Origin of the sequence: Nocardiopsis sp. NPDC006139, assembly GCF_040614155.1 — a bacterium.
Taxonomy (GTDB): domain Bacteria; phylum Actinomycetota; class Actinomycetes; order Streptosporangiales; family Streptosporangiaceae; genus Nocardiopsis; species Nocardiopsis changdeensis.
In genome coordinates, this window is record NZ_JBEXTT010000002.1 from 1 (window position 1) to 113,423 (window position 113,423).

At 73.7% G+C, this 113,423-nt stretch carries 102 protein-coding genes and 1 pseudogene (1 of these 103 running past the window's edge); 58 read left to right on the forward strand and 45 right to left on the reverse strand.

Features of this window, described 5'->3' with window-relative positions:
• Window positions 1-97 precede the first annotated feature (97 nt).
• Window positions 98-1,021: a TatD family hydrolase gene (locus ABZ249_RS02120; RefSeq protein WP_355256061.1), complete on the forward strand. Its 924-nt coding sequence runs from the start codon at window positions 98-100 to the stop codon at window positions 1,019-1,021.
• Between the two features lie 54 nt (window positions 1,022-1,075).
• Here the strand turns inward: ABZ249_RS02120 and rsgA are convergent, their stop codons facing one another.
• The 4 genes from rsgA to ABZ249_RS02140 form a co-directional block, all read right to left on the reverse strand.
• Entirely contained in the window at window positions 1,076-2,188 is a 1,113-nt protein-coding gene (rsgA, locus tag ABZ249_RS02125; protein ID WP_355256064.1) for a ribosome small subunit-dependent GTPase A, read from the reverse strand.
• 216 nt (window positions 2,189-2,404) lie between these two features.
• Window positions 2,405-3,298, reverse strand: coding sequence for an MHYT domain-containing protein (locus ABZ249_RS02130; RefSeq protein WP_355256067.1), 894 nt, complete (start codon window positions 3,296-3,298; stop codon window positions 2,405-2,407).
• Window positions 3,299-3,464: 166 nt separating this feature from the next.
• Window positions 3,465-4,292, reverse strand: coding sequence for an MHYT domain-containing protein (locus tag ABZ249_RS02135; RefSeq protein WP_355256070.1), 828 nt, complete (start codon window positions 4,290-4,292; stop codon window positions 3,465-3,467).
• 186 nt (window positions 4,293-4,478) lie between these two features.
• A complete protein-coding gene (locus ABZ249_RS02140) occupies window positions 4,479-5,027 on the reverse strand; it encodes a TetR/AcrR family transcriptional regulator (protein ID WP_220565521.1) in 549 nt (182 codons plus the stop codon).
• 437 nt (window positions 5,028-5,464) lie between these two features.
• On the opposite strand from ABZ249_RS02140, the gene ABZ249_RS02145 reads away from it, so the two are divergent.
• The 4 genes from ABZ249_RS02145 to ABZ249_RS02160 all read left to right on the forward strand — a co-directional run bounded on the left by ABZ249_RS02145 (window position 5,465) and on the right by ABZ249_RS02160 (window position 7,796).
• Window positions 5,465-6,160 carry a carbonic anhydrase gene (locus tag ABZ249_RS02145; protein ID WP_355256073.1) on the forward strand — a complete coding sequence of 232 codons (696 nt, stop codon included), beginning with the start codon at window positions 5,465-5,467 and terminating at the stop codon, window positions 6,158-6,160.
• A 321-nt stretch (window positions 6,161-6,481) separates the two neighbouring features.
• Window positions 6,482-6,961 carry a hypothetical protein gene (locus ABZ249_RS02150; protein ID WP_355256076.1) on the forward strand — a complete coding sequence of 160 codons (480 nt, stop codon included), beginning with the start codon at window positions 6,482-6,484 and terminating at the stop codon, window positions 6,959-6,961.
• 107 nt (window positions 6,962-7,068) lie between these two features.
• Window positions 7,069-7,440 (forward strand): hypothetical protein, encoded by a 372-nt coding sequence (locus tag ABZ249_RS02155; RefSeq protein ID WP_355256079.1) that lies wholly within the window; start codon window positions 7,069-7,071, stop codon window positions 7,438-7,440.
• 119 nt (window positions 7,441-7,559) lie between these two features.
• Window positions 7,560-7,796, forward strand: coding sequence for a hypothetical protein (locus tag ABZ249_RS02160; protein ID WP_220564819.1), 237 nt, complete (start codon window positions 7,560-7,562; stop codon window positions 7,794-7,796).
• A gap of 30 nt (window positions 7,797-7,826) precedes the next feature.
• On the opposite strand, the gene ABZ249_RS02165 is transcribed toward ABZ249_RS02160, so the two are convergent.
• From ABZ249_RS02165 to ABZ249_RS02200, 8 genes are all read right to left on the reverse strand, one after another.
• Complete coding sequence (locus ABZ249_RS02165; protein WP_355256082.1) at window positions 7,827-8,831, reverse strand: sugar phosphate isomerase/epimerase family protein; 1,005 nt, start codon at window positions 8,829-8,831, stop codon at window positions 7,827-7,829.
• Between the two features lie 55 nt (window positions 8,832-8,886).
• A complete protein-coding gene (locus ABZ249_RS02170; protein WP_355256085.1) occupies window positions 8,887-9,573 on the reverse strand; it encodes a hypothetical protein in 687 nt (228 codons plus the stop codon).
• A gap of 162 nt (window positions 9,574-9,735) precedes the next feature.
• Window positions 9,736-10,593 carry a sugar phosphate isomerase/epimerase gene (locus tag ABZ249_RS02175; RefSeq protein ID WP_355256088.1) on the reverse strand — a complete coding sequence of 286 codons (858 nt, stop codon included), beginning with the start codon at window positions 10,591-10,593 and terminating at the stop codon, window positions 9,736-9,738.
• 12 nt (window positions 10,594-10,605) lie between these two features.
• Window positions 10,606-11,811, reverse strand: coding sequence for a substrate-binding domain-containing protein (locus ABZ249_RS02180; protein WP_355256091.1), 1,206 nt, complete (start codon window positions 11,809-11,811; stop codon window positions 10,606-10,608).
• Between the two features lie 2 nt (window positions 11,812-11,813).
• The gene (locus ABZ249_RS02185) at window positions 11,814-12,869 is read right to left on the reverse strand and encodes an ABC transporter permease (protein WP_355256094.1); all 1,056 of its coding nucleotides are present in this window, start codon (window positions 12,867-12,869) and stop codon (window positions 11,814-11,816) included.
• The gene (locus tag ABZ249_RS02190; protein ID WP_355256097.1) at window positions 12,866-13,963 is read right to left on the reverse strand and encodes an ABC transporter permease; all 1,098 of its coding nucleotides are present in this window, start codon (window positions 13,961-13,963) and stop codon (window positions 12,866-12,868) included. Before ABZ249_RS02190 ends, ABZ249_RS02185 begins: the two co-directional genes overlap by 4 nt.
• Window positions 13,960-15,558 carry a sugar ABC transporter ATP-binding protein gene (locus tag ABZ249_RS02195; protein WP_355256100.1) on the reverse strand — a complete coding sequence of 533 codons (1,599 nt, stop codon included), beginning with the start codon at window positions 15,556-15,558 and terminating at the stop codon, window positions 13,960-13,962. Before ABZ249_RS02195 ends, ABZ249_RS02190 begins: the two co-directional genes overlap by 4 nt.
• On the reverse strand, window positions 15,555-16,697 hold the full coding sequence (locus tag ABZ249_RS02200; protein WP_355257050.1) for a Gfo/Idh/MocA family oxidoreductase: 1,143 nt from the start codon (window positions 16,695-16,697) through the stop codon (window positions 15,555-15,557). Before ABZ249_RS02200 ends, ABZ249_RS02195 begins: the two co-directional genes overlap by 4 nt.
• Before the next feature lie 114 nt (window positions 16,698-16,811).
• Between ABZ249_RS02200 and ABZ249_RS02205 the strand changes: the two genes are divergently transcribed.
• Window positions 16,812-18,035, forward strand: a complete 1,224-nt coding sequence (locus ABZ249_RS02205; protein ID WP_355256103.1) for an ROK family transcriptional regulator — start codon at window positions 16,812-16,814, stop codon at window positions 18,033-18,035.
• A gap of 169 nt (window positions 18,036-18,204) precedes the next feature.
• Here the strand turns inward: ABZ249_RS02205 and ABZ249_RS02210 are convergent, their stop codons facing one another.
• Window positions 18,205-18,750, reverse strand: a complete 546-nt coding sequence (locus ABZ249_RS02210) for a DUF6069 family protein (protein ID WP_220564828.1) — start codon at window positions 18,748-18,750, stop codon at window positions 18,205-18,207.
• A 127-nt stretch (window positions 18,751-18,877) separates the two neighbouring features.
• Between ABZ249_RS02210 and alr the strand changes: the two genes are divergently transcribed.
• From alr to ABZ249_RS02255, 9 genes and pseudogenes are all read left to right on the forward strand, one after another.
• Entirely contained in the window at window positions 18,878-20,005 is a 1,128-nt protein-coding gene (gene alr, locus ABZ249_RS02215) for an alanine racemase (protein WP_355256107.1), read from the forward strand.
• A 212-nt stretch (window positions 20,006-20,217) separates the two neighbouring features.
• Window positions 20,218-20,730, forward strand: coding sequence for a tRNA (adenosine(37)-N6)-threonylcarbamoyltransferase complex ATPase subunit type 1 TsaE (tsaE, locus tag ABZ249_RS02220; RefSeq protein ID WP_355256110.1), 513 nt, complete (start codon window positions 20,218-20,220; stop codon window positions 20,728-20,730).
• A 4-nt stretch (window positions 20,731-20,734) separates the two neighbouring features.
• Window positions 20,735-21,412 carry a tRNA (adenosine(37)-N6)-threonylcarbamoyltransferase complex dimerization subunit type 1 TsaB gene (tsaB, locus tag ABZ249_RS02225; RefSeq protein ID WP_355256113.1) on the forward strand — a complete coding sequence of 226 codons (678 nt, stop codon included), beginning with the start codon at window positions 20,735-20,737 and terminating at the stop codon, window positions 21,410-21,412.
• Window positions 21,413-21,480: 68 nt separating this feature from the next.
• On the forward strand, window positions 21,481-21,918 hold the full coding sequence (gene rimI, locus ABZ249_RS02230) for a ribosomal protein S18-alanine N-acetyltransferase (protein ID WP_220565523.1): 438 nt from the start codon (window positions 21,481-21,483) through the stop codon (window positions 21,916-21,918).
• A complete protein-coding gene (tsaD, locus tag ABZ249_RS02235) occupies window positions 21,911-22,951 on the forward strand; it encodes a tRNA (adenosine(37)-N6)-threonylcarbamoyltransferase complex transferase subunit TsaD (protein WP_355256116.1) in 1,041 nt (346 codons plus the stop codon). The genes rimI and tsaD overlap by 8 nt, the downstream gene beginning before the upstream one ends.
• Before the next feature lie 108 nt (window positions 22,952-23,059).
• Window positions 23,060-23,161: pseudogene (locus ABZ249_RS02240) on the forward strand (IS481 family transposase); the annotation flags it as partial.
• A 393-nt stretch (window positions 23,162-23,554) separates the two neighbouring features.
• Window positions 23,555-26,599 carry a glycosyl hydrolase gene (locus tag ABZ249_RS02245; protein WP_355256119.1) on the forward strand — a complete coding sequence of 1,015 codons (3,045 nt, stop codon included), beginning with the start codon at window positions 23,555-23,557 and terminating at the stop codon, window positions 26,597-26,599.
• Window positions 26,600-26,807: 208 nt separating this feature from the next.
• Window positions 26,808-27,200 carry a VOC family protein gene (locus ABZ249_RS02250; protein ID WP_355256122.1) on the forward strand — a complete coding sequence of 131 codons (393 nt, stop codon included), beginning with the start codon at window positions 26,808-26,810 and terminating at the stop codon, window positions 27,198-27,200.
• Window positions 27,197-28,072: a sigma-70 family RNA polymerase sigma factor gene (locus ABZ249_RS02255; RefSeq protein ID WP_355256125.1), complete on the forward strand. Its 876-nt coding sequence runs from the start codon at window positions 27,197-27,199 to the stop codon at window positions 28,070-28,072. Before ABZ249_RS02250 ends, ABZ249_RS02255 begins: the two co-directional genes overlap by 4 nt.
• Window positions 28,073-28,178: 106 nt before the next feature.
• Here the strand turns inward: ABZ249_RS02255 and ABZ249_RS02260 are convergent, their stop codons facing one another.
• The gene (locus ABZ249_RS02260; protein WP_355256128.1) at window positions 28,179-29,189 is read right to left on the reverse strand and encodes a CPBP family intramembrane glutamic endopeptidase; all 1,011 of its coding nucleotides are present in this window, start codon (window positions 29,187-29,189) and stop codon (window positions 28,179-28,181) included.
• A 170-nt stretch (window positions 29,190-29,359) separates the two neighbouring features.
• On the opposite strand from ABZ249_RS02260, the gene ABZ249_RS02265 reads away from it, so the two are divergent.
• Window positions 29,360-30,301, forward strand: a complete 942-nt coding sequence (locus ABZ249_RS02265; RefSeq protein ID WP_220564835.1) for a zinc-binding dehydrogenase — start codon at window positions 29,360-29,362, stop codon at window positions 30,299-30,301.
• A 105-nt stretch (window positions 30,302-30,406) separates the two neighbouring features.
• The gene (locus ABZ249_RS02270) at window positions 30,407-30,820 is read left to right on the forward strand and encodes a VOC family protein (RefSeq protein WP_355256131.1); all 414 of its coding nucleotides are present in this window, start codon (window positions 30,407-30,409) and stop codon (window positions 30,818-30,820) included.
• An 89-nt stretch (window positions 30,821-30,909) separates the two neighbouring features.
• On the opposite strand, the gene ABZ249_RS02275 is transcribed toward ABZ249_RS02270, so the two are convergent.
• Window positions 30,910-33,129, reverse strand: a complete 2,220-nt coding sequence (locus tag ABZ249_RS02275) for a hypothetical protein (RefSeq protein ID WP_355256134.1) — start codon at window positions 33,127-33,129, stop codon at window positions 30,910-30,912.
• A gap of 389 nt (window positions 33,130-33,518) precedes the next feature.
• Window positions 33,519-34,751: an SAM-dependent methyltransferase gene (locus tag ABZ249_RS02280; RefSeq protein ID WP_355256137.1), complete on the reverse strand. Its 1,233-nt coding sequence runs from the start codon at window positions 34,749-34,751 to the stop codon at window positions 33,519-33,521.
• 245 nt (window positions 34,752-34,996) lie between these two features.
• On the opposite strand from ABZ249_RS02280, the gene groES reads away from it, so the two are divergent.
• From groES to ABZ249_RS02315, 7 genes are all read left to right on the forward strand, one after another.
• Window positions 34,997-35,308: a co-chaperone GroES gene (groES, locus tag ABZ249_RS02285; RefSeq protein ID WP_220564839.1), complete on the forward strand. Its 312-nt coding sequence runs from the start codon at window positions 34,997-34,999 to the stop codon at window positions 35,306-35,308.
• Between the two features lie 117 nt (window positions 35,309-35,425).
• Entirely contained in the window at window positions 35,426-37,033 is a 1,608-nt protein-coding gene (gene groL / locus ABZ249_RS02290) for a chaperonin GroEL (RefSeq protein WP_355256141.1), read from the forward strand.
• Between the two features lie 255 nt (window positions 37,034-37,288).
• On the forward strand, window positions 37,289-37,942 hold the full coding sequence (locus ABZ249_RS02295; protein WP_260697185.1) for a sigma-70 family RNA polymerase sigma factor: 654 nt from the start codon (window positions 37,289-37,291) through the stop codon (window positions 37,940-37,942).
• Between the two features lie 399 nt (window positions 37,943-38,341).
• Window positions 38,342-39,835: an IMP dehydrogenase gene (gene guaB, locus ABZ249_RS02300; protein ID WP_355256145.1), complete on the forward strand. Its 1,494-nt coding sequence runs from the start codon at window positions 38,342-38,344 to the stop codon at window positions 39,833-39,835.
• Window positions 39,836-39,982: 147 nt separating this feature from the next.
• The gene (locus tag ABZ249_RS02305; RefSeq protein ID WP_220565525.1) at window positions 39,983-41,089 is read left to right on the forward strand and encodes a GuaB3 family IMP dehydrogenase-related protein; all 1,107 of its coding nucleotides are present in this window, start codon (window positions 39,983-39,985) and stop codon (window positions 41,087-41,089) included.
• 208 nt (window positions 41,090-41,297) lie between these two features.
• Window positions 41,298-42,104 (forward strand): lytic transglycosylase domain-containing protein, encoded by an 807-nt coding sequence (locus ABZ249_RS02310; protein WP_355256148.1) that lies wholly within the window; start codon window positions 41,298-41,300, stop codon window positions 42,102-42,104.
• Between the two features lie 66 nt (window positions 42,105-42,170).
• Window positions 42,171-42,713 carry a hypothetical protein gene (locus ABZ249_RS02315; protein ID WP_355256151.1) on the forward strand — a complete coding sequence of 181 codons (543 nt, stop codon included), beginning with the start codon at window positions 42,171-42,173 and terminating at the stop codon, window positions 42,711-42,713.
• Here ABZ249_RS02315 and ABZ249_RS02320 read toward each other — a convergent pair.
• The gene (locus ABZ249_RS02320; protein ID WP_220564844.1) at window positions 42,710-43,204 is read right to left on the reverse strand and encodes a MarR family transcriptional regulator; all 495 of its coding nucleotides are present in this window, start codon (window positions 43,202-43,204) and stop codon (window positions 42,710-42,712) included. The two genes, ABZ249_RS02315 and ABZ249_RS02320, sit on opposite strands and share 4 nt — an antisense overlap.
• Before the next feature lie 147 nt (window positions 43,205-43,351).
• Between ABZ249_RS02320 and ABZ249_RS02325 the strand changes: the two genes are divergently transcribed.
• The 4 genes from ABZ249_RS02325 (at window position 43,352) to ABZ249_RS02340 (ending at window position 48,835) form a co-directional block, all read left to right on the forward strand.
• Window positions 43,352-44,749 (forward strand): MFS transporter, encoded by a 1,398-nt coding sequence (locus ABZ249_RS02325; RefSeq protein WP_355256155.1) that lies wholly within the window; start codon window positions 43,352-43,354, stop codon window positions 44,747-44,749.
• A gap of 130 nt (window positions 44,750-44,879) precedes the next feature.
• Complete coding sequence (glpD, locus tag ABZ249_RS02330) at window positions 44,880-46,601, forward strand: glycerol-3-phosphate dehydrogenase (RefSeq protein ID WP_355256158.1); 1,722 nt, start codon at window positions 44,880-44,882, stop codon at window positions 46,599-46,601.
• An 86-nt stretch (window positions 46,602-46,687) separates the two neighbouring features.
• The gene (locus ABZ249_RS02335; RefSeq protein WP_355256161.1) at window positions 46,688-47,386 is read left to right on the forward strand and encodes a response regulator transcription factor; all 699 of its coding nucleotides are present in this window, start codon (window positions 46,688-46,690) and stop codon (window positions 47,384-47,386) included.
• 15 nt (window positions 47,387-47,401) lie between these two features.
• Window positions 47,402-48,835, forward strand: coding sequence for an ATP-binding protein (locus ABZ249_RS02340; RefSeq protein ID WP_355257055.1), 1,434 nt, complete (start codon window positions 47,402-47,404; stop codon window positions 48,833-48,835).
• On the opposite strand, the gene ABZ249_RS02345 is transcribed toward ABZ249_RS02340, so the two are convergent.
• The gene (locus ABZ249_RS02345; RefSeq protein WP_355256164.1) at window positions 48,789-49,817 is read right to left on the reverse strand and encodes a TAXI family TRAP transporter solute-binding subunit; all 1,029 of its coding nucleotides are present in this window, start codon (window positions 49,815-49,817) and stop codon (window positions 48,789-48,791) included. The two genes, ABZ249_RS02340 and ABZ249_RS02345, sit on opposite strands and share 47 nt — an antisense overlap.
• 280 nt (window positions 49,818-50,097) lie before the next feature.
• Here ABZ249_RS02345 and ABZ249_RS02350 point away from each other — a divergent pair, with 280 nt between their 5' ends.
• The 4 genes from ABZ249_RS02350 (at window position 50,098) to ABZ249_RS02365 (ending at window position 57,923) form a co-directional block, all read left to right on the forward strand.
• Window positions 50,098-51,117: a hypothetical protein gene (locus ABZ249_RS02350; RefSeq protein ID WP_355256167.1), complete on the forward strand. Its 1,020-nt coding sequence runs from the start codon at window positions 50,098-50,100 to the stop codon at window positions 51,115-51,117.
• 64 nt (window positions 51,118-51,181) lie between these two features.
• Window positions 51,182-52,726, forward strand: a complete 1,545-nt coding sequence (locus ABZ249_RS02355; RefSeq protein WP_355256170.1) for a 3' terminal RNA ribose 2'-O-methyltransferase Hen1 — start codon at window positions 51,182-51,184, stop codon at window positions 52,724-52,726.
• A complete protein-coding gene (locus ABZ249_RS02360; RefSeq protein WP_355256173.1) occupies window positions 52,723-55,323 on the forward strand; it encodes a polynucleotide kinase-phosphatase in 2,601 nt (866 codons plus the stop codon). Before ABZ249_RS02355 ends, ABZ249_RS02360 begins: the two co-directional genes overlap by 4 nt.
• Before the next feature lie 128 nt (window positions 55,324-55,451).
• Window positions 55,452-57,923 (forward strand): endonuclease/exonuclease/phosphatase family protein, encoded by a 2,472-nt coding sequence (locus tag ABZ249_RS02365; protein ID WP_355257058.1) that lies wholly within the window; start codon window positions 55,452-55,454, stop codon window positions 57,921-57,923.
• Between the two features lie 69 nt (window positions 57,924-57,992).
• On the opposite strand, the gene ABZ249_RS02370 is transcribed toward ABZ249_RS02365, so the two are convergent.
• The 5 genes from ABZ249_RS02370 to ABZ249_RS02390 all read right to left on the reverse strand — a co-directional run bounded on the left by ABZ249_RS02370 (window position 57,993) and on the right by ABZ249_RS02390 (window position 62,493).
• Window positions 57,993-58,739 (reverse strand): ABC transporter permease, encoded by a 747-nt coding sequence (locus ABZ249_RS02370; protein WP_355256176.1) that lies wholly within the window; start codon window positions 58,737-58,739, stop codon window positions 57,993-57,995.
• Between the two features lie 4 nt (window positions 58,740-58,743).
• Complete coding sequence (locus ABZ249_RS02375; protein WP_355256179.1) at window positions 58,744-59,499, reverse strand: ABC transporter permease; 756 nt, start codon at window positions 59,497-59,499, stop codon at window positions 58,744-58,746.
• Window positions 59,496-60,395 carry an ABC transporter ATP-binding protein gene (locus tag ABZ249_RS02380; protein ID WP_355256182.1) on the reverse strand — a complete coding sequence of 300 codons (900 nt, stop codon included), beginning with the start codon at window positions 60,393-60,395 and terminating at the stop codon, window positions 59,496-59,498. Before ABZ249_RS02380 ends, ABZ249_RS02375 begins: the two co-directional genes overlap by 4 nt.
• A 131-nt stretch (window positions 60,396-60,526) precedes the next feature.
• Window positions 60,527-61,222 (reverse strand): response regulator transcription factor, encoded by a 696-nt coding sequence (locus ABZ249_RS02385; protein ID WP_355256185.1) that lies wholly within the window; start codon window positions 61,220-61,222, stop codon window positions 60,527-60,529.
• Window positions 61,219-62,493, reverse strand: a complete 1,275-nt coding sequence (locus ABZ249_RS02390; protein WP_355256188.1) for a histidine kinase — start codon at window positions 62,491-62,493, stop codon at window positions 61,219-61,221. Before ABZ249_RS02390 ends, ABZ249_RS02385 begins: the two co-directional genes overlap by 4 nt.
• A gap of 224 nt (window positions 62,494-62,717) precedes the next feature.
• On the opposite strand from ABZ249_RS02390, the gene galE reads away from it, so the two are divergent.
• Window positions 62,718-63,731 carry a UDP-glucose 4-epimerase GalE gene (galE, locus tag ABZ249_RS02395; protein WP_355256191.1) on the forward strand — a complete coding sequence of 338 codons (1,014 nt, stop codon included), beginning with the start codon at window positions 62,718-62,720 and terminating at the stop codon, window positions 63,729-63,731.
• Between the two features lie 89 nt (window positions 63,732-63,820).
• Window positions 63,821-65,404, forward strand: a complete 1,584-nt coding sequence (gene guaA / locus ABZ249_RS02400) for a glutamine-hydrolyzing GMP synthase (RefSeq protein WP_355256194.1) — start codon at window positions 63,821-63,823, stop codon at window positions 65,402-65,404.
• Window positions 65,405-65,479: 75 nt separating this feature from the next.
• Here the strand turns inward: guaA and ABZ249_RS02405 are convergent, their stop codons facing one another.
• Window positions 65,480-67,348 carry a serine/threonine-protein kinase gene (locus tag ABZ249_RS02405; RefSeq protein WP_355256197.1) on the reverse strand — a complete coding sequence of 623 codons (1,869 nt, stop codon included), beginning with the start codon at window positions 67,346-67,348 and terminating at the stop codon, window positions 65,480-65,482.
• Window positions 67,349-67,612: 264 nt separating this feature from the next.
• Here ABZ249_RS02405 and ABZ249_RS02410 point away from each other — a divergent pair, with 264 nt between their 5' ends.
• The 4 genes from ABZ249_RS02410 (at window position 67,613) to ABZ249_RS02425 (ending at window position 72,370) form a co-directional block, all read left to right on the forward strand.
• Window positions 67,613-68,596 carry a 4-(cytidine 5'-diphospho)-2-C-methyl-D-erythritol kinase gene (locus tag ABZ249_RS02410; protein ID WP_355256200.1) on the forward strand — a complete coding sequence of 328 codons (984 nt, stop codon included), beginning with the start codon at window positions 67,613-67,615 and terminating at the stop codon, window positions 68,594-68,596.
• 82 nt (window positions 68,597-68,678) lie between these two features.
• Window positions 68,679-69,389: a thiamine pyrophosphate-dependent enzyme gene (locus ABZ249_RS02415; protein ID WP_355256203.1), complete on the forward strand. Its 711-nt coding sequence runs from the start codon at window positions 68,679-68,681 to the stop codon at window positions 69,387-69,389.
• A gap of 91 nt (window positions 69,390-69,480) precedes the next feature.
• On the forward strand, window positions 69,481-70,380 hold the full coding sequence (locus ABZ249_RS02420) for a transketolase (protein ID WP_355257061.1): 900 nt from the start codon (window positions 69,481-69,483) through the stop codon (window positions 70,378-70,380).
• Window positions 70,381-70,591: 211 nt separating this feature from the next.
• The gene (locus ABZ249_RS02425; protein ID WP_220564857.1) at window positions 70,592-72,370 is read left to right on the forward strand and encodes an ABC-F family ATP-binding cassette domain-containing protein; all 1,779 of its coding nucleotides are present in this window, start codon (window positions 70,592-70,594) and stop codon (window positions 72,368-72,370) included.
• Window positions 72,371-72,386: 16 nt separating this feature from the next.
• On the opposite strand, the gene ABZ249_RS02430 is transcribed toward ABZ249_RS02425, so the two are convergent.
• Both ABZ249_RS02430 and ABZ249_RS02435 read right to left on the reverse strand, forming a co-directional pair.
• Window positions 72,387-73,271, reverse strand: a complete 885-nt coding sequence (locus tag ABZ249_RS02430; RefSeq protein WP_355256207.1) for a hypothetical protein — start codon at window positions 73,269-73,271, stop codon at window positions 72,387-72,389.
• A 47-nt stretch (window positions 73,272-73,318) separates the two neighbouring features.
• On the reverse strand, window positions 73,319-73,987 hold the full coding sequence (locus ABZ249_RS02435) for a helix-turn-helix transcriptional regulator (protein ID WP_355256210.1): 669 nt from the start codon (window positions 73,985-73,987) through the stop codon (window positions 73,319-73,321).
• 153 nt (window positions 73,988-74,140) lie between these two features.
• Here ABZ249_RS02435 and ABZ249_RS02440 point away from each other — a divergent pair, with 153 nt between their 5' ends.
• Window positions 74,141-74,368 (forward strand): hypothetical protein, encoded by a 228-nt coding sequence (locus tag ABZ249_RS02440; protein WP_220564860.1) that lies wholly within the window; start codon window positions 74,141-74,143, stop codon window positions 74,366-74,368.
• 4 nt (window positions 74,369-74,372) lie between these two features.
• Here the strand turns inward: ABZ249_RS02440 and ABZ249_RS02445 are convergent, their stop codons facing one another.
• The 6 genes from ABZ249_RS02445 to ABZ249_RS02470 form a co-directional block, all read right to left on the reverse strand.
• Window positions 74,373-74,633, reverse strand: a complete 261-nt coding sequence (locus ABZ249_RS02445; RefSeq protein ID WP_355256213.1) for a Txe/YoeB family addiction module toxin — start codon at window positions 74,631-74,633, stop codon at window positions 74,373-74,375.
• Window positions 74,630-74,881 carry a type II toxin-antitoxin system prevent-host-death family antitoxin gene (locus ABZ249_RS02450; RefSeq protein ID WP_220564862.1) on the reverse strand — a complete coding sequence of 84 codons (252 nt, stop codon included), beginning with the start codon at window positions 74,879-74,881 and terminating at the stop codon, window positions 74,630-74,632. The genes ABZ249_RS02445 and ABZ249_RS02450 overlap by 4 nt, the downstream gene beginning before the upstream one ends.
• 140 nt (window positions 74,882-75,021) lie before the next feature.
• Window positions 75,022-75,966, reverse strand: a complete 945-nt coding sequence (locus tag ABZ249_RS02455) for a GDSL-type esterase/lipase family protein (RefSeq protein WP_355257064.1) — start codon at window positions 75,964-75,966, stop codon at window positions 75,022-75,024.
• A 147-nt stretch (window positions 75,967-76,113) separates the two neighbouring features.
• A complete protein-coding gene (locus ABZ249_RS02460) occupies window positions 76,114-76,617 on the reverse strand; it encodes a MarR family transcriptional regulator (protein ID WP_220564863.1) in 504 nt (167 codons plus the stop codon).
• Between the two features lie 263 nt (window positions 76,618-76,880).
• A complete protein-coding gene (locus ABZ249_RS02465; protein ID WP_255647046.1) occupies window positions 76,881-77,531 on the reverse strand; it encodes a TetR/AcrR family transcriptional regulator in 651 nt (216 codons plus the stop codon).
• A gap of 14 nt (window positions 77,532-77,545) precedes the next feature.
• On the reverse strand, window positions 77,546-78,493 hold the full coding sequence (locus ABZ249_RS02470; protein WP_355256218.1) for an acyl-CoA desaturase: 948 nt from the start codon (window positions 78,491-78,493) through the stop codon (window positions 77,546-77,548).
• 563 nt (window positions 78,494-79,056) lie between these two features.
• Between ABZ249_RS02470 and glmU the strand changes: the two genes are divergently transcribed.
• The 4 genes from glmU (at window position 79,057) to pth (ending at window position 83,236) form a co-directional block, all read left to right on the forward strand.
• Window positions 79,057-80,568, forward strand: a complete 1,512-nt coding sequence (glmU, locus tag ABZ249_RS02475) for a bifunctional UDP-N-acetylglucosamine diphosphorylase/glucosamine-1-phosphate N-acetyltransferase GlmU (RefSeq protein ID WP_355257067.1) — start codon at window positions 79,057-79,059, stop codon at window positions 80,566-80,568.
• 20 nt (window positions 80,569-80,588) lie between these two features.
• On the forward strand, window positions 80,589-81,557 hold the full coding sequence (locus ABZ249_RS02480) for a ribose-phosphate diphosphokinase (RefSeq protein WP_277615502.1): 969 nt from the start codon (window positions 80,589-80,591) through the stop codon (window positions 81,555-81,557).
• A gap of 387 nt (window positions 81,558-81,944) precedes the next feature.
• Window positions 81,945-82,553, forward strand: a complete 609-nt coding sequence (locus ABZ249_RS02485) for a 50S ribosomal protein L25/general stress protein Ctc (protein ID WP_355256222.1) — start codon at window positions 81,945-81,947, stop codon at window positions 82,551-82,553.
• Window positions 82,554-82,660: 107 nt separating this feature from the next.
• Window positions 82,661-83,236 carry an aminoacyl-tRNA hydrolase gene (gene pth / locus ABZ249_RS02490; protein WP_220564866.1) on the forward strand — a complete coding sequence of 192 codons (576 nt, stop codon included), beginning with the start codon at window positions 82,661-82,663 and terminating at the stop codon, window positions 83,234-83,236.
• A 68-nt stretch (window positions 83,237-83,304) separates the two neighbouring features.
• Here the strand turns inward: pth and ABZ249_RS02495 are convergent, their stop codons facing one another.
• Complete coding sequence (locus ABZ249_RS02495) at window positions 83,305-83,865, reverse strand: TetR/AcrR family transcriptional regulator (protein ID WP_355256225.1); 561 nt, start codon at window positions 83,863-83,865, stop codon at window positions 83,305-83,307.
• Window positions 83,866-83,945: 80 nt separating this feature from the next.
• Here ABZ249_RS02495 and ABZ249_RS02500 point away from each other — a divergent pair, with 80 nt between their 5' ends.
• The 9 genes from ABZ249_RS02500 (at window position 83,946) to ABZ249_RS02540 (ending at window position 94,645) form a co-directional block, all read left to right on the forward strand.
• Entirely contained in the window at window positions 83,946-84,905 is a 960-nt protein-coding gene (locus tag ABZ249_RS02500; protein WP_355257070.1) for a DsbA family protein, read from the forward strand.
• A gap of 295 nt (window positions 84,906-85,200) precedes the next feature.
• The gene (locus ABZ249_RS02505; protein WP_355257073.1) at window positions 85,201-86,640 is read left to right on the forward strand and encodes a sugar transferase; all 1,440 of its coding nucleotides are present in this window, start codon (window positions 85,201-85,203) and stop codon (window positions 86,638-86,640) included.
• A gap of 3 nt (window positions 86,641-86,643) precedes the next feature.
• Window positions 86,644-87,435, forward strand: coding sequence for a 3'(2'),5'-bisphosphate nucleotidase CysQ (locus tag ABZ249_RS02510; protein ID WP_220564868.1), 792 nt, complete (start codon window positions 86,644-86,646; stop codon window positions 87,433-87,435).
• A 61-nt stretch (window positions 87,436-87,496) separates the two neighbouring features.
• The gene (gene cysD / locus ABZ249_RS02515) at window positions 87,497-88,429 is read left to right on the forward strand and encodes a sulfate adenylyltransferase subunit CysD (RefSeq protein WP_355256228.1); all 933 of its coding nucleotides are present in this window, start codon (window positions 87,497-87,499) and stop codon (window positions 88,427-88,429) included.
• Between the two features lie 87 nt (window positions 88,430-88,516).
• Complete coding sequence (cysN, locus tag ABZ249_RS02520; protein WP_220564870.1) at window positions 88,517-89,785, forward strand: sulfate adenylyltransferase subunit CysN; 1,269 nt, start codon at window positions 88,517-88,519, stop codon at window positions 89,783-89,785.
• Window positions 89,786-90,510: 725 nt separating this feature from the next.
• The gene (locus tag ABZ249_RS02525) at window positions 90,511-91,671 is read left to right on the forward strand and encodes a S8 family peptidase (protein WP_220564871.1); all 1,161 of its coding nucleotides are present in this window, start codon (window positions 90,511-90,513) and stop codon (window positions 91,669-91,671) included.
• A gap of 208 nt (window positions 91,672-91,879) precedes the next feature.
• Window positions 91,880-92,767 carry a sulfotransferase domain-containing protein gene (locus tag ABZ249_RS02530; protein WP_220565535.1) on the forward strand — a complete coding sequence of 296 codons (888 nt, stop codon included), beginning with the start codon at window positions 91,880-91,882 and terminating at the stop codon, window positions 92,765-92,767.
• 119 nt (window positions 92,768-92,886) lie between these two features.
• A complete protein-coding gene (locus tag ABZ249_RS02535; RefSeq protein WP_355256232.1) occupies window positions 92,887-93,999 on the forward strand; it encodes a glycosyl hydrolase in 1,113 nt (370 codons plus the stop codon).
• A 49-nt stretch (window positions 94,000-94,048) separates the two neighbouring features.
• A complete protein-coding gene (locus tag ABZ249_RS02540; protein WP_355256235.1) occupies window positions 94,049-94,645 on the forward strand; it encodes a 3'-5' exonuclease in 597 nt (198 codons plus the stop codon).
• A gap of 78 nt (window positions 94,646-94,723) precedes the next feature.
• On the opposite strand, the gene ABZ249_RS02545 is transcribed toward ABZ249_RS02540, so the two are convergent.
• Window positions 94,724-95,359, reverse strand: coding sequence for a TetR/AcrR family transcriptional regulator (locus ABZ249_RS02545; protein WP_355256238.1), 636 nt, complete (start codon window positions 95,357-95,359; stop codon window positions 94,724-94,726).
• Between the two features lie 195 nt (window positions 95,360-95,554).
• Here ABZ249_RS02545 and ABZ249_RS02550 point away from each other — a divergent pair, with 195 nt between their 5' ends.
• The gene (locus tag ABZ249_RS02550) at window positions 95,555-96,124 is read left to right on the forward strand and encodes a hypothetical protein (protein WP_355256241.1); all 570 of its coding nucleotides are present in this window, start codon (window positions 95,555-95,557) and stop codon (window positions 96,122-96,124) included.
• A gap of 97 nt (window positions 96,125-96,221) precedes the next feature.
• Here ABZ249_RS02550 and ABZ249_RS02555 read toward each other — a convergent pair whose 3' ends face one another.
• The 9 genes from ABZ249_RS02555 to ABZ249_RS02595 all read right to left on the reverse strand — a co-directional run bounded on the left by ABZ249_RS02555 (window position 96,222) and on the right by ABZ249_RS02595 (window position 106,420).
• The gene (locus ABZ249_RS02555) at window positions 96,222-96,962 is read right to left on the reverse strand and encodes a class I SAM-dependent methyltransferase (RefSeq protein ID WP_355256244.1); all 741 of its coding nucleotides are present in this window, start codon (window positions 96,960-96,962) and stop codon (window positions 96,222-96,224) included.
• A gap of 70 nt (window positions 96,963-97,032) precedes the next feature.
• A complete protein-coding gene (locus ABZ249_RS02560) occupies window positions 97,033-98,538 on the reverse strand; it encodes a glycosyltransferase (protein ID WP_355256247.1) in 1,506 nt (501 codons plus the stop codon).
• Window positions 98,535-98,993, reverse strand: coding sequence for a UDP-N-acetylglucosamine--LPS N-acetylglucosamine transferase (locus ABZ249_RS02565; protein WP_355256250.1), 459 nt, complete (start codon window positions 98,991-98,993; stop codon window positions 98,535-98,537). The genes ABZ249_RS02560 and ABZ249_RS02565 overlap by 4 nt, the downstream gene beginning before the upstream one ends.
• A gap of 35 nt (window positions 98,994-99,028) precedes the next feature.
• The gene (locus ABZ249_RS02570) at window positions 99,029-100,519 is read right to left on the reverse strand and encodes a polysaccharide biosynthesis C-terminal domain-containing protein (protein WP_355257076.1); all 1,491 of its coding nucleotides are present in this window, start codon (window positions 100,517-100,519) and stop codon (window positions 99,029-99,031) included.
• On the reverse strand, window positions 100,516-101,385 hold the full coding sequence (locus ABZ249_RS02575) for a sulfotransferase domain-containing protein (RefSeq protein WP_355256253.1): 870 nt from the start codon (window positions 101,383-101,385) through the stop codon (window positions 100,516-100,518). The genes ABZ249_RS02570 and ABZ249_RS02575 overlap by 4 nt, the downstream gene beginning before the upstream one ends.
• Before the next feature lie 76 nt (window positions 101,386-101,461).
• Entirely contained in the window at window positions 101,462-102,679 is a 1,218-nt protein-coding gene (locus ABZ249_RS02580) for an aminoglycoside phosphotransferase (RefSeq protein WP_355256256.1), read from the reverse strand.
• A complete protein-coding gene (locus ABZ249_RS02585) occupies window positions 102,669-104,075 on the reverse strand; it encodes a ligase (protein ID WP_355256259.1) in 1,407 nt (468 codons plus the stop codon). The genes ABZ249_RS02580 and ABZ249_RS02585 overlap by 11 nt, the downstream gene beginning before the upstream one ends.
• The gene (locus tag ABZ249_RS02590; protein ID WP_355256262.1) at window positions 104,075-105,826 is read right to left on the reverse strand and encodes a chain length determinant family protein; all 1,752 of its coding nucleotides are present in this window, start codon (window positions 105,824-105,826) and stop codon (window positions 104,075-104,077) included. The genes ABZ249_RS02585 and ABZ249_RS02590 overlap by 1 nt, the downstream gene beginning before the upstream one ends.
• A gap of 201 nt (window positions 105,827-106,027) precedes the next feature.
• Window positions 106,028-106,420, reverse strand: coding sequence for a DUF4190 domain-containing protein (locus tag ABZ249_RS02595; RefSeq protein WP_220564881.1), 393 nt, complete (start codon window positions 106,418-106,420; stop codon window positions 106,028-106,030).
• A 331-nt stretch (window positions 106,421-106,751) separates the two neighbouring features.
• On the opposite strand from ABZ249_RS02595, the gene purN reads away from it, so the two are divergent.
• The 3 genes from purN to ABZ249_RS02610 are packed head-to-tail and all read left to right on the forward strand — an operon-like array spanning window position 106,752 to window position 109,827.
• Complete coding sequence (purN, locus tag ABZ249_RS02600; protein ID WP_355256265.1) at window positions 106,752-107,396, forward strand: phosphoribosylglycinamide formyltransferase; 645 nt, start codon at window positions 106,752-106,754, stop codon at window positions 107,394-107,396.
• Window positions 107,393-108,958, forward strand: coding sequence for a bifunctional phosphoribosylaminoimidazolecarboxamide formyltransferase/IMP cyclohydrolase (gene purH / locus ABZ249_RS02605; RefSeq protein WP_355256268.1), 1,566 nt, complete (start codon window positions 107,393-107,395; stop codon window positions 108,956-108,958). Before purN ends, purH begins: the two co-directional genes overlap by 4 nt.
• A gap of 11 nt (window positions 108,959-108,969) precedes the next feature.
• Complete coding sequence (locus ABZ249_RS02610; protein ID WP_355256271.1) at window positions 108,970-109,827, forward strand: bifunctional methylenetetrahydrofolate dehydrogenase/methenyltetrahydrofolate cyclohydrolase; 858 nt, start codon at window positions 108,970-108,972, stop codon at window positions 109,825-109,827.
• A gap of 207 nt (window positions 109,828-110,034) precedes the next feature.
• On the opposite strand, the gene ABZ249_RS02615 is transcribed toward ABZ249_RS02610, so the two are convergent.
• Window positions 110,035-110,643 (reverse strand): FHA domain-containing protein, encoded by a 609-nt coding sequence (locus ABZ249_RS02615; protein WP_220564885.1) that lies wholly within the window; start codon window positions 110,641-110,643, stop codon window positions 110,035-110,037.
• Between the two features lie 441 nt (window positions 110,644-111,084).
• On the opposite strand from ABZ249_RS02615, the gene ABZ249_RS02620 reads away from it, so the two are divergent.
• Window positions 111,085-111,447, forward strand: a complete 363-nt coding sequence (locus tag ABZ249_RS02620) for a DUF3017 domain-containing protein (protein ID WP_260697186.1) — start codon at window positions 111,085-111,087, stop codon at window positions 111,445-111,447.
• Between the two features lie 181 nt (window positions 111,448-111,628).
• Window positions 111,629-112,846 carry an NADP-dependent isocitrate dehydrogenase gene (locus ABZ249_RS02625; protein WP_355256275.1) on the forward strand — a complete coding sequence of 406 codons (1,218 nt, stop codon included), beginning with the start codon at window positions 111,629-111,631 and terminating at the stop codon, window positions 112,844-112,846.
• Between the two features lie 544 nt (window positions 112,847-113,390).
• Here ABZ249_RS02625 and ABZ249_RS02630 read toward each other — a convergent pair.
• On the reverse strand, window positions 113,391-113,423 hold the final stretch of the coding sequence (locus ABZ249_RS02630; RefSeq protein ID WP_355256278.1) for an LCP family protein. 1,248 nt of this gene lie beyond the right edge of the window; only the last 33 of its 1,281 coding nucleotides appear in the window; the start codon falls outside the window, past its right edge; the stop codon is at window positions 113,391-113,393.

The window sequence follows — 113,423 nt, forward strand, 5'->3', positions numbered from 1 at the left end:
GGGCGGGGCGCGGCCCAAAACCCAAAAAAAAAAAAACCCCACCCCCCCCCCCCCCCCCGCCCCCCCCCCCCCCGCGGCTCGTCGCGGAGGGAAGAACATGGGCAAGCGGTCGGGGAAGGCCGTCGAGGCGCGCAACGCGCAGACGCCGCCTCCGGCGCCGGATCCGCTGCGGGTCCCGGTGGCCGACAGCCACACCCACATGGACATGCAGACCCCGGAGGTCGCCGAGATCATCGCCGCCGCCGAGGCGGTCGGGGTGACCCCGCTGCTCCAGGTGGGCGTCGACCTGCCGTCGTCGCGCTGGGCGGTGGACGTCGCGGCCGCCAACCCCGGGAAGGTGTGGGCGGCGGTCGCCCTGCACCCCAACGAGGCGCCGCGCGTCGTGCACGGGGACGGCGCGGACGGTGTGGAGGTGGACGACACCGACTGGGCGGGCAAGACCCGCGAGCCCGGTGGTTTCGAGGCCCTCCGCAAGCAGCTGGCCGAGATCGACGCCCTGGCCGCGCGGCCGCAGGTGGTGGCGGTCGGCGAGACCGGCATGGACACCTTCCGCACCGGCCCCGAGGGGGCGCGCGCCCAGGAGGAGTCGTTCCGCGGGCACATCGCCGTCGCCAAGCGGCACGGCAAGGCCCTGATGATCCACGACCGGGAGGCGCACGAGGACGTGTTCCGCGTGCTGGAGGAGGAGGGCGCCCCGCACACGGTGGTGTTCCACTGCTTCTCCGGCGACGCGGCCATGGCCCGCCGCTGCGCGGACCTGGGCTACTTCATGAGCTTCGCGGGCAACGTGACGTTCGCCAGCGCGGAGCCGCTGCGCGAAGCCGCGCAGGCGGCCCCGGCGGAGCTGATGCTGGTGGAGACGGACGCGCCGTTCCTGACCCCCAAGCCGTACCGGGGCCGTCCCAACGCGCCCTACCTCATCCCGCACACGCTGCGGACGCTCGCGCAGGTCAAGGGCCTGGACGAGGACGAGCTCGCCGCGACCATCGCGGGCAACGCCAAGCGGGCGTTCGGGTTCTGAGCCCCCGGGCCGCGCGTGCGGGCGCCTCCCCCCGAGGGGAGGCGCCCGCCGCCGTCAGCGCCCGCCCCGCTTGAGGCGGCCGCGCTCGCGGCCCTCCTTGGCGCGGGCCTTCCACACGCGCGTCTGCTCGGAGCGCAGCCGCGCGTCGCCCCGGGCCCGGTTGCGTTCCGACTCGCGGCGCAGCCGGTTCCACCGCTCCAGGCGGCTCAGGTCCAGCTCGCCCTCGTCGATGGCGGCGCGGACCGCGCACCCGGGCTCGGTCTCGTGGACGCAGTCCCGGAACCGGCACTGCTCGGCCAGCTCGGTGACGTCGGCGAAGGTCCGGTCCACGCCCTCGGCCTCGCCGGGGACGTCGATGCGGCGCACCCCGGGGATGTCCAGGACGACCGCCCCCCGGGGCAGGACCAGCAGCTGCCGGTGGGTGGTGGTGTGCCGCCCCCGCTTGTCGCCGCGGATCGCGCCGGTGTCCATGAGCTCCTGTCCGGCGACGGCGTTGACCAGGCTGGACTTGCCCGCGCCCGAGGTGCCCAGCAGCACCCAGGTGGAGCCGGGGGCCATCCGCTCGGCGAGGGCGTCCAGGCCCTGGCCGGTGTGCGCGCTGACCACGTGGACCTCGATCCCGGGGGAGACCGAACGCACGAGTTCGACGACCTCGGGCAGCCGGTCCCCGGCCAGCTCGGCCTTGGTGACGGCGACGACCGGCTCGGCGCCGCCGGCCCAGACCAGGCTGAGGAACCGCTCCAGGCGGCCCACGTTGGGCCCCTGGTCGGCCGCCTCGCAGATGAGGACGCGGTCCACGTTGGCGGCGAGGACCTGGTCGTAGGAGTCCTTGGCGATGCCCTGGCGGACGAGTGTGCCGGAGCGCTCCAGCACGGCCTCCACCAGCCAGGCGTCACCCGAGCGGCGCAGGGCGACCCAGTCGCCGGTGCACGGGGCCAGGGTGGGGTCGGTCCGCGTGTCCTTGAGGACGGCGGGGGAGTGGTCGGCGGGGACCTCGCCCCCCGGGACGCGGACCACGGAGCCGCCGCGGCGGGCGGCGCTCACGCGCCCGGGCACCAGGAGGTGCTCCGAGCCGTGGGAGGCGGAGTCGAAGGCGGCCGCGACGCGCGGGTTCCAGCCCAGCGCCGTCAGCGGATGCGGAGGTGTGTCGGTGACACGGGTGTTCACGGTACGGCTCTTTCTTTCGGGAAGAAGGCGAGCCGGGCACCCGGGAGTGGTCGGGTGCGCTCAGGGCTCGCGGAACGTCGGGAGGTGGGGCTCACAGGCAAGGACGGTCACAGGCATGGCGCGTCCTCCTCTCCGGGTCGTTCCGCGGCGGGCGCACGCGGACCCGACGAAACTACACTCGGCGGGCCCGCGGGGGCCAATGGTTTTCCGGCGGGGTCAGCGGCGGCGCGTCCACACGTCGTCGGCCGCACGGCGCGGCTCGCCCACCGCCTGCGCGACGGGGCGGGCCGAGGCGTGGCGCGGGCTGTACCCGGCGTCGCCGGGGCGGACCACGTCGTCCGGGGGCGCGGCGGCGGCGTGCACGGGGCGGCGGCTGTAGTCGGTGCGCTCCTCCTCGACCCCCAGGAGGAGGAAGAGGCTGCAGACGAGCAGGAACACGAAGAGCACCACGATCATCGGCAGCAGCAGGTCGGGCACGGTGGAGCCCTCGGGGGCGCCGTAGCGGGTGAACTCGGGCGCCTCGTGGTGCACACCCGCCATCCCGGTGTAGTGCATCGAGGTGACGGCCGCGCCCATCAGCACGGAGGCGCCGGCGTTGGCGCCCAGCCCCTTGACCCGGGTGGCGAACCACAGGGCGACGGTGGCCGCGACGACGGCGATGGCACAGGACGCGGCCACGTACACGGGGTCCAGGTGCAGGTCGCCGTGGACGTTCATCGAGGCGACGCCGGTGTAGTGCATGGCGATCACGCCGATCCCCAGCAGCAGGCCGCTGAGCAGCAGCCAGGGGGTGCTCCGCCTGCGCAGGCTCAGGGCGAGCGCGCCGCCCATGACCACGATGGCGATGGCGCCGCTGAGGAGGGTGAGCAGCGTGTCGTAGCGGATGGCGGTACCCGAGAGGCGGAAGCCCATCATCGCGATGAAGTGCATGGACCACACGGCCATGCCGCCCAGGGCCAGGGCGGCCAGGAACGTCCAGTGCCACCGGGCGAGCCCGGCGGCGCGGCGGGCCCGGTAGGCGAAGGAGAGCCCGAGGAAGGAGCCGATCACCGAGACGGTGAACGCGATGGCGGGGGTCAGCCAGTCCTGGCCGAAGACATCGTCGAACACGGAACTCCACTTTCCATGACCTAAGTCACATTGGGCGTGAGCTACGGATCATAAAGATGGAATTCATGAAAAGCCAGGGGATGTGCGGAATACACATCACCCGATGCGGAGTGTCACCGGTGTGAGTGTGTTTTCCCGCGCACTGTTCCCGATGTCCGAATGCGGGTTATCGGGTGCGGTCCCGGTTCGGGTCGAAAACGTGACGGGGGGAGTACTCTCCGCTCGCGTCCTTCCGCTCCTGCGGGGCCGGGGCGGGCGCGGGGCGCCGGGGCGCGTCCTCCACGCCCAGCATGAGGAAGAGGCTGCACACCAGCAGGAGGACGAACAGGCCTACCACGAGCGGCAGCAGCAGGTCCGAGGAGGTGGCCCCGGCCGGGGTGGACAGGTGGTCCCCGGTGTGCACGGTGGCGCTCATCCCGAACATGCCGGTGTAGTGCATGCAGGAGACGGCGACGCCCATGAGCAGCGAGGCCACGGTGATGGCGGGCAGGCCGTCCACGCGCCGGGCGAACCACAGGGCGGCGGTCGCGGCGGCCAGGGCGATCGCCGCGGCGGCGGCGACGAACACCGGGTCGTGGTGCAGGTCGCCGTTCATGTTCATCGAGGCCATGCCGATGTAGTGCATGGCGACGATCCCGGAGCCGGCGATGGCGCCGCTGAGCAGCAGCCAGCCGGTGGTCCCGCGGCGGATGGTCAGGTACAGCGCCACGCCCATGACCAGGATGGCGATGGCGCCGCTGGCCAGGGTCAGGACGGTGTCGTAGCGGATGGCGGTGCCCGTGACCCGGAAGCCCATCATCGCGATGAAGTGCATGGACCACACGGCGGTGCCGCCCAGGCAGACCGCGCTCATGGCCAGCCACTGCAGGCGGGCGAAGCGGCGGGTGGCGGCGCGCGACCGCGCGGCCGCCATCAGGCCGATGAAGGAGCCGATGACCGACACCGCGTAGGCGATCCCCGGAGTCCACGGTCCGTAGGTGAAGTGCTCGACCACGCTGTTCCGTCCCGACTGTGCGATTTTCCCGGCTGGAAAAGCATAGAAAACGGATATGCAGCAAGAAAGCTGGAAGTATTACGCTTCTCTGCTTTCGGGACTTTGGTCGCATGGGGAACCGCGAGCCCGAAGGGGGTGTGACCGGCGGTGACCGTGACCTCCGTGACCGGTATCACCGGCCCCGGGTCAGGAGGCGTGCGGCGGGCGGCGCAGCCCCTGGAAGGCGATGGTGGCGAGGGTGTCGGCCACCTCCTCCGCCGACAGCCCTCGGTCGGGCTTGTACCACTCCACGATCGAGTTGACCATGCCGAACAGCAGCCGTGCGGCCACCGCCGGGTCCACGTCGTCGCGGATGTCCCCGGCGACGATGCCCTCACGGACCAGGTCGGCGACCAGGTGGTCGAACTCGCGCCGCCGCTCCAGGGCGTGCTTCTCCACCTCGGTGTTGCCGCGCACCCTCAGGAGCAGCGTGACGTGCGGGAGCAGCTCCACCAGCACGCGGACGCTGCCGCGCAGGACGTGGTCGAGCCGGTCCACGGCCGGGCCGGTGACCGAGGCCTCCTCGCGGGTGACCGCGAACAGGGCGTCCATGGCCAGGTCCAGCGACCGGCGCAGCAGCTCGGTCTTGCTGGAGACGTGGTGGTAGATCGCGGACTTGGTGACGCCCAGGGCGCGCGCCAGGTCCTCCATGCTGGTCCCGTCGTAGCCGCGCTCGTTGAAGACGCGGGCCGCCACGTGCAGGACGGAGTCGGCGTCGTGTCCGGGGCGTCCGGAGCGGCGCCTCCCGGAGCGCGGGGGCGCGGACTCGCCAGGGCTGGTTCGGGGCACGGTTGTCGAATCTACCTCGTGTCGCCGGCCGGTCGCGTGCCGGTCGTCCGGTCATGGACCGCGTGTCGTGGCCGTCACACGAGGGGGTCGGTTACTGAACGATCGGTCGGTGGGAGTCTACGGCGGATCGGGGCGCATCGGTAGAGGTGAGGGGATCGCGGCGGTCGGCGGCCGGGCCCCCTTCGCCGGAACGGGCGGGGCGGTGCCCGTGGGGAGCGGGTGCGGGGGCGGCGTCAAGAATCCGTTAAGTGTCTTGTGTCCCTTTTGGTAGAAGCGTAGTTTTTGTTCGCTTTCTTTGACCGGAGGCGTGATCCGCCTCGAAGCGAAGAAGAACGAGACTCCCCATGGCCATTTCACGTCGTCACGCCCTGCGCGCCTCCCTGGTCGGCGGTGCGGGAGCCGCCCTGGCCGCCGCGGTTCCCTCGTCCGCGTTGGCCGACTCCGGAGCCCCTTTCGAGGGAGGGGCCGCCGACGCCCTGCGTCTGCTCAAGGAGGGCAACCGGCGCTGGCGCCGGTTCGCCTCCGTCCACCCCCACGAGGGGCGCCGCCGCCGGATCGAGGTCGCCCAGGGGCAGAGCCCCTTCGCCCTCATCCTCGGCTGCGCCGACTCGCGGGTCGCACCGGAACTGGTCTTCGACCGGGGTCTGGGCGACCTGTTCACCGTCCGCTCCGCCGGCGAGGTCCTGGACTCCTCGGTGCTCGGCAGCATCGTCTACGCCGTCGAACACCTGGCGGTCCCGCTCATCGTCGTCCAGGGCCACTCCTCCTGCGGCGCGGTGGGCGCCGCGGTGGAGGCCCACCGCACCGGAGAGCTCCCGCACGGCCACGTCGGCTACCTCGTGGAGCAGATCCTGGAGGTCGTCGACTCCACCCCCGACGACGGGGGCGACTTCGTCGACGCCTGCGTGCGCGCCAACGCCCGGCACGTCGCCGGCCTGCTGCGCGCGGACCCGGAGCTGGCGCCGTTCGTCGAGTCCGGGAGGCTGGACATCGTCGCGGCCCGCTACGACCTGGAGGGCTACGGCGTCGACTGGCTCTGACCCGGCCCGTCGGCCCGGACGCCGGGTCCTAGGGCCCGAAGAACCCATAAGGCGGTAAAGGCGATCGCCCGTGATATCACGGGCGATCGCCGTTTTATTCGTGCCGTTCCTGTGTGAAATCGGGCATTCGTTCCCGGGTTCGCGCCGAGTGCCCGGCCTTCTTATCAGGCACTATTCAACGGATTTCTGAAAAGCCAGCGGAATCGGCCGCATCACCCTATTGTCGTCCTTGTCCGTACAAGGGCGGCCCGCTGCCCCGTCCGCCGCGGACCGCCCGACCCGTCTCCACGGAGGACCGATGTGCGTGCGATCGACCGACAGATGAGGGACCTGCTCCGGACGCCCGGGGTGCGCAGTGTCCACCTCGTCGACTGGCGGAGCGGGCGGACCCTCGTCCACGTCGGAGACGAGGACCGCCCCGAGGACGTGGTGGAGATCCTGCGGGCCGTGCACGCGGGACCGCTGTGCGCGGGCCAGGACATGGAGGACGTCGTCGTCTCCGACGCCCGCCACCACGTCCTGGCCGCCGTCCTGGCGGAGTCCGCGGACCTGTGCCTGCGGGTGCGGGTACGGGTGTCCCCGGACGGGGGGAGCCTCGGCTCCGCCCTGCGGGACCTGCGCCGCCTCGCCCGCACCGCCCGGCCGCCCGCGCCCCGCCGGGACCGGCCCCCGCTGCCGGACCCGGGCGGCCTCCCCCGGCCCCGGCAGGCCGTCCCCGTGGACCGCGGGGTCCTGGAGCGCGTCCTCGCCGCGCTGCGCACCCTGTCGGCGGACGGACCCGACCGGGCGGTGACCGCGTGACCGGTGGGGCCTCCCCGCGCCGCGCGGTCCACGGGCTGCGCCGCTGGATCGCCGACCGGGGACGGCAGCGCCGAACCGACCGAACCGACCACAGGAAAGAGAAGGACATGCCGAACATCGAATCCGGCCTCAAAGAGATGATGGAGATCGACGGGGCGGTGGGCGCCGCCGTCGTCGACTACGGCAGCGGGATGGCGCTGGGCACCCTCGCCTCCACCAACACGCTCGACCTCACCGTCGCCGCGGCGGGCAACACCGAAGTGGTCCGGGCCAAGATGCGGACCATGGACCAGCTCGGCCTCAACGACGCCATCGAGGACATCCTCATCACCCTGTCCGGGCAGTACCACGTCATCCGCCCGCTCGCCGGCCGCAAGGGACAGGGGCTGTTCCTCTACCTGGCGCTGGACCGGGCCCGGGGCAACCTCGCCCTGGCCCGGCACCGCCTCAAGAACATCGAGGAGACCCTGGAGGTCTGACGCCGGGCCGGGGCGGCCGTGCCCTCCGGTCCCGCGCGCCGCTCCGGCCCGGGCGATGGGGGACAATCGGGGAAGACCCCGCTCTCCCACAGCCGCCCCCTGCCCGAGGAGAACCGGCCATGTTCCGGATCGCCATCAGCCGCCTCGACGGCGCGCGCATCGTCCTGGAGCACCGGGAGACGGTGCTCTCCGTCGACGAGGCCGTCCGCGCCGTCCTGGCCCGCCTGCCCGCCGCCGACCCGGCGGCGTTCAGCGGCCGCGCGGTGCAGGACTCGGTCAACCGGGTCAACGACTTCCGGCGCGACGTCGTGGCCGACGGCCGCGGATACCGGGTGGTCATCGCCCCGATGATGTGATCCGCGGCCGCCGGCCCGGGGAGCAGGGGCTCAGTCGGAGCCGAACGCCGAGTCGAACGACGCCTGCGGAGGGTCGTAGGCGTGGGAGCGGACGAACTCCACCGCCTCGGCCGCGCCGACCAGCCGGTCCATCCCCGCGTCCTCCCACTCCACCGAGATCGGCCCGGTGTAGCCGATGGAGTTCAGGACGCGGAAGCAGTCCTCCCAGGGCACGTCGCCGTGGCCGGTGGACACGAAGTCCCAGCCGCGCCGCGGGTCGCCCCACGGCAGGTGCGAGCCCAGCCGCCCGTTGCGGCCGTTGCCGGTCCGCCTGCGGGTGTCCTTGCAGTCCACGTGGTAGATCCGGTCCCGGAAGTCCCACAGGAACCCCGCCGGGTCGATGTCCTGCCACACCATGTGGCTGGGGTCCCAGTTCAGGCCGAACGCCTCCCGGTTCCCCACCGCCTCCAGCGCCGCCCGCGTCGACCAGTAGTCGTAGGCGATCTCGGAGGGGTGCACCTCGTGCGCGAACCGCACCCCCACCTCGTCGAACACGTCCAGGATCGGGTTCCACCGGTCGGCGAAGTCCCGGTACCCGGCCTCGATGACGTCCTCGCCCACCGGCGGGAACATCGCCACGTACTTCCAGATCGCCGACCCGGTGAAGCCCACCACCGTGGACACCCCCAGCCGGGCCGCGGCCCGCGCGGTCGTCTTCATCTCCTCGGCGGCGCGCCGCCGCACGCCCTCGGGGTCGCCGTCGCCCCACACCCGGGACGGCAGGATGTCCTTGTGCCGCTGGTCGATGGGGTCGTCGCAGACCGCCTGGCCGAGCAGGTGGTTGGAGATCGCCCACAGCCCCAGGCCGTGCCGCTCGAGGGTGTCGAGGCGGTCGCGCACGTAGTCGTCGTCGGCGGCGGCGCGGGTGACGTCGAGGTGGTCGCCCCAACAGGCCAGTTCCAGCCCGTCGTAGCCCCAGGAGGACGCCAGGGAGCAGATCTCCTCGAAGGGCAGGTCGGCCCACTGCCCGGTGAAGAGGGTGACCGGTCGTGTCATGGTCGGGCCTTTCGTCGGTGGGCCCCGGCTCGGGGCCGGGGCCGGTGTTCGTTCGTCAGTGGTGGTTCTCTTGCTCGACCCGGGTCCCGGCGGTGCCGTCGGGCTCCAGCGCCCCCAGGTCGGGGGAGGCGGGCAGGTGGACGTGGACGTGGCCCAGCCCGGCGGCGACCGCGGCCTCGTCCAGGTGCGAGGCCGCGGCCGACCAGCCGACGACGGCCTCGTTGCGCACGTCCATCGCCACGTGCAGCAGGTCCATGCGCAGGTCCTCGTCCTCCACCAGCGCGGCCTTGGAGTAGGTGTCGGCGGCCACGACCAGCAGCGACGCCGACGAGATCAGGCCGGTGCGGACCGGGTCCGCGCCTTCCCGCACGGCCAGGCCGGTGGCGGCCTCGTGGGCGGCGGTCCGCCAGCCGTGCACGGTCGCGGCGTCCACCACGTCCAGCGGCGGGTGGGAGCCGTCGGTGGGCAGCCACTCCTCCATCTCCTCGACGACCGGGGACAGGGTCTCCCCGGCGGCGGTCGCGTCCTCGGCGAGCGCGGCCACGGCGTCGGCGTCGGCGCCGCCGGGCTCCTCGCGCCCGCCGGACAGGACGAGCGCGGCGATCAGCGCCATCACGACGGCCATCGCGCCGATGGTGAGCCACCAGGTCAGCGGAGTGGTGCGGGAGGGTTCGGGCAGGTCCTCCGGGGGCTGCGGTCCGGAGTCCTCCAGGGTCGGGGGGTTGGGGTGGTCGGCGGGCATGGTGACGTCTCCTAGCGGATGGGAGTCACCCTGCTCCCGGCGGCGCTCTCCGGCCAGCGCGGCACCGAGCGGGGTGGTGGTGTGCCGTGCCGGACGCGTCGCCCGCCCGCCCGCTGTGCGTGCACGGCCGGGTGCGGACCGCGCCCCGGGTCCCACCACTCCTCACCTTCCACTCGGGAGGGACCTCAGGAACGCCAGCCCGTCGACGGCGATCGCGTCCTGTGTCGCCGCCAGCGGCCGCCAGATGGAGGCCGCGGTGGCGATGGTGGCATTCTCCGCGGTGAAGGATTCGATGACCAGGGGGCCTGTGTACCTGATCGTGTCCAGTGAGGCGGCGATCCCGGGCCAGTCCAGGTGGTCGGCCCCGGGGGCGCCCCGGTCGTTCGCGCATACCTGCACGTGGGCGACCCGGTCGCCGGCCCGCAGGATCGCCGCCGGGACGTCCCGCTCCTCGATGTTCATGTGGTACACGTCCAGGGCCAGGCCGCAGTGCTCCGACGGCAGGTCCGCGAGCAGCTCCAGGCCCTGGTCGACGGTGTTGAGGACGCTCGTCTCGTAGCGGTTGAGGGGCTCCACCGCCAGCCGGACGCCCGCCTGCGCGGCGTGCTCCACGACCGGGGCCAGGGCCTCGGTCAGCTCGGCCGCGAGGGACGCCCGCTCCGCGGTGGACATCCGCCAGGTGCGGCCCACCGACGCGTAGGCGGGGCCGGCGGCGACGGGCGACCCGACCGCCGCCGCCGCGTCCACGACCCGGCGCAGGTAGTCCTGTGTCGCCCGCCGGGTGCCCGGGTCGGTCGCGACCAGCTCCCGACCCGGGCCCATGACCAGTACGACGCGGGGCTCCAGACCCAGCCCGCTCACCAGGTCCCGCGCGCGGCCGGGGTCCCAGTCGCCGACGTCCTCCACGGGCAGCTCGATCACGTCGAACCCCCAGGCCGCCACCCGTGGGGCGATCACTTCCAGATCGGCCCCGGTCAGCGGTGACGTCCACACCCAGGTGTTGACCCCCAGCGCGCGCATCCGCCCCTCCTCCTACCGGTCGGTCCAGGCCTCGGGGAACCCGGGCAGGTCCTCCCCGCCGAACTTGGCGTAGTGCAGCGACGGCATGTCGGCGTTGCGGTCCAGGTAGTCCTGGAGCTCGCCCTGGCGGATGGGCTCCTGCGGCAGGATCCACTCGGAGGGCACCTCCTCGCCGCCCAGGATCATGGCGGCGGCCAGCACCGGGGTGCGCCACTGGAAGTTGGAGTACACCGGCGCGATCGCGGTCAGCCCCTCCTCGTCCCACTTGCGCATGAAGCTCAGCTCGTCCTCACCGGAGATCACCGGGTACGGCCGGCCGGCGTCCTCGAACGCCTCCAGGGCGGCCACGGCGCCGTCGCCGGCGTCCATCCAGATGCCGTCGACCTCGCCGCGCTGCAGGTGCTGGGAGACCAGGTCCTTGATCTTGGCGCCGTCGCCCTCGGTGAACTCGAAGCCGAGCACCTCCAGCTCGCTCTCGCCGAAGATCTGCTGGGCGGCCGCCCAGCGGTGCTCCAGCACGTCCACACCCGGCAGGATGCGCAGTGCCAGCACCCGGGAGCCCGGCTCCAGGTTCTCCACCAGGAACTCGGCGGCGTCGGCGCCGTAGGCGTAGCCGCCGATCGGGTGGATGAACGTCACCATGCAGTCGGTGTTGACGCCGCGGTCGAACACGATGACCGGGACGCCGCTCTCGCACGCGGTCTCCACCGCCGGGGTCAGCGTGGCCGTGGTGGACGGCGAGATGATGATGGCGTCGCAGTCGCCCGAGTCCACGAAGGCCTGGATGTCGGAGATCTGCTGGTTGTCGTCGTCGGCGGCGTCCGACACCCGGAACTCGCCGATCCGGCCCTCCTCCTGGAGCGCCTCCACCTGCTGCTCCATGGTGATGAAGCCGGTGACGCGCCAGGGGTTGGAGACCGAGGCGTTGGAGAAGCAGACGGTGGCGTCCTCGGGGGAGTCGTGGACGAACTCCGAGGTGTCCGTCCACTCCGGCTCGATCGCCTGGAGCCAGGGCTCGTCGGGCGAGCCCTCCGGCGTGATCTCCCGCTGGGCGAGCTGGGCCTCGTACTCGGCCTCGTCGAACCACTCCGCGTCCGGCGTCATCCCGGCGCCGCCCTCACCTCCCGGCGCGGCCTCGTCGGGCGCGTCGGTGGTACACGCCGAGAGCATCAGTGTCAGGCCGGCGGTGCCGGCGAGCAGCATGCGTGAGATGCGCATGGTTACCTCCTGGGGGTCCCGGGCTCGCGCTCGGGTTCGTGGTCCGGTCGCCGGCGCGGGCGCCCCGGCGGTCGCAGATCGCCCCGGCGGGCGGCGTAGGCCACCGCGGCGATGATGATGAGCCCCTGCACCGAAGGCTGGATGGTCGAGGGCAGGTAGAGCTGGTTGAAGAGGGTGAACAGGGCTTCGACGGTGAGGGCGCCCAGGGCGGCGGCCACGACCGTCCCGCGGCCGCCGCCCAGGACCACCCCGCCCAGCACCACGGCGGTGATGGCGGTGAACTCCAGCCCCTGGCCGACCTGCGCGGTGACCCCGGCGAACCCGCCGATGAGGATCGCCGCGACGGTCGCCATGAGGGCGGAGCCGACGAAGGCCAGGGTGCGCACCCGCTGCACCCGCACCCCGGCGTAGGCGGCGGCGACGTCGTTGTCGCCGGTCGCCATCAGGGAGCGGCCGAACGGGGAGCGCATGAGGAGCACGGCGCAGACGGTCAGCGCCAGGGCGATGAGCACCGCCCAGGGCAGCTGCCCCAGGAACGGCACGCCCTCGATCCCGCCCCGGCCGGGGACGCGGAACGCCTCCGACAGGGAGCCGGTGGGCGCGCCCCCGGTCCAGAACCGGACCGCGCCGAACAGGACGAGCATCATGCCCAGGGTGGCGATGATCGACGGCACCCTGAGGAGCGTCGTGACCAGCCCGTTGACCAGGCCCACCAGCAGGCCGAAGGCGAGCATGAGGCCGATGACGGGCAGGGTCATGCCCTCCTCGCCGTCGATGAGCCGGGCCGCGATGACCACCTGGGCGCCGACCAGGGAACCGACCGACAGGTCGAACTCCCCGGACACGATGACCAGGTACTGGCCCACGGCCAGGATGACGAGGGGCGCCGCCTTCTTGGCGAAGGCCATGAGCGGCGGGCCCTCGAAGAAGGACGGGTTCCGGGTGGCGATGACCACGAAGATCAGCACCAGGATCAGGAGCACCGTGGCGGTGCCGCCCCGTCCCAGCGAGGACAGCAGGGCGAGGGGGGCGGAGCGCCGGGCGGGCGTCTCGGTCATCGTCCGCCTCCTTCGGTGCCGGAGGTGACGGGGGCCGGGGCGCCGCCCGGGTCGGGCGGGGGAGCGGGTGGCGGCGGGCCGCCGGAGGGGAAGCGCACCCGCACCGCGGACCGGGACAGCCGGCCGCGGGCGTAGATGGCGACGGCGGTGATGACGATGACGCCGCGCAGCACGTCCTTGACGAACGGGTCCACCGCCAGCACGTTGAACACGGTGTCGAGGGTGGCCAGGATGAACACCCCGGCGATGGTCCCGGCCACGCCGCCGCGCCCGCCCAGCAGGTAGGTCCCGCCGAGCACCACCGCGGCGATGGCCTCCAGTTCGTAGCCGTTGTTGTAGACCAGGGCGCTGCCGGTGCCGAAGCGCGAGGCCAGCAGCAGCCCGGCCATCCCGGCGGTCACCGAGCACAGGACGTGCGCGGTGATGACGGGGATCCGGTCGCGGACACCGGACAGGCGCGCCACCTCGGCGTCGCCGCCCACCGCGTACATGTGATAGCCGGTGCGGGTGCGGTGCAGGAACACCACCGCCGCCGCGGCCAGGGCCAGCATGACCAGGGTGGACACCGGGAACACCCCGATGCGGGTGTAGCCGAAGGCCTGGAACGCGGCGGGGATCGCCCCCGCCGGGCCCTGGAAGTTGGTGTCCAGGTACCCCTTGATGATGAGCCCCGTGCCCAGGGTGGCGATGAACGGGTTGACCCGCAGCCACGTCACGATGGTGCCGTTGGCCAGGCCGATCAGCGCCGCCAGGCCCAGGGTGGCGGCGATGCCCAGGGGGACGCGGGCCGGGTCGCCCGCCATGACGGTGGCCGCGACCACGGTGGACAGGGCCGCCACGTACCCGACCGACAGGTCCAGGGAGCGGCACAGGATGACCAGGGTCTGGCCGATGGCGAGGAACCCGAGCAGGCTGCTGCGGGTGAACAGGTCCACGGTGTTGGCCGTGGTGAAGAGGTTCTCGCCCCGGGACGCGACGTAGAGGGTGCTGAGCACCAGCAGCAGGACCAGGGCCAGGTAGACCAGGCCGGTGGTGCCGGTGCGGGCCCACAGGGCGCGGACCGCGGACTGCGGGGAGGCGGGGGGAGCGCTCACGGTGCGGCCTCCTCGTGGCTGTGGTCGTCGGGGTGTCCGGCCGCCGCTGCGGTGATCCGCGGGTCCTCGACCCCGGGGCCGGCGGGTTCGGCGGCGGAGCCGGTGGCCAGCGCCATGACCTCCTCCTCGCCGGAGCCGCCGGGCAGCCCGCCCGCCACCCGGCCGTCGGCCAGGACGACGAGGCGGTCCGACATCCCGATCAGCTCGGGCAGCTCGGAGGAGATGAGGACGATGGCCACGCCCTGCGCCGCCAGCTCCCGCATCAGCCGGTAGACGGCCTGCTTGGCGCCGACGTCGATGCCCCGCGTGGGCTCGTCCAGCACCATCACGCCGGGCTCGGTCGCCAGCCACTTGGCCAGCACGACCTTCTGCTGGTTGCCGCCGGAGAGGTAGCGGACCTCCTGGGCGTTGCCGCCGCGCGCCACCAGCTCCAGGGAGGAGAGCACCCCCGGCAGGCGGGCGGCCCGGGCGCCCGAGCCGAACGGCCACACCGCGTCCAGGACCAGCCGGGCGTTGGCCAGGACCGACTGGTTCAGGGCCAGGCCCTGGGTCTTGCGGTCCTCGCTCACCAGCACCAGGCCCGCCCGGATCGCGGTCCGCGGCGAGCGCGGGTCCACCCGGCGCCCGTCCACCCGGACCTCGCCCCGGGTGAAGCGTTCGATCCCGAACAGGGCGTGCGCGATCTCGGTGCGCCCGCTGCCCTGGAGCCCGGCCAGGCCCACGATCTCGCCGCCGCGCACCTGGAAGGAGATGTCGTCCAGCTGGGTGTTGCCGCCGCCGGACACCTCCAGGCGCACGTCGCCGTGGCGGTCCCCGGACGGTTCCAGGTGCTCGGGGAAGACCGCCGACACCGGGCGGCCCACCATCATGCGGACCAGGTCGGCCGGGCGGGTCCCGGCGGCGTCCACGGTGTCGACGAGGCGACCGTCCTTCAGGACGGTGATCCGGGTCGCCAGGTCGAAGATCTCCCGCATGCGGTGGGAGACGTACAGCACCGCCACACCGCGTTCGAGCAGGCGGGCGATGATCCGGTAGAGCACCTCCACCTCGCTCTCGGCCAGCGCGGCGGTCGGCTCGTCCATGGAGATGACGCGGGCGTCGTGCGAGAGCGCCTTGACGATCTCCACCACCTGCTGCTGGGCCACCGACAGGGACCGGACCCGGGCCCAGGGCTCGATGCCCTCCAAGTCCAGGTCGGCGAGCAGGGCGGCGGTGGCGCGTTCCATGGCGCGGGCGTCCACGGCGCCGAACCGGCCCCGGATCTCCCGGCCCAGGAACACGTTCTCGGCGACGGTGCGCTCCGGGAGCAGGTTGAACTCCTGGAACACCGTGGCCACGCCGGCCCGCTGCGCCTGGACCGGGTGCTCGAAGGAGACGGGGCGGCCGTCCAGTTCGACGGTGCCCCCGTCGGCCGGGTGGACCCCGGCCAGGACCTTCATCAGGGTCGACTTCCCGGCGCCGTTCTCGCCCACCAGGGCGTGCACCTGCCCCGGGTACAGCTCCAGGTCGACGCCGTGCAGGACGCGGACGCCCAGGAACGACTTGGTGATGCCGCTCATGCGGACCACCGGCTCTGCGGGGGGTGCGGTGCTCATCCCCGGTCCACCTCGGTGACGTCGACCCAGCGGCGCTCGCGGGCCGAGAGCAGCACGGCCTCGGCGATGACCGCCGCGCGCAGCCCGTCGGCGAAGACCGGCAGGCCCTCGGGGGAGCCCCCGGCGACGGCGTCGGCGGTGTCGGCGACCAGGGCGTTGAAGCAGTCCTGGTAGCCCTGCGGGTGGCCGACGGGGACGGCGGTGAGCCGGGCGGCGTCGGCGCTCAGGTCCGGGTCGTCCCGGGAGATGATCCCGGTGCGCCCGCGCCCGCCCGCCCACAGGGTCTCGGGGCGCTCCTGGTCGAAGCGCAGCGAGCCCTCGGTGCCGGAGACCTCCAGCACCAGGCTGTTCTTGCGGCCGGGGGAGACCTGGCTGATGACCGCGCCGCCCACGGCCCCGCCGGCGGTCGCGAACTGGAGGGTGACCAGGTCCTCGGTGTCCACCGGCCGCCCGTCGCGGACGTCGTTGAGCCGGCCGGTCTGGGCGCTGACGGAGGCGATCCGGTCGCCGGTGACGAACTCCAGCATGTCGCACCAGTGCGAGCCGATGTCCCCGAACGCCCGGGTGGGGCCGCCGATCCGCGGGTCCACCCGCCAGTTGTCCTCCTGCGGGTACAGCAGCCAGTCCTGGAGGTAGCCGCCGTGGGCCAGGCCGACCCTGCCGACGGCGCCCGCGGCGACCAGCGCCCGGGCCTCGCGGACCATGGGGTGGAAGCGGTAGGCGAAGGGGACGACGGCGACCAGCCCGGCGTCCTCGGCGGCCGCGGTCATCTCCGCGGCGGTCGCGGCGTCGATGGCCAGGGGCTTCTCGCACACCACGTGTTTGCCGGCGGCCAGGGCCGCGAGGGTCAGGGGCGCGTGGAGGTGGTTGGGGACGCACACGTGCACCACGTCCACGTCGTCGCTGCGGATCAGGTCCAGGGCGTCGGCGTGGGCGCGGCCGACGCCGTTGGCGGAGCGGAAGGCCTCGGCCTTCGCGGGGGAGGAGCCCGCCACCCCGACGACCGCGCCCCCGTTGGCGCGGACGGCGTGGCTGTGGACCCGGCCCATGAACCCGGTGCCGATCACGGCGGCCCGGTAGGCGTTGGGCGGGGCCTCCCCGACATCGGACCCGCTGCCGATGCTTGTGACCTTACTCACTGACATGCTCGCACCGTACGCCGGACTTCTGTCGACGGTCAAGCATAAGTTGAGAAACGTGACCGCAATAGGTCCTTTCGAGGCGGTCAATAGATCCTGTGCTTGACTTGTCCCATGACGGAAGATGCGCTGACCGGCCCGCCGGCCCACGGACTCCGGGCCGCTCCCACCACGACCGCGCCCGGGGCGGGGACCCTGCTCCGGCTGCTGCGCGACGGCCGCCCCCGCACCCGGTCCGAGCTGGCCGGGGCCACCGGCCTGGCCCGGTCCACCGTCACCCAGCGGGTGGACGCGCTCCTCGCCAGCGGCCTCATCGGCCCGGCGGGCGAGGCCGTCTCCACCGGCGGCCGACCGCCCACCACGTTCTCGTTCCGGCCCCGGGCGCGGGTCGTCCTCGCCGCGGACCTGGGCGCCACCCACGCGCGGCTGGCCCTCACCGACATGGCGGCCGAGGTCATCGCCGAGGCCCGCGCCGACCTGGACATCGCCCTGGGGCCCGAACACGTCCTGGACTGGGTGGTGGAGCACGGCCGCGGGCTGCTCGCCGGCGCCGGCCGCGACGTCTCCGAGCTGCTGGGCCTGGGCATCGGCCTGCCCGGCCCCGTCCAGCACTCCACCGGCCGGGCCGTGAACCCGCCGATCATGCCCGGCTGGGACGGCTTCGACGTGCCCGGCTACGTGGGGGAGCGGCTGGCCGTCCCGGTGCTGGTGGACAACGACGTGAACATCATGGCGATCGGCGAGCACCACACCGCCTGGCCCGACGCCAGCCACCTGATGTTCGTCAAGGTCGCCACCGGCATCGGCTGCGGCATCGTCAGCGAGGGGCGCGTCTACCGGGGCGCCCAGGGCGCGGCCGGCGACATGGGGCACATCCACGTCCCCAGCGGCGCGGACAAGCCCTGCCGCTGCGGCAACACCGGCTGCCTGGAGGCCGTCGCCAGCGGGGCCGCCCTGGCCGAGGCCCTCACCGCCGAGGGCGTGCCCGCCCACAGCGCGCGCGACGTGGTGGAGCTGGCCCGCAACGGGTCCGTTCCGGCGCTGCGCGCCCTGCGCCAGGCCGGCCGCGACATCGGCGAGGTGCTGGCCGCGTCCGTCAACATGTTCAACCCCTCGGTGATCGTCATCGGCGGGGCGCTGGCCCTGGCCGGGGACCACCTGCTGGCCGGGGTGCGCGAGGTCATCTACCAGCGGTCGCTGCCGCTGGCCACCGAGCACCTCAGCATCGTGTCGTCGGTGGCCGCCGAGAGCGCGGGCGAGATCGGCGCCGCCGTGCTGGTCATCGAGCACTGCCTGAGCCCGGAGCACGCCGACCGCCTCATCGCCGGGACCGCCTGAGAGCCCGGCCCGGGCGGGGGAGGCGCGGGCGGATCCGCGCCCGCGCGGGGTTCCCGGACTCCGCCGGGCCCGGACGGGGAAGGCGCGGACACGGGCGGACACGGGGGAGGGGGGCGGAGCCGTTCGGCTCCGCCCCCCTCCTCTCGCGTCATGACCCTGGGTCAGGGAGTCACAGACCTCGCGGTTCCCCCCGGGGCTCGGTCGGTTCCCGACGGGGCTCGCGGACCTCGGGCAGGATGCCCTCCTGGTGCAGGACCGGCTTCTCTCGGGCCGGCCGCCCGCCGCGGACCACGGCGGTCCGCGCCACGCTGTTCACCAGGACGGCGATGGCCACACCCGTGATCAGGTTGATCACGGCGGTGGCGGTGGGGCTGGCGCCCTCCACCCCCTGGGTGAAGGGGGTGACCACCGCTATGGCGGTGATCAGGCCGATGATCCACACGAAGAAGGCGCGGGCGCGCGGCGCCGCCACCAGCAACAGGTGCATCAGGGCCGTGGCCGCCAGGGCCGCGACCCCCGCCATGAAGGCGTAGGCCGCGGTCCCGGCGTCACCGAGGTAGCCGGCCTCCTCCGGGGCCAGCACCGGGATCCCCAGGGCACCCCTGAAGAACAGGGTGCCCACCAGGACGACCAGTGCGGCCACCACCGCCGTCGCCAGGCCGCCGGACCACAGGCGGACCGCGTTGACGGGTCGTTCAGCTGCGAACTCGCTCATGCCGTTACCCCCAGATACGGCCTCGAGTATCGTCGCACTCCGTATACATCCGGATACGTCCGAACTCGGTCACAGCCCACATACCCGAAGCCCCGCGCAGGTAACCCACACGTGGAACACTGGGGGTATGGCTCACTTCGCGCACGCCCGCGTCGACCTGGACGCGATCGCCCACAACGCACGGCTGCTCCGCGAGCGCGCCGGCGGGGCCGCGCTCATGGGCGTGGTCAAGGCCGACGGCTACGGGCACGGCATGCTGCCCGCCGCCCGCGCGCTGCTGGCGGGCGGGGCCACCTGGCTGGGCACCGCGTTCATCCGCGAGGCGCTCGGGCTGCGCGCGGCCGGGATCACCGCGCCCGTGCTGGCCTGGATCATCCCGCCCGGCGAACCCGTGGGCGAGGCCGTCGAGAACGGCATCGACCTGGGCGTCAGCGACGCCGCGGTGCTGGAGGCCGTCCTCGGGGCGGCCCGCCGCCTGGGCCGCACCGCGCGGGTGCAGCTCAAGATCGACACCGGCCTGAACCGGGGCGGCATCGGCCACTCCGAATGGGGCGCCCTGGTGGAGGCCGCCGCGCGCGCCGAGGAGGCCGGCCACCTCAAGGTGAGCGGGATCTGGTCGCACTTCGCCTGCGCGGACGAGCCCGGGCACCCCTCGATCGCCGCCCAGCTCTCCGTGTTCCACGACGCCCTGGAGACCGCCGACAAGGTCGGCCTGACCCCCGAGGTGCGCCACATCGCCAACTCGGCGGCGCTGCTCACCCTGCCCGAGGCGCACTTCGATCTGGTGCGCGGCGGTATCGCGAGTTACGGGCTGTCCCCGATCCCGGATTTGGTTGTGCCCGGATTGCGGCCCGCGATGACCCTGCGTGCCCGCGTCGCCCTCACCAAGCGGGTGCCGGCCGGCAGCGGCGTCTCCTACGGCCACCGCTACGTGACCGACCGCGAGACCACCCTCGCCCTGGTGCCCCTGGGCTACGCCGACGGCGTGCCCCGGGCCGCCACCAACAGGGGGCCGGTGCTCCTGGGCGGACGCGAGCGCGTCATCGCGGGAACAGTGTGCATGGACCAGTTCGTTGTCGACGTGGGCGACGACGAGGTGGCCGCCGGCGAGTACGCGGTGCTGTTCGGCGACCCGGACGTCCACCCGGGCGCGCCGAGCGCCCAGGACTGGGCCGGGGTCCTGGACACCATCCCGTACGAGATCGTCACCCGGGTCGGCGTCCGGGTCCCGCGCGAGTACGTCGGCGGGGCCTGAGCCGCGGCGACCGGGCCTGCGGGCCGCCCGCGGGCGCGGGCGCGGCCCCGGCCGCGGGTGTGGCGGCCGCGACCCCCGCCGATCGTCCGCAACCGGCCGCGCGCCCCCGCCGCCCCGCCTAACCTGGGGTGAAGGGGACACACCCGACGGTCGTGCCACGACCCCGGTCGGCCACCGCCCGAACCTTACCGACACACAGCCTTGCGAGTCCGATGACAGACGTGACGACCACAGCGAACGCGTCCACCGCGGTCACCGCCGCCACCGACGGCGCCATGCGCGCCCTGGGCCGCGCCCTGGCCGGCCTCAGCCGGCCGGGGGACCTGCTGATCCTGTCCGGCCCGCTCGGCGCGGGCAAGACCACCCTCACCCAGGGCCTGGGCCGGGGGCTGGGCGTGCGCGGCTCGGTCACCTCCCCGACCTTCGTCATCTCCCGCGTCCACCCCTCGCTGGTGGGCGGCCCCTCCCTGGTCCACGTGGACGCCTACCGGCTGGGCGGACCCGACGAGATCGACGACATCGACCTCGACATGACCCTCCCCGACTCCGTCACCGTCGTGGAGTGGGGCGAGGGTGTCGCCGAGGGGCTGTCCGACGACCGGCTGGAGATCCGGATCGAGCGCCACGCCGACGACAGCCGCACCGTCCACCTCACCCCGGTCGGCCGGCGCTGGGCGGATGTCGCCCTGCCCGTCGCCGTCGACGACGAGAACACGGAAGACTAGACCGGTGCTGCTCCTGGCCTTCGACACCGCCACCCCCGCCGTCACCGCCGCCATCGGCGAGTCCGGCGCGGACGGCGCCTTCACCCTGCGCGCGAGCGCGTCCTCGGTGGACGCCCGCCGCCACGGCGAACTGCTCTCCCCGACCATCCGGCGGCTCGCCGGGGAGGCCGGCATCGCCCTGGCCGACCTCGACGCGGTCGCCGTCGGTATCGGCCCCGGCCCCTACACCGGCCTGCGCGTGGGGCTGGCCACGGCCCACGCCCTGGCCGACGCGCTCGGCGTCCCCTGCCACGGGGTGGCCACCCTGGACGCGCTGGCCTTCGCCACCGGGCGCACCGGGCCGTTCGTCGCCATGACCGACGCCCGCCGCAAGGAGGTGTTCTGGGCCCGCTACGACGACCGCCTCACCCGGGTGGGCGAGATCGCCGTGGACCGCCCGGCCGACCTCGACACCGGCGGGCTGCCGCTGGTCGGCGACGGCGCCCGGATGTACGCCGACGTGTTCGGGGAGGCCGCGGCCGCACCGGACCCGGTGCACCCCGACGCCGCCGCCCTGGCCGAGCTGGCCCTGCGCCGGCTGCACGCCGGGGAGGCCCTGCCCGCCCCCGAGCCCCTCTACCTGCGCCGCCCCGACGCGGTGGTGCCCGGCGCCCCGAAGAAGGTCCGCCAGTGGGTGAAGTGACACCGGTGCGCGACACCGCCCTGGACGCGGTGCGCGCCGCCCCGCCCGCGGGAGTGGCCCTGCGGCCCATGGCCGCCGGGGACGTCGACGCGGTCATGGCGCTGGAGCGCGCCCTGTTCCCGGCCGACGCCTGGAGCGAGGGGATGCTGCGCGAGGAGCTCGCGGAGACCGCGACCCGCCACTACGTCGTGGCCGTCGCCGGCGACGCCCTGGTCGGCTACGCCGGCCTGCGGTTCGTCCCGCCCGAGGGGGACGTGCAGACCATGGCCGTGGCCGAGTCCGCCTGGGGCACCGGGATCGGGGGAGCGCTGCTCACCGAGCTCCTGGACCAGGCGGCCCGGCGCGGGGTGCGCGACATGTTCCTGGAGGTGCGCTCGGACAACCCGCGCGCCCAGAAGCTCTACGCCCGCTTCGGATTCGAGCGGATCGGCATCCGGCGCGGCTACTACAACGGGGCCGACGCCCTGGTCATGCGGCGCGTCGCCGAGGAGGGTACCCATGAGTGACCACGACCTCCCGCTCATCCTGGGCATCGAGACGTCCTGCGACGAGACCGGCGTCGGCCTCGTGCGCGGCTGCGAGCTGCTCGGCGAGTCGGTGGCCTCCAGCGTGGAGCAGCACGTCCGCTTCGGCGGAGTGGTGCCCGAGGTGGCCAGCCGCGCCCACCTGGAGGCCATGACGCCCACCGTGCACCGGGCGCTGGACTCCGCGGGTGTGAAGCTCTCCGACGTCGACGCCATCGCCGTCACCGCGGGGCCCGGCCTGGCCGGGGCGCTGCTGGTGGGGGTCTCCGCCGCCAAGGCGTACGCGATGGCGCTGGACAAGCCGCTGTACGGGGTCAACCACCTGGTCGGGCACGTGGCCGTGGACCAGCTGGAGCACGGGCCGCTGCCCAAGCCCGCCATCGCCCTGCTCGTCTCGGGCGGGCACACCTCGCTGCTGCTGGTCAACGACCTGGCCACCGACGTGGTGTCGCTGGGCGACACCGTGGACGACGCCGCGGGCGAGGCCTACGACAAGGTGGCCCGGCTGCTGGACCTGCCCTACCCGGGCGGGCCGCCCATCGACCGGGCGGCGCAGCGGGGCGACGCCAAGTCGATCCGCTTCCCGCGCGGCAAGTGGGGGGACGGCACCTACGACTTCTCGTTCTCGGGCCTGAAGACCGCCGTCGCCCGCCACGTGGAGGACGCCGACCGCCGCGGCGAGCCGCTGGTGGTCGCCGACATCGCCGCCTCGTTCCAGGACGCGGTGGTGGACGTGCTCACCCGCAAGGCCGTCGACGCCTGCGTGGAGCACGGGGTGAGCACGCTGGTGATCAGCGGCGGCGTGGCCGCCAACTCCGCGCTGCGCGCCCTGGCCGAGCAGCGCTGCCGCGAGGCGGGGATCACCCTGCGGGTGCCCCGGCCCAAGCTGTGCACCGACAACGGCGCCATGATCGCCGCCCTGGGCGCGGAGGTCGTGGCGGCGGGGCTGCCGCCGTCGGAGCTGGACCTGGCCACGGACACCTCGCTGCCGGTGGAGTCCCCGCTGGCCCGCTAGGTGTACTGATCATGGAGGCCGGTGACACCGGCCCCGCCTGACACGAACCGGGAGGGCCTCCGGTACCGGTGTGGATGCGACGTCCCACCGGCGACCAGGAGGCCCTCGGTGCCCCGCGCCACCCGCGCCGACGCCCGCCTCACACCCGCAGGCCGCCTCGCGTCGGCCCGCTGTGTGGTCGACGACGGCCGGCCGCTGCGCCGGGCGGCTCGCGGGAGATCGTTCGACGACCGCTCCCGGCGCGAGCGCCGGGCCACACGAAGGCGCCCGCCGAACACGCCCCGGCACCGTCCGGGCGAGGGCCCCGGAGCACCGCTCCGGGGCCCTTCGCGTGCGCGCGGCGCCGCCCGCGCGGGGCGGGGTTTGTGAAACGTTCGTATCGCTTGTGGTCGCCGCCGCGGGGCGAGGTCGGGCGGTCCGCGCAGATGGCCGCTGTTCTGTGAGTCGAGTGGCCGGAGGTGCGCGTGGGGGTATTGCCTGGATCACACTGCACTTGGTACTTTCTGTGAAACGTTTTAATAGGTGGCTCGCCACCACCGCGCGCGCATACCCCCTCTCCACCCCCGAACCGACGCCGCCACGGCGGCGCGGAAAGGAGCCCCCATGCGTGACCCGGCAGGACCGGACCGGGAGCCGGACGGCTTCGCCCCCACCCGGCGGTCCTTCCTCGGCCTGGGCGCCGCCACGGGCGCGGCCGTCGCCTTCGGCCTCCCGGCGGCCCCGGCCGCGGCGTCCCCGGTGGCCCCCGCGGCCCCCGCCCGCAGGGCCTTCGCGGACGCCTTCGTCGATCCGGCCGCCGCCGCGCGCGCCCGGTTCCGCTGGTGGTGGCCGCACGGCCTGGTCGACCTCCGCGAGATCGAGCGGGAGGTCGACCAGATCGCCGACGCCGGGTTCGGCGGCATGGAGATCGCCGACGTCCACCACAGCTCCGACGAGGACCTGGACCCCGGAGGCCACGGCTGGGGCACCGACGCCTGGCGCGCGGCCCTGGAGACCGCGCTGGCCCGGGCGGAGGAGCGCGGCGTGACGATGGACGTCACCATCGGCCCGTCCTGGCCCGCCGCCGTTCCCACCGTCACCCCCCAGGACACGGCGGCCGCCCGCGAACTCGCCCACGGCGCGCACTTCCTCGCCTCGGGGGAGAGCGTCACCGGGCCGCTGCCGGAACCGGTGGTCGAGCCCGCCGACGGGGTGACGGAGCGGACCCTGGTCGCCGTCCAGGCCCTGCGCCTGGCGGACGGCGCCGCCCCCGGGGACAAGGTGTGCGCGCTCGTCCCCGACACGCTGGTCGACCTCACCGGCGCCGCGGAGGGGGAGGAGCTGGCCTGGACCGCCCCCGGCGGCGGCGACGGCTCCACCTGGGTGCTCCTGGCCTACTGGGAGCGCGGCTCCGGGCAGCGGCCCGAGGGCGGCCCGCACACCGACCCCGTCTCCTACGTGGTCGACCACTTCGGCGCGGCGGGCGCCCGGGCGGTCACCGACTTCTGGGAGGAGCACATCCTCACCGACCGGCTGCGCGAACTCCTGGCGGGTCCCGCGGGCGGCTCGGTCTTCGAGGACTCCATCGAGATGGAGACCGAGGCGACGCTGTGGACCCACGGCCTGCCCGAAGCCTTCCGGGACCACCACGGCTACGACGTGCTGCCCTACCTGCCGGTGCTGGTGCGCGTGGACGAGAAGAAGGTCTTCACCTTCGACCCCGACACCGACCGCCGGGCCCTGGACGACTTCAACGACCTGCTCGGCCGGGCCTACACCGACCACCACGTGATCCCCCTGCGGGACTGGGCGCACGGCCTGGGCATGACCTACCGCATCCAGCCCTACGGACTCCAGACCGACGCCCTCGTCAAGACCGCCCTGGTCGACATCGCCGAGGGCGAGTCGCTCGGGTTCAAGAACCTCGACGACTTCCGCTCCCTGGCCGGCGGCCGGGACCTGGCCGGCAAGCGGATCCTCTCCAGCGAGGCCGGCGCGGTCTACGGCGGCTCCTACAGCACCACCTGGGAACAGACGGTGCGGACCGTCTCCCGGGAGTACTCCGCCGGGGTCAACCTGGCCGTCCTGCACGGGTTCTCCTACGCCGACGCCCCCGGGGCGCGGTGGCCGGGCTTCGCCGCCTTCACCCCCTACGGCGGCAGCGGGGTGGGGTACAGCGAGTCCTGGGGACCGCGCCACCCCACCTGGCAGCACGTCCCCGACACGGCCGGCTTCTTCGCCCGCGCCCAGTACGCGCTCCAGTGGGGCACGCCCAAGGCGGACGTGGTCTTCCTGCGGCAGAAGGGCTACGCGGGCTCGGGCTTCGGCGCCGCCCACTTCAGCTCCACCGGGGTCCGCCAGGGGTGGACCCACCAGTTCGCCTCCCCCCGCCTGCTGGAGATCACCGACCCGAAGGTGTCGGGCGGGCGTCTGGCACCGGACGGCCCCGGCTACGGCCTGCTGGTGTTCGAGGGCGACGCCTTCAACGGCAGGGTGCCCACGCTGCCCCTGGAGACGGCGCGGCGCCTGCTCGGATACGCCCGCGACGGCCTGAAGATCCTGGTGGTCGGCGACTGGAGCGCACCGCAGCAGCCCGGTGTCGACCAGGACGGGGCGGCGGAGCTGGCCGGGGTCCTGGCCGACCTGCTCGCCGAGCCCACCGTCCACCGGGTCGGGTCCCGCGAGGAGATCCCCGCGGGCCTGTCCGCGCTGGACGCCCGGCCGGACGTGTCCTACGCCGAGCCGTCGCCCCTGCTGCACGCCCGCCGCCGGGGCGACGACATGGAGCTGTACTACTTCACCAACGGGTCCGACACGGAGGGCGTGGACCACGAGGTCACCCTCTCCACCACGGTCCGGGAGGCCTACCCGTTCTCCCTGGACCTGTGGACCGGCCGCATCGAGCCGCTGCCGCTGCACCGCGCCGAGGCGGACGCGGTCACCGTGCCGGTGCGGCTGGCCCCGGGGGCCTCGACGGTCATCGCCCTGGCCCGCCCGACCTGGGGCGCCCAGCTGGGGTCCGCGGGGGACCGGATGTCCCCGGGGCTGCTGAGGAGGCTGAGGCTGTCGGCCACGGAAGCCGACGCGGTGCGCGTGGTCGACGGGGCCGCGGTGGTCCGGATGTCCGAGCCGGGCACCTGCACGACCACCTACGCCGACGGCTCGACGGTCCGGAGCACCGTTGAACGGGTCGGACCGGAGGTGGAGCTCACCTCCTGGGAGCTGGAGGTGGAGGACTGGCGGCCGGGCGGTTCGGCCACCGAGACCGAGGTGCGGACCCACGAGCTCTCCCTGTCCGGTCTCGCGCCGTGGACGGGGATCGAGGGCCTGGCCGACGTCTCCGGCATCGGCCGCTACACGGCCACGGTGGAGCTGGGCGAGGGGTGGACGGGCGGCCACGGCGCCCACCTCGACCTCGGCCGGGTGAGCGACACGTTCCGCGTCACGGTCAACGGCACCGCCCTGCCCCCCTGCGACCGGTCCACCGCCTCGGTCGATGTGGGCCCGTGGCTGCGGGCGGGGGAGAACACCATCGAGGTGGAGGTCGCCACGACCCTCATCAACCGGATGCGGGTCTTCCGGCCCGAGGTCTACGGCGGGGTGCGCCGCCAGGAGTACGGGCTGATCGGCCCGGTCCGGCTGGTGCCCTACGGGCAGACGGCCCTGTGACGCGCGTGCGGCCCGGGGAGTCCCGGGCCGCACGCCCCACCGGCGCCGCCCGGGCCCGCGGCCGTCCGGCGAACGGCCCCGGTGAGGGTCCCTCGCCGACACAGGGTCCGGCGGCGGTCCGCCCTGTTACCTTTCCCCGGCGGCACTCGTCACCAGTACGACGGCCGGACACGAACGGCCGTCCCACCGACGAGTGAAGGAGAACAGGATGCTGACCGACCTCATGTACACGACGGTGTACGTCACCGATCAGGACCGCGCGCTGGAGTTCTACACCGAGGGGCTCGGCCTGGAGAAGCGGATCGACTTCCCCGGACCCGACGGGCGCTTCCTCGTCGTGGGCGTCCCCGGAAGCCCGGCGCAGATCATCCTGTGGTCGCACGCGGCGGCCGCGGGACGACCGGGGGACTCGGGCCGGAACACCGCGCCCGGTCCGCTGATCCTCGAATCCGACGACCTGCGGAAGGACTTCGAGGTCCTGCGCCGGCGCGGCGTCACCTTCGAGCAGTCCGAACCCGAGGACTACCCGTTCGGGGTCCGCGCCGAGGCACTGGACCCGGACGGCAACCGGATCTCGCTGCGCCAGCAGCGCAAGCCGTGACCGCCCACCCGTCCGGCCCGGTGGCCGAGGCGTTCGAAGCCCACCGCGTTCGGCTGCACGCCGTCGCGTACCGCCTGCTGGGCTCGCACGCCGACGCCGAGGACGTGATCCAGGAGGCGTGGATGCGCCTCGTCCGGCAGGACGAGGCGGCCATCGGCAACCTGGCGGGTTGGCTGACCACCGTGGTCGGCCGCATCAGCCTGGACCTCCTGAGGTCCCGGCGGGCACGTCCGGAGACCGCCTCCGGGGAGGGGGACACGGACCTCGTGGTGGTGCCCGACGACGGCCCCGCGCCCGAGGACCAGGCGGTACTGGCCGATTCGGTCGGCCTCGCCCTGCTCGTGGTGCTCGACTCACTGTCCCCGGCCGAGCGCCTGGCGTTCGTCCTGCACGACATGTTCGGGGTCCCGTTCCAGGAGATCGGGCAGATCCTGGGCAGGTCCGCCGACGCCGCGAAGATGACCGCGAGCCGGGCCCGCCGGAAGGTCCGGTCCACGGACCGGGCGGCGGGGCCGGGGCGCGAGCACCGGGAGGTCGTCCAGGCGTTCCGTGCCGCCGCCGTCGAGGGGGACTTCGAGGCGCTGCTGCGCGTCCTCGACCCGGAGGTGAAGCTGACCGTGGACACCCCCGGCGGTGCGGTCGTCACCCTCGGGGCCACCCGGGTCGCCTCCGGCGCCCGCATGTTCTCCGGCGAGGCGGCCCGGCACCGGCCCGTGCTGGTCGACGGGGTCCCCGGACAGATGTCCTGGCGTTCGGACGGGACCCCTCTGTCCGTCATCGCCTTCACCGTGGACGGGGGCCGGATCACGGACATCCGCATCATCGTCGATCCGGCCGAGCTCGCCTCGATTCCGCTGTCCCCCCTGGACTGAGCCGGGGGCGGGCCCGCGGAGGGAGCCGCGAAGGCCCCTCGCGGGTGCGCGAGGGGCCGGGGCGGGGTGCGGGGCCGCGGGCCCCGGTGGCGGGCGGGCCGCCCGGTCAGGCGGGCGCGGGCTCCTCCGCGCCGCCACCGGTGCGGACCCGGTCGAAGTCCCGCACCCGGAGCCGTCCGGTGAGGGCGAGGACCGCGGCCACCGCGGCCAGGACGCCCAGCCCCACGAGGCCGCCCAGGCCGCCCGGGTACAGCAGGCCGTCCACGGGCGACCCGGCGGCCGACAGGGTGACGAAGCCGATCGTGTTCAGCGCGTTGTTGGCCCCGTGCGCGAGCACCGCGGGCCACACCGACCCCGAGGCCAGCCGGAACCAGCCGATCACGACGCCCGCCACCACGCAGAAGACCAGGAACAGGGCGACCTGCGCGCCGTCGAACCCGCCGTGCAGGTACTGGATGAGCAGCTGCGGAGCGTGCCACAGCCCCCACACCGCCCCGCTCACCGCGAGTGCGGGCCACACCCCCAGCGGCAGGAGCCGGGGCAGCAGGTAGCCGCGCCAGCCCAGTTCCTCGCCGAAGGCGAGTACCAGGGTGGGCACGGACGACACCAGGGCCACTCCCAGCGCCGCCAGGAACGCGGCCCACGGGAACCCGGAGTCGGGCATGGCCGCGGCCAGGTCGGGGACGAAGTCGGGCAGGACCTCCCGCAGGCCGGAGAAGTCCACCAGGTCGAGCCGCACGGCCCCCACCAGGCCCGCGGCCAGGGCTGCCGCGAAACCGAGCAGCGGCATCAGCACGAAGGCGAGCAGCGAGTACCCGCCGGCCCGCCGCCACGATCCCCGGGCGGCCAGGCCCAGGGCGCGCGCGAAGCCGGACGGCCGCCACACAAAGAGGGTGACGGCGACCGCGGCCGCGGCGGGCGTGAACATGTAGACGGTGGCGGCGAGCCCGTACGCGGGGTCGTCCGGCCCGGTCCCGCCGAGGAGGAGGGGGGCGTGCACCGCCCACGCCAGTGCGTACGCGACGAGGACGAAGACGGCGACCTCGCGGAGGGGCAGAGCCCGGCGGAGCGGGGCGCCGGGCTCCCGGCGGAGCCGGTTTCGAGGGGGTTCGGTCATGGCGCCAACGCTAGGAAGACGGCGCCGCCGGCGACATGGGGCGTCCGGTCGACTTCCCCTGGGGACCGCCGCAGGTCCGCCGGTGGTGCCCTCCCCCGGAACGCGGAACGGGGGGAACACGTCCGCCCCCGGGCTGGAATCCGGTTCGGGTGGTGTGGTCGACTACCGGCATGTTCGCGATCACAGCAGCACGCTCTTCCTTCGACGACCCCCTCTCCGCCCTCGAAGCCGGCGAGCGCCCCGACCCCGGGCCCCGGGACGGCTGGACCACGGTCGACGTCCGGGCGGCCTCCCTCAACCACCACGACCTGTGGAGCCTGCGCGGCGTCGGCCTCCCGGCCGACCGCCTCCCGATGATCCTGGGCTGCGACGCCGCCGGGGTCGACGAGGACGGCAACGAGGTCATCGTTCACGGCGTCGTCGAGGACGGCGCGGGCCGACCGACGATCCTGTCCGAGAAGTACGACGGCACCTTCGCCGAGCGGGTGCTCGTGCCCCGGGCCAACCTGCTGCCCAAGCCGCCGGAGCTGTCCTTCGAGGAGGCGGCCTGCCTGCCCACGGCATGGCTGACCGCGTACAGCATGCTGTTCGGCAAGATCGACCTGCGCCCCGGCTCGACGATCCTCGTACAGGGCGCGGGCGGCGGCGTGTCCGTGGCGCTGGTCAGGCTCGCGGTGCGGGCCGGGCACCGGGTGTACGTGACGAGCCGGGACGAGGCCAAGCGCAAGAAGGCCCTGGAACTGGGCGCCTACGCGGCGGTGCCGACGGGGGAGCGCCTGCCGGAGCGGGTGGACGCGGTGTTCGAGTCGGTGGGCCAGGCCACCTGGGCGCACTCGGTGCGCTCCCTCAAGCCCGGAGGCGCCATCGTCGTCTGCGGCGCCACCAGCGGCGACGCCCCGCCGGCCGAGCTGACCCGGGTGTTCTTCCTCCAGCTGCGGGTCATCGGCTCCACGATGGGAACCCGGGACGAGCTGGCGGGCCTGACGGAGATGTGCGCCCGCACGGGGGTGCGGCCGGTGATCGACCGGGTGCTGCCGCTGGAGCGCGCCGCCGAGGGCTTCCGGGCGATGGCCGACGGCGGGCTCTTCGGCAAGATCGTCTTCACGGTCTGAACCCGCCGACCGCCCGGGGGAGTGGAGGACCGAACCCGTCCTCCACTCCCCGTAGCGTCGTCCCATCGACCGGAACCCCGCAGGGGGAACGCGAAGGGACCGACCATGCTGCGAGGACTCACCACCGTCACCCTGTGGGCCGACGACGTCGCCGAGGCGGCCCGCTGGTACACCGGGGTCCTGGGCGCCGAGCCCTACTTCGAGCGCCCCGGCCACGGCCTGCCGCCCGGGTACGTCGAGTTCCGGACCGGCGACCACCAACACGAGCTCGGCATCGCCGACCGCCGCTACGCGCCCCCGGCCGCGCACCCGGGCCCGGGCGGCGCGGTCGTGTACTGGCACGTCGACGACGTCGAGGCCGCCCTGGCCCGGCTGCTGGAGCTGGGCGCGAAGGAGTACGAGCCGCTCACCGTCCGGGGCGAGGGCTTCGTGACCGCGTCGGTGGTCGACCCCTTCGGCAACGTCCTGGGGGTCATGTACAACGCCCACTACCTGGAGATGCTCCGGGCCCGCCCCTGAGTCCCGGGGCCGGACGCGGGAGGGGGCGGGGCGCCGCCGGCGCCCCGCCCCCTCATCGCGATCCCCGCACCCGGCTCCGGTGCGGCGGCCTACTCGTCGTCGTCCTCCTCGTCCCGGCGGCGCTTGCGCTTGGGGCCGCCGGAGCCCCCCTCGCGGCCCGGGCGCAGCAGCGCCTCGGCCAGGGCCAGCACCGTCTCCTCCAGGGAGGCGAACCGCTTGGTGATGTCGTCGTGGGAGTTCTCGACCGCCTCGGTGACGGTCTCCTCCAGCTCGTGCCGGTCCGGACGCTGCTTCAGCTCGCGCAGCACCGGGGCGACCGCCGAGGTGACGTGCTCGTCGATCTCGTCCAGCTTGTCGCCGTGGTCGATCTGCGGGCGCTCCACCAGTTCGGTCAGGCGGCGGTGCAGCTCGCTGACCTCCATGGTCTGCGGGAGCTGGTTGAGGCGCTGGTTGAGCGCCTCCAACCGGTCGTCCACGGCCTCCAGGCGGCCGTCGACGCCGTCGAAGTGCCCGCTGACGCCCTCGAACTGGCCTTCGACGCCGTTGACCCGGCCGTCGATGCCGTCCAGGCGGCCGTTGATGCCGTCCATCCGGCCGTCGATCCGGTCGATCTTGCCTTCCATGCCCTCGAACTGGCCTTCGAAGTGCCCCTCGAAGGTGTCGAAGCGGTCGGTGAGGCGGCCCAGTTCGTGGTCGACCTTGCCGGTGATCTGGGTGAGGTGGCCGTCCACCTTGGAGGTGAGGGCCTCGCGCTGGCGCTCCAGCCGCTCGTCCAGGGCGGTGCGGTGCGTCTCGACCTGCTCGGTGAGCGCCTCGGTGAGGGTCTGCGACCGGTCCTCGGCCTCGGCGGCCAGGCGGGCGGAGCTCTCGGCCACGAACGCGCGCAGCTCCTCGAAGCCGGAGGTGACCCGCTCGGCGTCCTCGGAGATCCGGGAGGCGAGCGCATCGGCACGCTCGGTGAAGGACGCGCTCATCCGCTCGGCGGACGCCTCGGCGTGCTCGCGGGCCTCGGTCCGGCCCAGCTCCAGCTGCTCGTCCAGCTCGGACAGGCGCTGGCGCAGGTGGGTGCGCAGGTCCAGCAGCGAGGTCTCGTTGTCCTTGCGCAGGGCGGTGACGGCGCCGGCGACGTCGGCGACGGCGGCGGTGGCCTCGGCGTGGTTCTCCTCGGCCAGGGTCGTCAGCTGGGTGACGTCCTCGGTCACCTTGGCGGCCAGGGCCTCGTGGCGCTCGAGGAGCGCGTCGTGCCGCTCGCCCGCGGCGGCGGCCAGGGCGGACAGCTCGCCGTTCAGCTCGCCGGTGTTCTCCTGGAGGCGCGCGAGCAGGGCCTCGTGCTTGTCCGCCAGGGCGGTGGACAGCTCGGCGGCCTTGGCGTCGGCCTGCTCGGTGAGGGCCGTGCGCAGCCCGTCGGTGCGCTCGCCCAGGTCGGTGCGGGCCTCGCCCAGCGCCTCGGTGAGGGCGGTGCGGCCCTCGGCCACGGCGGTGGACAGCTCCTCGCGGGCGGCGGTCACGGCCTCGGCCAGCTCGGCGGCCTTGGCGTCGCCCTGCTCGGTGAGGGCGGTGCGGGCGCCGGCCACGGCCTCGGCCAGCTCCCCGGCCTTGGCGTCGGCCTGCTCCGCCAGCGCGGTTCGGGCCTCGCCCAGGGCGGTGGACAGCTCCTCGCGGGTGCCCGCGACGGCCTCGGTGAGGACGGTGCGGCTCTCGGCCAGCGCCTCGGCCAGCTCGGTGTGCCGGGTGCCGGAGACCTCGGCGAGCGCGGTGAGCGAGGACTCCACGGCCTCGGTCCTGGCGCTGAGCGCGGACAGGGCGCCGTCGAGGGCCTCCAGCCGCGACTCGAAGGCCTCCGACAGGGTGGTCAGCCGCTCGCCCAGCTCGCCGACCTGCTCGGCGGTGCGGTTCCCGGTCTCCGACATGCGCTGGAGGCGGGTGAGCGCGGTGTCCAGGTGCCCGGCGATGCGGTGGGTGTCCGCGCGCAGGGACGGCATGTCCGACAGCGGCTTGACCTGGCGGCCCACGACCTCGATGTGCTCGGCCAGGGTCTCGGCCCATTCCGGCGGGCGGGCCAGGAAGTCGTCGATGCGGCCGTCGACCGCGGTGAGGGACTCGGCGAGCGCGGTGAGCTCGCGCTCGCGCAGCTCACGCAGGAGCCACTCCATGCCCTCCAGGCGCTGGCGCATCTCCTCGGTGACCGCACCCTGCGTCTTCTGCTCGGAGTCGTGCTCGTGGGCCGCCTGGGAGAGCAGGTCGCGCATGCGGTCGGAGATCCCGGCCTGACCTCCCCCGTTGAGGAAGTTGTGATTGCTCTGTTCCACCGAGGTGCTCCTTGTTCTCTCTGGCGCTCCCGACACCTGGCCCGGGGGAATGGACGGTGGGTGTTCCGGGCAGGTCGGGTTCTCGATGGTCCCCGGGCGGGCGGCGGTCCCGCAGGCGTTCGCGCCTCACTGTGATCAGAGTGTGACTGCGTGTATACGCGCGAGGCAAGGGGCCAGCGTCGACCGAACCGCGTTGCGGATCACTCACGCACGGCCTTCCGGGTGAACCCATGAGAAGGGAGGGAATCGCGGCCCCAGTCTAACGACCCGGAGAGCCCTCCCCCCAGGGGATCGGGAAAGATATCCGCCCTGTGAGATAACGATCCGATACCTCGGGTCCTACTCTGGGTGACCGCCCCCTCCCGGCCGGACCGGGCCGTCGTTCCAGGTCAGGCCGCCGTCGCGGACGTCTCGCGGCACAGCAGCGCGAAGGGCCGCTCCCCGATCCTGGTGAGCACCACCGTGGCCGTCCCGGGGCCGGAGGGCTTCAGGTCGCGGCGCAGCTTCTCGGTGTCCACCGCGGACCCCCGCTTCATCACCGTCACCGTGCCCACCCCGCGCTCGCGCAGCGCGGCCCTGAGCCGCTTGAGGGAGAAGGGCAGGACCTCCTCCACCTCCAGCACCCGCCACAGCGGGGAGCGCACCGCCGTGTCCGCGGTGAAGTACGCGATCCGCTCGTCCAGCAGCGCCCCGTCCACCCGGGCCGCCGCCTCGGCCACCAGGTGCGAGCGCACCACCGCGGGGTCCGGGTCGTACAGGTACCGGCGCGCCGGGGCCACCGGCGCCGGCCCCAGGCCGGGATCCTCGTCCAGGTGCGTGCGCGAGCCGTCGCGCTCGGACAGCACCGTGGCCCGGCGGCGCGGCCCGCCGGCCAGCGCCCCGAACCACAGGGCCGCCTCCTTCAGCTCGCCGTCCACAGAGATCCACTCGGTGTCCGCGCCCGGGGCCAGCGCCTCGTGCGGGATGCCCGGGGCGGCCTTCAGGCACGCCGCCTCCGCCCCCTCGGCCAGGGCCACCGCCACGTCCCAGGGCGGGGAGTAGGCGGCGGGGTCGAACACCCGGCCGCGCCCGCCGCGCCGGGCCGGATCGCACACCAGCAGCGGGTACTCGCCCGGGGAGACCTCCGTGACGTCGCCCTCGCGCACCCGGGCCGTGCCCTCCAGGCCCAGCGCCCCGATGTTGGCCCGGGCCACCGCCGCGGTCGCGGGGTCCAGCTCCACCCCCTCCACCGGGATCCCCCGGGCCGCCAGCGCCAGCAGGTCCGCGCCGATCCCGCAGCACAGGTCGCCCGCGGGGCCCGCGTGCGCCCGCGCCACCCGCTCGGCCCGGTACTCGGCGACCGACCGGCGGGTGGACTGCTCCAGGCCGTTCGGGGTGAAGTACATGCGGTCCGCCAGGGCGCCGAACTTGGCGCGTCCGCGAACGCGCAGCGAAATCTGGGTGAGGACCGCGTTCACCAGCTCGGAAACGGGTAGGCCGGGGTCGAGGGCGGCCACCCGAGGGTCCTCGCGCAGCCGGGAGGCCGCCGCCAGTGCGTCCCGGGCGGCCGACCCGGCGTCCACCGACGCCAGGACCTCCCGGCCCGCTTCGGTCAGCAGGGCCTCGAACGCGGGCGCGCGCATGGATCTCCTTCGCCGGGGTGGAGCGGCCCCGCACGGTGCCGGGTCCGGTAACGCCGCTGACCAGGGGTCACGGCCACATTTCCATTCTGGCACTCTCGGGGGTAGAGTGCTAATCGCGACGAGGCCGGTCTGGCACCCGCGACGACAGGCCGCCGCGGTCGCCCCTTTTTCTCAGCCGGTCCGCGCTCTCACGCGTGCGGACCGGAAGTACTGGACACCGAAATCCTGAAGGGGGAGGTCACACAGTGTCGACCGCCACCAAGACCGTGCTGAAGCCGCTCGAGGACCGCGTCGTGGTCAAGGCCCTGGAGGCCGAGCAGACCACCGCCTCCGGCCTGGTCATCCCGGACACCGCCAAGGAGAAGCCCCAGGAGGGCGAGGTCCTGGCCGTGGGCCCGGGCCGCTGGGACGACGAGGGCGAGAACCGCATCCCGCTGGACGTCCAGGTCGGCGACATCGTCCTCTACAGCAAGTACGGCGGCACCGAGGTCAAGTACGACGGCCAGGAGTACCTGGTCCTCTCCGCCCGCGACCTCCTCGCGGTCGTCGAGAAGTAGTCCTCGACGCGGCCCGCTCGCACGGGCCCGGAGCAGTATCCGCATCCCGCACCGGTCGGCGCCTCGCCGGGCGGGCGGGATGCCTGTTTTTGGCCAGGCCTACCAAGGAAGAACGGAATGCCGAAGATCCTGGAGTTCGAGGACGGCGCCCGCCGCGCCCTCGAGCGGGGCGTCGACCGCCTCGCCGACGCCGTCAAGGTGACGCTGGGCCCGCGCGGCCGCAACGTCGTCATCGACAAGAAGTTCGGTGCCCCGACCATCACCAACGACGGTGTGACCGTCGCGCGTGAGATCGAGCTGGACGACCCCTACGAGAACCTGGGCGCCCAGCTCGTCAAGGAGGTCGCCACCAAGACCAACGACGCCGCGGGCGACGGCACCACCACCGCCACGGTGCTGGCCCAGGCGCTGGTCCGCGAGGGCCTGCGCAGCGTCGCCGCCGGCGCCTCCCCGATGTCCCTGAAGAAGGGCATCGACGCCGCGGCCGCCAAGGTGTCCGAGATCCTGCTGGAGCGCGCCCGCCCCGTCGAGGAGCGCGCGGACATCGCCTACGTCGCCACCAACTCCGCCCAGGACGCCCAGATCGGCGACCTGATCGCCGAGGCGTTCGACAAGGTCGGCAAGGACGGCGTCATCACCGTCGAGGAGTCCCCGACCTTCGGGCTGGACCTGGAGTTCACCGAGGGCCTCCAGTTCGACAAGGGCTACATCTCGCCCTACTTCGTGACCGACGGCGACCGCCAGGAGGCGGTGCTGGAGGACGCGCAGATCCTCATCAGCCAGGGCAAGATCTCCAACCTGAACGAGCTCCTCCCGCTGCTGGAGAAGATCGTCCAGAACAAGAAGCCGCTGCTGATCATCGCCGAGGACATCGAGGGCGACGCCCTGGGCGCCCTGGTGCTCAACAAGATCCGCGGCACCCTGAACGTCGCCGCGGTCAAGGCCCCCGGCTTCGGCGAGCGCCGCAAGGCCATGCTCCAGGACATCGCGATCCTCACCGGCGGCCAGGTCATCGCCGAGGAGGTCGGCCTCACCCTGGAGAACGCCGACGTCGACGTGCTGGGCAACGCCCGCCGCATCACCGTCACCAAGGACACCACCACCATCGTGGACGGTGCCGGCGAGCAGTCCGAGGTCGAGGACCGCATCTCCCAGATCCGTAAGGAGATCGAGGCCAGCGACTCCGACTGGGACCGCGAGAAGCTCCAGGAGCGCCTGGCCAAGCTGGCCGGCGGCGTCTCGGTGCTGCGCGTGGGCGCGGCCACCGAGGTCGAGCTCAAGGAGAAGAAGCACCGCCTCGAGGACGCCATCTCGGCGACCCGCGCGGCCATCGAGGAGGGCATCGTCGCCGGTGGCGGCGCCTCCCTGGTGCACGCCTCCACCGCCCTGGACGACCTGGGCCTGACCGGCGACGAGGCCACCGGTGTGGGCATCGTGCGCCGCGCCCTGACCCAGCCCGCCCGCTGGATCGCCGAGAACGCCGGCGCCGAGGGCTTCGTGGTGGTCCACCGCGTCTCCGAGATGGAGGTCGGCCACGGCTACAACGCCGCCAAGGGCACCTACGGCGACCTGACCGCGGAGGGCATCATCGACCCGGTCAAGGTCTCCCGCTCCGCCGTGCAGAACGCCGCCTCCATCGCGGGCATGCTGCTGACCACCGAGGTGCTGGTCGCGGACAAGCCCGAGGACGAGGGCGACGACGACGGCCACGGCCACGGCCACTGACGGACCGCGGCGGACTCCGTCCGCGGACGCCGGGGTGGGCCGGTCCGGGGTGCTCCCGGACCGGCCCACCGGTCTGTGCGCGGGGGCCGGGCCGCCCGCGTCCCCCGGGGGCGCCGGGCCCGGGGTCGAGAAGGTGTGCACTATCACGTACGCTTCGGGTTTGACCGCACGCGCCGATCCGTTTTGGGGTGAATTTCCCAAAACGTAACCATTCCGTAGTTGGCGATTGGAGCGGTCAGGTCGGCGGACGGGGGCATGATCACTAGCGTGACGGATGCAAACGCCCGGGGGGGCGTTACCGCGCAGCGGCCAGGAACACCGGGGGAACCCGATCCCGCGTCGCGCGACACCGGCCTGAACCACCTGGGGTCGCGGGCGGTCCGGGGTGAGGACGGCGCCATGGACTCGCTGCTCCGCGAGGTCCGCCCCATGGTGGTCCGCTACTGCCGTGCCCGGCTGGCCCGGGTGTCCGGTCTGGCGCACTACTCCGACGACGTGGCCCAGGAGGTCTGCATCGCCCTGCTCTCGGCGATCCCGCGCTACCAGGACCGGGGCCGCCCCTTCGCCTCCTTCGTCTTCGGCATCGCCGCGCACAAGGTGGCCGACACCCTGCGCGGTGCGGGCAGGGTGGAGCTGGTCTCCAGCGACACCGTCCCGGACCGCCCCGACGAGGCGCCCGGGCCGGAGGAGGCCGCGGTGCGGGTCATCGAGGCCCAGCGCGCGCGGGAGCTGCTCGACGAGCTCCCCGAACAGCAGCGCCGACTGCTGGTCATGAGGGTGATAGCAGGACTGACAGCGGATGAGACGGGACATGTACTTGGAATGTCGGCGGGCGCGGTACGGGTTGCCCAGCACCGGGCTATTGCTCGGCTTCGGCAGGTGGCCGTGGCGAACCGCCTCCTCCCCTGAGCGCGCCGGGCGCCCGGGCGACGGGCGCCGCCCCTGTCCCGACCGCCCCCGCGTGTACGCGGCCTGCCGGGCCCTGGGCCCCGTCCGCTACACCCCGCGCCGCCGCCACTGAGCCGCGCCCGCCCGCGCCCGCCGCGGACGGGCGGGGAAGAACACGCGCACCCACCGGTGTTGACCTGGGCAGGGTCCCTCCCGGCCCGCGGCCGATCAGCTCCGCCCCGCACCGTCCCATCTCAAACAGTGAGACTGCTCACTTTCACGCCCGAGCGGCGGGGAGAACGCCCCGTTCCCCCCGACCCCACCGGGGCGACGACCTAGGATGAGACGACACGCGGGGGCGAGCACCGCGCGGGCGCGCCGGAGGGCCGGCGTGCCGGAGCGAGCAGCGGAGGTTGTGTCATGGGTCAGGAGAACATCGGCGACTACGGGGACAAGCTGCTGCCGCCGGGGTTGACCTACGACGACGTGCTGCTCGTACCGGCCTACTCCGACATGCAGCCCGGCGAGGCCACCACCGCCACCCGGCTGTCCCGCAACATCCGCCTCAACATCCCGCTGCTGTCCGCCGCGATGGACACCGTGACCGAGGCCCGCATGGCCGTGGCCATGGCCCGCCAGGGCGGCGCCGGCGTGCTGCACCGCAACCTCTCCGCCGAGGACCAGGCCGCCCAGGTGGACCTGGTCAAGCGCTCCGAGGCCGGCATGGTCACCGACCCGGTCACCTGCAAGCCCGAGGACACCCTCGCCGACGTCGAGCGCCTGTGTTCGCACTACCGGATCTCCGGCGTCCCCGTCACCGACGACTCCGGCCGCCTCGTGGGCATCGTCACCAACCGCGACATGCGGTTCGAGAGCGACCGCGGCCGCCTGGTCCGCGACGTCATGACCACGCGGAACCTGGTCACCGCGCCGGTCGGCGTCAGCCGCGAGCGCGCCTTCGAGCTGCTGCGCGAGAACAAGGTCGAGAAGCTCCCGCTGGTGGACGCCGACGACCGCCTGCGCGGCCTCATCACCGTCAAGGACTTCATCAAGAGCGAGCAGTACCCCGACGCCACCAAGGACGCCGACGGCCGCCTCGTCGTGGGCGCCGCCGTGGGCGTGGGCCCGGAGGCCACCGAGCGCGCCAAGCTGCTGGTCGACGCCGGGGTGGACTTCATCGTCGTGGACACCGCCCACGGCCACTCCGCCGGCCTGGCCGACATGGTCGCCAAGCTCAAGGCCAACTCCAGGGCCGACATCGTCGCGGGCAACGTGGCCACCCGCGCCGGGGCCCAGCTGCTGATCGACGCGGGCGCCGACGCCGTCAAGGTCGGGGTGGGCCCCGGCTCCATCTGCACCACCCGCGTCATCGCCGGTGTGGGCGCCCCGCAGCTCACCGCCATCCTGGAGGCGGCCAAGGCGTGCGGCCCGGCCGGCGTCCCCCTCATCGCCGACGGCGGGCTCCAGTACTCCGGCGAGATCGCCAAGGCCATCGCCGCCGGCGCCAGCAGCGTCATGCTCGGCAGCCTGCTGGCCGGCGTGGAGGAGAGCCCGGGCGAGCTCATCTTCATCAACGGCAAGCAGTTCAAGGCCTACCGCGGGATGGGCTCGCTGGGCGCCATGCGCGGCCGCTCCTTCTCCAAGGACCGCTACGCCCAGGCCGACGTCTCCTCCGAGGACAAGCTCATCCCCGAGGGCATCGAGGGCCAGGTGCCGTTCCGCGGCCCGCTCCAGGCGGTCGCCCACCAGCTCGTCGGCGGCCTGCACCAGTCCATGTGGTACGCGGGCACCCGCACCCTGGACGAGCTGCGCGAGCGCGGCCAGCTCATGCGCATCACCAGCGCCGGTCTGCGCGAGAGCCACCCGCACGACATCCAGATGACCGTCGAGGCGCCCAACTACAACGGCCGCTGACACACCGCCGCGCACCGGGCCGTCCGGAGTCCCTCCGGGCGGCCCGACCCGTTCCCGGAACGGGGCGGATAGACTCTCGGCGGTAGTGAACGCACCGGTCGCACCGGCCGGGGCAGCACGTCAGAGGGGATCGAAGCGTTGGCTCAGGTGGAGATCGGGCTGGGCAAGAACGGGCGCCGGGCCTACGAGCTCGACGAGATCGGCATCGTGCCGGCTCGGCGCACGCGCGACCCGGAGGAGGTGTCGATCGCCTGGCAGATCGACGCCTACCGGTTCGAGACGCCGCTCGTGGCCAGCCCCATGGACAGTGTGGCCTCGCCGGACACGGTCGTGGCGATCGGCCGCCTGGGCGGCCTGGGCGTCCTCGACCTCGAAGGCCTGTGGACCCGGTACGAGGACCCGGCGCCGCTGCTGGCGGAGATCAGCGAGCTGGACGACGTGGCCGCCACCAGGCGGCTGCAGGAGATCTACGCCGCCCCCATCCAGGAGGAGCTGATCGGCCGCCGGATCGAGCAGATCCGCGACGCGGGCCTGGTCACCGCGGCCCGCCTGTCCCCGCAGCGCACCGCGCAGTACCACAAGGCGGTCGTCGACGCGGGCGTGGACATCTTCGTGATCCGCGGCACCACGGTGTCCGCCGAGCACGTGTCCGGGCGCGCCGAGCCGCTCAACCTCAAGCAGTTCATCTACGACCTGGACGTCCCGGTCGTGGTCGGCGGCTGCGCCACCTACACCGCCGCCCTGCACCTGATGCGCACCGGCGCCGCGGGCGTCCTGGTCGGCTTCGGCGGCGGCTCGGGCCACACCACCCGCTCCGTGCTGGGCGTGGCGGTGCCGATGGCCAGCGCCATCGGCGACGTCGCCGCCGCCCGCCGCGACTACCTCGACGAGTCCGGCGGCCGCTACGTGCACGTCATCGCCGACGGCGGCATGACCACCAGCGGCGACATCGCCAAGGCCCTGGCCTGCGGCGCCGACGCCGTCATGGTGGGCTCTCCGCTGGCCCGCGCCACCGAGGCGCCCGGCGCCGGCCACCACTGGGGCAGCGAGGCGCACCACGGCGAGCTGCCGCGCGGCGAGCGGGTGCGGGTCGGCACCATCGGCGACCTGTCCGCCATCCTGCACGGCCCGGCGTCCACCAGCGACGGCTCCATGAACCTCATGGGCGCGCTGCGCCGCACCATGGCCACCTCGGGCTACACCGACCTCAAGGAGTTCCAGCGGGTCGAGGTCGTGGTCAACCCGCACCGCTGACGGGTGTCGCGGGGGCGTGCCGGGGAACCGGCGCGTCCCCGCTTTTCGTTGTGCTCCCGGAAAGGCTCCGGGAGCGGTGTGCAACCATGTTCCGGCCGTCGGCGTCACACGACCCGACGATTCCGAAGGGTTCTGCGAGGGAAGGGGTGGGGCTTTGGGCAGGGGTACCCGTGACGGGCGGGGCAGGGGTCCGCTCGTCGCCGTCTGCGTGACTCTGGCGCTGTGCCTGGCACTGACCGGCGGCGTGCTCTTCGCCGTCGACCGGGTCTCGCGGTCGCTCTCCGACTGGGAGCCCCCGTCGTCGGCGGCCGGCGGGCCGCCGGACGGCACCATCGAGACGCCCCCGCACGACCAGCTCACGGGCCCCCCGGCGTCGGCCGAGGTCAACCCGGCCGAGCCGGACCCGGTCTCCTCGGCGGGCGCCGACGAGCAGCAGACGCCCGGGACCGGGCCGCGCGCCGCCGACGACTGGCTGGAGCAGGTCTCCGGCGCCACGACCATCCCGGTGCGGGCCCTGGAGGGCTACGCCGGCGCGCAGCTGGCGCTGGCCGAGGAGCTGCCCTCCTGCAACCTGTCCTGGCCGACCCTGGCGGGCATCGGGTTCGTGGAGTCGCGGCACGGCACCTACGCGGGCGGCGAGATCGGTCCGGACGGCGTCACCACCGTGAACGTCATCGGCATCCCGCTGGACGGCACCAACAACACCCGGGCGATCCCCGACACCGACGGCGGCCTGCTGGACGGCGACACCACCTGGGACCGGGCGGTCGGCCCGATGCAGTTCATCCCCGGGACCTGGGCGCGGTGGGGCACCTCCGCCTCGGGGGCCGGCGATCCCGACCCGCACCAGATCGACGACGCCGCCCTGTCCGCCGGCCGCTACCTGTGCGCGAACGGCCGCGACCTGAGCACCGCACAGGACTGGGAGGCGGCGATCCTGTCGTACAACCGCTCCCCGGAGTACGTGGCCGACGTCCTGGCCTACGCCCACGCCTACGCCGACGCCTCGGCCTGACCTGCGGTCACGCTCGGGACCGGGGGGCGGATCGGGCGGTCCGGACCCCTGCGGGAGAATCCGGGTGTGGACACTCGACAGGCGCTGCTGCGCCGCATCCGCATCTGGATCTGCCTGTTCATCGTGGGCCTGGTGCTGAGCGGCGTCACCGCCTTCCCCCTGCCCGCCGAAGTGCGGCTGCTGGACTCCCTGCTGGCCGGTCCGCTCGCGCCGGTGTCCGAGGCCGCGCCCTGGCTGGCCGACTGGGTCTCCCGGGTGCGCGCCGGTCTGGACACGGTGGAGGCGGAGCAGCCGTTCGTCCTCTACGGCACCGACTGGCTGGCGTTCGCGCACCTGGTCATCGCGGTGGCGTTCATCGGCCCCTGGCGGGACCCGGTGCGCAACATCTGGGTGATCCAGTTCGGCATGATCGCCTGCGTGATGGTGGTGCCGCTGGCGCTGATCTGCGGCCCGATCCGGGGCATCCCGTGGCTGTGGCAGCTGATCGACATCTCGTTCGGCGTCTTCGGGATCATCCCGCTGCTCATCGTGCACCGGCTCATCCGCCGGCTGGAGGCGGCCGAGGCCGCCCGGCCCGGCCTCGCCCCTGCACCCGGCCCCGCGGCCTAGAGGTCCTGGAGGACCCGGGTGGCGTGGTCCTCCGCGCCCGGGGCCAGCCGGGCCAGCAGGGTGCGGGAGATGTCCAGCAGCTGCGCCTGCTGCTCGGGGCTGAGCAGGTCGAACATGTTCTCGCGCATGCTGCGCACGTGTTCGACGCCCGCGGTGCGCAGGGTCTGCGCGCCCTTGTCGGTGAGCTTGGCGAACCAGCTGCGCCGGTCGCTCTCGCAGTGCACGCGCTCCACGAACCCGCCCTCGGCCAGCTTGGCCACGGCGTGGGAGATGCGGCTGGGGCGGGTGTGGGTGATCTCCGCCAGCTCGCTCATCCGCAGCGAGCGGCGGTGCGCCTTGGAGAGCAGGACCAGCAGCTCGTAGTAGGTGAGGGGGAGCCCGGAGGACGCCTGCACGTCCCGCTCCACCTGCTGGTCGAGCAGCCGGAACGCCAGTGTGGCCGCGTCCCAGGTCCGCTCCTCGTCCGTGTCCAGGCATCCTTCTGTGCTCATGCCGAGATGCTAGCACGCTGAACAGTTGCGTACTGGAATATCTCTGCGTTAGTGTCCTCCTGAAAGTTCCAGTGCTGAACTATCCACGAATGGTCCAGTGCTGGAATATCCAGCGCTCAAGCACTTTTCCCGGAAGGGACGCCCCTCATGACCTCCGCCGAACCCCGGACCGCGGCCGGGACCCGCACCCGCACCGCGGGTACAGCGGCCCTGGCCCTCCTGGCCACCGCCCACTTCACGCTGTCGCTCGACTTCAACGTCGTCTACATCGCCCTCCCCGAGATCGGCCGGGCCCTGGGCCTGGGCGCGGCGGCCCTGCCCTGGGTGGTCAACGCCTTCGCCCTCGGCTACGGCGGACTCCTGCTCCTGGGCGGCCGCGCCGCCGACCGGCTCGGCGCCCGCCTCATGCTCGTGCTGGGCGCGCTCCTGCTCGGCCTGGCCTCCGTCGCGGGCGCCCTGGCCTCCCACGCCGGCGTCCTGATCGCCGCCCGCGCCGCCCAGGGGGTCGGCGCCGCCGCCCTCTTCCCCGCCACCCTCGCCCTGATCGGCACCGCCTTCCCCGCCGGTCCCGCCCGCAACCGGGCGATGGCCGTATGGGGCTCGGCCGGTGCCTTCGGCGCCCTGGCGGGAGGGGCCGTCGGCGGCATCCTCACCAGCGCCTTCGGCTGGACCGCCGTGTTCTGGGCGATCGTCCCGCCCGCCCTGGCGGTGGCCGCGCTCGCCCCCCGCCTGCTGCCCGCCGACCGGCACCGCCCGGACCCGCGCGGCTTCGACCTGCCCGGCACCGCGCTGGTCACCGCGGGCGCGCTCCTGCTCGTGTTCGGGGTCTTCCGCCTCCAGGAGTCCGGATGGATCTCGCCCGACGGCGGCGGCGCCCTGCTGCTGGGCCTGCTGGCCCTGGCCGCGCTCGGGCCCGTCGAACGCCGGTCCGCGAGCCCGCTGCTGCCCGCCTCCCTGCTGCGCGACCGCCACCTCCTGGTGGCCATGGGGCTGATCCTCGTCCTCATGGGCGTCGTCGCCACGCTGCACTACGTGTACACCACCCACGTCCAGGGCACCCTGGGCCTGGACCCCTTCCTCGCGGGCCTGGGCTTCCTGCCCCAGGGGGTGGCCGCCATGCTCGGCTCGGCCCTGCTGCTGCCCCGCCTGCTGGAGCGCTGGGGCGTGCGCACCGCGCTGTTCGCCGGAACGGTCGGCGTCGGCCTCACCTCCGCGGCCTTCGCCCTCGCCCTGGCCGCCGACTCCTACTGGGCGGTGCTGCCCGCGGTCGTCCTGCTCGGCGTCACCGCGGGCACCGTCTACCCGCTCGTGTTCACCGCCGCCGGGAGCGGGGTCGGCGAACGCGAGCAGGGCGTGGCCTCCGCCGCCGTCTCCACCGTCCAGCAGGTCGGCGGCGCCCTGGGCCTGGCCGTCCTGGCCGCCGTCGCCGGGGCCTGGGGCGGCCTGGGCACCGCCTCCCTGGTCGGCGGGGCCGCCACCGTCGCGGTCGCCTTCCTCGCCCTGCTCCTGCCGCGTCCGGCGGCGGACCGGCCCGCCGCCGGGTGACCCGCCCCCACGCGTGGCGTCCCGTGCGGCGCCCCCGGGCCCGGTTAGCCTGGGGGCGCCGCTCCGGTGGGCGGACCGCCCCGGTGGGTATGCGCTGGGGAGGAGGAACCATCGCGACGGAGGGACTGGGATGACGACCACCTGGCTGGGACCCGAGGGGCGCGAGGCCGACCTGGCCGCGATGCGCGACGAGGAACTGGACGTCCTCGTCGTCGGCGGCGGCATCGTCGGCGCGGGCATCGCCCTGGACGCCGCCTCACGCGGGCTGTCCACGGGGCTGATCGAGGCGCGCGACTTCGCGTCGGGCACCTCCAGCAGGTCCAGCAAGCTGATCCACGGCGGACTGCGCTACCTGGAGCAGTTCGACTTCGAACTCGTTCAGGAGGCCCTGCACGAACGCGGCCTGCTGCTCACCACGATCGCCCCGCACCTGGTCCGCCCGGTCCCGTTCCTCTTCCCGTTCGCCCACCACTGGGAACGCTTCTACATCGGTGCGGGCGTCACCCTGTACGACACCCTCGCCCTCACCTCCCGCAACAACCGGGGGCTGCCCTCCCACCGGCACCTGACCCGCAACGGGGCGCTGCGGGTCTTCCCCGCGCTCAAGCGCGACGCGCTCGCCGGGGCCGTCCAGTACTGGGACTGCCAGGTGGACGACGCCCGGTTCGTCAGCACCGTGCTGCGCACCGCCGCCGGGCTCGGCGCGCGGATCGCCTCCCGGGTGCAGGCCGTCGGCTTCCTGCGCGAGGGCGAGCACGTGGTGGGCGCTCGCGCCGCCGACCTGGAGAAGGGCGAGGAGATCTCCATCCGCGCCCGCCAGGTCGTCAACGCCGCCGGCGTGTGGACCGACGAGATCCAGGAGATGGTCGGCGGCCGCGGGCAGATCCACGTCCGCGCCTCCAAGGGCGTCCACCTGGTGGTGCCCCGCGACCGCATCCAGGCCTCCTCGGGGATGATCCTGCGCACCGAGAAGAGCGTGCTGTTCGTCATCCCGTGGGGCCGCCACTGGATCATCGGCACCACCGACACCGCCTGGGACCTGGACAAGGAGAACCCGGCCGCCAGCCGCACCGACATCGACTACGTCCTGGACCACGTCAACCAGGTACTGCGCACCCCGCTGAGCAGGGACGACGTCGAAGGCGTCTACGCCGGCCTGCGCCCGCTGCTGTCGGGGGAGTCGGAGGAGACCTCCAAGCTCTCCCGCGAGCACGTGGTCGCCCACCCGGTGCCCGGCCTCGTCCTCATCGCGGGCGGCAAGTACACCACCTACCGGGTCATGGCCAAGGACGCCGTGGACGCCGTCGCCCACGGCCTGGGCGGGGGGATCCCCAAGTCCGTCACGGACAGGCTCCCGCTGGTGGGCGCCTCCGGGTACAGCGCCCTGGTCAACCAGCGCCACCGGCTCGCCCGGGAGACCGGGCTGCACGTCTCCCGCATCTCGCACCTGCTGCGCCGCTACGGGACCTGCGCCCGCGACCTGCTCGACCTGGTGCGGGAGGACCCCGACCTGGGCCGCTCGCTCGCCGGGGCCGACGACTACCTGCGCGCCGAGATCGTCTACGCGGTCCGCGCCGAGGGCGCCCGCCACCTGGAGGACGTCCTGTACCGGCGCACCCGGATCTCGTTCGAGACCTGGGACCGGGGCATCGCCGCCGCGGAGGAGGCCGCCGAGCTCATGGCCCCGCTGCTGGGCTGGGACGAGGGCCAGGCCGAACGCGAGGTCGAGTACTACCGCAAGGGCATCGAGGCCGAGCGCGCGGCCCAGGAGCAGGACACCGACCAGGAGGCGGACGCCATCCAGCACGGCGCCCCCGAGATCGTGCCGGAGGCGGGCATCCTCAGGCCGTGACGCCGATCCCGCCCCGGAGTGTCCCATGACACACACGGCGGGTTAGGGTGCGGGGGTACAGACCCCCGCACCCCGAGGAGCCCGACATGATCACGGTGCTGCTCGTCGAGGACGACGTGCGCCTCGCCGACGCCCTCGCCGGAGCCCTGGAGCCCCACGGGTACGCCGTCACCCAGGTGCGCACCGCCGAGCAGGCGCTGGCCGCCGACCCCGCCGACGTCGTCCTGCTGGACCTGGGCCTGCCCGACATGGACGGCGTCGAGCTGTGCCGGATGCTCCGCGAGCGCCACGGCGCCGGCGACACGGCGGTCATCATGGTGACCGCCCGCGGGCAGCAGCGCGAGCGCGTGCGCGGCCTGCGCGCGGGCGCCGACGACTACGTGGTCAAACCCCTGGCCATCGAGGAGCTGTGCGCCCGCATGGAGGCGGTGCTGCGCCGCATCCGCCGCCCCGCCGACGGTCCGCTGACCGCCGGACCCCTGCGGATCGACCCGGCCGGGCGCACGGTGGAGCTGGACGGGGCCCGTGTGGAGGTCACCCGCAAGGAGTTCGACCTGCTGCTGGCCCTGGCTCGGGAGGCCGGGAGCGTGCTGTCCCGCGAACACCTGCTGCTGCGGGTGTGGGGGACGACCTGGCCCGGCACGCTGCGCACCCTGGAGGTGCACGTGGGCACCCTGCGCTCCAAGCTCGGCGCGCCCGGCCTCATCGAGACGGTGCGCGGGGTCGGGTACCGGATGCCGGTCACCGGGCGGGCCGACGCGGCGCCGACCGGGCGGCACCGCTGAGCGGGGCCCGTGCCGATGCGCCGCCGGATCATCACCGTCTACGTGACCCTGCTGGTCGCGGCCTGCCTGGGGCTGGCCGCCCCGCTGTGCGTCAGCATCGCCGCCCGTGGCACCTCCGACATGTTCCTGGACCGCCTCAACGACACCGCCCGGTTCGCGAGCATCGCCGAACCCGCGGTCCTCGACGGGACCGGCGGCATGCTGGAGGCGGAGATGGCCGCCTACGACCGCCTCTACGGGATCACCGCCGTCGTCGTCGACCGGCACGGCCGGGTGGTGGCCGCCTCCCGGCCCGGCCTGGAGCTCTCGGACCTGGACCCCTCGGCCGACCCGGGCGAGCCGCCCGAGGAGGTCCGCAACGCCCTGGCCGGGAACCGGATGGGGGCGGGCGGCATCGTGTACCCCTGGCAGCGCGGCCCCCTCATCGTCGCCGAACCCGTCGGCCGCTCCGGGGAGGTCGTCGGCGCGGCCGTCACGGCCTCGCCCACCCGGTCCCTGCGCCGCGCCACCCGGAACCAGTGGGTGCTGGCGGCGGGCGGGGTCGCCGTGCTCATGGCCGCGGGCATCGCCGCCGCCGGGCCGCTCACCCGGTGGATCCTGCGGCCGATCGACGACCTGGGCGAGGCCACCCGCGCGGTGGCCGGGGGCAGTCTCGGCATCCGGGTGCGCACCGCCGCCGGCCCGGTCGAGCTGCGCCGGCTCGGGGAGTCCTTCAACCGGATGGCCGACACCATCACCGCCATGCTGGAGACCCAGCGGGTGTTCGTGGCCTACGCCGGGCACCAGGTGCGCAACCCCCTGGCCGCGCTGCGGCTGCGGGTGGACTCGCTGTCCCGGCACCTCGTCCCGCAGGGCCGGCAGGACCACCGGCTGGCCCTGGACGAGGTGGACCGGCTCACCCGCGTCTGCGACAGCCTGCTCACCCTGGCCCGGACCGAGGACGCCGAGCACACCGAGGTGTGGGAGGAGGTCGGCCAGGTCGTCGAGGACCGGTTGCGCTCGTGGGAGCCCATCGCCGAGCGGGTGGGCGCCGTCCTGGCGCGGGAGGGCGGCGAGGGGGTCCGGGTCAGGTGCGTGGAGGGCACCCTCGACCAGGCCCTGGACGCGCTCATCGACAACGCCCTGAAGTTCGGGGGCGAGGGCGTGCGGATCACCGTCCGGGTCGAGGAGGTCCCGCCCGGCCCCGGCCGGCCCGGCCACGTGGACGTCCACGTCCTCGACGACGGCCCGGGCCTGCCCGCCGAGCAGCTCGCACAGGCCACCCGCCCCTTCTGGAAGGACGGCGGTGTCGGCGGCTCCGGCCTGGGCCTGTCCATCGTCGTCACCCTGCTCGAACTCCAGGGGGCGTCGCTCACCCTGACCCCCGCGCGCCCCCGGGGCATCGACGCGCGCATCCGGCTGGTCACGGGGTCGGGGCGGGCTCCGGCCGGCGGTCCTGTGCGTACTTGACCTCCCGGTAGTAGTCGGCGGCCCCCGGGTGCAGGGGCACCGGCAGGGTGGAGATCGCCGACCGGGGGTGCAGCTGCAACGCCACCGGGTGGATCTCGGCCAGCCTCGCCCGGGAGGTGAAGAGCAGGCGGGTCAGCTCCTCCGCGTGGGCGTACGGCATGTCCGCGTTGACGACCAGCAGGCTCGGCACCCCGATGGTGCGGACCGCCGGGACCCCCGGATAGGTGTCGGCCGGCACCGGCAGCTCGGAGAAGTAGGCGCCGTACTCCTCGCTCAGCGCCGCCACGTGCCCGGACAGGTCCAGGAGCCGTACCGGGCGGCGTTCGGCCAGGTCCGCCACGGCCCCGGTGGGCAGGCCGCCGGACCAGAAGAAGGCGTCGATCTCGCCCCGCTCCAGCGCCGCCGCCGACTCCTCGATGGACAGCCACATGCGGTGCACGCCCCGGCCCTCCCGGCGGCCCCGGATCCCGCCCAGGCCCACCAGGTCCAGCAGCCTCTCGGCCATCATCTCGGTGCCCGACCCCCGCGCCCCGACCGAGACCACGCCCCCGGCCAGGTCGTCCAGGTCCTGGTAGGGGGAGTCCGCGCGCACGACCACGTGGGTGTGGTTGTCGTAGAGGCGGGCGACCGCGGCGATCGGCAGCGGCTCCTCGAACGGCGGTTCCCCGGCCACCGCGAGGGCTGCCACGTCGGCCAGGGTGAAGGCGGCGTCCACGCCGCCTTCGGCCACCAGCCGGTTGTTCTCCACGCTGGCCGCGGTGGCCAACGCCGTGATCCGGACGTTCTCCGTCCGGGAGGAGGCGATCCCGGCCAGGGCCGCACCGTACGCGTGGTAGACGCCGCCGTCGTCGCCGGTCCCCAGGCTCAGGTGCAGGGGCGCCGGTTCCACCGCCGCGGACCGTGTGAGCAGCGGCGCGGACACGGCGAGCACGAGGACGGCGGCGGTGAGGGGCCACAGGAGGCCGAGGGTGGGCCGCGACATGCCGAAACGATAGCAAGATGCGCGAAACCTCAGAGAAACCTCAAATGCCGGTGGAGGACACCGGATTCCGCCGGGATCGCGGCTACGTTTTCGACAGCGGAGTGGTGTGGGCCACAGCGCTCCGGGGGCCGCGTTCCTCCCGCGCCCCGGGGCCCGGCCCCACCCCTCCGCCGTATCCCCCGCGCCCGGTGCGGGAGGCCCCCGCGCCCCGACGGCCGCGGCGCCCGCCGCACCCGCGCTCCGTCCGCGCGGGTGCGGCGGGCCCGCTACCCTCGGCGGCATGTGGCGATGGAACCCCCGCGACCCGAAGCCGGCCCACGGATCCCCGGTCGAGCACCTGCTGGCCTCGGCGGCCCTGGGCACCGACCCCATGCTCCGGGCCGCGGCCGAGGAGGTCGCCGAGGGCGGCCTCGCCGCCGCCCTGCCGCTGCTCGCCGAGAGCCGGGAGGACGCCGAGACCCGCACCGCCACCGCCGAGGTGCTGGGCCGGGCCGCCGCCGACCGGATCGACGACCTGGGCGACCTCCTGGACACCGCCGACCGGGCCGACCTGATGCTGTGGCTGGGCAACGCCCTGATCGCCCACGCCCTGCGCGCCTCCGGCGGGGCCGCCGAGCGCAAGGCCGCCGAGGCCGCGCTGGACGACGCCCGCCGGGCGCTGGAGGCCGCCGCCGACCTGCGGCCCGACGACGCCGCGCCCTGGGTCGCGCTCCAGACCGTCGCCATGGGCGCGGGGGCCGACCGCGAGGAGAAGGACCGGCTGTGGGACGAGCTGCGGAGCCGGGACCCGCACCTGTTCGCCGCCCACGCGGGCCGGGTGCGCGTGCTGTCCCCGGCGCGCGGCGGCTCGGCCGAGGAGATGTTCGCGTTCGCCGGGTCCGCCGCCGACACCGCGCCCGGGGGCGACCCGCTGCCCGCCGTCCTGGCCCTGGCCCACGCCGAGTTCCTGCGCGCCGAGCACAAGCGGCTCAGGGCCGAGGGAGTGTTCGACTTCGTGGCGGGTCAGGCGATGGGGCGCCTGTACGGGGAGGCGGTGGAGGAGCTGTTCGGGCTGGCCCGCGCCTGGGCCGGGAGTGCCGTCCCGCACCCGCGCGACGTGCAGGCCCACCACCTGTTCGGGTGGGCGTTCCACCGGGCCGGGATGACCGAGGCCGCCCGCTGGCACCTGACCGCCGTCGGCAACCTGTACTGCGAGGTCCCCTGGGGGTTCTTCGGCGATGCCCGGACGCAGGTCGCCCGGGCCATGGAGGAGCTCGGCGTGCGCCCAGGCGGCCACCGGCCCCCGCCCGGAGCCGGGTGAGAGGACCCGGAACGCGCCCGAAAAGTCCTCGCCAACGGACTGACCAGCGGGACACAATGCACGGGTGCTACTGACGATCACCACCACCGCGACCCCGGCGGCCCCGGCCACGGACCTCGGATTCCTGCTCCACAAGAACCCGGAGCGGGCGCAGAGCTTCGAGCAGTCCTTCGGGACCGCCCATGTCTTCTACCCCGAGGCCACGGAGCAGCGCTGCACGGCCGCCCTGCTCCTGGAGGTCGACCCCCAGGCGCTGCTGCGGGCCCGCACCTCCGTCAGCACACCCGACTTCGCCCTGGCCCAGTACGTGAACGACCGCCCCTTCGCCACCTCCTCGCTGTTCACGGTGGCGCTGGGCCGGGTGTTCCGCTCCGCGCTCAAGGGCGCCTGCGAGGCCCGGCCGGAACTGGCCGCCGCCCCGCTGCCCCTCGAACTCCACCTGCCCGCGGTGCCCTGCCGGGCCGGCGCCGACAAGGCGCGCGCCCTGTTCGAGCCCCTGGGCTGGCGGGTGGCCGCCGAGCCCGTGCCGCTCGACCCCGGCCTGCCCGGCTGGGGCGACTCCCACTACCTGTCGCTGACCCTGTCCGGCGAGCAGGTGCTGTCCGAGGCGCTGAGCCACCTGTACGTCCTGCTGCCCGCCATGGACGGGAGCAAGCACTACTGGGTGGACCGCGGCGAGATCGACAAGCTGCTGCGCGCCGGGGGGCTGCGCGTCACCGACGCCGAGGAGCAGACCACCGAGGAGGACCCGCAGGCCCGGTCCCCCTGGCTGGCCCGCCACCCCGAGCGCGCCTGGATCACCCGCCGCTACCTCAACCGGCGCAACGCCTACGTGCGCACCGCCCTGGCCCGGCTGGCCGAGGCCGACGACCTCCCGGAGGAGGAGGCCGACCCGGCCCTGGAGGAGGCCCCCGCGGCGCCCGCGCCGGCCCGGGCGGGGGAGGAGCGCCCGCCCTCGCTGGCCGAGCAGCGCGCCGGGGCGGTCCTGGCCGTGCTGCGCGCCGAGAACGCCTCCAGCGTCCTGGACCTGGGCTGCGGCCCCGGCGCCCTGCTGGCGAAGCTGGTCGCCGACCCGACCCTGGAGCGGATCACCGGTGTGGACGTGGACGCCGTCACCCTCCAGATGGCCCACCGCAAGACCTGCCGGGGCTGCGCCCCGAACGGCCGCGGACGCCACCGCGACCTGTTCGCCGACACCGTGGGCCTCCGGGAGCAGGGCGGGCGCCCGCCCCGGCCCGAGCTGCTCATCGGCTCGGCCGTCTACCGGGACGCCCGCTTCGCCGGGCACGACGCCGTCGTGCTGATGGAGGTCGTCGAGCACATCGACCCTGAGCGGCTGCCGGCGCTGGAGGAGAGCGTCTTCTCCGCCGCGCACCCCCGCGTCGTCGTGGTCACCACCCCCAACGCCGAGTACAACGTCCACTACGAGGGCCTGGCCGACGGCGCGTTCCGCCACCGGGACCACCGCTTCGAGTGGACCCGCGCCGAGTTCACCCTGTGGGCGGACGCCGTCGCCGAACGCAACGGCTACACCGTCCGCTACCTGCCCGTGGGTCCGCAGGACCCCGCCACCGGCTCCCCGACCCAGATGGGAGTGTTCACCCGATGAACACCGATGAGACCGCCCCGGACACCGCCCCCCGCGTCCTGGGCGTGCCCGCCATGGGACTCGTCGTGCTGGTCGGCGTGTCCGGCTCGGGCAAGTCCACCTTCGCCGCCCGCCACTTCAAGCCCACCGAGGTCATCTCCTCCGACTTCTGCCGCGGGCTGGTCAGCGACGACGAGAACGACCAGGGCGCCACCGCCGACGCCTTCTCCCTGCTGCACACCGTCCTGGACATCCGGCTGCGCCGCGGCCTGCTCACCGTGGTGGACGCCACCAACGTGCAGTCCAAGGCCCGCGCCGAACTCCTGGCCGTGGCCAAGGCCAACAACGTGCTGTCCACGGCGATCGTCCTCGACGTGCCCGAGGCCCTGGCCAAGGAGCGCAACCGGACCCGGCCCGACCGGGACTTCGGCGACCACGTCATCCCCCGTCAGCGCCGCGACCTGCGCCGCAGCCTCAAGTACCTGCGCAAGGAGGGGTTCCGCAAGGTCCACGTCCTCAAGGGCGTCGAGGAGATCGACGCCGCCGTCATCGAGCGCGAGCGCGCCTGGCCGGACAAGCGCGAGCTCACCGGCCCCTTCGACATCATCGGCGACGTCCACGGCTGCCGGGAGGAGCTGGAGGAGCTGCTCACGTCCCTGGGCTACGGGATCACCCGGGACGACCGGGGCAGGGCCGTCGGCGCCCGCCACCCGCAGGGCCGCACCGCGGTGTTCGTCGGCGACCTCGTGGACCGGGGCCCCGACACCCCGGGTGTGCTGCGCCTGGCCATGGGCATGGTCCGCGACGGCGACGCCCTCTGCGTGCCGGGCAACCACGAGAACAAGCTCATCCGGGCGCTGCGCGGCGTCAAGGTCACCACCACCCACGGGCTCGCCGAGTCCCTGGAGCAGCTGGGAAGGGAGAGCGAGGAGTTCCGCAGGGAGGTCCTCGACTTCTGCGACGGCCTGGTCAGCCACCTGGTCCTCGACGGGGGGAGGCTGGTGGTCGCCCACGCCGGGCTCAAGGAGGCCTACCACGGCCGCGCCTCCGGCCGGGTGCGCTCCTTCGCCCTGTACGGCGACACCACCGGCGAGACCGACGAGTACGGGCTGCCGGTGCGCCTGCCCTGGGCCCGCGACTACCGGGGCAGGGCGGCCGTCGTGTACGGCCACACCCCCGTGCTCAAGGCCGAGTGGGTCAACAACACCCTGTGCCTGGACACCGGCTGCGTGTTCGGCGGGAAGCTGACCGCGCTGCGCTACCCCGAGCGCGAGATCGTCGACGTCGACGCGCGCCGGACCTGGTACGAGCCGGTCCGGCCGCTGGGCGGCGAGGCCCCGGCGGGCGCGGAGGGCGGGGAGCGCTCCGACACGCTGGTGGACATCACCGATGTGGGCGTCGGCGACCACCACCCCGGCCTGATCGTCGAGACGGAGTTCGGGACCGTCCGCGCCAACGGCGCGTCCACCCTGGGTGCGCTGGAGGTGATGAGCCGGTTCTCCGTCGACCCGCGGTGGCTGCTGTACCTGCCGCCGACCATGGCGCCGGCGCCCACCGCCGCGGCCCCCGGGTACCTGGAGCACCCCGACGAGGCGTTCGCCTGGTACCGCGCCGCCGGTGTCGGGCAGGTCGTGTGCGAGGAGAAGCACATGGGCTCGCGCGCCGTCGCCGTGCTGTGCCGCGACGAGGCGGCCGCCGAACGGCGGTTCGCCCCGGGCGCCCTGGGCACGGTGTACACCCGCACCGGGCGGCCGTTCTTCGCCGACCCCGTGCTGCGCGGCGAGGTGGTGGACCGGCTGCGCGCCGCCGTCACCGGGGCCGGCCTGTGGGACCGCCTGGGCACCGACTGGGTCGCCCTGGACGGGGAGCTGCTGCCCTGGTCGGCCAAGGCCCGCACGCTCATCCGCGACCAGTACGCCTCGGTGGGCGCGGCCGCCCGCGCCGCCCTGCCCGCCGCGGGCGCGGCGCTGGCCGCGGCCGCCGAGCGCGGCCTGGACGTGGGCCGCCTGGTGGACCGGGTCGCGCGGAGCACGGAGCAGATGGAGGAGTTCAGCCGGGTGTACCGGCGCTACTCCTGGGACACCGACGGCGTCGCCGGGCTCCGGTTCGCGCCCTTCGCGGTGCTGGCCTCCGAGGGCCGCGAGTACTCCGACGCCGACCACCTGTGGCACATGGCCACCGCGGAGCGGCTGGCCGAGGCGGACCCGCTGGTGCGTTCCACCCGCTACCGGGTGGTGGACACCACCGACCCGGCCGCCTGCGCCTCGGCCGCCGCCTGGTGGCAGGAGATGGTGGACGCCGGGGGCGAGGGCATGGTCGTCAAGCCGCTCCAGGGCGCCCGCGCCACGGGCGCCAAGGGGCTGACCCAGCCCGGCCTGAAGGTGCGCGGCCCCGAGTACCTGCGGATCATCTACGGCCACGACTACACCGACCCCGACCGCCTGGAGGTCCTCAAGGACCGGAAGCTGGGCGGCAAGCTCGGGCTGGCCATGCGCGAGCACAAGCTGGGGCTGGAGGCCCTGGCCCGGCACGCCCGCCGCGAGCCGCTGTGGCGGGTCCACGAACCGGTGTTCGCGGCCCTGGCGCTGGAGACCGAACCGGTCGACCCGCGCCTGTAGGACGCGGGGCTTTTGGTCGGATCGTACGAAGCGAGGGCGGGGCGGGACCGGGCGGATCACACCAACCCGGGGCCGCTTCGCCTTCTTTTCATGTCGCCTCCTACCAACGGACACGGGAAAGGGACATGATGTCCCCGCCCCTGCTCCCCAGTACCCCCGGAGAGAACGTGTCCCCCACCCGACCACGGCGCCTGATCGCGCCGACGTCCGCCGCCGCCGCGGCGGTGCTGCTGGCCGCGGCCCTGGGCCCGGTCCCTGCCGCCGCCGACACCGGCACCCCGGTGATCGCGGAGGTCTACGGAGGCGGCGGCAACAGCGGAGCGACGCTGCGCCACGACTTCGTCGAGCTGGGCAACGCCGCGGGCGCCCCGGTCACCGTCGACGGCTGGAGCGTCCAGTACCTCCCGGCCTCGCCGAAGCCGACCACCAACGTGCAGGTCACCCCGCTGGCGGGGGAGATCCCCGCCGGGGGCCGCTACCTGGTCCGCCAGGCCGCGGGTACCGGGGGAGAGGTCGACCTCCCCGCCCCGGACGCCGCCGGATCGACCAACATGTCGGCCACGGCGGGCACCGTCCTGCTCGTCTCCGGTACCGAGCCCGTCGAGTGCCGCACCGCAGCCGACTGCGCCGCGGACGGGTCCGTCGTCGACATCGTCGGCTACGGCGGAGCCGAGGTCCGCGAGGGGGAGTCCGCCCCCCGGCTCTCCAACACCACTGCGGCCGCCCGCGGCGACGACCTCGCCGACACCGGCGACAACGCAGCCGACTTCACCGCGGGCGGGCCCACGCCCGTGAACGCGGCCGGAGAGGGCCCCGGCGAGGGTCCGGGGGAGCCCGGCGGCCCCGGCGAGCCCGGTGACCTGCGCATCCACGACATCCAGGGCGTCACCCGCGTCTCCCCGCACGCCGGGGACACCGTGTCCGGGGTACCCGGCGTGGTCACCGCCGTCAACGCCTTCGGCAGCGCGCAGGGCTTCTGGTTCCAGGACCCCGAGGGCGACGGCGACCCGCGCACCAGCGAGGGCCTGTTCGTCTTCACCGGCTCCACCGCGCCCGGCGTCGCACCCGGCGACGAGGTCCTGGTCTCCGGCCGGGTCGACGAGTACCGGCCCGCCTCCGGCACACAGACCATCACCCAGCTCGACCGGGCGCAGTGGACGGTCCTGTCCACCGGCAACGCCATTCCGGAGTCGGTGGTCCTGGAGGCCGGGGTGATCCCCGCCGAGTACGCCCCCGACCACGGCGGCGACATCTCCGGCCTGGAGCTGGCGCCCGACACCTACGCCCTGGACTTCTGGGCCGCCCACGAGCACATGATGGTCCGGTTCGAGGACGCCCCCGTCATCGCCCCCACCGACCCCTACCACGCCTTCTGGGTCGCCGTGGAGCCCGGGCACAACCGCACCGCCAACGGCGGCGTGGCCTACGGCTCCTACGACGACCCCAACGCGGGACGGGTCAAGGTCGAGTCCCTGCTCGACCGCGACGTCCACCCGTTCCCCCGGGTCGACGTGGGCGACACCCTCGCCGGGGTGACCGAGGGGCCGGTGTACTACAGCCGCTTCGGCGGCTACCTCGTGCGCGCCACCACCCTGGGCGAGCACGTGCCCGGCGGCCTGGAGCGCACCCCCGTCCGCGGCACCGAACGGTACGAGGTCTCCATCGCCACCTACAACGTCGAGAACCTCGGCGGCCAGGACGATCAGGCCGAGTACGACGCGCTGGCCACCGGCATCGTCGAGTACCTCGACGCGCCCGACATCATCGGCCTGGAGGAGATCCAGGACGACAACGGCGAGGTGGACGACGGGACCGTCGACGCCGGCGTCACCCTGGACCGGCTCACCGCCGCGATCGAGGCGCAGGGCGGGCCGGCCTACGAGTGGCGGCAGATCAGCCCCGAGGACAAGCAGGACGGCGGAGCGCCCGGCGGCAACATCCGCAACGCCTTCCTCTTCGACCCGGCCCGCGTGCAGTTCGTGGACCGCCCCGGCGGCGACGCCACCACCGCCGTCGAGGTCGTCCGGGGCTCCCGCGGCGCCGAGCTGTCGGTCTCCCCGGGCCGCATCGAGCCCGCGGACCCGGCCTGGGACGACAGCCGCAAGCCGCTGGTCGGCCACTTCCGCGCCCTCAACCGGGACATCTACGTGGTGACCAACCACTTCAACTCCAAGGGCGGCGACCAGGCGCTGCACGGTGTCGTGCAGCCGCCGGTCCGCACCAGCGAGCAGCAGCGCAACGCCCAGGCGGAGCTGGTGGCCGGCTTCGCCGACGAGCTGCTGGCCGTGGATCCGGACGCCAACCTGGTGGTCATGGGGGACCTCAACGACTTCCAGTTCTCCCGGACCCTGGAGATCCTCACCGGCGACGGGCCGCTGTACAACCCGATGACGGACCTGCCCGCCCCGGAGCGCTACAACTACGTGTTCGACGGCAACTCCCAGGCCCTGGACCACATCCTGGTCAACCGGGAGATCGCCGGCCGCGTGGACTACGGCATCGCGCGGATCAACTCCGAGTTCCACGACCAGGTCAGCGACCACGACCCGCAGGTGCTGTGGCTGGACACCCGCCGCTCCACCCCGCCGGGCCGCTCCTGACCCGGCCCCTCGCACGGTGCGCCCCGGCCGGGAACCGGCCGGGGCGCACCGTGTCCCTCCGCGGGGACCTCAGCGCACGTCCCTGCGGGCCAGCACCACCGCGGCCAGGGCCCACAGGACGAGGGTGCCCGCGACCGCCGCGAACACGAGGGGGAGCACCGTCGGCGGGTCCAGGGCCCCGGCGTCGGCGACGGCCGTGCTGCCGAGGCTGAGCGCGTTGCCGACCAGGGCCTGGGGGACCAGGTACGGGACCGCCCCGCCCGCCCCGGAGTAGAGCACGCCGACACCGGCGACGCAGCCCAGGAGCCCGAGGGCCACGGGCGCGGCGAAGGAGCGGACCAGCATCGACAGCAGGGACTGCAGTGCGACGACCGGCAGGGCGGCGACCGCGCCCAGCAGCGTCGCGGCCGCGCTGTGCCAGGGCGGCGGGCCGTCCAGCCCCAGGACGAGCTTCCCGCTCAGGGTCATCAGCCCGAACAGGACGAGCTGCATGACCACGACGACCAGGGCGAGGGAGGCGAGTTTGGCGCCGAAGACCGCGGAGGCCCGCACGGGCGCGGCCATCAGCAGGTTCCAGTTGTGGCCGCGGTGCTCCATGCGCCAGGCGGCCGACGCCGTCACGGCGATCCCCATCGACATGAACAGCATGCCGTAGAAGATCACGACCTGCGACCAGTAGGACGCCCATCCGGAGGACAGCGCCTCCACGTTGGCGCCGTAGTTCACGGTCCCGGTGACGACCGCGAGCAGGGGCAGCACCACGGCCGTGATCCACAGGGCCGAGCGGCGCAGCTTGGCGAGTTCGGCGAGGACCATCCCCTCACACCTCCGTCCGGTCGAAGCGGCGGGTGGCCGCGCCGAACAGGACGGCCACGACCACCAGGAACACGGCCAGCCAGCCGTACCCGGGGGTCACCGGGACGAAGCCCCCGTCGTCCATCCCCAGCGGGGAGACGACCGCGTAGTACCCCCAGGGCAGGCTCCGGGCCAGGGCCGGCGGCATCAGCAGGGAGAACACCCCGCAGAACGCGCCGAGCAGCCCGACGCCCATCCCGACCAGCTGGTTCTCCACACGGGCGGCCAGCCACACGTGCAGGCACAGCAGCGCCAGGTCCACCAGGAGCAGGCCGACCGCGTATCCGGCCCACATGCCGGGGGACGGCGGCACGGTGATCCCGGCGGCCAGGCCGGCGGCGAGGACCAGGGCGGTCTGGACGGCCACCGCGACCGCCAGCAGCAGCCCCAGCACCGCGGCCTTGGCCCGGCACAGCCGCCCCGGGCGGAACCCGGACACCTGCGCCAGGGTCCAGCCCCGCCCCTGGTGCTCGATGTCCACCTGCCTGCTGGCCAGCACCGCCACGAGGAGGGGGGAGGTCATGGCCGAGACCATGACGTAGCTCATGAGCAGGCTCTCCCACGGCTGGGCGGACGGGTCGCCGAAACCCTCCCGAGCGGAGTCCGACATGAGGTTCGCGCAGCTCAGGGCGACGACGGCGGCCACCATGGCCGAGCAGACCAGAAGGACCCGGAGCCTGCGCGCCTTGCGTATCTCGAGTTCGACCACCGTCGGTATCACAGCAGCCCCTCACGGCCGGTGAGGTCCATGAAGACCTCCTCCAGGGACCGGCGGACCCGCCGCACCCCGTGGATCGGCACGTCGCCCCCGACGAGCCGCCGCACGAGCGCGGCCGTGTCCTCGTCCCCGAAACCGGACAGGCGCAGACCCCCCTCTGTGCGCACGGCGGGGATGCCCAGGGCCAGGGCCCGTTCGGGCTCGGGGGTGTCGACGAGCAGGTCCGGGGTGCTGCGGGCGAACAGCTCGGCCCGGGTGCCCTGGAAGATCAGCCTCCCCCGACTGAGGATGCCCAGGACCGACGCCATCCTGTCGATCTCGTCCAGCAGGTGGCTGGAGACCATGACCGTGACGCCGTTCCCCGCCAGCGACACCAGCAGTTCGCGGATCTCCTCGATGCCGGCGGGGTCCAGGCCGTTGGTGGGCTCGTCCAGGACGAGCAGGCGCGGCTCCCGGGCCAGGGCCATCGCGATGCCCAGGCGCTGCTTCATCCCCAGTGAATACTCGCGGACCGGCTTGTCCATGTGCCCCTGGAGGCGCACGGTGGCGACCGCCCGGGAGACCTGCCCCCCGGTCAGTCCGAGCATCCGCCGGACGATCTCCATGTTCTCCCGCCCGGTCAGGTGGCCGTACCCGGGAGGCGCCTCGATGAGCGAGCCGACCTCCCGCAGGATGCCGGCGCGGGTGGTCCGGTTCATCGGCCGTCCGAGGACGGTGATCTCGCCGCGGCTGGGCCGGGCCAGGGACAGCAGCATCTTCATGGTGGTGGACTTGCCCGAGCCGTTGGGGCCCAGGAAGCCGTACACACAGCCCTGCGGCACCCGCAGGTCGAGGTCGTCGACGACCGTGCGCGAACCGTAGGTCTTCGTCAGGCGGTGGGTGGTGATGATGTCGTCCATGCGGCTCCTTTCGACGAGGAGCCTCCGGCACGGCACCCGGGGAGGCCATCGTGCCGGGGGATGAAGTGCGCGCTCCCACCCCGGGTGGAGGGGCGGGCCCCTCCGGCGGGCACGGTCGCCGCGGGCCCCGCTCACGCCTCCCGGAGCAGGTCCCCGCGGTCGACCAGCCCGGCGCGGAACGCGAACAGCACCGCCTGGACGCGGTCGCGGGAGCCGGTTTTGGCCAGCACCTGGCCGACGTGGGTCTTCACGGTGGGCATGGACAGCACGAGGCGCTCGCAGATCTCGGTGTTCGTGTACCCGAGCGCCATGGCGACGAGGACCTCCTGCTCGCGCGGGGTCAGGGAGTCGACGGCGCGGCGGGTGCCCCGGTCCGGCCGGGCCGCGGGGGCGGAGGGGCCGCCGAGCAGCGGGCGCACGTGCCGGAGCAGCCTCCGCGTGGCGCTGGCCGAGACGACCGAGTCGCCGCCGTGCACCGTCCGCACCGCCGCCAGCAGCTCCTCCGGCGGGGTGTTCTTGAGCAGGAAGCCCGCGGCCCCGGCCTCGACGCCCTCGACCACGTACTCGTCGGTGTCGAAGGTGGTGAGGATGACGATGCGGCACCCCGCGCCCGAGGACACGAGGGAGCGGGTGGCGCTCAGCCCGTCCGTGCCGGGCATCTGGACGTCCATGAGCAGCACGTCGACGGGGTCGTCCCGCTGCCGGGCGACGGCCTGCGCTCCGTCGGCGGCCTCCCAGGCGACGGCCATGTCCGGCTGGGAGTCGACGACCATCGCCATGCCCGCCGTGAACAGCACCTGGTCGTCGGCCAGGCCCACGCGGATCACGCGTTCCCCCAGGGGACCACCGCGCGCACCCGCCAGGCGCGGGTCGCGGCGTCGGCACCGGCCTCCAGGACGCCGCCGTGCAGGCCGACGCGCTCGCGCATGCCGATCAGGCCGTGCCCGGGGCCGCGCCGAACGCCCTCCGGGGGCGCTCCGTCCGGGGAGGGGGCTGCGGGCACCGGATCGCGGACGGGGTTGACCACGACGATCTCGACCCGCCCGGGCGACCAGGTGAACCCGACCCGGACGGCCGGGGAGCCCGCGTGCTTCAGCGCGTTGGCGAGGGACTCCTGCACGATGCGGTAGATCGTCAGGGACGCGGTCGCCGGCAGGGGCGGGTCGTCCGCGGCACCGTCGCCGTCGCCCGGTGCGGGAGGGGACCCGTGCCGGGTCAGGCCGATCCGCAGGCCGGCGCGGCGGTACTCCTCGACCAGGCCGGGCAGGTCCCCCACCCCGGGCGCCGGGGCCGCCCCGCGGCCCTCTCCGTCGCGCAGGACGCCCAGCAGCCGGTGCAGCTCCCCGGCCGACTCGCGGCCCACCTGGGAGATGGTGGCCAGGGCGGTCACCGCGCGTTCGGGGGCGGCCTCCGCGGCGTAACGGCCCCCGTCGGCCTGGGCGACGATGACGTTCAGCGAGTGCGCGAGGACGTCGTGCACCTCGCGGGCGATCCGGGTCCGCTCGTCCAACGCGGCCAGGCGCACCTCCTGGGCCCGCCGGTCCTCCAGCAGGCGGGCGTGTTCGACGACACGGGCGAACTCCTCGCGGTTGCGCCTGCGGAACGCGCCGAGCAGGGAGAACAGCGCGACGGCCGTCCACGCCGAGCCGACGCTGTTGAGGCGCAGGGCGGGGTCCGCCGAGAGGTCCTCCGCCGGGATGTCGAAGACCGCCCACGCCGCGCCGGCCAACAGCAGGACGAAGCCGACGGCGCGCCACGGGAGGGGGAGTTCGGCCTGCACCGTGTAGGCCGCGACCAGCGCGCTGATCGCCACCATGGACGTGAGGTGGTCCAGCCACAGGATGTGGCACGCCAGCAGCACGGCCAGGGCCGCCATGGCCGGGAGCGGGCGGACGCGGCGCAGGGCCAGGGCGGCACAGCACGCGGCGGCCGTACCGAGGTAGGCCCACGGTCCGGTGCCGTGGGGGCCGGTCTCCGGCAGGGAGAGGGCCGCCAGCCCGAACCAGGCCGCCGCCCAGAACGCGTCCACGGCGAGCACGTGGCGCCGGGCCCACAGGGTCGCGCCGTCCAGGAGGGAGCGTGGGAGCAGGTCGGGCATTCCTCCACGATAGGAACGCGCGGGCCGCGGGGCCTCATGCCCCGGCATGAGATCGGGACGTCCGAAAGGCGGTACCGGCCGCGGCGGCACCGCCGAAGGGCGGGGCCGGAGACCTCTGGTCGGGCCCGCCGGAGCGGCGCGCCCACGGGGCCGCACCAGCGGGACGCCTATGCTGGGGAGCGCCCGCCGTACAGCGGGTCCACTCCACCCAAGGAAGCACAAGCATGAACGTACTGCTCACCGGAGGCGCCGGGTACATCGGCTCGCACACCGCGGTCGAACTCCTGGAGGCCGGCCACCGGGTCGTCGTCCTGGACAACCTGGTGAACAGCCACGCCGAGTCCCTGCGCCGGGTCGAGCAGATCACCGGACACGCGCCCGTGCTGGTGACCGGCGACTGCGCCGACCGGGAGACCGTCGACCGCGTCCTGGCCGAGCACGGCATCGACGCCGTCGTCCACACGGCCGGCCTCAAGGCCGTCGGGGAGTCCGTCGCCCAGCCCCTGCGCTACTACCGCAACAACCTCGACGCCCTCCTCTCCCTGGTCGAGGCCATGGACGCCCGGGGCGTCCGCAACCTGGTCTTCAGCTCCTCGGCCACGGTCTACGGCGACCCCGAGACGGTGCCCATCCCCGAGGACGCCCCGCTCAGCGCCACCAACCCCTACGGCGCCACCAAGCTGTTCGGCGAGCGCATCCTGGGGGACCTGGCCGCCGCCGACCCGCGCTGGCACATCGTGTCCCTGCGCTACTTCAACCCCGTCGGGGCCCACCCCAGCGGCCTGATCGGCGAGGACCCGCAGGGCGTCCCCAACAACCTGCTGCCCTACATCGCCCAGGTCGCCGCGGGCCGCCGCGAGTTCCTCCAGGTGTTCGGCGACGACTACGACACCGCCGACGGCACCGGCGTCCGCGACTACCTGCACGTCGTCGACCTGGCCCGCGGGCACCTGGCCGCCCTGCACCACCTGGCCGACGCCCCCGGCCACCGGGTCTACAACCTCGGCAGCGGCAAGGGGTACTCGGTCATGGAGTGCCTGCACGCGTTCGAGCGGGCCGTGGGCCGCTCCCTGCCCTACAAGGTGGTCCCGCGCCGCCCCGGCGACATCGCCGTCTGCTCCGCCGACCCCTCCGCCGCCGCCCGCGACCTGGGCTGGAAGGCCGACCGCGACCTGGACGAGGCCTGCGCCGACGCCTGGCGCTGGCAGTCGGCCAACCCGCGGGGGTTCGCGGGCTGAGCCCGACCGCACACCCGCCGGGACCCGCTGAGCACGGGGTACGCCCTAGACTGGGCGTATCCCTGAACTCCTGCGGAAGGTCCTCCGTCGTGTCCGTTGGTGCTGACAGCACGTTCGACACCGTCCTCGTCGTGGACTTCGGCGCGCAGTACGCGCAGCTGATCGCCCGGCGGGTGCGCGAAGCTCACGTGCACAGCGAGATCGTGCCCTCGACCATGCCCGTGGAGGAGATGCTCGCCAAGAAGCCGAAGGCGATCATCCTCTCCGGCGGCCCCTCCTCGGTGTACGCCGAGGGGGCGCCCCACGTCGGGGCCGAGCTCTTCGAGACCGGCGTCCCGACCTTCGGTATCTGCTACGGCTTCCAGGCCATGACCCGCGCCCTGGGGGGGACGGTCGACAGGACCGACCTGAGCGAGTTCGGCCGCACCGAGCTCACCGTGACCGCGGGGGACTCCCTGCTGTTCACCGGGCTGCCCGCCGAGCAGCCGGTGTGGATGTCCCACGGCGACTCGGTGATCGAGGCCCCCGCCGGCTTCCGCGCCGTCGCCACCACCGCGGGCGCCCCGGTGGCCGCGTTCGAGGACACCGACCGCCGCCTCTTCGGCGTCCAGTTCCACCCCGAGGTCCTGCACAGCGAGCACGGCCAGGAGGTACTGCGCCGCTTCCTGTACGAGGGCGCGGGCTGCCGCCCCACCTGGACGATGCTGAACATCGTCGACGAGCAGGTCGCCCGGATCCGCGAGCAGATCGGCGACAAGAGCGTCATCTGCGCCCTCAGCGGCGGCGTCGACTCCGCGGTGGCGGGCGCCCTGGTGCAGCGCGCCGTCGGCGACCAGCTGACCTGTGTGTTCGTCGACCACGGCCTGCTGCGCAAGGGCGAGGCCGAGCAGGTCGAGAAGGACTTCGTGGCGGTCACCGGCGCCCGGCTCAAGGTCGTGGACGCCCAGGAGCGCTTCCTGAACGCGCTGGCCGGGGTCACCGACCCCGAGGAGAAGCGCAAGATCATCGGCCGCGAGTTCATCCGCGTCTTCGAGCAGGCGGCCCGCGAGGTCGTCGCCGACAGCGGCGAGTCCGGCGGCGAGGTCGAGTTCCTGGTGCAGGGCACCCTGTACCCGGACGTGGTGGAGTCCGGCGGCGGCACCGGCACCGCCAACATCAAGTCCCACCACAACGTGGGCGGCCTGCCCGACGACCTCCAGTTCACCCTGGTGGAGCCGCTGCGCGAGCTGTTCAAGGACGAGGTCCGCAAGGTCGGCGAGGAGCTGGGCCTGCCCCCGGAGATGGTCTGGCGCCAGCCGTTCCCCGGCCCCGGCCTGGGCATCCGCATCATCGGCGAGGTCACCCGCGAGCGCCTGGACGTCCTGCGCGAGGCCGACGCCATCGCCCGCGAGGAGCTGTCCCACGCGGGGCTGGACCGCGAGATCTGGCAGTGCCCCGTGGTGCTGCTCGCCGACGTCCGCTCGGTCGGCGTCCAGGGCGACGGCCGCACCTACGGCCACCCCGTGGTGCTGCGCCCGGTCAGCAGCGAGGACGCGATGACCGCCGACTGGTCGCGCCTGCCCTACGACGTGCTGGCCAAGATCTCCAACCGGATCACCAACGAGGTCCGCGAGATCAACCGGGTGACGCTCGACGTCACCAGCAAGCCCCCGGGCACCATCGAGTGGGAGTAGGCGCCCCGGCGCCCACGCGAAGGGGGCCCGGCCGTCAGGCCGGGCCCCCTTCGCGTTCCGCGGGTACCGGGCCGCTCAGTCGGCGCTCTTGAGGAGGACCTCGACGGGCTCGGCGAAACGGTCGTGCCTGAACACCAGGGCCTCGGGGTACTCGCCGACGTGGAGCGTGAACACCATGATCCCGGTGGCCGTCTCGCCCGGCTGGACGGCCTCCCACAGGGACTCCTGCTCCTCGATCCGGCTGGGCCGGTCCGCGACGACCTCCTGCTGAAGCTCGGTCCGCACCCCCTGGGCCTCGTGGTCCAGCAGCACGGGCGCGTCGCTCAGATTGGTGAAGTCCACGTCGAGCACGCAGTAGTGCCCGTTCGCCTGCACCTGGACCTCGCGGCTGGGGATGGTCGTCTGGTCGCACTCGACGTCGAGCACCTTCACACGGGCCAGGCCGTCGGCGCTGGTGGCCTCCATGGCCCCGGTGCCCGGGGTCGCGGGCCCGTCCCCCTCGCCGGGTCCGCCCTCGCCGCCGTCCTCGGGGGCGGCGGAGGTGCCGGGCTGCTGCGTCTGCTGACCGGACGGGGCGTCGTCGCCGCCGAGGTTGGTCACCACGTACAGCACCGCCAGCAGCGCGAGGACCAGCAGGACGGCGGCCGCCGCGGCGATGACCACGATGCCGCGCCGGTTGGCCGGACCGGTCGGCCGGTGCGGGGGCGGCGGGACCGGCGGAACGTACGGCTGCGGCCCCGGGCGCGGCGCCTGCTGGTCGGCGGGCGGCACGATCGGGACCGCGCCGGTGGAGGCCGGGTGCTGGGCGGGCGGCGGCCCGCCCGGGGCGCCGGCCTGCGGGTGCGGGGGCGGGGGCGGTCCCTGGGGCGGGTGCCCGCCGCCGGGGTGCCCCGGGGCCGGGCGCACGAACGTGCCGCTCTGGTGCGGGGCGGCCTGCGGGCCGGGCGGGGCGACCGGGGGCGCCTGGTAGGCGCCGGGCGCCGGGTGGCGCATGCCGGTCATGGTCTGGTGGGCGCCCTGCGGCGGACCGTGCGGCATCGGTGGGGGCAGGTTGGGCCGCCACGACTGGTGCAGCGCGTGCGACACCATGTCGTTGGGGTTGGAGGTGTCCTCGCCGCCCGCCAGCTCCAGGAGCAGGTCCTGGGCGGTGGGCCGCCGGTTGGGGTCCTTGTCCAGGGCCCGCAGCACCAGCCGGTCCAGGGGGCTGTCGAGGTTGCCGATCTGGGGCTCGGCGAACAGCACCCGCTTGCCCAGCGTCATGGCGTCGCCGTTGCCGAAGGGGTGGGTGCCGTTGCCGGCGAACGCCACCAGGCACCCCCAGGCGAAGATGTCCGCCTTGGTGGTGACCTGCTCCTCCAGGAGCTGCTCGGGCGCCATCCAGCCCGGGCTGCCCATGACGATGCCCGTCTGGGTGTGGTTGGTGGCGGTGTTCATGGCCCGGGCGATGCCGAAGTCGATCACGCGCGGGCCCGACAGCGACAGCAGCACGTTGGCGGGCTTGAGGTCGCGGTGCACCAGGCCGGTGCGGTGGATCGCGGCGAGCGCGGCGGCCACGCCCAGGGCGAACCCGTGCAGGGTGGAGGAGTCCAGGGGGCCGTTCTGGGCGATGTGCTCGGCCAGCGCGGTGCCCGCGATGTACTCGGTCACCATGTACGGGCGGTTCTCGAACGTGCCGTGGTCGAGGACCTTCGCGGTGCAGAAGGAGGCGACCTTGCGGGCGTTCTCCATCTCGTCGCGGAACCGCGCCCGGGTCGCCTCGTCGAAGGCGAGCTCGGGGCGGATGACCTTGATCGCTACCTGGTTGTTCCGGTCCGGCAGCCCGCCGAGGTAGACGGTGCCCATGCCGCCGCTGCCCAGCTTCCCGGACAGCACATAGGGCCCGATGGTGGCCGGATCTCCGGCGCCCAGCGGTTCCAGGTTCTTCGGGAGCCCATCCGACGGCAAGTAGTCCTCCCCGACGGTGTCCAAACTCCGCCTTGCCCCAAGGTAGCGGTGTTTGTGCCCTGATTCCCACTCGCGGACCCCGTCGGCCCGGTTCGCGGAAGGGCGGTGACTGACATGACAATGGTGACGATCCCCGAATCGCGCCCTTGGTTCCCGTTTCCGCCCGAACATCGCGTTCGTCTCACGGAGCAGGGGTGAACACAGCGGCTCCCCTGCCGGGGTGTGTGCTCACGCAAGGGGGGGTTCCTTTACGATTGGGGACTCGTGACAGTTGATACCACCGTAACCGTGCGGGTTCCCGCGAAGGTCAACCTCCAGCTGGCGGTGGGGCCCGCACGTGAGGACGGGTTCCACGACCTCGTCAACGTTTTCCACGCGGTCTCGCTGTTCGATGAGGTTACCGTCCGGGAGGCGGGACCGCGCAGTGGGCGACCCGACGGTAGCACCTCACCGGGTGGCGGCACCCTCCTCGCGGAGCTGACCGCGAACGGTGGTTCGGTCTCCCACCTGTCACGTGTGCCACTGGACGCCTCCAACCTCGCCGCGGGCGCCGCCGACCTGCTGGGCCGGGAGACCGGCCGCGGCCGTCCGGTGCGGATCCACCTGGAGAAGCGCATCCCCGTGGCGGGCGGGATGGCCGGCGGCAGCGCCGACGCGGCGGCCGCCCTGGTCGCCTGCGACCGGCTGTGGGGGACCGGCCTGCCCCGCGAGGACCTGCTGCGGCTGGCCGCCGTGCTCGGCAGCGACGTGGCCTTCCCCCTGGTGGGGGGCACCGCGGTGGGCCGGGGGCGGGGCGAGATCCTGGAGCCGATGACCAGCCCCGGCCGGTACCGCTGGGTGTTCGCGCTGTCCCCGCACGGCCTGTCCACGGGCGCGGTGTTCGCCGAGTACGACCGGCTGCGGCCCGACGCGCCGGCCCCGGAGTTGAGCGCGGCCCTGCGGGACGCTCTGGCCGCCGCGGATCCCGCGGCCCTGGGCCGGGCGCTGGCCAACGACCTCCAGGAGGCGGCGTTGTCGCTGCTGCCGGAGCTGGAGCGCACGCTCGAGACGGGCGCCTCGGCCGGAGCGCTGGGCGCGCTGGTGTCCGGCTCCGGTCCGACCTGCGCGTTCCTGGTGGGCGGCGGCTCGGAGGAGGCGTCGGTGGTCGCCGAGCGGGAGGCCGCGGTGGTGGCCTCACTGGAGGCGAGCGGGCTGTGCGAGCAGATCGTGCGGGCCGACGGGGACGTCCCCGGCACGGTCTTCGTGTGATGTAAATCACTTGTGGTTTCCGGGTGAGGGCCCTGGGTCCCCGCATTGACCTCAACCATGGTTGAGATTGAAGACTGGGGGCATGCCGACGACAGCAGCCCTCACCCGCTACGCCGACCTGCCGGCCCTCATCGGCCTGATGGAGGGCGACGAAAAGCACAGTGCCGCCGCGCACTCCACGCTCGACGTCGTCTGGGTCCTCTACGACCGCGTCCTGGCCGTCACCCCCGAGACCGCCGACGACCCCGCCCGCGACCGGTTCCTGCTCTCCAAGGGCCACGGGCCCGCCGCCTTCTACGCCGTCCTGGCCGCCAAGGGCTTCCTCGACGTGTCCGCGCTGCGGGGCTGGACCGCCTTCGGCTCCGCCCTGGGACACCACCCCGACCGGGTCCTCGTCCCCGGCGCGGAGATCGGCAGCGGCTCGCTCGGCCACGGCCTGCCCATCGCCCTGGGGACCGCCCTGGGGCTGCGCGCCCGGAACGTGCGCCGCCCCGACGGGTCCGCGCCCCGCACGGTGGTGCTCGTCGGCGACGGCGAACTCGACGAGGGCAGCAACCACGAGGCCATCGCAGCGGCCGGGCGGCTGGGCGTCGGCTCCCTCACCACCGTGGTCGTCGACAACGGGTCGGCCCTGCACGGCTGGCCCGGCGGGATCGCGCGCCGCTTCGAGCTGGAGGGCTGGGCCACCCGCGAGGTCCAGGGCCGCGACCACGACGCCCTGCACGCCGCGTTCACCCGCCCCTGGGGCGACCGGCCGCTCGCCGTCGTCGCCCGCGTCCGCCCCACGAGCTGACACCGCCACCGACCGGAGGAGACCGGCCATGACCCACAGCACGACGCGGACCGCGCCCCGGGCCGACGCCGCGACGCACGGACCGAACGAGATGCGCGAGGTGTTCGGCGCCGCCGTCTCGGAGGCGATGGACGACGACCCCCGCCTCGCGGTCGTCCTGGCGGTCATCTCCGCCGGGATGTTCCGCCGGGCCGCCGCCCGCCACCCCGGGCGGGTGATCGACCTGGGCATCCGCGAGCAGGCCATGATCGGGACCGCGGGCGGACTCGCCCTCACCGGGATGCGCCCGGTCGTCCACAGCTACGCCCCCTTCCTGGTGGAGCGCCCCTTCGAGCAGATCAAGCTCGACCTGGGGCACCAGGACGCCGGGGCGGTCCTGGTGAGCATCGGCGGCTCCTACGACGCCGCCGCGGAGGGCCGCACCCACCAGGCCCCCGGCGACGTCGCCCTGATCGACACCCTGCCCGGCTGGACCGTCCACGTGCCCGGCCACGCCGACGAGGTGCGCGCCGTCCTGCGCGACGCCCTGCCCGGCGACGACCGGGTGTACATCCGGCTGTCGGGCACCGCCAACCGCGCCCCCCTGCCGCTGTCCGGGGGCCTGGCCGTGGTCCGGCCGGGCTCGGCCCGCTCCGCCGGAGTGGTCGTGGCCGTCGGGCCCATGCTCGACCGCACCCTGGAGGCCACCGCGGACCTCGACGTCACCGTCGCCTACACCGCCACCGTGCGCCCCTTCGACCGCGCCGGGCTCAGCGCCCTGGTCGCCGCCGCCGGGAACGCGGACGTGATGCTGGTGGAGCCCTACCTCAGGGGCACCTCCGCGCACGAGGTCTCCGAGGCGCTGGCCGACCGCAGGCACCGCCAGCTCTCCCTCGGCGTGCCGAGGGACACGGAGCTGCGCGCCTACGGCACCCCGGCCGACCACGCCCGGGCGCACGGGCTGGACGTCCGGGGAATCGCGCGGGCCGCCCGGGACTTCTTCCTGGTGTAGGGAGAGCCCTCCGGCGAACCCCGGTTCCCGGCGGCATGTGAAATCCTGATATGTAGTGATACCGACCTGCCCGGGGCCTTGCGTGGTGCGGCCCCGGGCTCCTCTTTTCCGGCGCTCCCGGGTCCGGCGGACCCCGCAGGACCCGGTCGGAGCCCCGCCGGCGTCCGGGACCCGTCCAGGGCACCCGGCGACACCCGGGACAATGGAGACGATGACGAATCTGGTCAACCTTCAGGACGTGTCCCTGGCCTACGGGCCCCTCGTGCTCCTCGACTCGGTGTCACTGGGCGTGGACGAGGGCGAGCGCATCGGCGTGGTCGGCCGCAACGGCGGCGGGAAGTCCACGCTGATCTCCGTGCTGTCCGGGGCCCTGCCGCCCGACTCCGGCCGGGTGGTGCACAACCGCGGCCTGCGCGTGGGCTTCCTGCACCAGCGCGACGACTTCCCCGACACCACCGTCGGCGCCTTCGTGCTGGGCGAGCGGGCCGAACACGAGTGGGCGGGCGACGCCCGCGCCCGCGACATCCTGCGCGGGCTGCTCGGCGGCTGGAGCCTGGACACCCCCATGGCGGGGCTGTCCGGCGGCGAGCGCCGCCGCGCCGGCCTGGCCCGGCTGCTGGTGGGCGATCACGACCTCATCGTCCTGGACGAGCCCACCAACCACCTCGACATCGAGGGCATCCACTGGCTCGCCGGGCACCTGCGCGACCGCCGCGAGGCGCTCGTGGTGGTCACCCACGACCGCTGGTTCCTGGACGCCGTCACCACCCGCACCTGGGAGGTGGGACGCGGCGCCGTCGAGCGCTACGAGGGCGGGTACGCCGCCTACGTGCTGGCCAAGGCCGAGCGCGAGCGCCAGGCCGCGGCCACCGAGGAGCGCCGCCAGAACCTCATGCGCAAGGAGCTGGCCTGGCTGCGCCGGGGCGCCCCCGCGCGCACCTCCAAGCCCAAGTTCCGCATCGAGGCGGCCAACCGGCTGATCGCGGACGAGCCGCCGGTGCGCGACACCGTCGAGCTGGTCCGGTTCGCCAGCTCCCGTCTGGGCAAGACCGTCATCGACCTCAAGGACGTGACGGCGACCGTCCCGGGGCGGACCCTGCTGGACCACCTCACCTGGCAGCTCGGCCCCGGCGACCGGGTCGGCCTGGTCGGGGTCAACGGCGCGGGCAAGTCCACGCTGCTCAAGATCCTCGCCCGGGAGCGGGAGCCCGAGTCGGGCCACGTCCGCACCGGGCGCACCGTCCGGCTCGCCCACCTGTCGCAGAACGTTACCGAGCTGGACCCCGAGGCCCGGCCGCTCCAGGCGGTCATGGACGTGCGCGAGCACGTGACCATCGGCAAGCGGGACTACACCGCCAGCCAGATGCTGGAGCGCTTCGGGTTCCGCGGCGAGCGCCAGTGGACCCCGATCGGCGACCTGTCCGGCGGCGAGAGGCGCCGCCTGCAGCTGCTGCGCCTGCTCATGGACGAGCCCAACGTCCTGCTGCTGGACGAGCCCACCAACGACCTGGACATCGAGACCCTCACCGAGCTGGAGGACCTGCTCGACGGCTGGCCCGGCTCCCTGGTGCTGGTCTCCCACGACCGGTACTTCCTGGAGCGGATCACCGACCGGGTGCTGGCCCTCATGGGCGACGGCGGCCTGGCGTTCCTGCCCGGCGGCGTGGACGAGTACCTGGAGCGCCGGGCCGGCACCGCGGGGGAGGCCGCGGTGCCCACCGCGGGCGGGGGAGAGGCCCCCGCCGCCGAGCCCGAGCGCCCCGCCGTGTCGGCGGCCGACCGCCGCGCCGCCCAGAAGGAGATGCAGCGCGTCGAACGGCGCATGGACAGGATCGCCGCGCGCGAGGCCGAGCTGCACGAGCAGATGGCGGCCGCGGCCGAGGACTACACCCGGCTCGCCGAGCTCGACGCCGAGGCCAAGGCCCTGGCGGGCGAGAAGGAGGAGCTGGAGATGATCTGGCTGGAGCAGGCGGAGCTGGTCGGCGACTGACCCCGCCCGGCGCGGGTCAGCGTCCGTTGGCGCGCAGGGCGGCCACCGCCGCCACCGTGGCGTACCCCCGCCACTCCAGCGCGGAGGCGGAGGAGTGGCATTCGAAGCCGACGGCCCACCCGCCGTCGGGGAGCAGGCCCCGCTCCAGGCGGTCGAGGTCGGCGGCGACGGCCTCCTCGGCCAGGTGCTCCCGGACGGGGCGGCCGGGCACGGCGGCGTAGTCGAGCGGGTGGAGCGTCTCGCCCGGTGCGCCTCCGGCCACGGGGATGCGGCCGTCGGCGGGCACGAACCGGGCGAGGCGGCGCAGCAGCCCGGCGGCCTCGGGGCGGGTGTCCGCGACGGAGTCGAGGAACAGCAGCGAGAACGACAGGACGTACGCGAAGGGCGCCTCCTCGACGGCGGCGATCTCCCCGAGGCAGTACTCCGTCGCGGTCGCGAGCCACGGGTGGTCCGCGATCCGCGGGTCCGTCCGGGCCGCCCGATGGGCCTGCGCGACCACCGCGGCCGTGATCTGCAGGGACGACGTGTGCGGGTCGGCCGACACCCAGAAGGGCGCACAGGCGGCCGGGTCCGTGACGGGCAGAGCGAACGGCAGCCCGCCGTCGGGCAGGGTCGTCGCGTTCAACCAGTCCAGCAGCTCCGGGACGCGGGCGTACGTCGCGGGGGCGGCGTCGGCCACGGCCTCCAGGGCGTGCAGTGCGCCGCCGGGCTGGCTCTCGGGGGAGCGCAGGTCGGGTTCCAGGCCGTGGCCGTGGCCGCCGTCGGGGTTGCGGTACCCGTCCAGGGCCGCGAGGATCGCGGGCCCGGTGTGCTCGGTGGGGCGGATGAGGTGCTCGAAGCGCCGCCGGTCCAGCAGGCGGGCGTGCCCGGCCATGAAGGCGGCCGTCCTGTCGGTGTCCATGGGACCAGCCTGCCGGGCGCGGCGGGCCGGGGTCTTGAACGAAACGGTCACCGCCGGCCCAGCAGCGCGCCCGGGGGCAGGCCCGCGAGGCGCCCGCTCTCGCGGGTGAAGTGCGCCTGGTCGGCGTACCCGGCGGTGGCGGCGGCCTCGCCCAGCGGCGTCCCGGACCGGGCCAGGCGCAGGGCGCGCTGGAGGCGGTGGATCGACATGAGGGTCTTGGGGCCGTAGCCGAAGACCCGGTCGCAGGTGCGCCGCAGCGTGCGCTCGGACATCCCGTGCTCCCGGGCGACCGCCTCCGCGGTCGCGAGGGTGCGGGCCGCCCGGTCCAGGGAGGCCGCCAGCCGCAGGGCCGCGGGGTCGGGGTCGGCGCGCCGCCACAGAGCGGCGAAGACCCGCTCCAGGGTCTCGGCCGGCCCGGCCTCCGGGGCCGGGGGGAGGCGGACCAGGTCGGCCAGGTCGACGCGGCGGTCGGCCAGTTCGCGGGCGGGGACGCCCAGCAGCGCGTGCGCCGCGCCGGGGGCCAGCCGCAGACCCCAGGTCGTCTCGCCCGGGGCGGATCCGTCGACCTGCGCGGCGGTGTCGGGCCCGGCCACCACGAGGCGCCCGCGGTGCCACATGAGGTCCATCGCGGCGTCGGGCAGCACCCGGTGGGGACCGGAGCCGGTGAAGCGCCACAGGACCCCCGCGCGCCCCCGCCTCTCCCCGTACCCGGTCATCCTCCGACCCTACCGATGCGACCGCCACCGGGGGCCGGCGGCCGCCGGTCACCGAGCGTGCCCATAATGTCCGGAAAAGGACGGTGGGCATGCTTTGCCGTGGATTCTGGTCGACACGGTGTGTCCGACCCGTCCGCCGGTTACGGTGGCGGCATGGTCATGTGGGCTTCGGACAACCGGGCGGGGAAGGTGCGGGAGGGGCTGACCCTGCTGTTGTCGCAGGGGCTGATCGACGATTTCGAGATCCGCCCCGACGACGAGCACCCCTACCGCGTCACCATGCCGGTGGGCGTCATCCCGCTGACCGAGCACCAGGCCGCGCACTTCCTCCTCGGCGCCGTCACCGCCCGCTTCGGCCCCCTCGCCCGCGACACCCGGTGACCCTCTACTTGCCGTAGTGGTAGCGGCAGGCGGCGATGCGGATCTCGTCGCCGGCGATCTTGTACACCAGCCGGTGCTCGTCGGTGATCCTGCGGGACCAGTAGCCCTGGAAGCCGTGCCTCAGGGGTTCGGGCTTGCCCATGCCCTCGTTGCCGTTGCGCTCGATGTCCTTGACGAGAGCGTTGATGCGCTTGAGGATCTTGCGGTCCTGCCCCTGCCACCAGACGTAGTCCTCCCAGGCGCTCTGGGACCAGACGAGCCTCACTCGGCCAACTCGCGCTCTATGCCCTGATCGGACTCCAGCTCCTCGATGGCGGAGACCAGGCGGCGGGCGTTCTCCGGGCTGCGCAGGAGGTAGGCGGTCTCCTTCAGGGTCTCGTACTCGGACAGGGCCATCATGACGACGGGTTCGTGTCCGGCTCTCGTGATCACTACTTCCTCTCTGTCGTTCACGACGGCGTCGAGGGTGGCGGCGTAGTTGGCGCGGGATTCGGTGTAGCTCATGGTCTTCAAGGCTCGTCCCTTCCAAGCTCTGCCCAGTGATTCCAAATGTACAGGATCATGTACGCCGATGGCTGGAAAAGGTTCCGGAGACGGCGGAGGCGCCGGGACGCGGGGTCCCGGCGCCTCCGTTGCGCGCGTCGGCGGGGCGGTCAGCGGGCCAGGGAGGCGAACTCCTCGGCGATGACCGTGGCCCCGGCCTTGTTGGTGTGGATGTCGGGGCCCAGGTCCGTGTTGCACATCCACGTGTAGTCGCAGATGGCCTGGAGGTTGTTGGGCATCGAGCCCTCCTGGGGGACGTCGAAGTCGGCGGAGTCGAACGCCGCCTCCACGTCGGCGACCTCGATGTCCTCGGCGGCGTAGGCCGACCGCAGCGACTCGTTCATGGTCTCCAGGACCTCGGTGGCGTACCCGGCGAAGGTCGCGTCGAAGGGGATCTCGCCCTCGACCTCGCCCAGCCCCGGCCCGGCCTCGGGGTCCACCGGGGTGCCGTCCGAGGGCTCCTCCGAGGGCTCGTCCGAGGGGTTCTCGCCGGGTTCGAGCAGCATCGCCGCGAGGAACGGGTTGTAGTAGGTCATCCCGATGATCTGGGTGTCCGGGCCGGCCGCGGCGCGCAGCCGGGAGGCGATCACCGGCGCCTCCGTCTCGATGCGCTCCAGGCCGTCGTCGATGCACTCCGTGTCCACCACGGGCCCGCCGCCACCGCCCACCTCGTCGATGCCCCGGACGCAGCGGGTGAAGTTGTTGCCGCCGATGGTCACGGTGACCAGGTCCACCCGGCCCGCGTGCTCGGAGAGGAACTCCTCGGCCGCCTCGATCTGCGGGCGGCCGCCGTACTGCTCCTCGCAGTGGGCGATCCCGCCCTCGATGAACGTCGTGGTGTCCTCGCCGCCGCAGCCGCTGCGCTCGTGGCGCAGCGTGGAGTCGGCGTCGTACAGGGTACGGTAGAGGATGTCCGTGTACCCGTCGGGGGTCTCGGCGGGGCCGCCCTCGCTCGGCTGCACGCCCACCGTCAGCGAGTCGCCCAGGGAGAGGTAGTACCGCTCCTCGGCTCCCGCCGGGGAGTCCTCTCCGTCACCGCCCGCGCAGCCGGTCATCGCCACGGCCGTCGCGGACGCCGCGACCAGGGCGGCGTACCGGACGTTCCACCGGATTCTCACTGTCGTTCTCCAACCAGATGAAGACCAAGGATGCGCGCCCTGAGCGGCCCCGGTGAGAGGACGGATACCGCCGGGTAACAACAGTTACCGACCGGAAGGTTCGGTGTCGAGGGGGACCAGGAGGCATCTCAGTAACGATGCGAGCTGCTCGCGCTCCGGTGCGGGCATCGGGGCGAGGAGCGTCTCCTCGTAGCTCAGCAGCGACTCCAGCGCCGCGTCGATGCGCCCGGCGCCCTTGTCGGTCAGCCGCACCAGCACCCCGCGCTTGTCGGCGGGGTCGGGGCGGCGCCGCACCAGTCCCGCGGCGGCCAGCCGGTCCACGCGGTTCGTCATGGTCCCGGAGGTCACCAGGGTGGCGCGCAGGAGGCGGCCCGGGCTCAGCTCGTAGGGCGGGCCCGAGCGGCGCAGCTCGGCCAGGACGTCGAACTCCCAGGGCTCCAGGGAGTGCTCCGTGAACACGGTCCGCCGGGCCCTGTCCAGGTGTCGGGCGAGCCGGGACACCCGGCTGAGCACCTCGAGCGGCGTCACGTCCACGTCCGGCCGTTCGGCGCGCCACGCCTCGATCAGCCCATCCACCTCATCGCGCATGGGTCCAGCATATCTCTTGACATCAAGATAGTGGGGCGGGTATGCGACGCACACCCGCCCCACCGGCGTTCCCGGAGCCTGGGGCGTGTTCGGCTGATCATTCCGGGTCGCGGCCGCGAGGCCTCCTCTCGCCGCGCCGCCCGCGCTCGGACGGCCGAACCCGGGCCGACCCGCGCCGGTCGTCCTGCGAGAGATCGCCCCGCGGCCGCTCCCGGCATTCGGCGCAGGCGCCGAAACGCTCGAGAGCATCCACCGAACACGCCCTAGCGGCCCCGCCTGGTCCGCAGCCTCGGCTTGGCCTCCAGGCTCGACAGCCCGTTCCACGCCAGGTTGACCAGGTGCGCCGCCACCACCTCGCGCTTGGGCCTGCGCACCTCCAGCCACCACTGGCCGGTCAGGGCCCACATGCCCACCAGGGCCTGGGCGTACATGGGGGCGAGCGCGGGGTCGTAGCCCCGCTCGGCGAACTCGTCCACCATGATGTACTCGACCTGGCTGGCGATGTCGTTGATCAGGCCGGCGAAGCTCCCCGTCCCGGAGGCCACGTGCGAGTCGCGGGTGAGCACCCGGAACCCGACCGTGTTCTCCTCGACGTAGCGCAGCAGGGCCAGGGCCGCCTTCTCGATCTTGTTGCGGGCGCTGTCGGCGGTGAGGGCCTCCGAGACCATGCCCACCAGGGTGCGCATCTCCTGGTCGACGACGACCGCGTAGATGCCCTCCTTCCCGCCGAAGTGCTCGTACACCACGGGTTTGGACACGCCCGCCCGTGCGGCGATCTCCTCCACGGAGGTCGCGTCGAACCCGCGTTCGGCGAACAGCTCCCGGCCGATCTCCAGCAGCTGCCGCCGACGCTCCTCGCCCGTCATGCGCTTGCGGCGCACGCGGACCCTCTGCTCGCTGTCGGCTGCTCCCATGATGGTCAAGAATCCTAGACGCTGACCCGCTTGGCGGCGAGTCGCTCGTTGTCGGGCCAGCGGACCTTGGTCGCCCAGCCGAACTTCTCGAAGAACCAGATGACGCGCGCCGAGATGTCGATCTGGCCCTTGAGCACGCCGTGCCGGGCGCAGGTCGGGTCGGCGTGGTGCAGGTTGTGCCAGGACTCGCCGAACGACGGGATGGCCAGCCACCACACGTTGCGGGAGCGGTCGCGCACCTCGAAGTTCTCCTCGCCGATGGTGTGGCAGATGGAGTTGATCGACCAGGTCACGTGGTGCAGCAGAGCCACCCGGACCAGGCTCGCCCAGAAGAACGCGGTGACCGCTCCCCACCAGGACATGGTGACCAGGCCGCCGATGAGCGCCGGGGCGCCCAGGGAGAACACCACGATCGGCACGAACAGCTTGTCGATCAGGACGGTGTCCTTGTCCTTGAGCAGGTCCGGGGCGAACCGGCGGGGCGAGGTCTTCTTCTCGTCCAGGTACATCCACGCCATGTGCGCGTAGTAGAGCCCCTTGGCGACCGACTTCCAGTCGTCGCCGAACCGCCACGGCGAGTGCGGGTCGCCCTCGGCGTCCGCGTACTTGTGGTGGCGGCGGTGGTCGGCCACCCACTTGATGACGCTGCCCTCGATGGCCATCGAGCCGGCGATCGCGAGCGCGATCTTGAGCGGGCGGTTGGCGCGGAACGAGCCGTGGGTGAAGTGGCGGTGGAAGCCGACCGTGATGCCCAGCCCGCTGATCAGGTAGAAGACCGAGGCGATGGCGATGTCGACCAGGCTCAGGCCCCAGCCCCAGAAGAACGGTACGGCGGCGAGCAGCGCGATGAGCGGGATGAACACGAAGGCGAACACCGTGTACCGCTCGGCGCGCCCGCGCGGCTCGGGCTCGTACTCGGGGATCGGTGTGCGCTTGGCGGGCGTCTCGGGTGCGGCTGTCATGGGTCCCTGCCTCGTGATCGGAAACGTCGTTTGTTCGTCTGTGAGGTCAGGGCGTGCCGGGAGCGCGCGGGCGTCCGTCGCGACGGCCCAACCTATACCTACGTAACCGTAACCTACGAACCCGTAGGTTTGGCAAGGGTCATCGCGAAGGCGCTATCTTGGTGACCGTCATGTCGGCGCGGAGGCCCGCGCCCGGCGTGTTCCCGGATGATGTAATCGGCAGCATGTGGGGTTTTGGTCCCCATCGTCCAGGTTCGAGCCCTGGTCCGGGAGCAGACGCACCGCCGCGCCGCCGCGCCCGCCGGGTGCCGTCCGTACCGGAGCGGCGCACATCACACCCCTCCCCGCCCCTTCCGCGCCAGAGCCCGTGAACGGGCGACGGGTGCGACCGGGCCCACCCCGCCGGGGCCGTCTCCGCCGCCGGGGGCCTGTGACACGGATGTATCCTTCCCATGTCGGCCGCACGACGGGTCATCGCCGTGCGCGGCATGAGGGACGCCCCGCCGAACGCCGACCGCGAGATCGTCTTCTTCCTAGCCAGCTATCACGAGGGGTCTCCTCCAGTGAGCGTGAACCGCCCGGCTGCCGTCATCGTCCTCGCCGCGGGCGAGGGCACCCGGATGAAGTCCCAACTCCCCAAGGTGCTCCACGAGATCGGCGGCCGCAGCATGGTCGGCCACGTGCTGGCCGCGGCCCGCGAGCTCGATCCGCTGCACACGGCCGTCGTCCTCGGACACGCCCGCGAGCGCATCGCCGAGCACCTGGCGCAGATCGCCCCCGAGGCCGTCACCGCCGTCCAGGAGGAGCAGAAGGGCACCGGGCACGCGGTGCGCATGGCCTTGGAGGACCTGGCCCGCCAGGGCATCGAGCCCACCGGCACCGTCGTCCTCACCTGCGGGGACACCCCGCTGCTGCGCGGCGGCACGCTGGCCGGCCTGGTCTCCTTCCACGAGAAGGAGGGCAACGCCGTCACCGTCCTGTCGGCCCGCGTCCCCGACCCCCACGGTTACGGGCGCATCGTCCGCGACGCCGACGGGGAGTTCACCTCCATCGTCGAGCAGGCCGACGCCACCCCCGCGGAACTGGCCGTCGACGAGATCAACTCCGGCATGTACGCCTTCGACGGCGCCCTGCTGGCCCGGGTCGTGCAGCGCATCGGCAGCGACAACGCCAAGGGCGAGGAGTACCTCCCCGACGCCGTCGCGCTGCTGCGCGGCGACGGCCACCGGGTCGGCGCCTGGGTCATCGACGACGCCGACGAGGTCCAGGGCGTCAACAACCGCGTCCAGCTCGCCGAGGCCCGGCGCCTGCTCAACGACCGCCTGCTGCGCGAGCACATGCTCGCCGGGGTCACGGTCGTGGACCCCGCCACGACCTGGGTCGACGTCGACGTGCGCATCGGCCGCGACACCCTCGTCGAGCCCGGCACCCGCCTGCGCGGCGCCACCGAGGTCGGCGAGGACGCGGTCATCGGTCCCGACAGCGACCTGCTCGACACCGTCGTGGGCGACGGCGCCAAGGTCCGCCGGACCACCGCGGACCGCGCCGAGATCGGCCCCGGGGCCGACGTCGGCCCCTACACCTACCTCCGGCCGGGCACCCGCCTGGCCGACCGGGCCAAGGCCGGTGCGTTCGTGGAGGTCAAGAACGCGAACATCGGCAGCGGCTCCAAGGTCCCGCACCTGACCTACGTCGGCGACGCCGACATCGGCGTCGGCAGCAACATCGGCTGCTCGTCGGTGTTCGTCAACTACGACGGGGTCAACAAGTCCCGGAGCACCATCGGCGACCACGTGCGCATCGGCAGCGACAACACCATCGTCGCCCCGGTCACCGTGGGCGACGGTGCCTACTCCGGGGCCGGGACCGTGGTCCGGGACGACGTTCCGCCCGGTGCGCTGGCCGTGTCCGACGGGCACCGGCAGCGCAACGTGGAGGGGTGGACCGAGCGCAAGCGCCCGGGGACCGCCTCGGCCGACGCCGCCCTGCGGGCGCGGTCGGCCCAGGACGGGGAGGGCGTCGGGAGCGCAGGGCGCACCGAGGACGCAGAGCGGCACAGAGCCGACGATCAGTAGTGACTGTGGGGGAGAAACACGTGACCGGGATGAAGGCCACCGGCCAGAAGAATCTCATGCTGTTCTCGGGGCGCACGCACCCGAGCCTGGCCGAAGAGGTCGCCAAGGAACTGGGGATCGAGGTGGTCCCCACCCGGTTCGACACCTTCGCCAACGGTGAGATCTTCGTCCGCTACCTGGAGTCGGTCCGCGGCTCGGACGCCTTCGTGATCCAGGCGCACGCCGACCCGATCAACGAGTCGATCATGGAGCAGCTGATCATGGTGGACGCGCTCAAGCGCGCCTCCGCCAAGCGCATCACCGTGGTCACCCCGTTCTTCGGGTACGCGCGCCAGGACAAGAAGCACCGCGGTCGCGAGCCCATCTCGGCCCGCCTGATGACCGACCTGTTCCGTACCGCCGGCGCCGACCGCATGATGGCCGTCGACCTGCACACGGACCAGATCCAGGGCTTCTTCGACGGCCCGGTCGACCACCTGTTCGCGCTGCCGATCCTGGCCGACCACATCGCGAACCGGGTCGACGTCGCCGAGATCACCGTGGTCTCCCCCGACGCGGGCCGCGTGCGCACCGCCGACCGCTGGGCCGACCGGCTGGGCGCCCCGCTGGCCATCATCCACAAGCGCCGCGACCCGGACGTGGCCAACCAGGTCCGCGTCCACGAGGTCGTCGGCACGGTCAAGGACCGCGTGTGCGTCCTGGTGGACGACATGATCGACACCGGCGGCACCATCGTCAAGGCCGCCGACGCGCTGTTCGAGCAGGGCGCCAAGCAGGTCCTCGTGGCGGCCACGCACGGTGTGCTGTCCGGCCCGGCCGCGGAGCGACTGCAGAACTCCCGCATCTCCGAGGTGGTCATCACCAACTCGCTGCCGGTGCCCGAGTCGCGCTCCTTCGAGAAGCTCACCCAGCTGTCGATCGCGCCGCTGGTGGCGCGCGCGATCAGCGAGGTCTTCACCGACGGGTCGGTCACGAGCCTGTTCGAGTAGGACCCGGCGCGGGCGGCGGATCCGGACGTATCCGCCGCCCGCGCGTCCGTTCCCCCGCCGACACGCCGTCCCCGGTGGTTGCACCGCGGGCGGCGGGGCGTCGGTGGGGCGTGTACGGAGTCGTCCCCGGAACCAGTAGACTTGGCCGAGTGTCCCCGTGCCCGAGCGGAGCCTCGTTCGGCTTCGTGCGGACGCGAGGGCAGGGGTGCGCGACGAGCGTTCCCGGGCCGGACGGGTCCGGTGGCGACTCGCCGGGCACGCCTGGAACCAGGGCGGTCGCGTCCCCTACCGGGGAGACCCCGCCGCTTCCCCGCCGAGAGCGGGAATCGTTCGTACTACTGGAGTCGTGTTCCCCGTACTGCGGGGTTGAACCCGAGGAGTTTTGTCGTGTCCGAGGTACGTATCGCTGCCGAGCCCCGCACGGAATTCGGCAAGGGCGCCTCCCGTCGCGCCCGCCGCGCGGGTAAGGTGCCGGCCGTCCTCTACGGCCACGGCACCGAGCCCCGCCACCTGAACCTGCCGGGCCACGAGCTCATGCTCGCCCTGAAGACCCCGAACGTCCTGCTGCGCCTCGAGGGCCTGGACAAGGACAACCTCGCCCTGCCCAAGAGCGTCCAGCGCGACGCCATCAAGGGCTTCCTGGAGCACGTCGACCTGCTCGTCGTCTCCAAGGGCGAGAAGGTCGAGGTCGAGATCCCGGTGACCCTGGTCGGTGAGATCAAGGGCGCCGGCGTGCTCACCCAGGAGCTCGTCACCGTGACCGTCGAGGCCGAGGCCACCCACATCCCCGAGGGCGTCGAGTTCGACATCGACGGCCTGGACGTCGGCAGCACCGTGACCGCCGCGGAGCTGAAGCTGCCGGCCGGCACCACCCTGGTGACCGACCCCGAGTCGATCGTCCTCAACGTCTCCGCGCCGCGCGTGGAGGAGGAGGGCGAGACCCCGGCCGAGGGTGAGGCCGCCGAGGGCGAGGCCACCGAGGCCGCCGCCGAGTAGTCGCCGGCACCGTACACCGACCGAGCGCGCGGCTCCCACCGGAGCCGCGCGCTCGGTCTTTCGTCTGTAGGCTCGTTCCCGTGTGGGGACGCTGGAGGAACAAGGACATGGCGGAGACCGAGCGCTGGCTGGTCGTCGGGCTGGGCAACCCGGGGCCCAAGTACGCCGGGAACCGGCACAACGCGGGCTTCATGGTGGTGGACGCCCTGGCGGGGGGCGAGCGCTGGAAGGCGCACCGGGCGCACGCCGAGGCGGTGGAGACCCGCCTGGAGGGCACCGCGGTGGTGCTGGCCAAGCCGCGCACCTACATGAACCTGTCGGGCGGCCCGGTGTCGGGGCTGGCCCGGTTCTACAAGGTGCCGATGGAGCGGATCGTCGTCGTGCACGACGAGATGGACATCGACTTCGGCGCCCTGAAGCTGAAGAAGGGCGGCGGCTCGGGCGGCCACAACGGGCTCAAGTCCCTCACCTCCTCCCTGGGCGGCCCGGACTACCTGCGGGTCCGGTTCGGCGTGGGCCGCCCGCCCGGACGGATGGACCCGGCGGACTACGTGCTGCGCGACTTCTCCTCGACCGAGCGCGGGGAGCTCGACCTCAACATCGAGCGCGCCGCCGACGCGGTCCGCACGGTCCTCACCGACGGCCTCGAACGCGCCCAGAACATCTACCACACCGCCGTCTGACCGGCGGCGGGACCACCGGAGGGCCGTGCGGGACACCGCACGGCCCTCCGCCGTCCCCGGGCCTTTCCTCAGCGGTAGCGGACCGGGGCCAGCAGGCGCCAGGCGACGCCGGCGGCCTCCTCGGCAGAGGCCGCCGGTGCGTCCGCCGCGACCCGGTCGGCGATCAGGGCGACCAGGCCGCCGGACAGGTGGGCGGCCAGCGCCCGGTCCGGGACCCCGCCGGTGCCCGGCGGCCGGGCGCCCGCCGCGAACCGCTCCCGCAGCTCCCCGGCCACACCCGCGCGCAGCCGGTGGGCGAAGTCCCCGGCCAGCAGCGTCCGGTAGAGCGCGGCGTGCTCGGCGACGTGGGCGAACAGGTCCACGAGGGGGGCCGGGGCCCCCTTCTCCGGGGCCTCCAGCGGACACAGGGCGGCGCAGCGCGCCACGTGCGCGAGCGCGTCCTCCATGGCGTCGGCCACCAGCGCGTCGATGTCGGGGTAGTGCTGGTACACCGTGGCGCGGTTGATCCCCGCCTCGCGGGCCACCGCGGACACGGTGACGCGCTCGGGCGCGGTGTCGGCGAGCAGGGTCAGCAGGGCGGCGCGCAGTCCGGCGCGGGTGCGGCGGGCGCGCGGGTCGTCGGGGTTCACGCCACCAGGGTACGACACACGTCGTCTAAGCAATATGTGTTGTTTAATCAACAGCTGTTGTTTAGTCTCTCCGTATGAGCATGCGACTGGAGATCTGGGCGGACGTGGTCTGCCCCTGGGCGTACATCGGCAAGCGGAGGGTGGAGCGGGCCCTGGCCGCGCGCGGCGGGGGGTCCGTGGAGGTGGTGTGGCGGCCCTACCGCATCGACCCCACCGCCCCCGAGCGGGCCCGGCCGCTGGACGGGCTGCTGCGCGACCCCTTCGTGGACACGGCCCTCCGGGCGTGCGCCCCGCACCTGAGCCCGGAGCAGAACCGGGCCCGGGTGGCCGAGGTGGCCGCCGCCGAGGGCTTCCCCCGCTGGGGCGCCGCCTGGCACGTGAGCTCCCACGGCGCCCACCGGCTGCTGTACCTGGCCGAGCGCGAGGGCGGCCCCGCCCTCCAGGGCGCGGTGGCCGAGGAGGTCATGCGGATCCACTTCGTGGAGGCCGGCGACATCGGTTCCGCCGAGGTCCTGGAGCGGGCCGCCGACCGGGCGGGCTTCGCGGACGGGGGCCGCCTGCTGCGGGCGGGGGAGGGCGACCGGGAAGTGCGCGAGCTGCTGCTGCGCGGCCGGGCCCGGGGCGTGCGCACCTCTCCCACCCTGCTGGTGGGCGACCTGGCCCTGGAGGGGGCCCGCCACCCGGAGGAGATCGGAGTGTTCCTGGACCGGGCCGGGGAGCGTCCGGACCGGAGCCTGCCGGCGGAGGTGGAGCGGCTGCGCCTGGCCGAGGCGCTGGTGGAGAAGGACCCGCTGGGCGCGCTCACCCTGCTGGAGCCGCTGCTGGCGGAATACGGGGACGACCGGGGCGTACGGCTGGCCGCCGCCCGCGCGCGGCTGCGTTCCGCCCAGGTGGGAAGGGCCCGCCGGGACCTGGAGGCGCTGGTGGCCGAGAGGCCCGACGACTCCCACGCCCGGCTGATGCTGGCCAGTGCGCTGCGGCGGGGCGGGGAGCCGGAGGCGGCGGCCGTGCAGCAGCGGCTGGCGGAGGCCCTGGGCTGAGGGTTTCGGTCAAGTCGTCGTGCGGGCGGCCGGTGTCCGCATTGCGGAACCGCCTGGGGCCGGTCGGTATCGGGAGGGACACATTCCCGAGCCGACCGGCCTTTCTTCGCCGACAGGAGGGCACACAGAGCGACTTTTCCACTACTTTTAGTTACTGTCAGGGTGGCGTTCCGCCGCTCGGCCGATGACGTGCAGTGATGACTTTCGGACCGGTGCCGGTCTTGGGGGATACATGGTCGCAAGTAGTGGGGTGAAGGACGTCCACCGGCGGACGGTGGCGGTACCGGCGTCCGTCATGCCGGAGGTCGGCTCCCTGCCCCTGCCGCCCCGGCCGTGGACGCGCGCCTACGTGTCCGGACTGCTGGTGCTCGACCTGGTCGCCGCCCTGGGTGCGGGCCTGATCGGGACGACCGCCCGCTTCCACGGGGCGCTCACCGCCGCCACCACCGTCCCCTACCTGTGGCTCTCCCTGGCCCTGCCGCCGCTGTGGTGCCTGTTCGTCTGCCTGGCCGGCGGCTACGCCCGCCGCTTCATCGGGGTGGGCACCGAGGAGTACCGGCGGGTCGCCGTGGCCGGGCTGGCCCTGGCCGCCGGGACCGCCATCGTCGCCTACGCGGTCAAGTTCGACCTCGCCCGCGGCTACGTCCTGGTCACCCTGCCGCTGGTGCTGCTGGCCACGCTCGCCCTGCGCTACGCCAGGCGCAAGGCGCTGCACCGCCGCCGCCGGTCCGGGGACTGCATGAACGGCGTCGTCGTGGTCGGCCACCGGTCGGCCGCGGGCGACCTCATCCGGCGCTTCCGCGGCGAGGTCTACCACGGCATGCGCGTGGTCGGCGTCTGCCTGCCCGAACACGAGGCGGCGGCGGGGGCCGCCCAGGTCGAGGGCTGTCCGGTCCTGGGCTCCTTCGCCGGGGCCGCCGACGCCGCCGCCCTGGTCGGCGCCGACACCGTCGCGGTCCTGGCCTGTCCCGAGATGGACGGCGTCGAGCTGCGCCGCCTGGCCTGGCGCCTGGAGAAGTCCGGCACCGAACTCCTGGTCGCCTCCGCCCTCATGGAGGTCGCCGGCCCGCGCACCACCATCCGCCCCGTCGCCGGGCTCCCCCTGCTGCACGTGGAGCACCCCGAGCTCGCCGGGGTCCGCCGGATCCTCAAGAGCGCCTTCGACCGCGGCGCCGCGGCGCTGGCCCTGGCCCTGCTGTCCCCCCTGTTCCTGGTGCTCGCCGTGCTCATCCGGTGGGAGGACGGCGGCCCGGTCTTCTTCACCCAGACGCGCGTAGGCCGGGGTGGCTCCGAGTTCCCCGTGTACAAGTTCCGTACCATGGTGGTCGGGGCCGAATCGCTGAAGGCGGCGCTGCGGTCCCGCAACGAGCACGACGGTGTGCTGTTCAAGATGCGACGGGACCCCAGGGTGACCCCGGTCGGGGCCTGGCTGCGCCGGTACTCGCTCGACGAGCTCCCCCAGCTCGTCAACGTGGTCCGGGGCGAGATGTCCCTGGTCGGCCCCCGGCCGCCGCTTCCGGAGGAGGTCGCCCGCTACGGGCACGACGTCCGCCGCAGGCTGGTGGTCAAACCGGGGCTGACGGGGCTGTGGCAGGTCAGCGGCCGGTCCGACCTCTCATGGGAGGAATCGGTCCGCCTGGATCTGCGCTACGTGGAAAACTGGTCGCTGACGTTGGACATCCAGATCCTGTGGAAGACGTGGTCAGCGGTGATCCGTGGGGCGGGGGCGTACTGAGCGGTGAAGAACATCCGAAACGATCATGAGGTGGCCCGCGACCTGGCGAGCGAGGCGGGGCAGCTGCTGCTGCGCCTGCGCGCCCGGCACGGCTTCGACGAGCCCGACGTCCTGCGGACCCTGGGCGACCGGACCTCGCACGAGTTCCTGTTCTCCGCCCTGGGGCGGCTGCGCCCCAGCGACGCGGTGCTCTCCGAGGAGGGCGTGGACGACCCGGCCCGGCTGCGCGCCCGCCGGGTGTGGATCATCGACCCGCTGGACGGCACCCGCGAGTTCGCCGAGGCGGGCCGGGTCGACTGGGCGGTGCACGTGGCCCTGTGGGAGAACGGCGAGCTGGTCGCCGGGGCGGTCGCGCTGCCCGCGCAGGGCAGCACCCTGTCGACGGTGGACCCGCCCTGGCTGCCCGAGGAGCGCCCGTCGGGGCAGCGGCTGCGGATCACGGTCAGCCGCTCGCGCCCGCCCGCGTTCGCGCAGCGGATGGCCACCCAGCTGGGCGCCGAGCTGGTCCCGATGGGGTCGGCGGGCGCCAAGATCTGCTCGGTACTGCTGGGCATGGCCGACATCTACGTCCACGCCGGCGGCCAGTACGAGTGGGACACGGCCGCCCCGGTGGCGGTCGCCCAGGCGGCCGGCCTGCACGCCTCCCGGATCGACGGTTCGCCCCTGCGCTACAACGTAGCCGACCCGCTACTCCCCGATGTCCTTGTATGTCGATCGGAATTGTCGGGTATGTTGTTGGCTAGCATCCGCGACGGCGCGGACCTGGACAGCGCCGGTCCGCACGCGGGGGGCTAGCCGAGAGGCCCTCCGCCGTCGTCCGAACCGGTGCCCCCAGCGGTATCTCTAAGGCGGATTCATGGGTCAGGCGAGTCAGCAGGCGCCCGGGCGCTACCAGCTCTCCCAGCTGGACGTCCTCGAGGCCGAGGCGATCTTCATCATGCGCGAGGTGGCCGCGGAGTTCGAGCGGCCGGTGCTGCTCTTCTCCGGCGGCAAGGACTCGATCGTCATGCTCCGCCTCGCGGAGAAGGCCTTCTGGCCGGGCGCCGTCCCGTTCCCGGTCATGCACGTCGACACCGGCCACAACTTCCCCGAGGTCATCGAGTTCCGGGACCGCCGGGTCGAGCAGGCCGGGGTGCGCCTGGTCGTCGCCTCCGTCCAGGAGCAGATCGACGCGGGCAAGGTCGCCGAGCCCACCGGCCGCTGGGCCAGCCGCAACCGCCTCCAGACCGCCGCCCTGCTGGAGGCCATCGAGGAGCACGGGTTCGACGCGGCCTTCGGCGGCGCCCGCCGCGACGAGGAGAAGGCCCGCGCCAAGGAGCGCGTGTTCTCCTTCCGCGACGAGTTCGGCCAGTGGGACCCCAAGAACCAGCGCCCCGAACTGTGGAGCGTGTTCAACACCCGCATCGACCGGGGCGAGCACATCCGCGTCTTCCCGATCTCCAACTGGACCGAGCTGGACGTGTGGGCCTACATCCGGCGGGAGCGGCTGGAGCTGCCCTCCATCTACTTCGCGCACGAGCGCAGCGTGTTCGAGCGCGACGGCATCCTGCTCGCCGACTCCCCGATCATCGCGCGCGACGACACCGAGGTCCCCTTCACCGAGACCGTGCGCTACCGCACGGTGGGCGACCTGACCTGCACCGGCGCGGTGAAGTCGACCGCCGTGGAGCTCGACGACATCATCGCCGAGATCGCCGCGACCCGGATCACCGAGCGCGGGCAGACCCGGGCCGACGACCGCGCCAGCGAGGCCGCCATGGAGGACCGCAAGCGCGAGGGCTACTTCTAGCCCTCCACCGGCCCCCACGGACGCCCGCGGAGCAGCACGCCCCGCCCGCCCTTCGGACGCATTTCTTCCCACAGAGGACCAGCGAGCATGAGCAACGACATCCTGCGGTTCGCCACGGCGGGCTCCGTGGACGACGGCAAGAGCACCCTGATCGGCCGCCTGCTGTTCGACTCCAAGTCGATCTTCGAGGACCAGCTCGACGCGGTGGAGCGGACCAGCGCCGCGCGCGGCGAGGAGCACACCAACCTGGCGCTGCTCACCGACGGCCTGCGGGCCGAGCGCGAACAGGGCATCACCATCGACGTGGCCTACCGGTACTTCGCCACGCCCAAGCGGACGTTCATCATCGCGGACACCCCCGGGCACATCCAGTACACCCGCAACATGGTCACCGGGGCCTCCACCGCCGACCTGGCGATCATCCTGGTGGACGCGCGCAAGGGCCTCCAGGAGCAGAGCCGCCGGCACGCCTTTCTCACCACGCTGCTCCAGGTCCCGCACCTGGTCCTGGCGGTCAACAAGATGGACCTGGTCGACTACGACCAGGCCCGGTTCGAGGAGATCAAGGCGGAGTTCACCGACTTCGCCGCCAAGCTGGACGCGCGCGACCTCACCTTCGTGCCCATCTCCGCCCTGCACGGCGACAACGTGGTGGAACGCTCCGAGAACATGCCCTGGTACAGCGGCCCCTCGCTGCTGCACCACCTGGAGAACGTGCACATCGCCTCGGACCGCAACCTCATCGACGCGCGGTTCCCGGTGCAGTACGTGATCCGGCCGCACCGGTCCGACGACCCCGAACTGCACGACTACCGCGGCTACGCGGGCCAGCTCGCCGGGGGAGTGCTCAAGCCGGGGGACGAGGTGGTGCACCTGCCGTCCGGGCTGACCAGCCGGATCGCCAGGATCACCACAGCGGACGGGGACGTCGCCGAGGCGTTCGCGCCGATGTCGGTCACCCTCCTGCTGGAGGACGAGATCGACATCTCCCGGGGCGACATGATCTGCCGCCCCAACAACACGCCCACGGCGTCCCAGGACATCGAGGCGATGGTCTGCTGGATGACGGACGCGCGCAAGCTGACGCCGCGCTCCAAGCTCATCGTCAAGCACACCACCCGCACGGCGAAGGTCATGGTGAAGGACCTGCGCTACCGGCTGGACGTCAACACGCTGCACCGCGACGAGCAGGCCGACCACCTGGCGCTCAACGAGATCGGCCGGGTGCGGCTGCGCTCCACCCAGCCGCTGTTCGTCGACGAGTACTCGCGCAACCGGCAGACGGGCGGGTTCATCCTCATCGACGAGGCCACCAACGCCACGGTCGGCGCCGGCATGGTCGTCCGGGCCGACTAGGGCCCGCTCTCCGAACGCACCCCTGTGCCGCCTCACGGTCCTCCGGCGGCGGGGAGGGGACACCCCGGCGAAGCCCGCGGCCGTGGGCCGTTCTGTGAGGGCGGTGGGCGGGCGAACGCCGCGGGGGAGGGGCCGGAGGCCTCCGCCTGCAAGGGACGCCGGGCCAGGTGACGGTGCCGCGGCCGCGCGCTTTCGGAGTCCGCGTGGCGCCCCATGGACCCCTGGCGGCGCAGGAGGCGCGCGGGGCGCAGGTGCCGGGCACCGACGCACGGAAGGGGCCGCCCATCGGGCGGCCCCTTCGTCGTGCGCGGGGTCGGTGACGGAGGGTGCACGAAGGGTGGGCGGGCCCCTCCGGCTCCGGCCGGTTTCATGAATCAATGGCTTCATCATTCGCGTATTTCCTCCATATTTCTCAACGTAAAACCGTGTTCCGGTGTCATCGGTACGCCGTCCCCTTTCCTCTCCGGGAAAGGGCGAAGTCCCACTACACGAGCGTTAAGCGGCATCGCGCTCCGGAGTGGGCGCAGACGGGTGCGGTGCGACGCGCGGTGCCGGATCGGGCTTCCCGGCGAGACGAACGGCGAAAAAAATCCGCTGAACCCTGGCGTAAAGGACAGTCGGTGATTAGGGTTGCACATCGCAGCAAAGGAGCAATCGACTGATCACAGTCGGTTATCACGCGCTGTGTCTCTTACATCCCCATACCCCCACCTAGGAGAAAAAGAGTGCATAAGCACCACCCCCGCCGGGCCGTGATCGGCTTCGTCGCCGCCGGCGCCCTCTCCGTCCCCCTGGCCCTGTCCGGCGCCGTCGCCGCCGGCGCCGACGAGCTGGCCCCCCTCTACACGAGCACCGACGCAGTCTCGGGCGAGTGGTTCGTGGTCCTGGAGGAGACCATGGGCACCGCGTCGGTCACCCCGAGCGCGCTCGGGATCGCGGCGAACGACGTCAACCACACCTACGAGGAGGTCTTCCAGGGGTACTCCGCGACCCTGACCACCGCCGAGGTGCAGGAGCTGCGGGCCCAGGACGGCGTGGCCTACGTCGAGCAGGTCGGCGTCGCCCACACGACCGCCACCTGGGGCCTGGACCGCATCGACCAGGAGGACCTCCCCCTGGACGACTCCTACACCACCACGGCCGACGGCTCGGGCGTCTCCGCCTACATCATCGACACCGGCATCGACCCGGACCACCCCGACTTCGAGGGCCGGGCCTCCTCCGCCTTCGACGCCTACGGCGGCGACGGGTTCGACGGCAACGGCCACGGCACCCACGTCGCGGGCACCATCGGCTCCGCGACCTACGGTGTGGCCCCGGCCGCCGACCTGTTCGGCGTCAAGGTGCTGAGCGACAGCGGCTCGGGCAGCTACGACGACGTCATCGCCGGTATCGACTGGGTGGCCGCCAACGCCCCCGACAACTCCGTCGCCAACCTGTCCCTGGGCGGCCCCGCCTCCCAGGCCGTGGACGACGCCGTCAACGCCCTGGCCGACTCCGGTGTGTTCGTGGCGGTCGCCGCGGGCAACGAGGGCCAGGACGCGAACAACGTCTCCCCGGCCCGCGCCGAGGGCGTCACCACCGTCGGCGCCTCCGACCGCAACGACGCCGCGGCCTACTTCTCCAACCACGGCTCCCCGGTGGACCTGTACGCCCCGGGCGTCGCGATCGAGTCGACCGTCCCGGGCGGCGGCGTCGAGGCCCTCTCCGGCACCTCGATGGCCAGCCCGCACGTGGCCGGCGCGGCCGCGCTGTACAAGAGCGCCAACGGCGACGCCGACCAGGCCACCATCCAGGACTGGCTGGTCGCCAACGGCGGGCAGGACAAGCTGAGCGGCGTCCCCTCGGGCACCGTGAACATCCTGCTCAACGTCCAGGGCCTGTGACCCGGTCCGGGATGTGGAGACCCCGCCCGTCCACACCCCGGCCCTGACCCAGGACGAATGATGACGGCCCCGGCCCGGGACGCGAACCCCCGGCCCGGGGCCGTCGCATGCCCGGACGGGGGAATATCCCGCAACGGGAGCGAGTAGTAACGGAAAGTAATAGCCTGGACGGGTGGAAGAGGCATACCGGTTGGTGTTCGTCGGCGGCATGGGCCGTTCCGGATCGACCCTGATCGAGCGGCTGCTGGGCGAGCTGCCCGGGTTCTGCTCGGTCGGCGAGACGGTGCACCTGTGGCGGCGCGGGGTGGTGGAGAACGAGCTCTGCGGGTGCGGGCTGCCGTTCGCCGACTGCGGGTTCTGGGAGGACGTGGGCAGGGAGGCGTTCGGCGGCTGGCAGCGGCTGGACGTGCGGCGCGTGCTGGGCCTCAAGGACCGCGTGGACCGGACCCGTTTCCTGCCCGTCCTGCTCAACGGCTCGGACGAGGGGCCGCTGGCCGAGCGCAGCGTCCGCTACACGGAGCTGTACCACCGGCTCTACACCGCGATCGCCCTGGTCGGCGGCTCGTCGGTGATCGTCGACGCCAGCAAGCACGCCTCCCTGGCCGCCTGCCTGCGCTGGCGGTACGGGGCCCGGATGCGGCTGCTGCACGTGGTGCGCGACCCCCGGGCGGTGGCGCACTCCTGGAGCAAGCGGGTGCCCCGGCCGGACGCCTCGCCCGACAGCAGCGAACCGGAGATGGCCCGCTACTCCGCGGGGCGCTCCGCGGTGCAGTGGATGGCGCAGAACGCCTGCTTCGACGCCCTGGCCCGGCGCGGCATCCCCACGCTGCGGGTGCGCTACGAGGACTTCACGGCCGCGCCGAACGAGGAGTTCGCGCGCATCGCCGAGTTCGCCGGGTACCGGGGGGAGTGCCCGGACCTGGAGGACGGGGTGTCGCTGTCGCGGGGGCACGCCCTGTCGGGCAACCCGATGCGCTTCGCCGCCGGGCCGGTGGGGGTGCGCTCCGACCAGGGGTGGCGTGAGGCCCTGCCGCCGTGGCGGCGGAGGCTGGTGACGGCGATGACGGTACCGGGGCGGCGGCGGTACGGGTACTGATCCCGGGTCGGGGCCGCTGATCTCCGTCCGTTTTGCCTGCTGGGGGTGTTGCGTCCGCCTGTTGTAACATATTGTGTTCATAAGAACACTTTCTGTGCAGACTTCGGGGGGCGGGCGTTGTGGACAGCGGACCGGTACGGGTGATGGCGTCGATGGGGGCCGTGCTGCTCACCCTCACTCTCACCGGAGCGGACGGGGGCGGGCCGACCGGGCCGACCGGGCAGGCGGAGGCGCCCCGGCGCTCGTTCACCGCGCCCATGCTGGGACTGCCCTCCGGGGCCGAGTACCGCTGCACCGTCTCGGAGATCCTCGAACCCAGCTGCGGGGTGTGGTGGGGCGGCAGCCCCCACGAGGGCGACGTCGACCAGCTGGAGGAGGCCGCCGGGCGCCGGATGGACATCGTGTACACCTGGCGCGGCATCGACCAGGCCCAGGTCCCCGGTGAGCGGGAGCGGCGCCTGGTGGCCGAGGGGCGGTTCGTGCACACCAACATCGAGGCGCGCAGGTTCACGCGGCCCGGGCACCCCGACGTGTCCTACCGGTCCATCCTGGCCGGGGAGTTCGACGGGGTGCTGCGCAGCCAGGCGCGCGCGGTGGCCGCGCTGGAGGCGCCCTACTTCCTCACCTTCGACCACGAGGCCGACGCCAACAAGCGCTACAACAAGCGCGGGACGCCGCAGGAGTTCACCCGGGCGTGGCGGCACATCGTCGACCTCTACGAGGAGGAGGGGGCCGACAACGCCATCTGGGTGTGGAACGTGACCGGCTGGCGGGACAACCTCGAACGGCTGCCGGGGCTGTGGCCGGGCAACGAGTACGTCGACTGGATCAGCTGGGAGGCGTACAACATGACCGGCTGCGACCTCATGCCGGGGTGGGACCACGTGGACTCGTTCGAGGACGCGCTGCGGCCGGCGTACGAGTGGATCCAGAACGAGGGCCCCAAACACGGGATCGACCCGGCCAAGCCGGTGATGATCGGCGAGATGGGGACGACGTTCATCGGGGCGCGGGAGACCCTGCAGTGGTACGCGGACGTGCCGCGCGTGCTGCCCGAGTACGAGCGGATCCGGGCCGTGAAGGTCTGGGACAGCAAGGTGTCGGAGGGGTGCGACTTCCGGCTGGGGGTCAACCGGTACGCGCAGCAGGGGTTCGAGATGGCGGGCCGGGACCCGTACGTGAACATGCCGGACCGGGTGCGGCGGCTGGTGGAGTACGCGCACCGGGACTGACCCGAAAACCCGGTGACACGTTCCGTCCCGCCGTGGTCGAATCCGCTCCATGGGTACGGAGCTGTGGAACATCGTGGACGTCGAGGCCACCTGCTGGAGGGGGTCGCCGCCGCCGGGCTCGGCCAACGAGATCATCGAGATCGGGCTGAGCGTCGTCGACGCCGCCACGGGGGAGCGGGTGTCCCGGCACGGGCTGCTGGTCCGGCCCGGGCGGTCCGAGGTGAGCCCGTTCTGCACCGAGCTGACGGGGATCACCCCGGAGATGGTCGAGGGCGCGGTGGACTTCGCCGAGGCCTGCCGTTGGCTGGTCGCCGAGCACCGGTCGGCCGAGCGCCCGTGGGCGAGCTGGGGCGACTACGACCGCAGGCAGTTCGAGCGCCAGTGCGCGATGACCGGGGTCGGCTACCCGTTCGGCGCCCGCCACGTCAACGCCAAGAGGGTCTTCGGCGAGGCCTACGGGATGCGCAAGAGGCCGCCGGGCATGGCGCGGGCGCTGGACGCCGCCGGGCTGCCGCTGGAGGGGCGCCACCACCGGGGCGAGGACGACGCGTGGAACATCGCGGCCCTGGTCGCGCACCTGGTGGACCGCGGGGTCTGGCCGGGCGCCGAGGCCGCGGACGCCGGGGACCCGGTGCCCACGGCCTGACCGGCCCGCACCCCGGCCGAAGAAGCCTTCCGCGCGGTGCCCCGCCCGCCGCCGCGGCGCGGGCCGGCGGCGCCCGCGTCACCGGGCCGGCGGGGACCCCCCGGGCGCGGCCCCGCCCCCGCCCGCCGCGGCCGTGACGACCGAGGCGAACGCGGAGCCGAGGGAGTCCGCGACGGCCTCCGGGTCGCCGAGGTAGCCGTTCACCATCGCCCCGTCCCGCAGGAGCATCAGCTGCCTCGCGGTGGCGTCGACGTCGGCCGCGCCCGCCTCGGCGGCGATGGCGGCGAACTCCCCGAGCATCCATCCGCGGTGCGCGTCGACGGCGGCCCGGACCGGGTCGTCCGGGTCGGAGAACTCCGCCGCCGCGTTGATGAACGCGCACCCGCGGAACCCGGGGCGGCAGCTCGCGTCCCCGATGCCGGCGGCAAGCGCGCGCAGCGATCCCAGCGGGTCGCCCCCGCGGCGCACGTCCCGGAGCCACGCGCGCTCCGCGGCCGCCTGTTCCTCCAGGTAGGCGACCACGAGGTCGCCCTTGGCGCGGAAGTGGCGGTAGAAGGTCACCTTCGTGATGCCCACCTGCTCGATGATGCGGTCGGCACTCGTGGCGCGGATGCCGTGCGCGTAGAACAGCTCGTTCGCGGCGGCGAGGATGCGCGCTCTCGTGGCGGACCCCGACCGGGCGCGCTTCACCGGTCCGGCGGCCTCGGCGTGCATGTCCTGCTCCTGTCTCGAGGTGTCCCACTGGTTGCACCAGCACTGCGGACAGTTTAGGGTCGCCAATGTAGACGAACTAGTTACTCTACTTATGGCGCCCGGGGAGGGCCGATGTGCGGAGGCCGTTCCCGGCGTCGCGTGCACGGGCCCGCCGGCCGCACCCGACCTCCGCATCCTCCAGGAAAGAGAGACACCATGACCGTGTCCGACACGGCCGCGCCGTCGCGGTTCGACGCCGCGCTGCGCCGCCTGTACCTCGTCCGCTTCGCCTTCGCCGTCGCCTGGGCGGCGGTCCTGTTCCCGGCCTCGGGGAGCGCGGGGCCGCTGCTGACCGCCCTCCTCGTCGTCTACCCGCTCTTCGACGCGGGCGCGGTCCTGTGGCAGCTGCGGACCGGGGACCGGGACCCCGGTGCGCCCCGGGCGGCGGAGTGGACCAACGTGGCGGTCAGCGCCGCCGTGGCCGTCGCCCTGGGCTGGGCGTCGACGGTCTCCACCGCCGCCGCCCTCGCCGTCTGGGGCGTGTGGGCCGTGGGCTCCGGCATCCCCCAGCTCGTCGCCGCCGTCCGCCGGCCGGGTTCCGGTGGCCGGGTGCCGCAGATCCTCGGCGGCGGGATCTCGGTCCTGGCCGGGGCCGCCTTCCTGGCCCAGGGCCTGCGGGGCTCCGGCGACATCGCCGGGGTCGGCGGCTACGCGGCCGTCGGCGGGGTCTTCTTCCTGGCCTCCGCCGTCCGGCTGGGAGTCCTGCTGCGGAGGAAGGCGTCATGACGGGCGCGGCGAGACCCGGTCGGGGCCGTGCGGTGCCGGCGGCCGCCGCGCGGACCGGACGCGGAGCCGCCGGACCGGGCACGGGAACAGCGCGGTCTCACCGGAGGCGCAGCACCGCCGAGTAGTTCCGGCCCTGTTCCCGGACGGACTCCAGCCGCCACGGGGACCGGTGGACGAGCCGTTCGAGTCCGTCGGGGCCGACCAGCAGGTAGTCGAACCAGCCGGTGGCCAGGGTGCCGCTCCGGACCCGCATACGGATCTGGCCGGGCAGCCGCCCCCGCGCCCGGTTGTGATCGTGGTAGGCGGTGTGCTCGGGATCGGAGGTGGCCGGGTCCATGCCGGTGCCGATCAGCAGGGCTCCGGGCCGGGCCAGGGCCGCCAGCTGTTCCAGCACCCGCGGGGCGGCCTGTTCGCCCTGGAGGAGACCCAGGTTGTTCCCCAGCAGCAGGAGGGAGTCGAACGCTCCGATCCCGGCGGGCGGACGTGCGATGGACCCGGCCTCGGCCCTCACCCCGCGCTGCCGGGCGACCTCGACGGCCCCCGGGGACGGGTCGATCCCCGTGACGTCCACGCCCCGCGCCCGGAGGGCCAGGGCGTGGCGCCCCGCTCCGGCGCCCACGTCCAGGACGCGGCCGCGGGCGGCCTCCAGGGCGGTGCGGTCCAGGGCGGACAGCTCCTCGGCGGGGGTGAAGTAGCGGCTCGCGTCGCCGGCGCTGATGTGGCCGTCCTCGCGCTCGATGATCTCGACGGCCGCGCCCGGCACCGCTCCGGCGGCCCAGCAGAGCCGCAGCGTGCGTCCGAACGCGTCCCCGATCCGGGGTCCAGGCGTGTGCTCCATCGGCTCAGCTTCGCAGCCCCCCGGCGCGTGCGGGAGGGGGACGCCGCCCCGGGCCCGGAGCGGCGCCGGGTCACAGACCCTTGCCGCGCAGGTGCAGGGCGCGCATGATCCAGCCCGGCGGGACGCCCAGCACCACCAGGAACGCCAGGAGGGCCCGGGCCTCCGCGGGGCGGGCGCGCAGGGTCGTGCCGATCCAGCGCAGGGCGGCGCGGCGGCGTCCGGCGGCGGCCTCGGCGAAGGCGATCTGCCCGGCGACGCGGGCGTGGCCGCGGGGGACCAGGCGGAACTCCGGGTAGCGCTCCAGCAGCCAGCGCAGCGCGGTGGCGATGGTCTGCCAGCGGCCGGAGAAGTGCGAGCGGCGGTGCCACAGGACGCGCACGCCGGTCTCGGGGATGTTGCGGATGGGCCCGCGGCGGGCCAGGCGCAGCAGCAGCTCGTAGTCCTCGGCGTAGCTGCCGGGGATCTCCTCGCTCACGGTCCCGCAGCCGTCGATCATCGCCCGGCGGCGGATGAGGAACGTCGACGGGTGCAGCTCGGTCAGCCGCGATCCCAGCAGGTCGCCGAAGGTGACACTGGTGCGGTCCAGCGTCCGCACCGCCTCGACCCTGTCGTAGACCACGGTGATGCCGCAGCACACCAGGTCCGTCCCCGGCTCCTGGAGCATGACCCGGACCTGGGCGCGCAGCTTGCCCGGCAGCCAGGTGTCGTCGTCGTCGCAGAAGGCCACCAGGTCCGTGTGCGCCGCGAGGACGCCGGTGTTCCGCGCCCCCGCCAGGCCCGGGGTCAGGGTGTTGGTCACCACCCGGACCGGCCGGTTCCCCTCGGCGCGGGCCAGGGAGGGGTCGGGCTGGTCGTTGTCGTAGACCACGATCGTGGTGATGGTGCCGGGGTAGTCCTGTTCGGAGATCGCCCGCAGGGTGCGGCGCAGGAGCTCGGGCCGGTCGCGGGTGGGGACGACGACGGTGACCTCGGGCCAGTCCGTGACCTCCTCGGACTCCGGGCGTGGCCGCGGGTCCGGCGTCCGGGCCCCGGGGGCGACCAGGTCGATGAGGGCCCCCGCGCGCAGTGCGGAGCGGACCGCGCCCTCGTCGTCCTGGGGGCCGACGCGGAAGTCGTCCGGGGAGGACAGCGCCTTGTCCAGCAGGGCGTAGAGCTGCTGGGGGCTGGAGCAGGCGCGCACGCGTCCGGCCTCCTCCAGCCGGGACACGAACAGCAGCTGGTGGTCGTCCACGTGCTCGCCCAGCTCCGGGTCGCGCGGCACCACCACCGGCAGGTGCCCCGCCCGGCGCGCCTGCACGATCGTCCCCGGCCCCCCGTGGGTGACCACCACCCGCGCGGCGCGCATCAGCTCCCCCAGGTCGTCCCCCGGCAGGAACGGCGTCCCCGACGCCGCCAGCGGCTGCGCGCTGTGCCCGTGCTGCACCAGGATCCGCAGGTCCCGGTGGGTCCGGGCGTAGTCGTCGATCCAGCGCACGAGCCGGTCGAAGGCGTGGTGGTCGGTCCCGACGCTCACCACGATGTCCGGGTGGTCGCTGCCGTCGGGCCGGGGCGCGGGTCGGGTGGTCTGTTCGGTCACAGGAGCGGTCCTACCGTGATGGCGGTCGGCATGAAGGCGCGCTGCTCCTCCCACTGGGCGAGGGACAGCCGTGTGAAGGGACGGCACAGCCGGGCGGTGAGCGTCGGGGTGTCGATCCGGTCGTAGACCTCGATGTAGACGGTCGGGACGCGGCACAGCCGCCCCAGGGCGAAGAACGGCAGGGCCACCCCCGCCCCTGTCGACACCACGACGGTCGGCCGCTCGGCGCGCAGGACACGGGACGCGAGCCCCGTGTTGCGCAGCAGGTTGCCCGCGTTGCGGGTGGTCGGGTGATACGCCCAGTGAACGCGTTCACCCGCCAGCGCGGACTCGGCGTCCGGGGTCCGGAAGGTCACCCAGGCCCGCTCACGCCCCTCCCACCAGGGGCGGAGCGCGCACAGCTGGGCGAGGTGCCCTCCGTTGGAGGCCACCAGGAGAACCGGTCGCGAAGACATGGAGTCATCATCCCATAACCGAGAGTATTGGTCGGTCAGTTTCGCAGCCCGAGGAGCCCGCGGCACGCCCACACGGTCGCCAGGTGTCCGAGCACACCCGCGGCCACGGCCGCCGCCGGCGCGGCGACCCCGCCGAACAGGTGCTCCGCCGCCAGGGGCAGCCCCCCGAACCACAGCAGGCACCCTCCCGCCGCCACCAGCACGGGCCGCCCCAGCGGCCGCAGCACCACGTGCCCCCGCAGCTGCCACAGCGGCAGCCCCTTGCGCACCAGCACCGCCGCCACCAGCGCCAGCGCGCCCCCCGTCGCCCCCGCCGCCGGCACCAGCAGCAGGCAGCCCGCCACGCTCACCGCCAGCGCCAGCAGGTTGTTGAACAGGTTCACCCCCGTGCGGCCCGCCATCGTGAGGATGAGGTCGCCCATCCCCAGCAGCGACGCCGCCAACTGCCCGACGCAGACCACGGCCAGGGCCGTCGCCCCCGCCGCGTACCCCTCGCCGAACACGCCCATCACCTCGGGGGCGAACACCAGCGCCGTCAGATACAGCGGCCACGTCAGGCACATCAGCCACGAGGTCCCCGCCGCGTACAGCGCGCGCACCCCGTCGTGGTCCCCGGTGGCCAGCTGCTCGGCGAACCGCGGCTGCGCGGCGGACAGCACCGTCTGCGCTCCGAACTGCCCGACCACCATCACCCGGGTGGCCGCGGTGAACACCGCGGCCCCCGTCAGGCCGCCCAGCAGCGCCGTCAGCACCACGCCCCCGCGCTGCACCCCCATCTGGGCCACGCCCGCCACCGCCCGCGGCAGCGAGAACGACCAGAACTCGGCCGGCGACACCGGGTCGGGCGCCCGCGCGCCCTCCGCGCCGGACCCGTTCGGCGCCCCCCGCCGCAGGATCCGGCCCAGCCAGAACCACGCCAGCACCGCCGCCGGCAGGTACGGACCCGCCCACGCCAGCGCCAGGGCGCCCGCCGACCCCGACAGCGCGATGGCCGCCACCAGGCCCAGCTGCGCCAGCGGCCGGCCCACCTTGTCGAGCACCGCCGTCGCCGTCATCGTGTGGTGCGCCCGGGTCGCCGCCAGCGCCGTGTCCAGCAGCACCGCGAACGGCAGGAACACCGCCAGCAGCCGCAGGTACACCGCCGCGTCGTCGGTCCCCAGGGCGTCCGCCATCGGCCCGGCGAACGCCGCCATCAGCACCGCCGCCGCGCACGCCGCCAGCACGGCCGGGACCGTCGCCAGCCGCACCAGCCGCGGCACCGCCCCCGGGCGGCCCAGCACCCGGAGCCGGGCGATGAAGTACACCAGTCCGTCGGGCGCCCCGACGTTGGCCACCGCCGCCGCGATGAGGAACACCGACGTCGCGGAGAACAGCAGCCCCGCCGCCTCCTGGGTGAACGCCCGCGTGACCGCCACGATCAGGGCCAGGTTCAGCCCGGCCCCCACCACCGCGCCCGCCATGTTCACCAGGCCGCCGCGCAGGACGCGGCGCAGCCCCGGGTCGCTCCGCTCGGCCAGCTCGGTCATGCGCACCACGACGGGGTCCGCCCCCACCACCGGGCCAGCCGCCGGTCGCTCTCGGCGAACCGGGCCGCCAGCTCCGCGCGCAGCCCCGCGGGCATTCCCGTCCGCTCGCGCGCGTTGTGCCGGCCCGGCACCCGGTCCGGACCCGGCGGCAGCCCCAGGAAGTCCTCGATCAGCCGCAGCTCGCGGGTGGTCCCGTCGAACAGGTCGGCGTAGTCCGCCACGTACATCCGGTCCCGGCCCAGGTGCTTCTCCATCCGCTCCAGCTGGTCCGCGTAGCGGCCGCGGGCGATGTACCCGTGGTGCTGGTGGGAGTGGGAGACGTACGCCGGGTCGGCGGCCAGCTTCTCCTCCTCGCCGGCCAGGCGGGACTCCTCCAGATCCACCGCCCGCGCGAACGGCTCGGTCTCGTACCCGCGCGCCGTCTCGTGCGCGTGCGCCGAGTAGGCCCGCTCCACCGGGTCGCGCAGGATCACCACCACCCGGACCCACGGCAGGTCGCGGGCGATCCTCTCGGCCGCCAGCGGGTGGAACAGGTAGTAGGGGCTGGACTCGAACGCCCGCACCGGCGGCCGCCCCCGCAGGGACATCCGCAGCGGGAAGTGCGCCCGGTACCAGGACGCCCCGCGGTGGTAGCCGGTGTCGAAGTAGTGCACCCCCTTGCGCAGCACGGGGCCGGTGGCCGCCGGGTTCTGGCACAGGGACTTGTACAGCGACGTCGTCCCGCTGCGCTGCGCTCCGCAGACGAGGAAGTCGGGCAGGGCCCGGGCGGGCGCGGTGACCGCCCCCCAGGCGTCGGCGAGCGGTAGGACCGCCCGCCGGACCGGAGCGGCCAGTCGTCTGGTCAGGGGTGCGGTGCGCTTCGGCATCACGTACCTCGTCGTTTCCGGGATCGGTCGGGTAGGGACAAGCGCGGGGCGGAGGGCGGCCGGAGCGGCGGCCGCCTCAGCCCCCCGCCCGGGCGGCCTCGTGCGCCGCCCGCTCCTGGAGTCCCTCCAGGGCGGGAAGCAGCCAGTCGTCCACCGCGGCCAGGTGGACGCCGGTCTCGTCCTGGCGGTCGTGCAGGTAGCGGGTGGCCAGGTCGATCAGGTACAGGGACATCACCGTGGACACGGTGTGCGGGGCCAGTCCGAGCTCGGTCATCAGGGGGTCGCGCAGCAGCCGGGCCCCGCTCTCCAGCCACCGGTGCACGCCGGGGTGCACCCCGGCCTGCACGCACTCGTTCAGGTCGTAGTGCAGGGCGTCGAACCCGGCGGGCGCGTCCAGCGACAGCCGTTCCCAGTCCCACACGAACGACCGCCGCGCGGTCCCGGCGATGTTCCACCGGGTCAGGTCGCCGTGCCAGGCCCCGAAGGGCAGCACCACGTCGGGCAGGCCGTACAGCGCCGACATCAGCGGCCCCGCCTCCGGGCGGGCGCCCAGGGCGGCGATCCGCTCCTCCAGGGAGCGCCGGTAGGCGCTCTCCGACAGGCGCCGCCGCCGCACCTCCACCAGCGAGGTGATCTGGGTGACGCAGCGCAGGAGCTGGCGGCGGGTGGGCCGGTCGGTCTGGTCGCCGACCGGCAGGGCCTCCTGCACCAGCAGCGGGCGGCCGTTCCACTCGCCCTGGTACATCAGGCGGGGCACGGTGACGTCGCGCAGCCGGGAGTCGGCGAGCAGGCGCAGCGCCCGCGCCTCGGCGACCACCAGCCGTCCGGTCAGGTCGTTGACGGCGACCTTCGCGTAGCCGATGGTGCGCCCGCCCGGGGTGAGCAGCAGCAGTACGGGCTTGCGGTTGGCCCGCGGCGGCCCCACGTGGATGGCGATGGCCAGCTCGCGGTCCAGCGCGGCGGCCAGCGCGTGCTCGATGCCCGGCCCGGCGCCCACGTACAGGCGGTCGCGCAGCAGCAGCGGGGCGACCCCGGTGGCGAACGCGCCGGTCAGTACCAGCCGGCGCAGCCGCTCCCGCAGGGAGTGCCCCTGTGAGAAGGACGCGATGCCCCGGGTGGCCGCCGACCGGTTGTGGGCGGGCAGGATCACCCGCGGGTCGTAGGCGTTGGGCACCGGCAGGTACTGGTTGCCGCGGCCCCGGCCGCGCGCGGTGCCGTCGCCGTGGCCGAGCAGCCCGCCGCACGGCCACAGCACGGCCGCGAGGTCGGTCAGATAGGTCGTCTCACCGTTCATCGGGACCCCCGCCCGTGCGCGCGGTCCCGCGGCGGAGCAGGGGCTCCTCGTCCCGCCACAGCAGGGCGACGGCCACCATGGTCACGGCCAGCGGAGACATGAGCGCGACGTAGAAGAACATGTACCAGAACAGCAGCAGCACGGTGAGCAGGGCGGCCTGGCCCGCGACCGTCACCGCGGACCGGTACCGCCAGGCCACCGCCGCGAAGAAGCCGAGGAACAGGGCCGTGCCCACCCAGCCGCTCGCGATCAGCGTCATCCACAGCTGGCCCGCGTTGCCGATCACGTGCTGCCCGCAGCCGGGGCAGTCGGGCGAGGGGCCGATCGCGATGGAGTCGGAGCTGCCCAGGGTCTCCCGGGTGGTGCCCCAGCCCAGCACGGGGGACAGGTCGGCCGCGGCCACCGAGGCCGCGTTCGTCGCGGCCCGGCCGTCGTCGCTGTGCGGGGCGTCGGCCCGCGCCCGCACCACGTCGGCCAGGGGCGACAGCGCCAGCACCCCCAGGGCCAGCACCGCCACCAGCGCGCAGGCCGCCACCGGCAGCACCCGGCCCCGGCGCAGCGCGACGAACCCGGCGTAGAGCAGCGACAGCGCCAGCCCCGCCCACAGCGCCCGGTTGAGCGAGTACACGATCGGCACCACCGAGAGCACCACGGCCACGGGCAGCGTCCAGCGCACCCACAGCGGTGTGCTCCGGCGGTCGATCAGGAGCACCGCGGACCACACCAGCAGCAGGGAGATCATGTACCCCCACACGTTGGTGTACTCCCACGGCGCCTTGGGGCGCGCCGAGTCGTAGCCGAAGATGTCCATGACCTGGGCGGACGCCGGGTGGATCAGGGTCCGCATGAAGGGGTCGGAGGCCAGCCCGCCGGGCAACAGGAACTCCAGCGGGGCGGTGAACTCGAACCGGGGCGCCAGCATCCCCAGGTACCCACCCGCGATCGTGGCCAGGCCCAGCGCGCCGAGCGCCGCCACCACCGCGCGGGTGGGCAGCTCGCGCTCGGTGAGGTTGCCGACGTACAGCAGCAGCACCGTCAGCACCGCGTAGTTGGCCACTCGCAGCACGGCCCCGCCGTAGCCGCCGCTGCCCGGGACCGCGCCCGGCATGTCCAGCGGCACCAGGGCCAGGCCCAGCACCGACCACACCAGGAACAGCGCCCACAGCCAGAACGCCGGGGGGACGCGCAGGCCGACGGTCCGGTGGCGGCGCATCAGTTCCAGGGCCATCGGGACGGCGAACACCCAGTAGGCGAACTGGCCCAGGCCCAGGGCCCACCACAGCGGGTACCCGGCCAGCAGCCACAGCAGCGGGCGCCCGGTCACGGCCCGCGGCCCCCGGGCGAGGGGGGCGGGCACGACCGTGCGGGGTCCGGCCGCCGGGTGGACGCGGGCCATCAGCGCCGGGCCCCGGCGGAGTCGGCGGGCACGACCACGGTCTCCTCGTCCTCGGGCTCCTCCTCCGGAGCCTCGGGGTCGGGGGCCGAGGGGGTCTCGCTCACCCGGACGATCCCGGACGCGGACCGTTCGGTGCCGTCCCGGCCGGCGGCCGGGGCCCCGGCCGCGGGGGCCGCCTCGGGCGGCGGGCCCGGCAGCGGCTGGCGGGGCAGCACGATCACGCCCGGGGCGTCCACGGAGAAGCGTTCGGCGGCGGCCGTCAGCTCGGCCAGCTCGGCGCGCGGGGTGCGGTCCAGCTCGACGACGGGCAGCAGGAGGTCGGCGGCCCCGGCCACGGCGTGGACGTCGGCGCGCTCGCTCGGCGGCGGGACCGCGACCACCACGTGCTCGGCCTGCTCCCGCAGCAGCCCCAGCAGGTCCGCCATCGCGGTGTCCTGCACCGGCGCGGCCGCCCCCGGCCGCCCGTGCCGCAGCACCCGCAGCCGCGGCGCGGCCTCGGGGCGCACCTCCAGCCCGGCCGGGTCCTCGCCGTCCACCAGCGCCTCGGCCAGACCGGGGCCCTCGGGCAGGCCGAGCAGTTCGCCCACGGTGTCCGACCGCGGGTCGGCGCACACCAGCAGCGTCTCCGAGCCCGTCCGGGCCAGGGCCGCCGCGACGTTCACGGCCGCGGCGGTGCCGGCCCGGCCGGGCGTGGTGGCGGCGACCACGAGCACGCGGCCCGCGCGCGGGCCCTCCTCACCCGCGGCCGGGCCGTCCCCGGCGGGCGGGGTCCGGCCGGCGTCCCCGGCGGAGCGGGCGCGGATCAGGTGGACCAGCGACTGGACCCGCTGGCCCCCGGTGCGGTCCTCGCCCAGTAGCCCGGGGGTGCGCCCGCCCCGCTCGGGGCGGCACGCGGACAGGTCGAGCAGGACCGGCAGGCCGCCCAGGCGCTCGGTCTCCTCGACGTCGTGCAGGCGGCGGTCGGTGCGGTCGCGGAGCACGGCGGCGCCCAGCCCGGCCAGCAGGCCCAGGGCGGTGCCCGCGGCCAGCCACAGCGGGGGGTTGGGGGAGGAGGCGCGCTCGGGCAGGTCCGCCGGGATGATGGTCCGCCCGGGCTCGACGGTCTCGCGCAGCGCGGCCAGCGGGGCGACGCTGCCGCTCACGGAGGTGATGTCCTGGCGCACCGCCTCGGCGCGGGGGTCGGCGGCCCCCGACGCCCCGATCACCCGGTCCAGCTCCTCCTCCAGGCGTTCGCGCTCGCCGCCCAGCGCCTCCAGGTGGGCGCCGATGAGGCCGTCCACCCGCTCCGCCCGCCGGTCGAGGTAGGCCTCGGAGTAGGCGGCGGCACCGGCGCGGGCGGCCTCGGGGGAGCCAGCGGTGTAGTGGATCTCCAGCACGTTGCTGTTGGGGGGGACGGTGACGTCGACGTTCTCGCGCAGGCCGTCGGCGGTGGCGGGGGAGCCGGTGGCCTCGGCGACCAGCGCGGCGGCCGCGGCGGACACCTCCTCCGAGCGCAGGACCTGCGCCTCCGTGTCGAGGTTCACATCGCCCGCCAGGCGGCCGGACTTCTCCCCGGTGAACTCCGCCATCCCGGTCGGCAGCACCTGGACGGCGGCCGTGGAGGTGTAGGAGGCGGGGACCGCGAGCACGCCGGCCAGCGCCAGGGCCGCACCGCCCGCCACCCCGGCGGCCACCATCCGCCAGCGGCGGCGGAGCAGGGCGGTGTACTCCTTGAGTTCCGGTCCGGGGGATCCGGGGACGACGGTGTCCATCGAGACCTTTCCGTGTCTACCTGACAGCACTTTTAGTGAACGATTGGATACTAAGTGTAATCCCTTGGGTCGTGCGCGCAGGTTGGGGAAAGGTCCGTTTCCCCAGGGAAAAGCGACCGGAAAGAACGCCGGAGGGGGCGGCGGGCCCCTGCCCACCGCCCCCTCAGGGACGTTCGGTACCGCCGTACCGCTATGCCGCGCTCAGGCGCCGGTCACCCACGAGGGCAGCTCGGTGCCGGAGATCCACTCCTCCTCGCACGCCTTCTGGGTGGACACCGTGTGCGCCCGTGCCGAGCAGTCCCGGTACTGGATCAGCTGCTCGTTGAAGACCACCGAGACCGCGATCATCGCGACGGACACCACGATCCCCGCCACGCCCACCGCCACGCTCGCCAGCGCCATCGGGGCCTCGGAGCTGTTGCGCCGGGCGGCCCGCCGCGCCTGGATGCCCTGGACCAGGCCGAACGCGGACAGCACCCCGCCGTAGGGCGGCAGGAACAACCCGGCCACCCCGAAGAACAGGCCCCACAGCCCGCCGCGCTCGACGCGGGGGCGGTCGTCCTCGGAACGCGGCTCCGGGCGATTGTCGGTCAAGGTTCCACTCCATTCGAGCGGCACCCCCGGCGGGGGCCCGCGTCACACTGCGCCTTGAAGCGGAGGCTACCGGCCGCCGACGACTTCCGGGCCGGTCGGGGCCGGTCGGAGGTCCGCGTCACACGCCGCCCCCAAGGTCACCTCTCGTGGGTCCGACGCTACCCGGCCCGATAGGGTGGTCCTGCGGACGGGCCCTCGCACGGCCCAGGCCCGGGATCTGTACCGGGCGTACGCGTTTTCCGGATGCTGCGCCGTCCCCCGGTGCCCCCGGAGTACGGGAGAGGACTCCCGCACCGTTCTCTAGTACATGGGAGAAGCATTGTCCGCGCGAGTGGTGGTACTCATATCGGGCACGGGCAGCAACATGGCCGCCCTCCTGGACGCGGCGAAGGACCCGGCCTACGGGGCCGAGATCGTCGCCGTCGGGGCCGACCGCGAGGGGACCCGGGGCATCGCACTGGCCCGCGAGGCCGGCGTGCCCGTGTTCACCGTCCCCTTCCGCGACTACACCGACCGCGCCCGCTGGAACGCCGACCTCGCCGAACGCATCGGGGAGCACGCCCCCGACCTGGTCGTCTCCGCCGGATTCATGCGCATCCTCGGGCCCGAGGTCGTCGGCCGCTACACCGCCGTGAACATCCACCCGGCGCTCCTCCCCTCCTTCCCCGGCGCTCACGCGGTGCGTGACGCGCTCGCCCACGGTGTCCGAGTCACCGGCACCACCATCCACTTCCTCGACGAGGGCGTCGACTCCGGGCCGATCATCGACCAGGTGGCGGTCCCCGTCGAGGACGACGATGACGAGTCCGGCCTCCACGAGCGCATCAAGGCCGTGGAGCGGCGCATGCTGGTCGACACGGTCGGCCGCCTGTCCCGCGAGGGCTGGACCATCGACGGCAGGAAGGTGCGGTTCGGCCGGGCCGACCGCACCGAGCAGAGCGTCGCGGAGGCGACCGAACCGAAGGAGGACCGGTGACCCAGCAGGCCATCCGGCGTGCGTTGATCAGCGTGTACGACAAGACCGGCCTGGAGGGGCTGGGCGCGGGCCTGGCCGCGGCCGGGGTGGAGATCGTCTCCACCGGCTCCACCGCGGCGCGGCTGCGCGACGCGGGCGTCCCGGTCACCCGGGTCGAGGACGTCACCGGCTTCCCCGAGATCATGGGCGGCCGCGTCAAGACCCTCCACCCGTCCGTGCACGCCGGACTCCTCGCCGACCAGAACAACCCCGACCACGTGTCCCAGATCCAGGAGCTGGGCATCGCCCCCTTCGACCTGGTCGTGGTCAACCTGTACCCGTTCCGCGAGACCGTCGCCTCGGGCGCCTCCGAGGCGGAGTGCGTCGAGCAGATCGACATCGGCGGCCCCGCGATGGTGCGCGCCTCCGCCAAGAACCACTCCAGCGTCGCGGTCGTCGTCGACCCCGCGTCCTACGGCTCCGTCCTGGAGGCGGCACGCGGCGGCGGGTTCACCCTGGAGCAGCGCAAGCGCCTGGCCGGGCTGGCGTTCCAGCACACCGCCGCCTACGACGCGGCCGTCGCCGGGTGGTTCTCCGACACCTACGCCCCCGACGCCGAGGCCGCCCAGACCTCCTGGCCGGACTTCCGGGCCGCCGTCCACACCCGCAAGGCCGTCCTGCGCTACGGCGAGAACCCGCACCAGGACGCCGCACTGTACGTCCCGGCGGGCGTGCCCGCGCACGGCCTGGCCGGCGCCGAGCAGCTGCACGGCAAGGCCATGTCCTTCAACAACTACGTGGACACCGACGCCGCCGTGCGCGCCGCCCACGACTTCGACGACCCCTGCGTCGCCATCATCAAGCACGCCAACCCGTGCGGCATCGCCGTGGGCGCCGACAACGCCGAGGCCCACCGCAAGGCGCACGCCGCCGACCCGGTGTCGGCGTTCGGCGGGGTCATCGCCACCAACCGCCCGGTGGGCGAGGAGCTGGCCGCGCAGATCTCGGAGATCTTCACCGAGGTCGTGGCGGCCCCCGGGTTCGAGCCCGCCGCCCTGGACATCCTCACCCGCAAGAAGAACATCCGCCTGCTCAAGGTGGGGGCGGCCGTCGGCCCCGCGGTGGAGACCCGGCAGATCAGCGGCGGCCTGCTCGCCCAGTCGGTCGACCGCATCGACGCCCCGGGGGACGACCCGGCGAACTGGACCCTGGCCACCGGCGACCCCGCCGACGAGGCGACCCTGGCCGACCTGGTCTTCGCCTGGCGCGCGGTGCGCGCGGTCAAGTCCAACGCCATCCTGCTCGCCACCGACGGAGCCACCGTCGGCGTCGGCATGGGCCAGGTCAACCGGGTCGACTCCGCGCGCCTGGCGGTGTCCCGGGCCGGGGACCGGGTGGCGGGGTCGGTCGCGGCCAGCGACGCGTTCTTCCCCTTCCCCGACGGCCTGGAGATCCTCACCGGGGCCGGGGTGCGCGCGGTCGTGCAGCCCGGCGGCTCGGTCCGCGACGAGGAGGTCGTCGCGGCGGCCAAGGCGGCCGGGGTCACCATGTACCTGACCGGCACCCGGCACTTCTTCCACTAGGAGACCCAGGCATGAGCGCGATCGTTCTGGACGGCAAGGCCGTCGCCAAGTCCATCCGCGAGGACCTCACCGAGCGGGTGGCGCGCCTGCACGCCCGGGGCATCACCCCCGGGCTGGGCACCGTCCTGGTCGGCGACGACCCGGGCAGCCACTCCTACGTGCGCGGCAAGCACCGCGACTGCGCGCAGGTGGGCATCGCGAGCATCCGCCGCGACCTGCCCGAGACCGCCACCCAGGAGGAGGTGGAGCAGGCCGTCCGCGAACTCAACGAGGACCCGGCCTGCACCGGCTACATCGTGCAGCTGCCGCTGCCGCGCGGCCTGGACGAGAACCGGGTGCTGGGCCTGATCGACCCGGCCAAGGACGCCGACGGGCTCCAGCCCTCCAACCTGGGCCGGCTGGTGCTGATGCAGGAGGCGCCGCTGCCCTGCACCCCGCGCGGCATCGTCGAGCTGCTCAACCGCTACGACGTCCCGCTCAAGGGCGCCGAGGTGGTCGTGGTCGGCCGCGGGGTCACCGTGGGCCGCCCGCTGGGGCTGCTGCTGACCCGCCGGTCGGAGAACGCGACCGTCACCCTGTGCCACACCGGCACCCGCGACCTCGCCGAGCACACCCGCCGTGCCGACATCATCGTCGCCGGCGCCGGGGTGCCCGGGCTCATCACCAAGGACATGGTGCGCCCCGGCGCGGCCGTGCTGGACGTCGGTGTCTCGCGCACCGAGAACGGCCTGGTCGGCGACGTGGTCCCGGACGTGGCCGAGGTCGCCGGGCACATCTCGCCCAACCCCGGCGGGGTGGGCCCGATGACCCGCGCGATGCTGCTGGTCAACGTGGTCGAGGCCGCCGAGCGCCAGGCCGCGGCGCTGTAGCCGCGCGAGCCGGACGCGCGGGGCGGCGACCCCTCCGGGTCGCCGCCCCGCGCCGTGCCCGGCCGTACTGATCCGAGAGGCCGGGAGCGCGGGAAGCGTGAGGGCCTCCCGGTGGCCGGTGGGACGTCGCGATCCACACCGATACCGGAGGCCCTCCCGGTTCGTGTCAGGCGGGGTCGGTGTCACCGACCTCTCGGATCGGTACACCTAGCCCGCGGCGCGCTGGGGGCGGTGGCCGGTCGGGAGCGGGCGCACCAGGCCCAGGGCGACCACCTCGTTGGCCAGCCGGGTGCGCCGGTTCTGGCCCTCGGGGATGCGGAACTTCTGGTACAGCCTCAGCAGGTGCTGCTTGACCGCCGCCTCCGTCACCACCAGCACCTCGGCGATGTCGCGGGCGGTCGCCGGGGCGACGAACGCCTCCTCCGAGAGCGCGGGCTGGCACAGCGCAGTCAGCACGTCCAGCTCCCGGCGGGTGAGCTCGGGGGAGGTGCTGCGGCGCAGCTCCACGTCCGGGCTGATCTGCTCCTGGGGCAGGCCGCCGACCCGGCAGCGGGCGGTGCCGAAACTCACCACGTCGCCCTCCTCCAGGACACGGCGGGCGATGGGCCGGCCGTTGACCCGGGTGCCGTTGCGGGACAGGCCCATGTCCACCACGTACACGTAGGGGCCGCGGCGGACCAGCTCGGCGTGCAGGAGGGAGACGCTGGGGTCGTCGAGGCGGATGTCGGCGCCCTCGCCGCGGCCGACCGTGGTGACCTCGCCCGCGAGTTCACAGATCTCCCCGGACTCTTCGACCCGGAGATAGGGCCCGTCCACGGTGGCTCCTCCCGGGCTCTGATAACGCTGCCGGTGGGTGTGCGGACGACGGTGGGGCCGAGGGGCCGTGGTTCGTGGGGTGGGCTTCATGGGGGTGGGACCTCGCTCACCGGTGCACTCGTCTCCAGGTTGGTTACCCGGGTGCCGAGCGTTCTACGCGCTTACTCCGGAGTTAGGCGGATAAGGCGCGGAAATACGGCCATGTGGCCGAACCGGAAGCGGGAAACGGACTCCGCGGCTCCCCGACGGGTACCGGACCGTTTCCGTGAGCCCTGAGGCGGTGGCGACGCGGATCATTACAATGGCCCTGACTCTCCCGGTCCGAAAGCACGGTCGGTGACCGGAGCCACCTGGAACATGAGCCGTTCCGTCGGAGTGCTCCGTTTCGGACACCCGCGCGTCGTCGCGTGGCCGGTCTGTGCCAGTTCCGGGTGGGAGATCGTGGACCAGGCGATGCGGAGCGCGGTGAACAGGGTGGAGCTGGCGGAGTTGTCGGACACGGACGAGGGGACGCCCGCACCGGAGGAGCGCACGGCCCCGACCTGGCTCGTCCAGGTGCCCTACGTCCTCGTGCTGTCCGCGCTGGCCGCGGGCGTCGTGATCGTGGCGGCCGCCTACTTCAAACGGGGGCCGGCGGTCATCGCGGGCGCCCTGCTGCTGGCCGCCGCCTTCCGGGCCTTCCTGCCCGCCGAGTGGATCGGCATGCTCGCCGTACGCCGCCGCTGGGTCGATCTCGTCACGTTGGCCACCATGGCGGTGCTGCTCATCGTGCTCGCGTGGGTGGCGCCGCAACTGTCATCGTAGGCGTCTAATAAGCTTGATATCGAGATACCGCGACACCGACGAGCCACCCCCTCCCCGGAGAGCACGGACCGGGCGGGATCAGGGGATCGCCGCGCGCGGAAGCCGGTGTCCGGCCACGAGCCGGGCGCCGTCCACCGCCGCACGAGGTGGTGGCGAAGATTGAAGGGACAGCCACACAGCCATGGCCAAGATCAAGGTCGAGAACCCCGTAGTCGAGCTCGATGGCGACGAGATGACCCGGATCATCTGGTCCTTCATCAAGGACCGCCTGATCCTCCCGTACCTCGACATCGACCTGAAGTACTACGACCTGGGCATCGAGGAGCGCGACCGCACCGATGACCAGATCACCGTCGACGCCGCCAACGCCATCAAGGAGCACGGCGTCGGCGTCAAGTGCGCCACCATCACCCCGGACGAGGCCCGGGTGGAGGAGTTCGGCCTGAAGAAGATGTGGCGGTCGCCCAACGGCACCATCCGCAACATCCTCGGCGGCGTCGTCTTCCGCGAGCCGATCATCTGCGAGAACGTGCCGCGCCTGGTCCCGGGCTGGACCAAGCCGATCATCATCGGCCGCCACGCCCACGGCGACCAGTACAAGGCCACCGACTTCAAGGTCCCCGGCCCCGGCACCGTCACCATGACCTACACCCCGGCCGACGGCAGCGAGCCGGTCGAGTTCGAGGTCGCCAACTTCCCCGAGGCCGGCGGCGTGGCCATGGGCATGTACAACTTCCGCAAGTCCATCGAGGACTTCGCGCGGGCCAGCCTCAACTACGGCCTGGACCGGAACTACCCGGTCTACATGTCCACCAAGAACACGATCCTCAAGGCCTACGACGGCATGTTCAAGGACGTGTTCCAGGAGATCTACGAGACCGAGTTCAAGGAGCAGTTCGACAAGGCCGGCCTCACCTACGAGCACCGCCTCATCGACGACATGGTCGCCTCCGCGCTCAAGTGGGAGGGCGGCTACGTCTGGGCCTGCAAGAACTACGACGGCGACGTCCAGTCCGACACCGTCGCGCAGGGCTTCGGCTCCCTGGGCCTGATGACCTCCGTGCTGCGCACCGCCGACGGCCGGACCGTCGAGGCCGAGGCGGCGCACGGCACCGTCACCCGCCACTACCGGCAGCACCAGCAGGGCAAGCCCACCTCCACCAACCCGATCGCCTCCATCTTCGCGTGGACCCGCGGTCTGGAGCACCGGGCCAAGCTGGACAACACCCCCAAGCTGCTGGAGTTCGCCACCACCCTCGAGGACGTCGTCATCAAGACCGTCGAGGGCGGCCAGATGACCAAGGACCTCGCGATCCTGGTCGGCGCCGACCAGGAGTGGCTGACCACCGAGCAGTTCCTCGCCGCCCTGGACGAGAACCTGTCCAAGCGCCTGGCCTGAGGAGCGCGGCGCCCGCTCCGGCCCCCTGCCCCGGGCCCGGGCGCCCGCACCGGGACGTCTTGAGCCGACGCCCCCGGTGATCTCCGCCACGTCCGGCCGTCCCCGCGAGGGGGCGGCCGGACGCTTTGTGTCACCGCTTCGGCACTCTCGATGAAATTCCCCGGCGTGTTTCCCCGATTCTGCGGACATCGGCGCCGTCGGGGTGGGATGATGACTGCGTCGGGTCACGGAGCCAGTGCGACATAGGACACGTGAACTCGATTCGCACCTTGTGCGAACTTTGACTTACAGTGGAGTCACGCCGGTGAGAACCGGCAGGCCAGAGCGGGTTTCGCCGCTCAGGCCCCACGAGCCGACGTGCCGGCCGTGCGCCCGCTGGGGGGTAGGCGCGCACAGTACGGAACGTCACGAAGAAGGGCCCGGTGCTTCGGCACCGGGCCCTTCGCCTTTCCCGCCCCGACCGCCGCGGGGCCGAGACCCCGGGGGCCGGGTCTCCGGGGGAGCGGGGGAAGGGGACAGGGGGACGTCCGAGGGGGCCCGGGGGTCAGTCCAGGACGCTCTCGGGGATCGGCTCGCC

Excerpts from the sequence above, each read along its gene's own strand:
- ABZ249_RS02555 (WP_355256244.1), bottom strand. The coding sequence starts at position 96,962 with ATGGAGCACACGCCTGGACCCCGGATCGGGGACGCGTTCGGACGCACG.
- ABZ249_RS02195 (WP_355256100.1), bottom strand. The coding sequence starts at position 15,558 with ATGAGCACCGCACCCCCCGCAGAGCCGGTGGTCCGCATGAGCGGCATC.
- ABZ249_RS02415 (WP_355256203.1), top strand. The coding sequence starts at position 68,679 with ATGCCGACGACAGCAGCCCTCACCCGCTACGCCGACCTGCCGGCCCTC.
- galE (WP_355256191.1), top strand. The coding sequence starts at position 62,718 with ATGAACGTACTGCTCACCGGAGGCGCCGGGTACATCGGCTCGCACACC.
- ABZ249_RS02575 (WP_355256253.1), bottom strand. The coding sequence starts at position 101,385 with ATGCCGAAGCGCACCGCACCCCTGACCAGACGACTGGCCGCTCCGGTC.
- ABZ249_RS02625 (WP_355256275.1), top strand. The coding sequence starts at position 111,629 with ATGGCCAAGATCAAGGTCGAGAACCCCGTAGTCGAGCTCGATGGCGAC.
- ABZ249_RS02550 (WP_355256241.1), top strand. The coding sequence starts at position 95,555 with ATGACCGTGTCCGACACGGCCGCGCCGTCGCGGTTCGACGCCGCGCTG.
- cysD (WP_355256228.1), top strand. The coding sequence starts at position 87,497 with ATGGGTCAGGCGAGTCAGCAGGCGCCCGGGCGCTACCAGCTCTCCCAG.
- ABZ249_RS02455 (WP_355257064.1), bottom strand. The coding sequence starts at position 75,966 with ATGACCGGCTGCGCGGGCGGTGACGGAGAGGACTCCCCGGCGGGAGCC.
- ABZ249_RS02435 (WP_355256210.1), bottom strand. The coding sequence starts at position 73,987 with ATGACCGGGTACGGGGAGAGGCGGGGGCGCGCGGGGGTCCTGTGGCGC.
- ABZ249_RS02425 (WP_220564857.1), top strand. The coding sequence starts at position 70,592 with ATGACGAATCTGGTCAACCTTCAGGACGTGTCCCTGGCCTACGGGCCC.
- ABZ249_RS02295 (WP_260697185.1), top strand. The coding sequence starts at position 37,289 with ATGATCACTAGCGTGACGGATGCAAACGCCCGGGGGGGCGTTACCGCG.
- ABZ249_RS02465 (WP_255647046.1), bottom strand. The coding sequence starts at position 77,531 with ATGGGAGCAGCCGACAGCGAGCAGAGGGTCCGCGTGCGCCGCAAGCGC.
- alr (WP_355256107.1), top strand. The coding sequence starts at position 18,878 with ATGGCTCACTTCGCGCACGCCCGCGTCGACCTGGACGCGATCGCCCAC.
- ABZ249_RS02350 (WP_355256167.1), top strand. The coding sequence starts at position 50,098 with ATGTGGCGATGGAACCCCCGCGACCCGAAGCCGGCCCACGGATCCCCG.
- ABZ249_RS02265 (WP_220564835.1), top strand. The coding sequence starts at position 29,360 with ATGTTCGCGATCACAGCAGCACGCTCTTCCTTCGACGACCCCCTCTCC.
- ABZ249_RS02565 (WP_355256250.1), bottom strand. The coding sequence starts at position 98,993 with ATGTCTTCGCGACCGGTTCTCCTGGTGGCCTCCAACGGAGGGCACCTC.
- ABZ249_RS02440 (WP_220564860.1), top strand. The coding sequence starts at position 74,141 with ATGGTCATGTGGGCTTCGGACAACCGGGCGGGGAAGGTGCGGGAGGGG.
- ABZ249_RS02150 (WP_355256076.1), top strand. The coding sequence starts at position 6,482 with ATGAGGGACCTGCTCCGGACGCCCGGGGTGCGCAGTGTCCACCTCGTC.
- ABZ249_RS02280 (WP_355256137.1), bottom strand. The coding sequence starts at position 34,751 with ATGCGCGCGCCCGCGTTCGAGGCCCTGCTGACCGAAGCGGGCCGGGAG.
- ABZ249_RS02360 (WP_355256173.1), top strand. The coding sequence starts at position 52,723 with ATGAACACCGATGAGACCGCCCCGGACACCGCCCCCCGCGTCCTGGGC.
- ABZ249_RS02260 (WP_355256128.1), bottom strand. The coding sequence starts at position 29,189 with ATGACCGAACCCCCTCGAAACCGGCTCCGCCGGGAGCCCGGCGCCCCG.
- ABZ249_RS02580 (WP_355256256.1), bottom strand. The coding sequence starts at position 102,679 with ATGAACGGTGAGACGACCTATCTGACCGACCTCGCGGCCGTGCTGTGG.
- ABZ249_RS02470 (WP_355256218.1), bottom strand. The coding sequence starts at position 78,493 with ATGACAGCCGCACCCGAGACGCCCGCCAAGCGCACACCGATCCCCGAG.
- pth (WP_220564866.1), top strand. The coding sequence starts at position 82,661 with ATGGCGGAGACCGAGCGCTGGCTGGTCGTCGGGCTGGGCAACCCGGGG.
- ABZ249_RS02500 (WP_355257070.1), top strand. The coding sequence starts at position 83,946 with ATGCGACTGGAGATCTGGGCGGACGTGGTCTGCCCCTGGGCGTACATC.
- ABZ249_RS02320 (WP_220564844.1), bottom strand. The coding sequence starts at position 43,204 with ATGAGCACAGAAGGATGCCTGGACACGGACGAGGAGCGGACCTGGGAC.
- ABZ249_RS02205 (WP_355256103.1), top strand. The coding sequence starts at position 16,812 with ATGACGGAAGATGCGCTGACCGGCCCGCCGGCCCACGGACTCCGGGCC.
- ABZ249_RS02250 (WP_355256122.1), top strand. The coding sequence starts at position 26,808 with ATGCTGACCGACCTCATGTACACGACGGTGTACGTCACCGATCAGGAC.
- ABZ249_RS02325 (WP_355256155.1), top strand. The coding sequence starts at position 43,352 with ATGACCTCCGCCGAACCCCGGACCGCGGCCGGGACCCGCACCCGCACC.
- ABZ249_RS02145 (WP_355256073.1), top strand. The coding sequence starts at position 5,465 with ATGGCCATTTCACGTCGTCACGCCCTGCGCGCCTCCCTGGTCGGCGGT.
- ABZ249_RS02390 (WP_355256188.1), bottom strand. The coding sequence starts at position 62,493 with ATGCCCGACCTGCTCCCACGCTCCCTCCTGGACGGCGCGACCCTGTGG.
- ABZ249_RS02340 (WP_355257055.1), top strand. The coding sequence starts at position 47,402 with ATGCGCCGCCGGATCATCACCGTCTACGTGACCCTGCTGGTCGCGGCC.
- ABZ249_RS02185 (WP_355256094.1), bottom strand. The coding sequence starts at position 12,869 with ATGACCGAGACGCCCGCCCGGCGCTCCGCCCCCCTCGCCCTGCTGTCC.
- ABZ249_RS02345 (WP_355256164.1), bottom strand. The coding sequence starts at position 49,817 with ATGTCGCGGCCCACCCTCGGCCTCCTGTGGCCCCTCACCGCCGCCGTC.
- ABZ249_RS02175 (WP_355256088.1), bottom strand. The coding sequence starts at position 10,593 with ATGCGCGCGCTGGGGGTCAACACCTGGGTGTGGACGTCACCGCTGACC.
- ABZ249_RS02430 (WP_355256207.1), bottom strand. The coding sequence starts at position 73,271 with ATGGACACCGACAGGACGGCCGCCTTCATGGCCGGGCACGCCCGCCTG.
- ABZ249_RS02180 (WP_355256091.1), bottom strand. The coding sequence starts at position 11,811 with ATGCGCATCTCACGCATGCTGCTCGCCGGCACCGCCGGCCTGACACTG.
- ABZ249_RS02270 (WP_355256131.1), top strand. The coding sequence starts at position 30,407 with ATGCTGCGAGGACTCACCACCGTCACCCTGTGGGCCGACGACGTCGCC.
- ABZ249_RS02570 (WP_355257076.1), bottom strand. The coding sequence starts at position 100,519 with ATGACCGAGCTGGCCGAGCGGAGCGACCCGGGGCTGCGCCGCGTCCTG.
- guaB (WP_355256145.1), top strand. The coding sequence starts at position 38,342 with ATGGGTCAGGAGAACATCGGCGACTACGGGGACAAGCTGCTGCCGCCG.
- ABZ249_RS02585 (WP_355256259.1), bottom strand. The coding sequence starts at position 104,075 with ATGGCCCGCGTCCACCCGGCGGCCGGACCCCGCACGGTCGTGCCCGCC.
- ABZ249_RS02460 (WP_220564863.1), bottom strand. The coding sequence starts at position 76,617 with ATGCGCGATGAGGTGGATGGGCTGATCGAGGCGTGGCGCGCCGAACGG.
- ABZ249_RS02210 (WP_220564828.1), bottom strand. The coding sequence starts at position 18,750 with ATGAGCGAGTTCGCAGCTGAACGACCCGTCAACGCGGTCCGCCTGTGG.
- ABZ249_RS02165 (WP_355256082.1), bottom strand. The coding sequence starts at position 8,831 with ATGACACGACCGGTCACCCTCTTCACCGGGCAGTGGGCCGACCTGCCC.
- ABZ249_RS02420 (WP_355257061.1), top strand. The coding sequence starts at position 69,481 with ATGCGCGAGGTGTTCGGCGCCGCCGTCTCGGAGGCGATGGACGACGAC.
- ABZ249_RS02170 (WP_355256085.1), bottom strand. The coding sequence starts at position 9,573 with ATGCCCGCCGACCACCCCAACCCCCCGACCCTGGAGGACTCCGGACCG.
- ABZ249_RS02120 (WP_355256061.1), top strand. The coding sequence starts at position 98 with ATGGGCAAGCGGTCGGGGAAGGCCGTCGAGGCGCGCAACGCGCAGACG.
- ABZ249_RS02530 (WP_220565535.1), top strand. The coding sequence starts at position 91,880 with ATGGGCCGTTCCGGATCGACCCTGATCGAGCGGCTGCTGGGCGAGCTG.
- ABZ249_RS02335 (WP_355256161.1), top strand. The coding sequence starts at position 46,688 with ATGATCACGGTGCTGCTCGTCGAGGACGACGTGCGCCTCGCCGACGCC.
- ABZ249_RS02505 (WP_355257073.1), top strand. The coding sequence starts at position 85,201 with ATGCCGGAGGTCGGCTCCCTGCCCCTGCCGCCCCGGCCGTGGACGCGC.
- groL (WP_355256141.1), top strand. The coding sequence starts at position 35,426 with ATGCCGAAGATCCTGGAGTTCGAGGACGGCGCCCGCCGCGCCCTCGAG.
- ABZ249_RS02365 (WP_355257058.1), top strand. The coding sequence starts at position 55,452 with ATGTCCCCGCCCCTGCTCCCCAGTACCCCCGGAGAGAACGTGTCCCCC.
- ABZ249_RS02380 (WP_355256182.1), bottom strand. The coding sequence starts at position 60,395 with ATGGACGACATCATCACCACCCACCGCCTGACGAAGACCTACGGTTCG.
- ABZ249_RS02160 (WP_220564819.1), top strand. The coding sequence starts at position 7,560 with ATGTTCCGGATCGCCATCAGCCGCCTCGACGGCGCGCGCATCGTCCTG.
- tsaE (WP_355256110.1), top strand. The coding sequence starts at position 20,218 with ATGACAGACGTGACGACCACAGCGAACGCGTCCACCGCGGTCACCGCC.
- ABZ249_RS02610 (WP_355256271.1), top strand. The coding sequence starts at position 108,970 with ATGAGCGCGATCGTTCTGGACGGCAAGGCCGTCGCCAAGTCCATCCGC.
- ABZ249_RS02590 (WP_355256262.1), bottom strand. The coding sequence starts at position 105,826 with ATGGACACCGTCGTCCCCGGATCCCCCGGACCGGAACTCAAGGAGTAC.
- glpD (WP_355256158.1), top strand. The coding sequence starts at position 44,880 with ATGACGACCACCTGGCTGGGACCCGAGGGGCGCGAGGCCGACCTGGCC.
- rimI (WP_220565523.1), top strand. The coding sequence starts at position 21,481 with ATGGCCGCCGGGGACGTCGACGCGGTCATGGCGCTGGAGCGCGCCCTG.
- ABZ249_RS02540 (WP_355256235.1), top strand. The coding sequence starts at position 94,049 with ATGGGTACGGAGCTGTGGAACATCGTGGACGTCGAGGCCACCTGCTGG.
- cysN (WP_220564870.1), top strand. The coding sequence starts at position 88,517 with ATGAGCAACGACATCCTGCGGTTCGCCACGGCGGGCTCCGTGGACGAC.
- tsaD (WP_355256116.1), top strand. The coding sequence starts at position 21,911 with ATGAGTGACCACGACCTCCCGCTCATCCTGGGCATCGAGACGTCCTGC.
- ABZ249_RS02245 (WP_355256119.1), top strand. The coding sequence starts at position 23,555 with ATGCGTGACCCGGCAGGACCGGACCGGGAGCCGGACGGCTTCGCCCCC.
- ABZ249_RS02155 (WP_355256079.1), top strand. The coding sequence starts at position 7,069 with ATGCCGAACATCGAATCCGGCCTCAAAGAGATGATGGAGATCGACGGG.
- ABZ249_RS02370 (WP_355256176.1), bottom strand. The coding sequence starts at position 58,739 with ATGGTCCTCGCCGAACTCGCCAAGCTGCGCCGCTCGGCCCTGTGGATC.
- ABZ249_RS02545 (WP_355256238.1), bottom strand. The coding sequence starts at position 95,359 with ATGCACGCCGAGGCCGCCGGACCGGTGAAGCGCGCCCGGTCGGGGTCC.